Source organism: Cohnella kolymensis (genome assembly GCF_000829465.1).
GTDB lineage: Bacteria > Bacillota > Bacilli > Paenibacillales > Paenibacillaceae > Cohnella > Cohnella kolymensis.
Genome location: NZ_JXAL01000001.1, coordinates 1 through 115,343, shown reverse-complemented (window position 1 = coordinate 115,343; position 115,343 = coordinate 1). Strand labels below are relative to the sequence as shown.

Sequence of the window (115,343 nt, the reverse complement as noted above, 5' to 3'; positions counted from 1 at the left end):
ACTAAAGCGACTTACGCTTTCATGGTCGCATGGATCAAAGGCGGAGAGGCTGTAATGACGGCTAAAACTCCTGAAGACGTTAAAAAAGCTCAGGAAGCATTGGGCGCTAAAGCACTCGATGAAAAAACTTTGGAAATCAAGCTTGAGAGACCGGTCGCATTCTTTACCTCGACTCTCGCATTCTTGAACTTCTATCCGCAGAAGCAAGAATTCGTTGACAAGTGGGGCAACGAGAAAAGCGGCGCCGATGCCGACAAAGTATTGGGCGCAGGTCCTTTCGTTCTCAAAACTTGGGATCACGGCCAAAAGCTCGTTCTCGAGAAAAACCCTAAGTACTGGGATGCAGCCAATGTCAAATTAGATAAAGTTACTTTGAACGTCGTTAAAGACAACGCTACCGGATTGAACCTGTACGACACCGGCGCAGCCGACTATACGGTTCTTGATGGAACGCAATACATGCAGTTGAAAGATAATAAAGAATTGGTTCGTAAGAAAGAGCTTGTAACAGGTTACGTGAACTTCCAGCACACGAAAGTTCCAGCTTTCAAAAACGTGAAGATCCGCCAAGCGTATACAGCGGCAATCGATCGTCAAGGTCTTGTCGATACTGTACTGCAAGGAAATACAGCTGCAGTAGGTTATACACCTAGCGGTAACCTGGATGGAAACGGTCAGGAATTCCGTAAAGTTGCCGGCGATCTTGAGCAGCCTTTCGATGCGGCTAAAGCAAAAGAATTGCTTGCACAAGGACTGGCTGAAGCAGGACTGAAAGAAATGCCTGAATTAACAATCATCGGAGATGACAACGGCACAGGTCCTAAAGTGTTGGAATTCTTGGCAGGCCAGTGGGAACAAAACCTGGGCGTTAAGGTTAAAACTTCTCCAATGCCGCACGCCAACCGTCTTGAACTTGAATTGAACAAAAACTACGAAATCGTGTCCACATTGTGGGGCGCAGACTATAACGATCCGATGACATGGCTCGATATGTATCTGACTGGCGGTTCCTTCAATACTCAAGATTGGTCCAGCGCTGAGTATGACAAGTTGGTTAAGGGCGCACAATCAGACACAAACCTGGAAAACCGTGCAAAGAGCCTTGTCGAAGCAGAAAAAATCCTGATGAACGAAGCTGCGGTATCACCGCTTTACTATCGTACGCTGAACATCATGGTTAAGCCGAAAGTCAAAGGTTTGATCCAGCCTCCTTACGGCGTGGAATTCGAATTGAAATGGACTTCGATTGAAGAATAAATCGCTCTTTTCACAACTGCACAACTAGCAATTCATGAAAGAGGCCGTTTATAGGACGGCTTCTTTCATGTTCTTAATACTTTAAGGAAAAATTTTCATATCGTTACTGAAAGGGGGAATGGTTGTGCTAAAGTACGCTGTGCGCCGTATCATCTACATGATCATTACCTTGTGGGTTATTGTTACGGCCACTTTCTTTCTCATGAAATTGCTGCCCGGAAACCCCTTCGCCAACGCTTCGGCGAAATTGCCGCCGGAAGCTCTGGCAATCATCATTCAACAGTATGGGCTGGATCAGCCTGAATGGAAGCAGTATCTGAAGTACGTAGTCAACATCACTCAAGGGGATTTCGGCGTTTCGTATCAATATCCGACACGTACCGTAGCCGAAGTGATCAGCAAATCCTTTCAAGCCTCATTGGAGCTCGGACTTGAATCTCTGTTTCTTGCTATTATCGTCGGCTTGACTCTTGGCACCGTTGCCGCTCTGAAGCATAACAAATTGGGCGATTATTCCGCGATGTTCGTCGCTCTGGTCGGCATTTCAATTCCCTCATTTGTTGTCGGACCGCTGCTTTCGCTCTATGTAGGCGTTAAAGCCGGGTGGCTGCCACCGGGTCTCTGGGATGGTCCTGAGCATCGCATCATGCCGGCCATAGCGCTGTCTTTCGGTACGATTGCGATCCTGGCGCGTATGATGCGGGCTTCTATGCTGGAAGTGTCAAGTATGGACTATATCAAGACCGCTAAATCCAAAGGTCTGTCCACTACAGCTGTCGTAAGAAACCATATGGTCAGGAATGCCATTCTTCCGGTCGTTACCATTCTCGGCCCGATTGCGGTTAACGTAATAACGGGAACGCTGGTCGTAGAAAGAATATTCGCCGTACCGGGCTTAGGAGCCCAGTTTGTAGAATCCATATATTCCAATGATTATACGATGATCACCGGACTGACGCTTTTCTACGCATCCATATTGGTAGTGGTGATGTTCGTTACGGATATCGTTTATGGATTGGTAGATCCGCGTATCCGTGTCGCGGGGAGGAGGTAGACGATGGAAGCAATCTCGAAAGAAAAGTTTCAACCGGCAGAGAAAACTGCAAACGTCGAAGCGATCGTCCGCCCCTCTGTTACTTATTGGCAGGACGCATGGAGGCGTTTGAAAAAAAATAGAATGGCAATGGCAGGCTTGATCGTTCTCATTATTTTAGCTGGGTTTGCTATATTCGCACCTATGTTCAGCAGTCATGATTATAAGACCCAGGTGTTGAAAGATACGTTTCTGAAGCCTTCCTCCGCGCACTGGTTCGGTACCGATCAATTAGGCCGCGATCTTTGGGTGAGGGTTTGGTGGGGCGTTCGGATTTCATTGTTTATCGGTCTCGCCGCAGCGGCGATCGATTTGGTTGTCGGTGTCCTTTACGGCGGCATTTCCGCTTACTTCGGCGGCCGTGTCGATGACATCATGCAGCGTATTCTTGAAATCATTTACGCGATACCCCTTCTTTTGCTGGCGATCCTGTTCATTGTATTTATGGGTCCGGGTATCAGCTCGATTATTATCGCTTATGCCATCTCCGGTTGGGTAACGATGGCGCGGCTCGTACGAGGTCAAATGCTGCTTCTTAAGGAACAGGAATTCGTTCTCGCAGCCCGGACGCTTGGCGCCAGGCCGGCACGGATTATCTTGAGGCACCTTGTGCCGAACGTGCTCGGACTTATAATCGTACAACTCACATACGTTGTGCCGACAGCCATTTTCTTCGAAGCGTTCCTTAGCTTCGTCGGGGTTGGTATCAGGCCGCCTATGGCTTCTTTAGGTAAGCTGATCAGCGAAGGCGCCCAAGTGATGAGATACCAACCTCATCTTCTGCTTTACCCTACCATTCTTTTCAGTTTAATCTTGCTCAGCTTTAACTTATTGGGAGACGGTCTGCGTGACGCTCTCGATCCGAAAATGAGAAAATAAGGAGGCGTGTCGTATGGCCAAGCCTATACTTGAAGTGAACGATTTGCGAGTCTCCTTCAAGATGTATGCGGGAGAAGTGCAAGCGGTCCGCGGCGTCTCATTCACCTTGAATAAAGGGGAAGTTCTCGCAATCGTCGGAGAGTCCGGCTGCGGTAAATCCGTTACCGCCCAGACGATTATGAGATTGAATCCGACACCGCCCAGCATCATCAAAGAAGGATCGTCGATATTGTTTGACGGCAAGCATGAAATTACGAAGCTGACAAACTCTCAAATGGAACATGTGCGCGGGGAAGAGATGGGTATGATTTTCCAAGATCCGATGACCTCTCTCAATCCGACGATGACCATCGGAGCGCAAATTTCAGAAGGCATTCGCAAACATCAAAAGGTGAAGAAAGTAGAAGCGCTGCTGCGGGCGTCCGATCTGCTCGCACTTGTCGGCATTTCCAATCCGCATGAGCGGCTTCATCAATATCCGCATGAGCTGTCCGGCGGTATGCGCCAGCGGGTCATGATCGCAATCGCGCTCGCTTGTAATCCGAAGCTTCTCATTGCCGACGAACCTACGACGGCGCTCGACGTTACGATTCAGGCGCAAATCATCGATTTGCTGCGGGATATTCAGAAAAAGACGGAAACGTCGATCATTATCATCACGCACGATCTCGGGGTTGTCGCTGAAATCGCGCAGCGTGTCCTGGTCATGTACGCGGGAAGAGTTGTCGAACAGGGCTATTTGGACGAAATATTTTATAATCCTCAACATCCGTATACTTGGGGTCTTCTTCGCTCGGTTCCGCGATTGGACAGCGACACCAAGAGCGCGCTCGTATCCATTCCGGGAACGCCGCCCGACTTATTCGCACCGCCGAAAGGCTGTGCTTTTGCAGCACGTTGTCCCTATGCCATGAAGGTATGCACCGAGATCGACCCCGGACATTTCCGCGTTTCAGATACTCACAGTTCCGCTTGCTGGCTGCTCCACGAGGATGCGCCGAACGTAGAGCGGCCGATTGAAGCAGGAGGTCGCACCCATGGCTGAACAACCCATTTTGGAAGTAAGAAACCTAAGGAAACATTTTAACTTGGGCGACGGTAAAATATTAAAAGCGGTGGACGGGGTTAACTTTGCCATCAATAAAGGGGAAACCTTCGGACTTGTCGGAGAGTCCGGCTGCGGTAAGTCAACTGCCGGGCGTACCATCATTCGCCTGTATGAGGCGACTGACGGCGAAGTATTGTTCAATGGCAAAGACATTCGCAAGCTTGAGGGGAAACAAAGGCAGCAGTTGTACCGCAATATGCAGATGGTCTATCAAGACCCGTATGCTTCGCTTAACCCGCGTATGACCGTCGGTAATATTATCGCCGAAGGCCTTGATATTCATGGTCTGGCAAGCGGTAAAAAGCGCCGGGAGCGCGTCAGCGAGCTGCTGAACGATGTCGGATTGAACGAGGAACACGCGAGCCGATTCCCGCATGAGTTTTCGGGCGGCCAGCGCCAGCGGATCGGAATTGCCCGCGCATTGGCGATCGAGCCTCAGTTCATCATTGCCGACGAACCGATCTCCGCGCTTGACGTTTCGGTTCAGGCGCAGGTCGTGAACCTGTTCAAGAAGCTGCAAAGGGAACATGGCTTGACGTATCTGTTCATCGCCCATGACCTTGCAATGGTGAAACACATTTCCGACCGTATCGGCGTTATGTATTTGGGCAAGCTGGCGGAAGTTGCGCCTTCCGAGCAATTATATGCAAAGCCGCTGCACCCTTATACACAGTCGCTGTTATCCGCGATTCCGATTCCGGATCCTCAGCTGCAGCGGAAGAGGGAACGAATTATCCTTAAGGGAGAAATTCCGAGCCCGCTGAACCCGCCGAGCGGCTGTCCGTTCCGGACGCGCTGTCCATTCGCGATGGATGTGTGCGCGCAAGTGATGCCTGAGTTCAAGGAAGTTGAGCCTGGGCATTTCGTCGCTTGTCATTTGCACACCTAGACGAAAAAGGGTGGTCCAAGTTGTCTTGGGCCACCCTAATTTTTTGCTATGATCGGCTGATTTTACGGGGAAAGTATCTCCTTCCGGGTCCTGTTAAAATCGTGAAATTTGAATGGTTCTTAAGGTTATTTCACGATTTTAAAGGGACACGCTCTCGCTCCTCCAGGAGACACTTTCCCCTCTTTGCCTGTCAATACAATGCAATTACTACAAGCTCTTTTTCGTTAAGGGTTACAAGCTCTTTTTCGTTAAGGGGACTTGAAGGCTTCGGGATGCCCAGGCGCAGGTGATGAATAAGAGGGCCGCTGCGAGAAGGAACAGCCCTTCAATGCCGATGAGACCGGACAACGCGCCGCCCACCACCGGACCGGCCATGTTGCCGAGACTCATGGCGCTGCCGTTAAAGCCGAAGGCGCGGCTTTCCATTCCGTCGGGCGTATAGCGACGGATGAGCGCATTCACAGTGGGGATTAGGCCTCCCATAAAGCACCCAAGCAAAAAGCGCCAAACGAGCAGCTCGCCGACCGATCCGACGAATGCCTGGGGTATTAGCATCAACGCGGCTCCGGCAATGGAGTAAATCAGTATGCGGGACGCTCCGATGCGATCGCTGAGACGTCCCAGGATCGGAGGCGGAGACCATATTCGAGATGCCGGTTACAGACCCGACAAACCCGGCATAAAACGCCAGATTCTCGGTTGTGCCATGAAGATGCTGCACATAAAGCGGAATAAGAGCCATTGGGCTTAGCATCGCAAACTGGATGAGGAATGTCACAGACAGCAGCGCCGGGAGCTGAGGAATGACGATTAATTCACGCAGCCCTTTGAACACGCTGACCTGTACACGTTTGGAAGCCGCGGCGCGATCGAAGTTTTCCTTCACTAACAGCCATGAGAGCACGGAGGCTACGAATAAGAGCGAGCCCGTGATATAGAAGATCGGGCGAAACCCGAAGGTGTCCGCCAACAGACCTCCGATGAACGGCCCCAATATCGTTCCGGCAGTAGCGCCTGATTGAAGCGTCCCCATGGCGAAGCCCATTCTTTCCTTTGGCGTTGTGGCCGCAACCAGCGCGACCGCCGCAGGAGCGAAACCGGATATAATGCCGTTCAGCAGCCGCAGCACGAGGAGATGCCACGGCGCCGCCGCAAAGCCCATCAACAGCATGACGATCGCCATCCCGAACCCCGAACGCAGCAGCATCATTTTACGGCCGTAACGATCCGAAAGCTTTCCCCAAATCGGTTGAAAAAGAAACGCTGTGACGAAGTTCGCTGCAAAAATCAAACCGGCCCAAACGCCGACCGCGTGCTCATCCGTAACGCCCAGCTCCTGTATGTAGAGCGCCAAGAATGGCATAATCATGGTCATTCCGGCCATCACCAGGAAGTTGCCGCCGGACAAAACCACCAGATTAATTTTCCACCGCTGCATCTGTTTCTCCTTTCATTACAAGGCTCAATAACGACAGTATAGCACATGCCCGACACGGGGCATTGCGCCCATTGTCAAACTATTGTCATAGTCGGCGGGATGTTCGAGGTTGTTCGGGGACGGCAAAAAGGGCATAATGAAAGCAAAGATTAACCATTCCATCGAATAAATGAGGACGCTAAATGAGCTATAATGATCGTTTTTTACGAGCGTGCCGCAAGCTAGCCGTGGATCGGGTGCCTGTGTGGTACATGCGGCAAGCCGGCCGTTACGATCCCGATTATCGCAAAATAAAAGAGAAATATACGCTTCTGGAGATTTGCAGACAGCCGGAGCTCGCGGCAGAGGTTACTTTAATGCCTGTGCGCAAGCTGGGGGTGGATGCCGCCATTCTTTATTCCGATATTATGAATCCCGTCGCTTCCATTGGCATTGACTTCGATATCGTGAAGAATATCGGACCGGTCATTCAAAATCCGGTACGGCAGGCCAGCGATGTGGATCGGCTGAAGCCCATCGATGTGGAAGGCGACCTGGCTCACATTCTGGAGACGATCGCGATATTGGATCGGGAGCTGGAGGTGCCGCTCATTACGTTCGCGGGCGCACCGTTTACTTTGGCCAGCTATATTGTGGAAGGACGTCCGACCAAAACTTATTTGCAAACCAAGGCGCTGATGTACGGTGAACCGCAAGTGTGGCATCGCCTCATGAGCAAGCTGTCCGATATGGCAGCGGACTATTTGCGCGCCCATGTGAAGGCAGGTGCGAAAGCAGTGCAGCTGTTCGACAGCTGGGTAGGCTCGCTGGCGCCTCACGACTTCAAGGAATATGTGCTTCCTCATGTTGAGCATATTTTCGACAGATTGTCCGATCTGGACATTCCCAAAATCTATTTCCCAGGGGTGAGCTCCGGGGAACTGCTGCCTCACTTAACCGGTCTGAAAACGGAAGTCGTGGGACTGGATTGGCGCGTTTCGTTAACGGACGGTCGTCTTCGCACAGCAGGCAAGTTCGCTGTTCAGGGCAATCTCGACCCGTATGTATTGACCGCTCCGACCGAGATCATTCATCAGCATGCGCGTCGTTTGCTGGATGAAGGAATGAAGGAGCCCGGCTTTATTTTTAACCTTGGACACGGATTATACCCGGAAGCTTCGCTGGAGAAATTGCGTGAGTTGACGGAATTCGTTCATTCCTACTCGGAAAGCCGCATCGCCGCGGGGGTGAAGCCGTGAGTACGAAAGAGAGCAACGCAATTGGAGTTCTCGTGATGTCATACGGAACTCCCGAATCCTTAGAAGGCGTGGAAGCGTACTATACCCACATCCGGCGGGGCAATCCGCCCAGCGCTGAGCAATTGGCAGATTTGACGGCGCGTTATCGTGCGATTGTCGGCGGCGTTTTCCCTTTGCGGGAAAATACCGACCGGCAAGTGTCCGCATTGCAGCGGACGCTTGATGAGCTCGCCGGTGAAGGCGCATTCGTGTGCTATCAAGGGCTGAAGCATGCTTCTCCATTTATTGAAGACGGAGTAGCCGCGATGGCTGCAAATGGAATTAAGAAGGCCGTGGCGATCGTGCTGACGCCTCAGTACTCCGTTATGAGTGTGGGCGGGTATATGAAGCGCGCAGAGGAAGAAGCGGCAAAACACGGCATTAAGATGCAAACCGTGCGTGAATATCACCTGCATCCTCAGTTAATCGATGAGCTCAGCAGCCGTGTTCAAGAAGGATTGGATCGTTTTGGCGGATCGCGGGAAGACACGATGGTTCTGTTCAGCGCCCACAGTCTTCCGGCAAGAATTGTTGAGATGAAGGATCCTTATCCCGAGCAGCTGCTGGAAACCTCGCGTGCAGTCGCAGAGGAGGCAGGTGTCCGGAAATGGGAGTTCACATGGCAAAGCGCCGGCCAAACCGGGCAGCCTTGGCTCGGACCGGATATTCTGGAGACATTGGACCGGCTCAACGGCGAAGGCGTGAAATCGGTACTCGTCGCCCCTGTCGGCTTCGTGTCGGATCATCTGGAAGTATTGTATGATCTCGATATTGAAGCCCGAAAGTTCGCTGAGGAACGCGGTATGAGACTTGAGCGGATTCGAATGCTGAATGACGACGCTCAATATATGACTGCACTGGCTGAGTCGGTGCTGGCGGCGCTTAAGGAGAGTGAATGATGATAACGCAGCAAGTACGCCGGATGGCGGTTCTGGGCGGCGGCATCACCGGCCTTAGCGCCGCTTTTTATTTAATGAAATACGCCGCTGAGCGGGGAGAGCGCGCAGAGGTTACGGTTCTCGAAGCATCCGACAGACTAGGCGGTCGAGTGAATACGCTGCTCAGAGACGGGTTCGTCATCGAACGCGGCCCGGATTCCTTTCTCGGCCGCAAGCTCCCGATGATCCGGCTGGCTGAGGAGCTTGGGCTGACAGAGGAATTGACCGGCACGAACCCTGCCGCCAAGAAAACTTATATCGCGCGGAACGGGGTGCTGCATCCGATGCCTCAAGGGCTGACGTTAGGCATTCCAGCGGATATTGATAAGTTTATGGAGACCGGGCTGATTTCCGATGAGGGCAAACGGCGCGCGCTCGAAGAGATGGACATCCCACGCAGCAGCGATACGAGCGATGAATCCGTCGGCGCTTTTCTGGAGCGGCGGTTTGGGCGGGAAATGGTGACCGGAATATTCGAACCGCTGCTAGCGGGAATTCATGCCGGCGATTTGTACCGTTTAGGTTTGCAGGCGACTTTCCCGCAGTTCAAGGAGATGGAACAACAGTACGGCAGTCTCATCCGCGGAATGACTGAGAACCGCAAAACCGCACAGATAAATTCAGGAGCGGCTGTGCCAGCGGCCGGTGGTACTTTGCCTGCATCGGTGTTCCTTACTTTTCGCGGGGGATTGTCGACGATCGTCGAAGCGCTCGCACAGCGTCTGCGCTCGGAAGGCTGTGACATCCGTCTCGGTGCCCGCGTCGTTTCGCTCGCCAAAGCATCGGGTATAGACGGTAAGCAAGCGGTATATCGATTGGAATTATCGGATGGCAGCACGTTGGAGACGGACGGTGTCATTAGTACACTGCCTGCGTATGCGGCTGTAGATCTGCTCCAACCGCACATGGAGACGGCGGCGCTTACGAATATCCGTTACGTCTCGGTCGCCAATGTGGTGCTCGGCTATGATGCGGCAGATTTCGGCGCCGAGCTTGACGGCTCCGGCTTTCTTGTGCCCCGGTCCGAGAATCGGCAGATTACCGCAAGCACTTGGACTTCGGCCAAGTGGCTGCATACGGCGCCGGAAGGCAAGCGGCTCATCCGCTGTTATGTCGGGCGTGCAGGTGATGAACAAGGCGTGGAATTGCCGGATGAGGAGTTAACGGCGGCGGTGCGCCGGGACTTGCAGGATTTGATGGGCTTGTCCGCAGCGCCTGTATTTGTAGAGATTACCCGGCTGCGACATTCGATGCCGCAATATCCTGTGGGCCATGTGGACGCTATTGCTGCGCTGCGCGAGCTTCTTGCCCGCCGGCTTCCCGGCGTATTGGCAACGGGAGCCGCATTCGGCGGGGTGGGTTTGCCCGACTGCGTCGAGCAAGGAAGAGAAGCCGCGGCGGCTCTCATCCAATCTGTGCGTTAAGGGGGCGGCTCCATGGCGGTATCCGCTGTTATTTTGGCCGGCGGGCAAGGACGGCGTATGGGCGGCGTCAATAAAGCTTTGCTTCCTTGGGGCGACGGCACATTGATTGACCGGCAGATTCGGATTGCCGGCCGATGGGCCGATGAAATTATCGTCGTTTCCAATGACAAAGCCTTCGGAGATCGTATCTCTCCCGGCAAGCCTGTGCGGATTGCAGCCGACCGGTTCGTAGGAGAGGGTCCGCTCGCCGGTTTGCATGCCGGATTGAAGGCCGCAACTTACGACCCTGTCTGGTTAATGGCGTGCGATCAGCCTTTTATCAGTGTGGATGCCGCACTTCTTTTGTCCGAGCGGATGGAGGCAGGAAGCTTTCAAGCTGTAATCCCTGTCATCCGAGGACGGCTTCAACCTCTGCATGGACTGTACCGCAAAGCGCTTGCCGATTCTGTTGAGGCGCTAATTCTCAGTGGTGAAAGAAAGCTCGTTTCCCTGTTGCAAGGCATCAGTTGGTGCGGTATCGAGGAACAGGAGTTTAAGGATCGCGGTATACCGTTACATTTTGCCGATGATGTTGATACGCCTGAACAATACAATCAAGCGAAGCTTTTATATCGTGAGGAATAAAAGAAGGAGCGAGCGCTATGCAGCCTGATCCTAATCCTGAAAGGTTTCATCGCCATGCCCTGCAGCCGGAGGAAGCGCAGAGGCTGATCCTGGAACATGTTCGCCCATTGCCCGTTGAATCCGTCCCGCTGCTTGAGGCTTGGGGCAGGCGTTTGGCCGAGCCGGTTGCCGCGCCCCATCCGTTTCCTCCGTTCCGACGCTCGGGAATGGATGGTTATGCTGTTCGGACGGCAGATTTAATGAATGCTGCAGCGGATGGCCCGGCAGAATTGATCGTTGTGGAATCCCTTCCCGCAGGCAAGGCGCCTCGCTTTCCGCTCGGACCGGGGCAGGCGTGCCGCATCATGACGGGCGGAATGGTGCCGGAAGGCGCCGATGCCGTCGTTATGCTGGAAATGACCAAAACGGAACAGCGCGAAGGCAATTCATACGTCCTCATTTCCAAACGCGTGCCGGCAGGCAATAATATTTCAGAAATCGGCAGTGAGATGCAAACCGGAGCACGATTGCTGGAAGCGGGTCAGTTGATCGGTACAGGTGAAACCGCACTGCTCGCAGCGTGCGGCTGCGCGCCTGTATCCGTCACACGGCGTCCGCGGGTCGGTGTGCTGTCCACCGGTTCCGAGCTTCTTGAGGTGGATGAACCGCTGGAACCGGCCAAAATCCGCAACAGCAACGCTCCTATGCTCGCCGCTCTGCTGAAGGCAGCCCATGTGGAACCGGTGATGCTAGGCAAAGTGCCGGATGACATAGAGGCGGCGCGAACGCTTGTGGAGAAAGGATTGCGGGAATGTGACTTGCTGCTTACAACCGGCGGTGTCTCCGTTGGCGATTATGATGTGATGGTCGATGTGCTGGCGAACTGGGACGGACGAATGCTGTTCAACAAGGTGGCGATGAGGCCGGGAAGCCCCACAACGGCAGCCGTATTGGACGGCAAGCTGCTGATCGCACTGTCCGGCAATCCCGGCGCCTGTTTCGTCGGGTTTAACCTGTTTGTCTTACCGGCGCTGAAAGCGATGCAGAGAGTGAGCAATCCATATGGGAAATCATTCACAGCCCGGCTTGGCGCGGAATTCCCTAAAGTGAATGCGTTCCGCCGATATATTCGCGGCAGCAGCGAGGTGCGCGACGGGATGGTTTGGGTGACACCGACCGGAGAGGATAAATCGAGCCTCATGACCACCATTGTCGGCGCGGATTGTTTGATCGAAATTCCTCCTCTGAAAGAAACGTTGGAGCAGGGTGAACTGGTAACGGCATGGCGAATCGAATAGGGGGCGACAAGGTGAAGATCCTGCAGGTGGTCGGTTACAAAAACGCAGGAAAAACCACATTGACGGTGGAACTCATCCGATCTTTAACGGCCCGGGGTCTGAGAATCGGCACGGTTAAACATGACGGGCATGACTTCGAGCCCGATGCGCCAGGCAAAGATACTTGGCGTCATCGGCAAGCCGGAGCTCACGTTACGGCCATCTCGTCCGCTCATAGAACGGCCTGGTACGTCGAACGTCCGACCGAGATCGCTGAACTGCTGGGGTCCATGCGGGATCATGGTTTGGACGGCGTAATTGCAGAGGGCTTCAAAACAGCGCCTTATCCTAAAATCGTCCTGCTCCGAGACGAGGGGGATGCGGATCTGCTGCAGCTGCCCAATCTGGTCGCCGCAGCGGTCCGTGAGCAGAGTGAGTCCGTCAAGTTGCTGGCAGAGTCGTGCGGCTCCCCATTGTTCGTTTATGGCAGCGACAATAATGATGCGCTGCTGAAATATATCGTGCATTGGTTCAAAGTCTCCGAATAGTCGGAGGCTTCTTCTTCATGTATAATAACGGGCAGAGAGATTACGGAGGGGAAGCTTACAATATGTCTTATTCGCGCTCGCGCACGCAGCAGAAAAAGAAGACGGAACGCCGCAGCCGCACTCGTTTTTTACTATATTTGAACCTCATATTGCTGGTGCTTATTGTTGGAGCAGTAGGAGCGGTATGGTACGGATCCGGTGATCATTCGGGCAAGCCCGGAAACGCTTCCACATCTCCGGCAGCACAAGCGGCGTCGACTCCTCCTGCAGCCCTTCCATCAACGGTGACGCCAGAGCCATCTACTAGCCCCGGCGAACCGCCCGCTGCGAATGAGGGAAGTCCTAAGCCCGAGCAGCCGGCCGAACCGGTCACCATCTCTTTTGTCGGTGATGTGCTGCCTGCCGCCCGTGTGTTGGAGCTGATGAAAAAGAACGGCTACGATTACCCGTTCCGCCACGCGAACACCGCTATCCAAGCCGCCGATATCGCCGCAGGAAATTTGGAAAGCCCGATAACGGACCGGGGTACCGGTGCCGAGAACAAACAGTATGTATTCCGCGGGACGAAAGAGGCTTTGACCGCGATCAAGGAAGCGGGCTTTGATTTCATGTCGCTCGCCAACAATCATACGTTGGATTACGGCTGGGTTGGGCTGAGCGATACGATGGATGCTTTGGATGACATTGATTTGCTGCATGCAGGAGCGGGTTCTGACGACCGGCAGGCTTTTACACCGGCTTACATAGAAGTTAAAGGAGTTACCGTGGCTTTCGTCGCCGTGACCAGGGTTGTTCCTGAAGTGTCATGGAAAGCCGACCGGGCGCACCCGGGTGTGGCGGAGACGTACACGCCGACACGCGCGGCCGCAACCATTCGCGAAGCCGACAAAAACGCCGATATCGTTGTGGTTATGGTACATTGGGGCGAGGAAAGAAAAGAACAGCCGGTGAAGCATCAAACGTATTTGGCGCGCACCTTTGTGGATGCCGGGGCCGACCTGGTGATCGGCAGTCACCCCCATGTGCTGCAAGGTTTTGAGGCGTATAAAGGAAAATGGATCGCATACAGCTTGGGCAACTTTGTGTTCTCGACGACAAGCACCAAAAGTGCGCAGACCGGCATCCTTACCGCGGAGTGCGGCAAAGATGGAAACTGCTCGATGCAATTCCAGCCGATGTTCGCGAATGCATCACAGCCGGCACCCATGGCTCCTGCGGCCGCACAACAACTTCTCGCGAATCTGTCGAGGCTGTCATACGGTGCCTCGGTAGAGGAGGATGGCCGTATTGTGGCAAAGAATTAAAAGCTATTTGAATCCCGCAAATCGACTTTCCTCGAGAGGAATGATCAGAATGGATGAGCAGACCCGCGCTTCGCTGCATCCTTGTGTCGCACATCGCGGCTGGTCCGGCATGGCGCCCGAAAATACGATGGCCGCGTTTCGCCTGGCGATGACGCAGCCTTTCGTGCAATGGATGGAGCTGGACGTTCATCTTTCCCGGGATGATGTGCCGGTCGTCATACATGACGGTATATTGAAACGTACAACCAACGGTGAAGGGCGTGTGCGCGATTTGACGGCGGAGCAGCTGGGCCGGTTGGATGCGGGCAGCTGGGTTCATCCCTCTTTTTATACCGAAGGTGTTCCGACGCTTGCTGAGGTGCTCTCACTGACATCCGGCAGATGCCGATTGAATATCGAATTGAAAGGGGACGATGCGGATCGCACTCTGCTCGCTGCCAGAGCAGTTGACGTCATTCGTTCCCATCAATTCGAACAGCACGCCGTTATTACGTCCTTCCAACCGGATATTCTGATTGCGGTGAGAAATTATTTTCCATCGATCAGAACGGGACTCATTATAGATGCGTTTCCGCAGGATTTGGTTTCAACACTGCGATCTTTAGGAGCTTCTTATCTATCAATCGGGTTCCGGCACTTAAGCCCGCTGCTGCTGCAGCAGACGGCAGACGCCGGCATCGACGTGATGGCTTGGACTGTAAACTCGCCCGCTGATTTACGCCGATTGATGAACCGGCCCGAGCCTTTTCAGATTTGCACCAATTATCCGGACCGCTGGCTGGCAGCCGTCAAAGAGGAGAACAGACGATCATGATGGACATTCGCAATATTTATTGTGTCGGACGTAATTATCGGCTTCATGCGGCGGAACTTGGCAACGAAGTGCCGTCTTCCCCGATGCTGTTCACCAAACCTACACACGCCGCATGTGCTATGGATGGAGGCTTGCTGACGCTCTCCGGCTCTCAGGGTGCCCTGCATTACGAGGCTGAGCTGGTTGTTGCCGTGGGCCGTCCGTATGAAAAAGGCATTCGCTGCGATGAGCTTTTTTCTCGCTTTACAGTCGGATTGGATTTGACGCTGCGCGACGTTCAAGACCGCTTGAAGGCAAAGGGGCATCCATGGCTCGCCGCCAAAGGCTTCCGAAATTCCGCTCCGCTTGGTCATTGGATGGAGTTTCCGGGGCTGCAGGCATTGGCGAACCATGATTTTGCCATGCAAATTAACGGCAAAGAGGTTCAGCGAGGCAATATTAAGGATATGGTGTTCGATTTACAGCAGCTGGCCGACTTTGCCGGCAGCAATTACGGATTGTCGGCTGGCGATCTGTTGTTCACCGGAACACCGGCCGGTGTCGGTTCGCTTCATGATGGGGATGAGTTAGATCTATCGTGGAATGAACAAAGTGTAGGACGGTCAACAGTCAAACTGCAAGACTGAGCTTCAAGTAAAAGATACGAGGAAAAGGGGGATGGGGATGCGGATGCTCGTGCATTTCGTGTTTGCTGCCTTATATTTGCTCGTCGCTTTTTTTGGAATAGGTCCTGTGCTCATGGCGGATGGCTCACAGGTAGAACGGTTGTGGACGCTGATTGTCGTGTTGGCCGTTTTCGTCGTGTTGATCTCGGCACATACTTGGCTTACAAGAAGAACATCCCGCCAGCGGCCTAATTAGGCCGCTGGTTTATATTTGCCGCTATGCCGTCGAAATAATAATTGATCGCTTTCGTCAAGCTTGTCTTTGTATCTTCAGGCATTTGAAAGCCGCCCATTGCTTCTAAAGAAGCGAAACCGTGCACCAAGCTGCGCAGCCCGCGAACGACGTGGACCATTTCCTCTTCCGAGAGCGCCAGCGGCCGAAGAAGCCGCCCGAATATGCTCAGCAGATCGTCGGATGCTTTTGCAAAATCAGGTTCCGCTGAATCATCTACACGGTTGATGGCTTCGTAGAGACCGGGATGAGTGCGGACAAAATCAACATAAGCGATGGCGATTTTCCGAATGGCTTCTTTACCGGTTTCTCCTATGGCGGCGTCAAACATCACATCTCTCAGAAGCTGAACTCCGTGTACAGCCAGCTTGTGCCGCAGGTCGGCCAATCCCTTGACGTGATTGTATAAAGAAGGCGTCTTAATTTCCAGTTTCCCGGCGACGTTGGCCAATGTGGCATGGCTCCATCCGCTCTCATCGGCGATTTCTGCGGCAGCTGCGATCACAATTTCGGGTTTAATGCCTGCTCTGCCTGCTCTCAAGCGGGGTTCCTCCTGTTCCATCTTTGCTCAGCGTCGCGAACCGCCTGCTTCATCGCTGCGAGCGGCTGCTCCAGCACGGGACCGTGTCCGACCGCAAGCCGGACGGGGTTCAATTGAATTAATTTTTGCGCACTTGCAATGGAGGTAGGGGTGTGCCAGGTAGCCATAGCCGGAAATGGAAAAGAGAGCTTCATATGTCCCGACACCGCCAAGCCGCCTTTCGTTTGAAATGCATCGCCTGCAATCAGTGTTCCGCTCGTCGTCTCGAGAAAAGCCATATGTCCGGGTGAATGACCCGGTGAAGAGACGGTGAGCAACGACCCGATCCGATCGTTATCCTCGATGTAGAAGTCGGCCTTTAATGGCGAGTTTTTCGGCAATCCGCCGCGCAGAGGAGTTTGGGGCTCGTGAGCGAGCAGGGAGTGATCCCCTTTCAAAATGGCGGCTTCCCTGGCTGATATACCTATTTTAGCCTCCGGAAAATGTTGTTTTAAAAAGGGGACGGATCCCACATGATCCTCGTGAGCGTGAGTGAGCAGAATGCGGGCTAGAGGTTTATTCGCGTCGCGCACCGCCTGAAGAATCCCTTTGGCCGCGAACGGCATACACGCATCGATCAAGGTGAGTCCGTCTTCTTCCTCCACCAGATATGCGTTCATCGGAAACAACGCAGGATAGAACATGATTTGGGTCACGGCGCCCCATGTATTCTTTTTCATATAGACCCTCCATAAACTAATGATATTATTACTTTAACTAATATGATTAGTTTATGCAAGCGAATAAAATAGAGCTAGAGATTTTAAAGGAGATGGTTGCACTGATCGTCTACTCTTTTCCACCCGTCATTAATTCGGATTCCCGCCTCCTGCTCCTCGGCAGCATGCCGGGTGTCGTTTCCTTGCAGGCCGGTCAGTACTATGGGTATCCCCGCAATCATTTTTGGCCGATCTTGTACAAGCTGTTGGGAGACCGGGCACCGGACGAGGACTATGACAGCAGGCTTTCCTTTGCCCTGAAGCATGGGATCGCACTATGGGATTCTATTGCCGCATGTGTGAGAGATGGGAGCTTGGACGTTGATATTAAAGACGCGGTGCCGAACGATATTCCGGCGCTTCTGGCGAGTTACCCGAGCGTGATAGCGGTGGGGTGTAACGGGGCGAAGTCTTTTTCGGAGTTTAACAAAAATTTCGGAAAGGATGCGCAGGTAAAGCAGCGTGACGTGTTCCGGCTGCCTTCGACAAGCCCCATCCCCACACAGAAGTTTCGGGGCTTCGAGGATCGTCTTGAGGCTTGGAGAGTCATTCTGGAATACGTATGATTGAAAAAGGGGCGGTCCGAAAGTCTGGTAACAGACTTCCGGGACCGCCCCGACTTTTCTACCAGCCATCCGCTGCCTTAGCGATGTGATGTGAGCTGTATGGTGCCGCCCATGCCATGCGAAATAGGCGAGCAGCTTATCCAGGTTCATCTGCCCGTTGGCAGGGTGATGAAAAGTGAAAGCGAACGATTCTTCAGGAAGCTCACGCAGCACTGCGTCCATACGTGCATGGATACCTTCCAGCATCTGCAATGAAGGCTCAACCGCAAGCTCGGCAGAATCCGGCAGCTTGACCCACTCGTTCTCTTCGAACGGCTTGACGGTCGGCTGCTGTTCCGTCAACGTCAACTTAGCGCGCATGAACGCGTTCATAGAAGCATCTGCCACATGGTGCACCACTTGCCGGACAGTCCAGCCTTCCGGCCGGTAGGGCGTATCCAGCTGCGCGTCGGTTAATCCTTCGACTGCACGGCGAAGAATGATTGCAGTGGCCGCAATTTCGTCGATCCGCCGCTGTCTTTGTTCGGGGCTGCCGCCCTCCGCATACTCAAATTTTCCGATCGGATATCGTAACTCTTCCATTTTCCCCGCATCCTCTCCCATGCCTTTCGGACTGCTTATTGTTTAGCCGTAAGCTGCTCCATCTGCTCAATCAAGCCTTCGAACACACTCATCGCCTGACGGATCGGTTCCGGAGAGGACATATCGACGCCGGCCTTTTTCAGAATATTGATGGAATAGTCGCTTCCTCCGCTTTTGAGGAATCCGAGGTAGCGTTCCACGGCAGGCTGACCTTCATCGAGAATCTGCTTGGCAAAGCTGGTGGCCGCCGAAAAACCCGTTGCGTATTTGTACACATAGAAGCTCGTATAAAAGTGAGGGATGCGCGCCCATTCCATTTCGATATCTTTGTCTACGACCATCTCGTCGCCGTAGTATTGCTTGTTCAGATCGTAATAGATGCTGGAAAGCTCCTGCGGTGTGAGCGCTTCGCCGTCCTCGGCCTTTTTGTGAATGATTTTTTCGAACTCGGCGAACATCGTCTGACGGAATACAGTCGTCCGGAACTGGTCGGCGTAGTAGGTCAGCAGGTACATCTTTTCTTTCGGATCCTTCGAGTTCTCCAGCATATTATTCATGAGCAGCGCTTCATTGAGCGTGGAGGCAACCTCGGCTAGGAAAATGGTGTATTGAGCTTCCCGATAATCGTTGTTCTCATCCGAAAAATAAGAATGCAGCGCGTGGCCCATCTCATGCGCCAGCGTGAACATGCTATTGAGGTTGTCATTATGGTTCAGCAGCACATACGGATGCGTACCGTACGCTCCCCAGCTGTAAGCGCCGCTCCGTTTTCCTTCGTTCTCGTAAATGTCGATCCAATCGCCTTCAAAGCCTTCTTGAAGCGTTTTGCGATAGTTGTCGCCAAGAGGAGACAGGCTTTCGTATACTTTCTTCTTGGCTTCTTCATAAGTAATGTCCATGTCGAACTCGTCGACAAGCGGTGTGAAAAGGTCGTACATATGCAGCTCATCGAGCTTTAGCAACTTTTTGCGCAAATTCATATAGCGATGCATAAGCGGCAGATGCTCATGGATCGTAGCAATGAGATTGTCATACACCGACTGGGGAATGTTGTCGCCAAACAGCGCCATTTCCAAAGCGGAATCATAATGTCTGGCTTTGGAATAGAACAAGTTCTTCGTGACGTTCGCGTTCAAAGTGGCGGCCAGCGTATTGCGCCATTTGCCGTAAGTATCGTACATCGCTTTAAAAGCGTCGCGGCGCACTTCCTGTTTACGATTCTCGAGAAATTGTATGTAGCGGCCGTGGGTGAGCTCCACCTCTTCGCCTTGCTCGTTCTTCACTTTGGGGAACTTCATGTCCGCATTGTTCATCATCCCGAAAATGGTGCCCGGAGCCTGGGAGACGTTACCGACCTGAGCGAGCAGCGATTCTTCATCCTTGGAAAGGACATGCGGCTTCTGGCGCAGCATTTCTTCCAAGGTGCGTTTGTATTTGGCGAGAGAGGGCTCGGCGATCAGCTTTTTGAGTTGCTCCTCGGAGAGGCTCAAAATTTCCGGTGTAATGAAGGAGAGGGCTTCACTGACTTGGACGCTCAGCTTTTTGGATTTATCCGATAAAGCTTGATAAGTCGGTTCGGCCATATCTTCATGATGGCGCATATTCGCGTACACATAAAGACGTTCGGTTTGAAGTGAGATTTCATCTTCAAGCGCAAAACAGCGGGCGATCGTTTCTGCGTCTTTCAGCTTGCCTTGAAACTCGGTCACTTGGCCCAGCATTCCCTTTACTTGGCTGAACTCGGAATCCCAGGCTTTCTGATTCTCAACGATATGTTCGAGCTTCCAACGGTGATCCGACGGGACTTCTGTTCTTTTCGGCAATTGGCTCATAGGCGATGATAACCTCCTGGATATGGTTTCAGCTGATTCTTGGATGGGTTCGATTGGATTGACGCTCTGATACAGACAGATCACCGCCGACAGAACGGCGGCGAACGGCAGCACATACGGCTTCATTATACGCCCCCGGAACAGGAAATAGTTACCGGATTAGTATGTCCTTGCAGGATTGCATTATAAGAATGTCGGAGCTATGTACCCGCGCGAAAAAAAACTCCAGACGATGAGGAAAAAGGCGAACAGCACCAGGAGAATAGAGAGGAGGGCTAGCCCTCGGCGCAGGTTTGGAGGGATCCGCTCTCTGCTCATGATCAGTACGACCGCCAAGCTGAAGGCGGCGATAATAAAAATGACATTGGTACTCACATCCATACCGCGGATGCCTCCTCACAGTCGGATGGCGTTAAATGTTACGCAGTGTTTCCATAGTGCGATTGTATTCCTCTTCGCCTCCGGGAAAATCATCAGGACGGAACCGCTTTTGCGCCCAATCCATCATTTCTGGGCGGCTGATGAACTTATGGCTCTCTTCACCCCACTGATCCGATATTTCGCGGACGACAAGCGTTTTGCCTTGAACCTCGACAGTCAGCATATTGTAGTTGTCATGTTTGTAGACGGTATGTTTTGCGAACATTTATACTCTCCTGATTCTGGCAGCTCCTGCCGTTTTCCTCATCATAGAAGAGATGGGCGGAGAAATCAACGTGCCGCTGAACGACCCGGAATCATTCAGGCGCTGCGCCGTAAACCTCAACTAGAAGTCTATGCCGTTTTGTTTCAAGAAAATGAGATTTTCAGGCTGATTCGATAGTAAATTCTGCCTGCCGATTTTTCGGCTTGCCGGGACCGAATTTCCTTGCTGTGACTGGTTTATTTGCAATTTTCACAGGGGCTGAACATATTGCAACTTTAGGTCAATTCGGTTATAATTACCTCATTCGCCGATTAACGGCGAGATTTTAGGAGGTTGTTCATTTGAGAGGAACAGTTAAGTGGTTTAACGCAGAAAAAGGTTATGGTTTTATCTCCGTAGAGGACGGCAACGATGTATTCGTTCACTTCTCTGCAATCCAAGGCGACGGCTTCAAAACTTTGGAAGAAGGCCAAGCGGTTGAGTTCGACATCACTGAAGGCAACCGTGGTCCTCAAGCATCCAACGTGGTGAAACTGTAAGTCTCGCATACGCGAAGACTTATCTTCATAACACGACCGTAAACGAACGAAGCCCCTGGCCGCAGCCGGGGGCTTTGACATTTGTCCGCCTTTGACCATTCGGATGCCGAAGTGGTAAACTGTTGTCGACCTAATGGGTAATAACGTTTTAAACGGGGGTACGTCGTAATGCCAAAATTTAAGCTGTTTGCCGATCGTAAAGGCAAAGCCGATCAAGCCAAAAACAATCAATTCGTGAAGCTTGCTCGTGAAATATATGTACAGGCGCGAAGAGGCGGCACGAATCCGGAAGCGAATTACGGACTTAAGACCGCCATCGCCAGCGCGCGGGCTATTCAGATGCCGAATGACAATATTGAAAGAGCGATCAAGAAAGCAGCCGGCGGAGCGACAGCGTGGAATATGAAGAAATTATTTATGAAGGATATGGACCGGGCGGGGTCGCCATCATGGTGAAATGCCTCACCGATAACCGCAACCGTACAGCGGCGGATGTGCGCGCCATTTTCGGTAAACGGGGCGGCAATATGGGTGAATCGGGCTGTGTCGCTTATATGTTCGATGAAAAAGGCTTGTTTGTTATTCCTCGTGAGCACGGGCAGCCGGATGAAGATGCGGTGCTGATGCATGCGTTGGAAGCTGGAGCGGAAGATGTGGTCGTCAATGTGGACAGCTTTGAAGTGCTGACGGCACCGAGCGACTTCGAGACCGTCAAAACGGCGCTGGAAGCCGCCGGATATCAATTCGAGACCGCAGGCATTCGCTGGCTTCCGCAAAACACAGTGGCCGCTGAAGGCGAAAACGCCGAAAAGCTGCTCAAAATGATGGATGCCTTCGACGATAATGACGATGTGCAGGACGTGTATCACAATTTCGAGATCAGTGATGAAGAAGCCGAACGGCTGGGTTAACCGGTCACTCTGCTTTTCGTGGTTTTGCTATTCTTTTCTAATCAAAGGAGGAGGCCTGCAGGCCTCTTTTTTATGCCCAATTAGACGCAGTACCGGCGGTAATCAATTTTTCAAGTGCTTGTGTTCGATCCCTTTCATTGTCGCTGCGAAACCAAAACTCACTGAAATAACTATGTAGATTTTTTGGGGGCGACGCGGCGATAGTAGGAATAAATAAACTGATGTGCCCGCTTTCGCATCATCCGGTTAGCTCTTCTCACCATGCTGAAGCGCGCCGGTTTCCAAAATGCGAACATGTAGTTTCCATTCGCTGCGCTCATCGCTGATCTGACAGCATGAAGCATTCGCAGAGCCGTACGATAGTTGAGGTTTAGAGTAATGGAGAGTTTACGTGCGGAACAGCGTTCACCCGAGGCAATCCAGTAAAAGGTGAACAGCCAATAGCTCAGCGGCAGCTTTGTCCGATGCATAACAGTACCAGCGGTAACGGATGTTTGCGCCTTGCAAAAAGAACATTCATAGAGATTACGCGACCGAATAAGCGTGTATTTGTTTTCCGTACACTTAGGGCAAATGAAACCATGCGGCCAGCGCACCTTGTATATATACTGTCGGCATGACTCATCATCCGGAAAAAGCTCCATAAACCGCCGTATCGACAACATAACAACCGCCCCTTTTTTACGAACGTCTGTTCCTATTAATCACAATTTTACCAAACATATGTTCTTCTTTCAAGTAGTTAGTTGTATTTAGTCGAAGAGATGGGCTGCCGGGCAATTACCGGGTAACGTCCACGTAATTAACTCCTTTTCACCCCATGTGAATGATCTATTAATCTACGTGTATAACCCCTTTTCCGCCCATCTGAGTGATCTATAATTCCACGTGTATAACCCCTTTTCCACCGACCTGAGTGATCTACATATATGCCATAAGTCCTATAACGGAAAAGGGGCACTGAGATTTCCAAACGCTGCTCAAATATAGAGTTTCATGGAGATGGCCAAAGCTGCACCATAATCTGCACTTTACTCAGGAGCGAAAAAAAGACGGATATTGTGGGGTATGTGCAGTTTACTCAGGAGCGGAAAAAAGACGGATATTGTGGGGGTATGTGCAGTTTACTCAGGAGCGGAAAAAAGACGGATATGTGCAACTTTACTCAGGAGTGAGGAAAAACGAGGGATATTTGATGGGTATGTGTACTTTACTCAAGGTGGCGGGAGAACGAGGATATACTCAGGAGCGGAAAAAAGACGGATATGTGCACTTTCACTTTACTCAGGTGGCGGAAAACAAGGATATATCTGGTATGTGTACTTCACTCAGGAGCGGTGAAACGAGGATATTGATGGGTATGTTCGGTTTAGCAGGAATGGGAAAATAGCGGAGGATATTGTAAGGGATTTGGACAGGGAAATGGAGAGGTAAATGGAGAGGTAAATGGAAAGGTAAATGGAAAGGGAAATGGAGGTGGCGTCTGGGATCGAGTGAATAGGAAAAAGCCGCAAGCCCGAGATGGGTTGCGGCTTAGTCCAAGAAATTGCGGCTTAGTTCTCGACAACGAATGCGGCTTAATGACCGTTACGATGGGAGCTCGGCTGGTTGGAGCTTGTGAACCTTGTCGATGGTGCCGCCGCCGAGGCAGATGTCTCCGTCGTAGAATACGACGGCTTGGCCGGGGGTGATCGCTTTTTGCGGGTTGTCGAAATCGACGCGGCAGGTGCCGTCCGCAAGTGGAGTTATCGTTACTCCTTGGTCGGGCTGACGATATCTGAACTTGGCGGTGCACTTTATCGTGTCGGCAGGTGCTTCTGAGGCGATCCAGTTCACTTCAGTCGCGGTCAAGCCGAGCGAGTAGAGGCTGTGATGCGTATCGCCTTGTACGACATATAAGATGTTGTTGTCCAGGTCCTTATCGGCCACGAACCAAGGTTCTCCGCTGCCGGAACCGCCGATGCCCAAGCCTTGACGCTGACCAAGCGTATAATACATCAAGCCGTCATGGCGGCCTTTGATGTCGCCGGTGACCAGATCCACCATATCGCCGGGCTTAGCGGGCAAATATTGGCTGAGGAATTCCTTGAAATTGCGTTCCCCGATGAAACATACTCCGGTACTGTCTTTCTTTTTGGCGGTGGCCAGACCGGCTTCCTCGGCAATTCGGCGCACATCCGGTTTATTGAGATGGCCGATGGGAAACATGGCCCGCGCTAATTGAGACTGGTTAAGAGCATGCAAGAAGTATGACTGATCCTTGTTGTGATCAACGCCGCGGATCAACCGGTATTCCCCGTCCAACTTCTCAACGCGGGCATAGTGGCCGGTGGCAATGACGTCAGCGCCCAGCTCGAGCGCCTTTTGAAGAAATTCGCCGAATTTGATTTCCCGGTTGCACATGACGTCAGGATTCGGCGTTCTGCCGCGGCGATACTCCTCCAGAAAATACTCGAATACCTTATCGCGGTATTCGTCTTCAAAATTGACCGTATAGTAAGGGATTCCGATTTGATCGCACACGCGGCGCACATCTTCGGCGTCTTCCTCCGCCGTGCACACGCCGAACTCATCGGTATCATCCCAGTTTTTCATAAATACGCCGATTACGTCGTAGCCCTGCTGCTTCAACAATAGTGCCGTCACAGAAGAATCTACGCCGCCCGACATGCCGACGACAACGCGTACGGCAGAAGGATCGGCAAACCGATTGCTGTCCATAAAGCATCTCTCCTTGCACAATTGCAGTTCACTGCATTTTTTTATTTTATCATACCCGTGCCCGTTCTCCCACAATGTCAATCATTCGTGAATATGTCACGGTTTTATTGACCAAAAAGGAATTATATGTGATAACATAGATTTGTTATGGGGATACCCGTATTTACCGGATGGACAGACATACGGCGATAAAATCCGTGCTGCCGGCAAGAAAGCAGGTGTTCTTTTGAAAATTTCGACGAAAGGCCGCTACGGCTTAACGATCATGATGGAACTTGCGGCCAGATTCGGCGAAGGGCCCATTTCCCTTAAAAGCATTGCGGAGAAAAACGGACTGTCCGAGCATTATTTGGAACAGTTGATAGCTCCGCTGCGAAATGCGGGCCTGGTTAAAAGCGTAAGAGGAGCTTATGGCGGATACATTTTATCCAAGGAACCGGAGAGTATAACATCTGGTGATGTTATCCGGGTATTGGAAGGGCCGATCAGTCCCGTCGATTTCACTGAAGAGGACGATCCTGCGAAACGGGATTTGTGGCTGCGCATTCGCGACAGTATCGCGCAAGTTCTCGATTCCACGAACCTTGCGGATCTGATTCAGTTTAAAGGTGAGAACAAGACGGACAATTATATGTTTTACATCTAAAGAAGGTGCAAGGCGTGACCAGTATATATTTCGACCATGCGGCTACCACGCCGATGCGGGCCGAGGCGGTAGAAGCGTACGTCGAAGCTGCAGCCGGCGGTCCGCACAACCCGTCCAGCCTTCACGGCTACGGCCGTGCCGGCAGAGGACGGGTTACAGCTGCGCGGGACAGTCTCGCGCGTCTGCTTGGCTGCCAGGCCTCAGAGCTTGTGTTTACAGGAAGCGGCAGCGAAAGCGACAACTCCGCTTTATTCGGGGCGGCACGCGCCCAGCTTAAACGGGGCCGCGACGGGATCGTAACGACTGCGGTGGAGCATCATGCCGTGCTGAATACTTGCCTGGAGCTCGAGGCGCAGGGTTTTCGTTTAACGATCTTACCGGTTGATGAGCATGGACGCATTTCACCCTCGGCTGCCGAGGCTGCCATTAACGAGAAGACAGCGGTTGTGAGCGTCATGGCCGGCAACAACGAAACAGGCACATTACAGCCGGTTGCCGAAGTCGGCGAATTGGCGCGAAAACATAAGGCACTCATGCATGTAGATGCCGTGCAGGCTTTCGGTTACTTGCAGCTGGATCTGCGAGAGCTTCCCATCGATCTCCTCAGCATTTCCGCGCACAAAATCAACGGCCCCCAAGGTGTGGGTCTTCTGTATGTAAGAAAAGGGGTTCCGTTCCATCCGGTTATTTTCGGAGGGAGCCAAGAGCGCAATCGGCGCGCCGGTACCGAGAACGTGGCCGGCATTGCGGCATTCGCCAAAGCCGCTGAATTAGCATTAAACGAACGAGAATCCAGATGGAGTCATGCCGCAGGCATTCGCGATGAGCTACTGCGGGCATTAAGCGAGATGATAGGCCGCGAACACTTTACGGTGAACGGTCACCTCGAGCAGAGACTTCCGCACATCGTAAACTTAAGCTTTCCCGGCATATCGTCAGAGAGTATGCTGATGAATCTGGACCTGGAAGGTGTAGCGGCTTCAGGCGGATCCGCATGCACATCGGGCTCGCTTCAGCCGTCCCATGTGCTGACCGCCATGAAATTGTCACAGGATCGTATAGCGTCTGCCGTACGTTTCAGCTTCGGATTGGGTAATACTACAGAAGAAGCCGTCGAAACGGCTAAAATCGTTGCAACCATTTCAGCGCGATTACGTAATAGATAACAGGCACTTTAAACGCGAGGGCCACCGATGATTATCCAGGTTCAACACATACTCAATCTCCCTGTTATACTGGAAAATGGTAAGCGGGCAGGCAAAGTGAGAGACATTTGGTTCGATGAATTTTGGACAATGACCGCTATCGTGCTGGACGCCCGCGTCTGGTTCCGTAAAGCTGCGAAAGTAGTCAGCTGGGACGACGTCATTTCCTGCGAGCATGATGCCCTGTTAATTCGAAACGATGCGATCATAACGACGGTAGATAAGAAGCAGCTGCTGCGGACCTTTCATTCCGGAGTCGTAAGCATAAAGGACATGCCGGTATATACGAAGGAAGGTCAGTACCTCGGTGAAGTCGCTGACGTTTATTTTAAGAAGTCAAAGGGTACACAAGTAATAGGATATGAATTAACGGACGGTTTTCTTGCGGATTTGATGCAGGGCAGGCGCAGACTATTCCTGCCGGAGGGACCTGACGAAGTAACTCTTGGCGAGGATGCCATAATGGTGCCTGTCTCTTTTGAGCGGGTATTAGAGAAAGACCATACTTGGAAAGTGACAGGTGAAGACGGATGATGAGATGCCCGAATTGCAATTCCAAAGACATCGGGAAAATCGGTTCCCATCAATTTTATTGCTGGAGCTGTTTCATCGAGCTGACAGTAAACGGCGAAAAGATGTCTGTATATCAAGTAGAAGAAGACGGAACGCTCAGCTCGCTGGACGACTTGTTTTTCAGCGAGGCGATCGCGCCTCAGATTCACGCAAACGGTATATAAAAACTACGGCTTGACACCAAAAGCCCGGATTCTCCACTGGAGATCGGGGCTTTTTTGCTTTCCCCAAGGTTTAGCTCTCAGGACAAGTACATATACTGAAAAGAAGGCAAACCGACGGTCTGGGGCGAGTACAGGGGGTGGAGCGATGAACCGGTTTGTCCAAAGCCGTTTTTTCAGCGTGCTGATCTATACGATACTTCTTTTGCTGGTTCTGTATTTACTGTCATTGGTGCGCCCGATGATATGGTCCATATATGATTTTCTCAGAGCCGTATTTGCGCCTTTTCTTATCGCTATGATCATTTCCTACATGCTGAATCCGATAGTCAATCTTCTTCACAATCGAAAGGTGCCCCGCACTGCTGCAGTGCTGTTGATTTACGCCGTATTTATCGCTGCATGCGTCGTTATTCTGATGAACGTCATTCCGATGTTCATCGAGCAGGTGAAAGAGCTGAACGAGCATCTGCCCGAGATGATCATGAGAGCGCAGACGCTATTTGACCAGTTCAACAATAACAACGACCTGCCGGACTCCGTGCGGGACGGCGTTAATCGTTCTCTCGCCGGGCTTGAGCATCAAATAGAGGTCCGGATCGCCGGGTTCCTGAATAACATCGATGCGATCGTGAATGTATTGTTCATCGCCATGATCGTGCCGTTCCTTGCCTTCTACATGATGAAGGATATGGACGTATTTGAGCGTGCCGCTTTGAAATATGTGCCGCGGGCCCAGCGCAAGCATACGGTAAGGCTGCTGAAGGATATTGATCATGCGCTTGGCAGCTACATACGCGGGCAGCTGCTTGTGTCGATTTTCACGGGCGTTTTCGCTTATATCGGGTATCTTCTCATCGGGATGCCGTATCCGCTGCTCATGGCCGGTTTCGTCGCGTTGTTCGATATTATTCCCTATCTCGGCCCATTCTTCGGGGCTTTGCCTGCTCTCCTCATGGCGGCTACGATATCGTGGGAAATGGTTGTTTTGGTCATTGTCGTTAACATGATCTGCCAAAACCTCGAGAGCAATGTCGTCAGCCCGCAAGTGGTAGGCCGAACGATGAGAATGCATCCGCTCACGATCATACTGGTCCTGCTCGTGGGCGGGGAGCTGGCCGGTTTGGTGGGGATGATTTTGGCGGTTCCGTTCTATGCGGCGATGAAAGTGATCGTGCAGCATATCGCGGCATACTACATTCACAGAAAAACCGTTTGACAGTGTGGAAAACCGCCGTCTATAATTTAAATACTATGCATATTGAAATACGTTGAGGGAACATAAGTACTGTGCAGTCCGCAAGCCAGAGAGAAGATTACGCGCTTTTTCCCGAGCAGCCGATACAGCTGAATGAGGACGAGGCAAGGCTGGAATGATCTTCATTTGCGAAGGGCATGGGAAGCTGGTTTCTGAGTGCGGAGACAAGTCCGCCGGCGAAGGCCGTTATCCCTGCTGAGGAGATCGCATTCCTGACGGATGCGATAACCAGGGTGGTACCGCGAATACATTCGTCCCTGATTTTAGGGGGCGTTTTTTTTATTTTCTGCACGTATTTAAGAGGAGGATAATCCCATGAAACCGATGAAAGCGGCTGAGATCCGCGCCAAATGGCTGGAATTTTTCGCAAGCAAAGGACACAACATCGAACCGAGCGCTTCACTCGTACCGCACAACGATCCGTCGCTGCTTTGGATCAACGCAGGCATGGCGCCGCTGAAGCCTTATTTCGACGGCCGGGTAAAACCGGCTAATCCGAGAATCGCCAACTCGCAAAAATGCATCCGCACGAACGATATCGAGAACGTAGGCAAAACGCGCCGGCACCATACCTTTTTCGAGATGCTCGGCAACTTCTCAATCGGAGATTATTTCAAGGAAGAAGCGATTACCTGGGCTTGGGAATTTCTCACCGCGCCCCAGTGGATCGGGTTTGAGCCGGAGAAGCTGTCCGTCACGATCCATCCTGACGATGAGGAAGCGTTCCGTTATTGGAACCAGAAAATCGGACTGCCGGCGGAACGGATTTACCGGCTGGAGGAGAACTTCTGGGATATCGGCGAAGGCCCGTGCGGACCGTGTACCGAAATTTTCTACGACCGCGGCGAGAAGTATGGGGATCTGGCGGATCCTGAATGTGTTACGGGCGGGGAAAACGAGCGTTTCCTCGAAGTATGGAACCTGGTATTCACCCAGTTCAACCACAACAAAGACGGCAGCTACACGCCGCTCCCGGACAAAAATATCGACACCGGCGCCGGGCTGGAGCGTTTCGCTTCCATCGTGCAGGACGTCGACTCGAACTTTGACACGGATCTGTTCATGCCTCTGATCGAGCGTACGTGTGCCATTGCAGGTGTCAAGTATAAAGCCGGCGAAGACACGGATGTGGCGTTGAAAGTCATCGCCGACCATATCCGGACCGTGGCGTTCTCCGTGGGCGACGGCGTTCTGCCTTCCAACGAAGGCCGCGGTTATGTCATTCGACGGCTTCTGCGGCGTGCGGTCCGATACGGAAAAGTTCTCGGTGTCGACCGTCCGTTCCTATGGGAGTTGACCTCGACGGTTGGCGAAGTTATGGGCGGATTTTACCCGGAAGTGTAGACAAACGCGATTTTATCGAAAAAGTTATCCGTACGGAGGAAGAGCAGTTCCATAAGACTCTTTCGGACGGTTTGGCTATCCTGGCCGAGCTTTGCAAGAACGCAGCGGCGGAGGGCAAGAGACAGATCTCCGGTCCTGACGCTTTCAAGCTGTATGATACGTACGGGTTCCCGTTCGACTTGACGGAAGACTATGCGGCTGAACAAGGGATGACCGTCGATCGCGAAGGCTTCGACGCTTCCATGGAAGAGCAGCGTGAGCGCGCGCGTTCGGCGCGCCATGAAGGGGAAAGCATGAAGGTACAGGGCGGTCCTTTGGCGGATTACACCGAACGAAGCGAATTCGTCGGCTATGACAGTTTGAGCGCAGACGCCCGCGTGATTGCAATTGTCGCAGACAACCGGTTTGCAGATTCGGCAAGAGCAGGCGACAAGGTGCTGGTTCTGCTTGATCGCACCCCATTCTACGCGGAGAGCGGCGGTCAGGTCAGCGACCGCGGGGTACTGTCCGGCAACGGAGTGGAGGCGGAAGTGACCGGCCTGACGAAAGCTCCGCACGGCCAGCATGTTCATCAGGTAACGGTGACGGGAGGCGTTTTACAAGTCGGCGATACGGTTAAAGCCGCGGTTAACGCAGCCGAGCGCAGCGCTATTGTCCGTAACCACACGGCGACGCATCTACTTCATAAAGCGCTGAAAGAAGTGCTCGGAGAGCATGTAAACCAAGCGGGTTCCCTGGTGGAACCGGATCGTCTGCGCTTCGACTTTTCCCACTTTGGCGCAATTACCGCCGAAGAGCTGGCTGCCGTCGAGCGGCGCGTGAATGAACAAATCTGGCTCGGTACCGACGTGGATATTGCGTTCAAACCGATTGCTGAAGCTAAGGGAATGGGCGCGATGGCCCTGTTCGGAGAAAAATACGGCGATATCGTGCGCGTCGTGCGTGTCGGCGATTACAGCTTGGAGCTGTGCGGCGGCTGCCATGTCCGCAACACCGCGCAGATCGGCTTGTTCAAGCTTGTCAGCGAAAGCGGCATCGGCTCGGGCGTCCGCCGGATCGAGGCCGTCACCGGGCGCAACGCTTACGAATACTTGGATGAGCAGCTCGACGTACTAAAAAGCGCCGCCGCTCTTCTTAAATGCAGCGTGGTGGATGTATCCAAAAGAGTCGAGGCCGTGCAAGGCGACGTGCGTCAACTGCAGCGCGACAATGAATCGCTGCAAAGCAAGCTGAGCCGGCTGGAAGCCGCAGAGCTCGCCGGTCAAGCGAAAACCATCGGCGGAGTCACTCTGCTTGCAGCCCGGGTGAATGCAGGCGGCATGGAAGCTTTGCGCGGCGTTGCCGATGAGCTGAAAGCAAAGCTCGGCTCAGCCGTGCTCGCGCTCGGCGCGGTTGCCGACGACAAAGTGAATCTGGTCGTCGCCGTTACGCCTGACCTTGTCAGCCAAGGCTTGCATGCCGGCAAACTGATCAAGGAAATGGCCGCCATCTGCGGCGGGGGAGGCGGCGGCAAACCTGAGCTGGCACAAGCCGGCGGTAAAGATCCGTCGAAGCTGGACGAAGCGCTTCAAGCCGCTGAACATTTGGTGCTCGCACAGACTTCCGGAAAATAGATACGCCGCTGGCCGGATGATAGTTGAGCCACTAATTTCCTGTGTACAACAGAATGTGTTATGATGAGACAAAGAATTGCATGTTTGACAGTGAGAGCGAGGTGCTGACGGTGAAATCCGCGGACAAGAATCAAATGGACACAACGGTCAAGTTTGACGTGGTAGCGGATCCTGAGCAAGTTTCATCCCGGGAAATTTTATTTACGGTGCATGATGCCCTTGTAGAAAAAGAGTACCATCCCATCAATCAAATCGTCGGCTACCTGTTGTCGGGAGACCCGGCTTACATTCCGCGCCACAACAACGCTCGCAGCCTCATCCGGAAGAAGGAGCGTGACGAAATCATCGAAGAGCTCGTACGCTTCTATCTGCAGCAGAACCGTTAGTATGCGGATCATGGGGCTAGACTACGGAGAGCGGCGGATCGGCGTGGCGGTGAGCGACGCGTTCGGTTGGACCGCTCAAGGAATAGAAGTGATCGACCGCAAGTTCGTTAGCGACGAATTAGCCCGTGTAGCGGAGCTGGTCGAGCAATACGAGGTGGAGTCGCTTGTCGTAGGCCTCCCGAAGAACATGAACGGCAGCATCGGTCCGAGTGGGGAAATTTGCATGGCATTCGCAGAGCGATTGCGGCAGAAACTATCCATGCCTGTCCAGCTTTGGGATGAACGACTGACGACGGTCGCCGCTGAACGGACGCTTTTGGAAGCCGATGTGAGCCGCAAGAAACGGAAGCAAGTGGTGGATAAAATGGCCGCAGCCATTTTATTGCAAAACTATCTCGATTCAAGAGCGAAATGAGGGATAACCGTGACGGACGAAAACAACCTGACGGAAGATGCTGAGATCATTTATATTCCGGACGACGAGGGCAATGAAGAAGCGTTCGAGGTAATCATGCGGTTCGAGTTGGACGACGGCACCGACCGCAAATATTTGATGGTCGTTCCGGCTGAAGAAGATACGGAAGAGGAACAGGAAGTGTTCGCCTTCCGTTACGAAGAAGAGAATGAAGAGATCAAGCTGTTTCCTATTGAAGAGCAAGAAGAATGGGATATGGTGGAAGAGACTTTCAATACATTGATCGGGGAATTCGACGAAGCCGAAACCGACGGCGGCAGCAAAGGCCAATGAGCGCGCAGCAGCTTCCCAGTCTTAAGGAATTGTTCGGCGATACCGTTGAACTGAACGCGGAAGCGGAAGCGCCGGAATCCTTCCGGATTTTGGCGGAGCTCACTGTCGGCGGCAACCGTTATGCGGTGCTTCAGTCGGAAACGATGAAAATAGAAGAAGAGATCGAGGTTTTTCGCGTTCTTACAGAGCCCGACGGCGGCCTTCAGCTCGAGACGGTTGAAGACGACGAAGAGTGGGATAGAGTATCGGAAGCCTACGATGATTTGCAGTTCGGAAGTGACGACCAGCCCTGAGTACTTAGGGAACGAAGAGCGGGCAACCGCTCTTTTTCCAATACGTGAAGGGCTGCTGGAGGGGAAAATGTGGACAGAGACGAGGAGTCGTCGCAATCGCAAGGTTGGAAATCCATTTACTCGAATAACAAGGAAGATGGGGATAAATCCGGTTCCGTGACGGATGCGCACCATGAAAGCCCGGAGCAGGGTCACAATGTGACCGGCGAAGCCGCCGCTGCAGCCGAAGCCGCTCGGGCGCCTTCGCCGTTAGCCGTCCGCCGCCGCAAACCTCGCGTGCTGCTGTGGTCTTTTTTGATTGCGCTAGGTTTGGTGTTGGCCGTAGCCGGCGGAGTGGCGGTTTATCTTTGGAACGGATTGCGCCCGGTGCCTGCTGCCGACGCCCCGGTTCGTTTTACGATAGAAAAAGGAATGCGTGCTAAAGATGTAGCGGAAGCGCTTGAACAACACGGACTTATACGCGATGCTTTTCTTTTCAGCGGATGGATGAAAATCAAGAACGAGGGTTCCCGGTTTCAAGCCGGAGTATATGATTTGAAGCCGGGGATGACGCGCGACCAGATTGTCGCCAAGCTTAACGCAGGCGAGGCGGTTGCGGCAGAGGCTATTCATTTTACGATTCCCGAAGGTTTCACTGTGAAACAAATCGCGGAACGTATAGCGCAGCAAGGCAAAGTAAATAAAGATAACTTCCTCGAAGCGGCTGCTCAGCCGGATAAGTGGACCGGTTCCGTGTGGACCAAATCCCTGCCTGCAGACAGCAAGCTCAGGTACCCGCTTGAAGGATATTTGTTCCCGGAAACTTATGAGATGAAGCAGGGCAGCACGGAAACCGAAATCCTGAACAAGATGTTGTTCGAGCTGGACCGCAAGCTGGCTCAGCTTCCGGAGGACTGGCAGACGACGTTGCAGGAGCGCGGACTCACCGTTCATCAATTGCTGACAATCGCGTCTCTCGTAGAGCGCGAAGTCGTTATCGACGAAGAACGGCCTATCGTAGCAAGCGTCATCCATAACCGTCTCAAAATCAAAATGCCTCTTCAAATCGACGCCACGATCCAATACCTGCTGGATAAGCAAAAGGAACGGCTGATGGAATCCGACCTTAAGGTCGACAGCCCGTACAATACGTATCTGCATCCGGGTTTGCCTCCAGGGCCGATCGCAAGTCCAAGCTTCAAGTCGATTGAGGCGGCGCTTTACCCGAACGAGACGGACTACTTGTATTACGTGACGAAGAAAGACGGCACGAACAGCCACTTGTTCGCAGTCACTTACAGCCAGCATCAGAAGAACATTAAATTAAGCGAAAAGAATGCGAAACAATAATACGAAGCGCTGACCATTACGGCGCGACCCGACCCGGCCAAGCATCGTACCGAAGCATCTGATATCTTTGGATGCCGGTACGCCCGCCGGGTCGAAGACTTCCCGGAGGTGTATACCGATTAACCGATCGAAACCGGAGCTGCTCATTTCCGCCGGATCAATCGAGCAGATGCAGCGTTATATAGAGGCCGGAGCCTCGGCCGTCCTTATCGGCGAATCCAGGTTCGGGATGCGCCAGCCCGGCGATATTCCGGCGGATCGATTGCCGCAGGCCGTATCTCTTGCCCATAAATCAGGAGCGAAAGCTTATGTCAATATGAACAAATTGTTTCGCAATGACGAGCTTACGGCATTGCCGGACTATTTGATTCGCGTTCAACAGGCCGGCGCGGACGCAGTTGTGTTCGGTGATCCGGCGGTTCTCATGAACCTCAGGCAGCATACTCCCGATTTGCCTTGGCATTGGAACGCGGAAATGACCGGCACCAACTCGGCCACCGCTTCTTATTGGGGTCGGCGCGGAGCGGTACGGGCAGTTGCAGCCCGCGAGCTGAACGAAGAGGAAATTGTGGACCTGAAGGATAAGGCGCAAATGGAAGTGCAGATCCAGGTTCACGGTATGACGAATATCTATTACTCCCAGCGCAATTTGCTGCAAAGCTATTTGGAGCATTTGGGGCGGGAGGTCACATTAATTCGCAAAGGCCCGGACCAAGGCCTGTACCTCGTCGAAGTAGAGCGCCCTGAGGAGAAATTCCCCGTTTATGAAGATGATAACGGCACACACGTGATGAGCCCGGACGACATCTGTTTGCTCGAGGCGTTACCCGAGCTGTTGAACGCCGATATCGACAGCTTTTATATCGAAGCGCTGCTGAAGACCGATGAGTACAACGAAACGGTGCTGAGAAGTTATCGAAAAGCCGTTGACAAATGGCATGCGGATCCGGATGCTACCGGTTCGAACAGTCGTGGCTGACGGATATTCAGAAGCTTCAAAGTCCGGATCGCGAGCTCGGTTTCGGATTTTTATACAAAGAACAGGTTTATTAGGAGGTGCAACGATGGTTTCAACCGCGTTACAGGATAAGCCCCGGACAACCGGTAAAAGGCAGCGGCTGGCGAAGCCCGAGCTTCTGGCGCCGGCAGGCAGCTTGGAAAAGCTGAAATTTGCCGTGCACTACGGGGCTGATGCGGTCTATATCGGCGGACAAAAATACGGCTTACGCTCCAATGCCGACAATTTCAGCATCGAGGAAATGCGCCAGGGTGTGGAGTTTGCCGCGAAATATGGAGCAAAAGTATTTGTCGCGACCAATATTTATGCCCACCAAGAGGATCTGGCCGGCGTGGCCGATTACTTGCGTGAGCTTGAAGATGCCGGCATTTCCGCAATCATTGCGGCCGATCCGGCCATCGTAGAAATCGCGCAGAAGGCGGCGCCGAAGCTCGAAGTTCATCTAAGCACCCAGCAATCGACGATGAATTGGCAGGCCGTTCAGTTCTGGAAGGAAGAAGGTTTACCGCGTGTGGTGCTCGCCCGTGAAGCGACGATGGATGAAATCCGCGAAATGAAGGCACGTGTCGATATCGAGCTCGAGGTGTTCATTCACGGCGCCATGTGTTCCTCCGTATCTGGCCGCTGCGTGCTTTCGAACCATTTTACCGATCGCGACTCCAACAGGGGCGGCTGCTGCCAATCCTGCCGGTGGAAATACAACTTGCATGCGGACGAGACATCCATCGCCGAAGTGGATCAGAACCTGTTCACCATGAGTTCCAAAGACTTGTGCATGATTCAGCATATACCGGACCTGATCGATGCCGGAGTCGACAGCTTCAAAATCGAAGGCCGGATGAAAAGCATTCACTATGTAGCTTCCGTCGTGAACGCATACCGGCAGGCCATCGACTCTTATATGGCGGACCCCGAAGGCTATGTGCTTCGTCCCGAATGGGTGGCCGAGATCGGCAAAGCCGCGAATCGCCCGCTCAATACTGGGTTTTTCTATAGCGTGCCGGGTGCGGAAGAGCATATTTACGAAGCGGAAGAAAAGCCTGCTCCTTATGACTTCGCCGCGGTCGTAACCGATTACGACGCCGCCGAAGGCATTGCCACCGTGCAGCAGCGGAGCCCGTTTCGCCCCGGTATGGAAGTGGAATTCATAGGACCGGACGGCCGGCAGTTCGCTCAGCAGGTTGGAGAGATCACGGATGAAGACGGCAATGCCCTGTCCGTGGCGCGCCATCCGCTGCAAAAAATACGGCTGAAAACGGCGCAGCCGGTTATGCCTCTAGACCTAATGCGCAAACGGCTGCAATAAATATTTTCAAGGAAAGTAAAGGAATTTATCAAGACTTGTCGAATTTTATTTGACAAGTCTTTTTTTTGCTGCACGCACAACGTGATAGATGGGTCGGAGGTTGTATGAAACGGATGAAAAGATTGCTGCGGGATCGTGTAGGAAACATGAACTGGAAAGAATGGACGAGGATTGAGAACCCGATCCGGTCCGTGGGCATGAAGCTGTTTTTGCTTATTTTTTGCAGCATATTAGCCGTCGTTCTCTGCTTGGGATGGTTCTCTTATTCCAGGTCAAGCTCCATAATCAAGCAAAAGGTTGCGGATGCCAGCGAACAAACAGCTCAGCAGACAGCCGGAAAAATCAACTTGCTTCTTGACGGCTATGAGCGGCAGTCCATGCAGCTTTTTACCGACAATAATTTCAACACGGCGCTGAACACGATGAGGGTCGCCGGCAACGAGAACTTGATTGCGGGACTTGCCGCTCAACTTAACGAACGCTTGAATGCGATGGCCATGGCCGATAGAAGCATAGAATCGATTACCATGGTTCCTGACAATCCGAGCCGCCCATTCATTACGACGGGCAGTTCCATACAGAAGGATAAATTTGTGAAAGCTACATTCCTCAAGTCGATCTCCGAAGGAATCGGCAAACCGGTCTGGATTCCGACGATGACCAAAGGCATTGACGAGGCGCGCAGCCAGCCTACCTTTGCCCTCGGCCGGTTTTTGAATCAAGGGGAACCTTATTATCTCATCGTAGAAATCAGGGCTGCGGCGCTGGAAGAGCAGATGAAATCCGTAAATTTCGGCGAAGGCAGCAGCACGTTTATCGTATCGCCCGACAAGAAGATCGTATACAGCCAGCAGCCGGCAAAGTTAGGAACATCCTACGAGTATGAGATGCCTGACAAGGACAAATCATCGACGGTTACGATAGACGGGACCGATCATCTTTCGACGGCGGGTATGATCGATAAAAACCAATGGCAGCTCGTCGGCAATATCCCGGTATCGTCACTCGTCAAGGATGCCAAAGCCATCAGTACTCTTACCTGGATTATGACTGTAGTGGCCGCCTTAATAGCCGGGGCAATCGGGTTAGTCGTCGTATTGTCTGTGGGCCGTCCCCTCGGACAGCTTCGCACGCTGATGAACGAAGGCGAAAAAGGAAATCTCACCGTACGTTCCACCATTCGCAAAAAAGACGAGATCGGGCAAGTGTCCGACAGCTTTAACCGCATGATGGAGGAAATCACCGGGCTTGTCCGTCAAACCAACCTCTCGGCGCAGGAAGTGCTGGCAACGGCTGAAGCCTTAACCGAGTCCTCACATAAAACAGCCGGCGCTGCGAAGGAAATAGCCGTAGCGACGGAGGAGATAGCAACCGGTGCGACGAACCTGGCTACCGAGTCGGAAAGAGGTACCGATCTCACCGTACGCATCGGCACACAGGTTCAGTCGGTAATCGACTCGAACAACGAAATGGGCCAATCTGCGAACGAGGTCGAGCAGGCCAGCCGCAAAGGCTCCGATTACATGGGCACGCTCATACACAAAACCGGGCAAACCGAAGAAATGACCCGGTCGATGGTTGAAAAGGTAGATAAGCTGAAAGAAAGCACGCGCTCCATACGCAAGATCCTGGACGTTCTCGGCAACATGACCAAACAAACCAATATTCTTTCGTTGAACGCTACGATCGAAGCGGCTCGGGCAGGCGCGGCAGGCAAAGGCTTCATGGTCGTTGCCGACGAAATTCGTAAACTGGCCGATCAGTCCCGGCAGTCGATCGGTGTTGTCGGTGAAATTGTAGAAAACATTCAGCGGGAGATCGACGAGACGGTAGCGGTACTGTCCAAAGCGTACCCCATCTTCCGGGAGCAGATAGAATCCGTGCGCGAAGCTAACCACATCTTCCTCACGGTTCAGAACAATATGACGGGCTTCGTGAGCCGTTTGCAGTCAGCGACCGATTCCGTCAAGCAGCTGGAAAGCGCACAATCCACACTGTCCCTCGCCATGACGAATGTGAGCGCGGTCGCCCAACAATCATCGGCGACATCCGAGGAAGTCGCGTCCCTCAGCAACGAGCAGCTGAATATCAGCGATGGGCTGGTACAGCTGTCCAACCGCTTGGAAGCCGTCTCAGGCCAACTCCGCGAGTCTTTAAGCCGGTTTACCGTTTCATAAATCACCACTGAATATAGCAGACAAGGAGAGCAATACATGCCTTGTCTGTTTTTTTGCGTTTGAAGGCACTTACACCGCTTATTGACCTGCATGCTTGAGCTTCATGTACCGCTTTTTTACCTGTCTGAGTGAACTACATATACCCCTTATTTACTTGTCTGAGTGAACTACATATTCCGCTCACTTACCTGTCTGAGTGAACTACACATACCGCTCACTTACCTGCATGCCTGAGCTTCATATACCCCTTATTTACCTACCTGAATGAACTACATATATGCATTTCACTCAGGACCTCTGGAAAGGGGTGTAGCGGTTGTAGGCAGTTCACTCAGGTGCACTCAAGAAGAAGGGTAGAGCAGATATATGCACTTCACTCAGGTGTACTCAAAAAGGGGTGGAGAGCAGGTATATGCATTTCACTCAGGAATGCTCAAAAAGGGGCGGAGTGGGTTGTGGTCCTCTGACTACCAAAACGCAGTTTGGCAATAATAGAGAGAAAGAGAGGTCGGTTAGGAGGTTAGAGGCAAGATGAATGGGCAGTGGAGGATGCGGATTGTTCATATATTACTGGTAATCGCCATTATATTCGGAGTTGAAGGGGCACGGTTGGCGTGGGTTCAGCTTGGTTTTGGCGGTGCAACTACGGCAGGCGCGTCATTGGTCAAGCGTGCGGTAGAGCAGCGGTCGGATGCGCTGGTGCTGGATAGCGGGAGGGGGCAGTTCAGGGACCGCCATGGACGCTTGATCACAGGGGAGACCGTTCAAAGCCTGGCAGCCTTCCCGGACTACGGCATGCAGCGGGGGCCAGAGCAATCGCTAGATCAGCTCGCACAGTCGATAGGCGTGAAATCAGAACTGCTTGATGATTGGCTAACGAATCTGCGGACACCGGAAGTTTGGAGACCGACAGGCTCCCTTCGTGCGCTGGATTTAACGGATGCGCAAGCCAGGCAGGTGAAACAATCGCAGCTGCTGGGAGTTACGGTATTGCCGTACCGCAATCGTTACCCCGTCGGCGTATCGCCGATTCACGGGATTGGTTACATTTCGCAGCATCCGGAGCGGGTGCATGAAATCTATGAGCAGAAGCTTTCAGACCATCACATCCAGGAGACGAGTTCGATCGGCGGTTCCGGCTTGGAAAAGTCGATGGACCGTCTGCTGCAAGGTGTAGGGCCGACAACAGTCGCACAAGTCACCGATGCGTCGAGACGACCGCTGGAAGGATTGGGACTGCGTGTGATGACGCCGGACAATCCGCACTATCCGGTCCAGGTCATTACAACATTGGATCTAGAGCTGCAGCTGGAAGTGGAGAAAATCATGCACAAACACGGGGTTCGCAAGGGAGCCGCCGTTGTTCTTGATGCCGTCAATGCCGATATTGCCGCGATGGTATCTATGCCGGCATTGAATCCGTACCACATTGCCGCCGTGAACACCGATGAACGCAACCACGCGATCACAGCTGCCGCACCGGGCTCCGTTTTTAAAATCGTCACTTTGGCTGCCGCGCTGGAATCAGGCTTATAACCGGGAAAGAGAAATTCCGTTGTATCGGCCACTATCACAAGTATGGTTTAAAATGCTGGAAAGAAGGCGGGCACGGCGTTCTCACGGTGGAACAAGCTTTTGCGGAGTCGTGCAACGTCGTTTTTGCACAACTGGCAGATCGCATGGACCCGGCTTGGCTGCAGATTACAGGCGATAGAATGGGACTCGGAAGGCAAATCGCGTGGAGCACTTCGAAGTTTGTGGACGGTAAACCTCTGCGGCTGTTGGAAGAAGAAGAGCCGGGTGTCATATTCACCGGCCCCGAGCATGCGAAGGATGGAGGAGTGCGCACGGGGACCGGCATCGGACAGCGCGATGTGCGTGTAACGCCGCTGCAGGCTGCCAACATGGCTGTCACTTTGCTCCACAATGGGAACGTCTACTCACCCCGTCTCGTTCGCGAAGTGAGATATGCGGACGGCAGCCTCCTGGCCAAGCTGCCTGTCCACTCCGCGCCGTCGCAATATGGGCAAATCAAGTCGGAGACGGCTGCATTTTTGCGGGAAGGGATGAGGTCCGTCGTTGAGAATGGAACTGCGTACAACTCACTTAAAAATTCAGAATGGCCGCTGGCAGGGAAATCCGGAACCGCTGAACAGGCGGGTAAAGAAAAAGCCCGCAACGACCATTGGTTTGTCGGTTACGGGCCTGCCAAAGGAATACCCCAATATGCAGTTGCTGTACTGATCGAGGATCAACCGGCCGAACGGAGAAACCGGGCGGCGGCTCTATTCGGCGATATTATGGACGCGCTGCGCCGTCATCAGGACCTTCGGGAGCAGGCTGAGGCGCCAAAGGCGGGACGATAAACTCTTCGCGCGGATATCGGATCCATATGTTGAAATAACCTTGGTCGTATAAGGCTTTGAGCAGAATCATCAGAATCGGCGCCAAGATCAGTCCGGCCACTCCGAACAAGGAGAGGGAGATCATCATAAACGCCAGCATCGTGAATGCGGAAACGCCGACGGTCTGGCCGGTGATGCGCGGCTCCAGGAATTGTCTGGCCAGAGTGACGACGACGAGCAATCCGGTGAGCCACACGGCAAGATTCGTGTCACCGACAATGAACAGATAGACCACCCAAGGAATGAAAAGCGTATTCACTCCAAGCAAAGGGAGAATGTCGAATATACCTGCAAGCAGAGCGATAGAGAAAGCATTATTGACGCCTAGGGAAAGCAGGGTGATAAAGATGATGCCGAAGGTAATGCTGATCAGCATGCCTTGAGCTTTCAGGTAGGCGCCTATGCCTTTGAATACATTGTTGCGCAGAAATTCAGCGGCCACCTTCAGCGTTTTGGGAGAGCGTTCTTTGCCGAGACGTTTCCACGTATCGATCTCCACGCTTAAGAAGTAAGCCAAAATAATTGCAATTGAAAAATTGAGAATAAAAGAAGAGAATGAGGTGAGAAATCCGACCAGCCACCCAAGAAAGATACCGGCAAATTTAGCCCCCTGCGCGGTGATGAACCCCACAGCTGCGGTTATTTTATCCCTGATTTCGGCGGGGAGTAAAGACATCCGACCTTCCACATTGCCGGTCAGACCGGCAATTTGTTCCTCAAACATTTTCTGGTACTCAGGGAGATTGTCGATCAACTGGGAAATTTGCTGTGTAAAAATAAATCCGATGCCAATGAAAAACTGCAAGGATGAGCAACGTGAACAGAAGGACGCTGATGCCGGAGGCGATCGATTTGCGCACTCCCCATTTATTCAGTCTTTTGGCCAACGGTTCGATACACAGAAATACGATAAAAGAACAAAAACGGGTGTTGCGATGTTGTACAGGTAGCTGAACACATACATAACGAGCCACACGGTGAGCGCGATGATGCCGATATCGAACACGGTGCGCCAATATTTCTGATATAACGATAACATCCGATTATCCACCTTTGTCAGCATACAAGCTCCCGTGGCTTGTACCGAGTTATAGATATTGTACACGATAACAAAAAAGATGCCTATTATCATGCGTATTTTAAAGCCGCGTATGATAAAATAGAGGGAAGCGCAGAACCGCAGGCACTATATTATGCGATCAAGATGGTGGGGAAGGCATGGAGCTCATCCTTTGGATGATTTTTTATTTTTGGACTTTTTATGCATTTCTACCCGCGCTGATCAGCCGAATCTTTGGTTTTCGGGTGTTCTTGCGAGGGAAAACGGAACGGGAAATTGCGCTCACTTTTGATGACGGCCCGGATCCTATATATACGCCGCAGCTCCTTGATCTGCTGAAAAAAGAAGGAGCGAAAGCCACCTTTTTCGTGGTAGGAGAAAGTGCTGAACGTTATCCCGAGATCATCGCGCGTATTCATGACGAGGGACATATTATAGGAATTCATAATTACGTGCACCATACCAATTGGTTTATGCGTCCTAGAACGGTCAAGCGGCAAATTCACCGGACCTCCGATATTATCAAGCGGATCACCGGTACGAGGCCTATGTATTATCGCCCGCCTTGGGGCATTGTCAATGTTTTTGATTATGCGAATTTGGGCTATTTGCAGATTGTGTTATGGACTTCGATGTTCAGCGATTGGCGTATAAAGATAGGTGCCGACAAACTCTATAAGCGGATGAGGCGGCATCTTCGCCCGGGCGAAGTGTTGCTGCTGCATGACTGCGGCACGACGTTCGGGGCCGATCGCGACGCGCCCGCGCATACGATAACGGCATTGGAGCGGATTTTGGCAGACGGGCGGAACCTGGGTTACCGTTTTGTCGGTATCGACGAAATGATCACCTTGACAGAACAGCGCGGGCAACAACAGAAGGCCGGGAAATCGGTTGTAAGGAGATCAGCTGTGAAGACGCATCCATCTGATGGTGAGCAGGGAACATCGATAACCCCCTTGAAGAAAGTACTCGTCAGCGGCTGGATGTTGTGGGAAAAGCTATTTCATGTGATGTTCCGACTGCGTCCTCTCGGAGACGGCAAGTCCTTCAACTACCGCGTTCGCCGTTACGCCGGTCCGCCGCTCGATTTGCGGGGAGATACGACGCTTCATTCCGGGGATTATGTGATGGAGCTTCATTTTGAGAATCAGATGCTGTTCGACATGGGCAGGAATTCCCGCTCCAGTCTGCATACCGGAATCAAGCTGATTCGCGAGGTGGAGAGGGCGCTGCCGCATTTGGCACGCGAACTCAGCACCGCACCGCACGGCGATCAAGTTAAAGGACTATATGGCGTTTCCATGATACACAGAGGGTCGGAGTCATTAGGCTTTGAGACGTTTGATCTGCCGCGCGGCCTTTTCTCCTGGATGACCAACTTCTATTTAAAGGTTCTCATGCGTGTCATCCATCCCGAAGGCAACGAAAGAGTACGCCACCAGGGAGAGAAGCTGTCTCCTCGTATGCTGCTGATGCCTCGCGATATTTTGCTGTCTTGGGCGGAGTCCAAAGTTCGGCTGAAGCCGAACAGAACTGCGAAAAAAGAGGCGGAAACAAAGGCAGCCGCCCCGGCGAAAGAGCAGGAAAGCCCGCCTTTTGAAGACACGCGATCGATCAATTTATCCAAGTAGAAGGTATTTTCTCATAATGAAAAAAAAAGCTGTCCCTAGCACAACTTGTGCTTGTGGGACAGCTTTTTGTTATAGCTACGCGTAAGTTACATCTTCATTACGCCGCCGGTGCTGGCCGACGTGACCAGTGCGGAGTAGCGGGCAAGGTAGCCGCGTTTGATTTTCTGTTCGAAGCCTTTCCATTCCGAACGGCGGCGGTCCATTTCATCATCTGTGATCTGCAGCGTGATGGAGCGGTTGTTCAGATCGAGCTCGATCATATCACCGTCGTTAACGAAAGCGATCGGGCCGCCTTCAGCCGCCTCGGGAGAGATATGGCCGATCGAGATGCCGCGGGAAGCGCCGGAGAACCGGCCGTCGGTAATGAGGCCGACTTTGGCGCCGAGGCCCATGCCGACGATTTGCGATGTCGGAGCGAGCATCTCAGGCATGCCGGGGCCGCCTTTCGGCCCTTCGTAGCGGATAACGACCACATGGCCTTCTTTGACTTTGCCGTTGGCAATACCGGACAAGGCATCGTCTTGGGAGTCAAAGCAGATGGCAGGACCCTTCAGGTACCCGCCGACGGATTTGTCCACCGCGCCTACCTTAATGATGGCACCGTTAGGAGCCAGGTTTCCGAAGAGAACGGCCAAACCCCCGCGCTCGCTGTGCGGGTTGTCCAGTGTACGAATGACGTCCGTATCTTTAATCTCGCATCCGGCGACATTCTCGCGCAACGTCTTGCCGGTGGCGGTTAACGTATCGCCGTGCATGGCGCCTTCTTTTTTCAGCAGCTCGTTAATCACTGCGCTCACGCCGCCTGCGTTGTGCACATCTTCAATGTGATAATCGGATGCTGGTGCAATTTTGGCAAGATGCGGCACACGTGACGCCACTTCGTTGATTCGCTCGATCGGGTAATCGATGCCGGCTTCAATCGCAAGGGCGAGCGTGTGAAGTACCGTGTTCGTAGAGCCTCCCAGAGCCATGTCGAGAGCAAACGCGTTGTCGATGGCTTCTTTGGTCACGATGTCGCGGGGTTTGATATCCTGCTTGATCAATTCCATCAATTGGCGTGCGGATTGCTTGACGAATTCTTTGCGTTCCGGTGCTACGGCAAGAATCGTTCCATTGCCCGGAAGAGCCAAGCCAAGCGCTTCAGCCAAACAGTTCATCGAATTCGCTGTGAACATTCCCGAGCAGGAGCCGCAAGTCGGGCAGCCGTATTGCTCGAGCTCCGTTAAACTCTTTTCATCAATTTTACCTGCTTGGAATGCGCCGACACCTTCGAATACGCTGGACAGCGAGATGGAACGGCCGTCGGAAGTTTTTCCCGCTTTCATCGGTCCGCCGCTGACGAACATGGTCGGGATGTTAACGCGCAATGCGCCCATCATCATACCCGGAGTAATTTTATCGCAGTTCGGAATGCATACCATTCCGTCGAACCAGTGAGCGTTGATCATAGTCTCTACCGAGTCGGCAATGATTTCACGGCTGGCCAGCGAGTAGCGCATGCCGATATGTCCCATTGCAATCCCGTCATCGACGCCGATCGTATTGAATTCAAAAGGTACTCCGCCCGCTTCGCGGATGGCTTCCTTAACGATTTTACCGAATTCTTGCAAATGGACATGTCCGGGGACGATGTCGATATAGGAGTTACAAACGGCAATGAACGGCTTGCCGAAGTCTTCTTCCTTAACGCCTGCAGCGCGAAGCAAGCTGCGGTGCGGGGCGCGGTCGAAGCCTTTTTTTATCATATCCGAACGCATTTTCGGAGTTGACATCCAAGTCCCTCACTTTCCATCAATCGAGATTGTTTATCTCTGAGTCTATCACAAATTCAGACAATTTGACTATATAAGAAGAGGCAATTCAGTGGTTTTCTTACTTCTGCGGCCGAAGCGGATCCAATATAGGCCGGTCGCCGAACAGCGGCGCGAGCCCTTTACGCTGCGTGCGCAGGGCCATGCCGTCGATGTGCCGCCTGTCCATGACCGCCGCATTTTGCCGAAACGCAATATAGGGTGACGGCCCGACCGAACAGAACAATGCGAATCCCTGAGCCTGCAAATACTGAAACTTCGGATCGTCGTACTTCACGCTGCTGCCGAACGGATAAACGAAAATGTCGGTTGGACCGACCAGCGGCTCCACTTCTTTTTTCCATCGGGCGGTATCTCTCTTCAAACGGGAAAGAGAAGATTTGTTCACGTCCAGATGGCCCCAGCTGTGGGAGGCGAAAGTCCAGCCGGATTCTTTCAATTTCTTCACGATCTGCTCGGCTTCGCGCTTTTCATTGTCATAAGAAGCATCGTCCGGATTATTCGTGCGATAACCTAGAACGCCTTCATATCCGGTCAAAGCCAGCAGCCCTTTGGCGCCCTGCCAGGAGAAATCGGGATGCTCCTTCACGAAATCGTCCACAATCGGCACCAGATCCCACGCGCGGGAAGTTTTTTCTTCTCCGTCCGGTGTTCTGCTCCACGCCGTGACGGTTCCATCCTCATCGGCAACGAGGCGCCAAATATTCCCGTTCTTCCTCATGTAATCGTAATAATTCACATCGTCGACGGAGAGGATCAGCGGCTTTTTCCCGACAGGCAGCGTCAGGGATTCCTTTTGCACAACGGAACGACCGTCTTTCACTTCCACCCGGTATAAGGAATGTATGTCGATCAGCATATAATTGCGTTTGTATAGTTCATCAAGCATGGCGAGAAACTCCGGGACGGTCACGAACCAATTGTCATAGCCTTCGGACAAGGAATCGCCATCGAATGCAAGCTCGGGAAACGCGATCAAAGGATGAAAGAAAATGTGCTCCACCGGTCGTTCATATTGGACGAGCTGTACCGGAGGGGGTTGGCTGGGTATCGGAGTTGAGGGTATAGGCTCATTGGTTTGTACGGGAGCTTGCGTTGGCGTTGCAGCCGGCGGAGAGGATACAGCAGGGGGCGGATGGCTTGCTTCGGTGGGCTGCACTTCGACGGAGGATGGAGATAAACAGCCGGAAGGAATGAAGAGGATAAGAAGCGCCGCAGCAGCTCGCATAATGAAACCCTTCATGGGATCATCTACTTTCGTGAACAGATTACCTAAATAGACGATGCAGCCGCATAAAAAGTTAAAAAAAAAACAGCCTCAATCTTTACGATCGGGCTGCTTCTGATCCGGGAACAAATTGGCCAATCCGGCGAAAGGTAAATTTTCATAATGATCGGTTTTGTACACGACTTCACTTTCCACCTTCGGTTCTTCGCTCAGCTTGTTGCGCTTGAACTGCATCCGGTCGTACAGCTTCACCAGAATTTGCGCCGTATTCAAAGCGTCGTCCAACGCCCGGTGATGGGAGCCGGAAAAAGGGATTTCAAGCATCTCCAACGCGGGCTTCAATCCCATCTGCTGGTGCTTTTCCAGCTTGAAGATTTTGGAAAGCATCTTTTGGAGGTTATTGTGGTTCACGATCCAGTCTGTTGCGATATGATGCTGCCGACATTCCTGCACAAACTGCCGTTGGTCGTCGGGACCCCATGCGCACAAGAAATACTCTTCAGGCCCGATCCACTCGATAAAATCCCGAATCACTTGGGCCAGAGTGCCGGCGGAGTTCACATTTTCCTGCGAGATACCGGTAAAAGAAGTCGTATCCGCCGTCAATTGCGGAACGATGACCGGTTTTACGAACGACTGGAACGTGCTGATGATCTGGGGAATCTCTTCCACCAGGCCTACCTTGGCCGCTCCGATTTCTATAATTTCAGCGATTTGGCCTTTTTTGCGCCGCACCGTCATTTCCAGGTCATACACGATAATGGTCACGTTAAGCACCTCAAGGACATTCGATCGAAAAAATCCGTACCTTTGTTATTATAGACTTCTGTCCGCATTTTGTCAGGGTAAAAAAAAAGAAAGGCAAAGTACGCACCCGCAGGGCCGGTTCATGTTGTCCTTGAGGTTCTTATTTTGTCTAAACGGCACTCTTCATTCATATACATGGACCAAAAGGAGAGTGTCAACGTGGACCAGACGGTGAGGCGTTATCACCAATTGAAACAAAAGCAAAAGGAAATAGAGCAAGAGCTGGCGGAGCTGCGTCAACAAATTATGAACCATTGCACGGATCAAGGACTGACGGAGTTCGAGATCGGCAATTACAGCGTAAAAATCATCGCGCAAGACAGAAGAGAGTACGACGAGCACAAGCTTTATCGTGCTTTGCCTGCTCTGTGGTGGAAAATTTCCAAAGCCGATTCCTCTAAAATATCGAGCATGTTAAAACTAAACGACATTACTGAAGATGACCTGCAGGGTACATATACGATGAAGAAAGTTTCTTTGCTGCACGTGGATCGGAAGTAATCACATGTCAGCAGTTCGGCTCCCGCTGATTGTACGTTCACTGTACATGGCGGGATTTTTTGCTATTCCATTATTGCTGGTTGTTAACAAATAGTTCGTGCGAAAATGATATAATTTGATAAAATAAGTGCAATTTTGGAGGAACGTGCGCAGCCCTGCTCTACTGTGAAATCGGCAACCGCCAAAGGAGAGGAGCGACTGAGATGAACAGTGCTCGCAACATTCACAACACAAAACCCGTAAAGCTAACCAGATCGGCTATGAGCAAACATTTGAAAAGCATGAGCCAGGAACAGCTTATCGAACTCGTGAAAGAGTGCTTTGACGCGAGTAAAGACATGGAAAGGTTTCTCGCCGTTAGAATTATGGGGAAAGAAGCGGTGCTGTCGCTTTTTCATGAATACCGCAAGAAGGTTGAGCATGAATTCTTTCCCCAACGTGGTCATGGCAAGCTAAGGCTGGCGGAGGCCAAAAAAGCGATTTCCGATTTTGAGAAACTGACAGGGAACGCCAGGTACAGCCTTGAATTGAAGCTGATCTATGTGGAGATGGGTGTAGCTTTTACCGTTGCTTACGGCGATATCGATCAAAGGTTTTACAGCAGCATAGAATCGGTGTATGCCGATGTTATTGGAACGGTCATTGCTGATGACAGCGGCGAACTGCTCCACGAATATAAGAATCGAATTCACGCCGTTGTGTCCGATAGTCAGGGCATCGGCTGGGGCTTTCACGATAACTTGTCTGATTTGTACAATGATTTAAGCTGAATTAGGACGTGATCTTCATGAATGGCAGCAAGAAAAGAAAAAAGACAAACCGGGAAAATCCTGTATTTCCTGCAGTCGAGCAAGATGAGCATTTCTATTTTATTGCAGGATATACAGATGGCGGCGCGCCGTATGGAATTACATGGGAGGAACATGAGTCGAAACAAAGCTATGTCTCGGACTCTCGAATAGATATGAGGGAGAGCCGAATGCAGGAATTGAAGTTGACGGAGCGGCAACTTCAGGAGCTTATTGAAACCTATGATATGCATGTAGATGGAATTGAATTTTTCTTGAATATCGAAACAGGTGATATTGTTACGCTAAATTCTTTCGACAGGGATGAAGAAGACCAGCTAATAAGTGAGATTATTGAAGAAGCGTTTAACGAAATATATTATCGCATGCCCTACAGGGAGTCAGAGGAAGGGTATATGGATATGTTCGATTTTGCAGAAACCGTCTCTAACGAAAAAATTGAGAAATAAGCTGTTTAACATATTACACGGCGGAAGAAAAATATTCCGAAAGTTCAAGGATGCGTTATCTTCAGATGGCCAAGAATTGCAAAGGTATTACACTTTTATGGAAGAGCGGAATCGCGAGCGTGTCATCGATTGGCTGGAATCTATTAATGTGAAAGTAACTATTGTTTGAAATAAGACTCTGGCGAACATATACTGTCAATAGAGGTGGAAATCAATGTCACGAAAGGAATTGATTGAACCTAACCATAAACTGATTTTAGGTATTGCCCGGGCCAACGAGGTAATTAGGATTAGTATATTCGGTTCTGTTGTCCTCGCCGAAGATCATGAAGCAAGTGATATTGATTTCTAAGTGGAGTTTGAGGAAGGCAGGACTCTCTTTGATTTAATACGCTTGAAGAATGAACTGGAACACTTATTAGATTATTCTGTTCATGTAGTAACTGAGAGCTCAGTTCACTGGACATTAAGAGATCGAATAATTAGTCAGGCCGTTCAATTATGAAGATGCTAAGGTTTACTTATACATGTATGGATTTGTTAACAATACTTATCGATGGACGGTGATCGAGTTGGAGCTGAAAGGCAATAAACTCGGGGGGAAAGCAAGCAAAATTATTGCGAGCGATCTTACGAAACCTCGTAGAGATCCTTTGGAAAACAAACAGTTCGTGCAGCAAAGTCTGGAAATAACCAAACAGGTGAATAGGGACAAGAAGTAGCGTCCACTCTTAGGGGACGCTATTAATTTTTCATAAATATAGTCGATTTTCCTTAAGTGCTTTGTTGAGATCTTGATGAAAGATATAATTAAAAATTGTATCGCACAATTTTAGAAATCAACTCTTTCAAAAAAAGTGGAGGATTGACGGCTAATTATGTCGAATAATTTACCTCAAATTTGATTACTTAACAACAACAAGCGAGGTTGCCCACATGATCGACAAAGTCATCCGCATCTTTAACATCATCAACGCTATTCAGGCGAATCCCGGAATCTCGGCGGCCGATCTGGCGCTCAAATGCGAAGTGAACATCCGAACCATCTACAGGGATCTCGATATTTTAAGTCTCATCGCACCGGTGACCAATGAAGGACGAGGCACCGGCTATCGGTTCATGGGCAAGTTCTTTCTCTATCCTCTTAACTTCTCTGAGCAGGAGGCGCTTGTTTTTTCGCTGCTGCCGTCCGTGTTGGACAAGGACAAGCTGCCACCGGGCTTTGATACGGCTTACGATAAAGTGATGGCGACCCACTTAAAAGAAAAATCACGTCAAAACAGCATCATCGAGGATATCACCGACATTATACAAATGGGCACACCGGCGTACCGGAAGGAAAGTCCCAATTTTCTTCAGCCCATCATTCAAGCCATTCTGGAGCACAAAAGTATACATACCGTCTACCATACGCAATACCGCAATGAAACGACCGAGCGCAAAATCGATCCCTACTACCTCGTACCCCGGGATCAACGGTTCTATCTGATCGGTTATTGCCATTTAAAACAGGATATTCGCACGTTCCGCATCAGTCGTTTTCAGAAGGTGGACAATACCGGACAGTTGTTCGACAAGGGCGATTTCAACATCAAGAAATATCTGAAAAACACATGGTCGATCGATCGCGGAGAGAAGAACATCACTTACAAAGTTCGGTTTAACGCCGATGTGGCCCGATATATCAAGGAAGAAGAGCTGTTCGTTCACCCGCGCATGAAAGATCAGAAGGACGGCAGCATGATTTTCGAAGTCACCGTCAACAACGAAAAAGAGTTTCTGAAGTGGATTCTCCAATACGGTCCATCTGCAGAGATATTAGAGCCGAAGTCGGTGCGGGAGTCGTTGAAGCTGCAGCTCTCTGAATGGATCGGGATGTATCAATAGTACGATTGCTTACTGAAGGAGGCTCCTGAAATGATGCTTCAGCTTGATCGGTACAAAGGAAGTCTGGTCGGGTTAGCAGTCGGCGATGCTTTGGGTACGACAGTGGAGTTCAGCACACCTGGGAATTTTAAACCGGTGACGGAAATGGTGGGCGGCGGGGTGTTCGGGCTGCAAGCGGGAGAGTGGACGGATGACACTTCCTTGGCATTGTGCTTGGCTGAAAGTTTGATTGAATCGGACGGATTTGACCCTGTCCATCAGATGACACTGTACACACGGTGGTTTCGCGAGGGCTATCTGAGCAGTACGGGTCACTGCTTCGATATCGGGGGAGCAACCAAGGTTGCGCTCATCCGTTTCGGGAAGACGGGCGAGCCTTACAGCGGATCTACGAATCCTCATTCTGCCGGTAACGGGTCGATCATGAGACTGAGTCCGGTACCGATGTTCTATGCTGCGGATCCGCAACAGGCGATTGCTTTTGCTGCGCTCAGTTCCAAAACGACTCATGCCTCCGAGGAATGTGTGGACGCCTGCAGGTTAATGGCCGGTTATATTTTGGCGGGGCTCTACGGCTGGCCAAAGGAACGTATGCTGGATCCCTCGGCATTTGATGATTGGTTCGACACGGGCTCATTGGCGCCCAAAATCTCTGCCATATTGGCCGGCTCTTATAAGCACAAAGAACCTCCGATCATCAAAGGCTCGGGATACGTAGTGGAATCTCTCGAAGCGGCACTGTGGGCATTTTATAAGACGAATGATTTTGAAAATGGGGCATTGACCGCGGTCAACCTGGGAGACGATGCGGACACGACAGGTGCCGTATACGGGCAGATTGCCGGCGCGGTCTATGGTTTGGAGAGTGTTCCTGTTCGGTGGCGCGAAAAGCTCGCTATGGGCGGTTTGATCGAACAGTTTGCGGAAGGACTGTATCGTAAGGCGACTTCGCTTCTTTAAGGAGAGGCGGAGTTTTGTATTTTCGAACATATATTCGGTGACATCCTGCTGCCGTTAGGTTTTCGTACAATGGGCTTATCAACGACAGGGGGTTTTGTTCGATGAAACAGACAATCGCCTTCACGCAGGCTTGGAGCCGGCCTTATCTTTCGACAGGCGGCGCGGAAAAAAGTTTATCTACTCATTGAGGCCAGAGGCAACGGAGAAGAAAAGGACAAGGATCGCGCGCCGATCAATCTGTCACTTGTATTGGACCGAAGCGGCTCCATGACCGGTGAACCGCTGGCATACAGTAAGAAGGCTTGCCAGTTTGTCGCCGATCAGATGGATGTTGCGGACGTGCTGAGCCTTGTCACGTTTGATAGTCAAGTAAAGACGGTTCTTGCTCCCTCCAAGGTAACCCATAAAGATTTGATCAAACAGCGAATAGAATCAATTGAGACGGGCGGCACTACCAATTTGAGCGGCGGGATGGTCGAAGGCGCTCAGCATGTTCGGAAGGGTAAGGAGGACGGTATGATCAACCGCGTCATCCTGCTGTCTGACGGCCATGCGAATCAAGGCATCACTGACCGCGAGAAGCTGTTCGCAATCGCTAAGGAATATCGCTCTTCCGGTGTCGGCATCACAACCATGGGCGTAGGCGACGGATTCGACGAGGAACTCATGGAAGGCATCGCTGAGCACGGAGGCGGCAACTTCTACTATATCGATAAGGCCGACGATATTCCGTCAATCTTCAATCAGGAACTGCAGGGATTGCTGTCCGTGGTGGCCCAAAATGTGAAGCTCACGATCACTCCCTCGGAGGTAACACATGTCGTAGGCATTTACGGTTATCAAGTGGAGGAGCAGCAGGGTAAGCCGGTCATCCACGCCGGTGATCTGTATCAGAATGAAGTGAAGTCCATATTGGTGGAGCTTGCATTTCATCCCCATACCCAGGGAGAACATAACGTACTGCAGCTCGCATGGGAATATATCGACGTTACAGAAGGTGCTCAGGCTTGCTCCTATCAGGTCGACGTTGCCGCGGAGTTCACTTCGGACATCAATCTCCTGAACCAGATGGGAAATCCCGAGGTTGAGCAGCAAGTACAGCTCACGAAGTCGGCCAAGGTCATCGAATCGGCGATGGCAGCTTTTGATGACGGCGACATGGAGCAAGGACAGACCATGTTGAAGCTGCAAGCAGATGAAATGCTGCAGATGTCCGTTGCAATGAACAGCCCCATCATGGCCGAAGAATCGGCGAAGCTATATAAGCAGCTGGAGAACTTCGAATATTCCAGCAAGAAACGCAAGGAGCTTCACCAGGAGAAGTACCGCCGGATGAAGCGGAAGTAAACAGATAAATCCCCTCAACCTTTTGCATATGGGAAGGTGAGGGGATGTTTTATGTCGAATTTTGAAGGCAGTAACAGAAAGATTATCGGGGGAACGAGTATGAGTTCTGCGGTACTATGGGAAAGGATTATTGAGCGGGCAAGAGCCTCAGAGTTTGAAATTCCTACCGCGCCTCGGGTGCGAAAGACGCCTCTGTGGTTTAGGGTCAGTTCTAAAGGGAATGCCCTGTTTATCAGCCAAGCAAAAGATAACGCACCGAGTTCCTCACTGAAAATGCCTAGAAGAATTACATACGATGAATTTGAGCGCATTTATCACTATTATGATTTGCGATTGAAGGGAGCAGCTGTCAGTCAGGAAGTGCTCGCTAAGTCGGTGAATACAGTCTATATTTACGGGCTTATTGCTGATGCTCGTTCTGGTCATTAATAGAAATGATCATAAGATGACTAGAATGTAGACGCATATGGTAGACAGACTTGTTGAAAGAGTATTATTTTTAAGATATACCTAACAATGGGATTGTTGTTACAGAGGAGCTAATATCATGATTATCTATTCCAGCACGGCGATCGACTTCAAAACTACGGTAGACAACAATAAAATTGCATCTGAGATCGAACAGTCTTTTATAAAAAAAAATGAATAAGAAACCCAACATTGCGGAGATTCGATCTTGGAATAACTCCATGCAATTCATGGAGAGGGTAGTAAGATTATCTGGAATAGCGGATGACTGCGGAATCATGATAGAATTCAATATTCCATCTACGAGTAAAAGGGTTGACTTCATAATTACCGGCAAAAATGAAAAGGGGTCGGATAATTACGTTGTTGTGGAACTGAAACAGTGGGATTCAGCTGAAGCTACTGAAAAGGAAGATGTGGTTCGCTCTTTCGTTGGGGGAAAGGTACGAGAAGTAGCCCATCCGTCATATCAGTCATGGTCATATAGGCAATTTATGGAGGATATGAATGAAGCGATCTACAGCAATGATATCACAGGTTATTCGTGTGCATATCTCCATAATTACAAAGGTAGCGTGCCTGAACCTCTAAAGGGCCAACAATATAGCAAGTATATCGATGAAGCGCCGTTATTCTTTTCAGACGATTCAATGAAACTCCAAGAATTTTTGAGAAGGCATGTCGGCAAAGGTTCCGGCATGCATTTGATGTACCAGATTGAAAACGGAAAAATCCGCCCTTCTAAGAAGCTTATCGATCATGTGGACAGCCTGTTTAAAGGTAACTCGAGTTTTGTCATGCTTGACGAACAGAAAGTGGCTTATGAAACAATAATGAACCTAGCCCGAAAACAGGGAGAGAAGCGCAGCATCATCATACAGGGAGGGCCTGGTACTGGTAAATCCGTTATATCTGTGAATGTGCTAGGTGGGTTGCTTCGAAGTAAGTTGAACGTCAAATTCGTTGCGCCCAACGCTTCATTCCGAAATGTTATGGTAAACAAGTTGGTTAGTCAGAATCCTAAAGATCGCACAAGGATCAAGAATTTATTTTCGGGCTCAGGTTCTTTCTACAGCGATCCTATAGATTTATTTGATGTGCTGATCGTCGATGAAGCACACAGGTTAAAGCAACAAGGCGCGTTTCAATATTGGGGTGAAAATCAGGTCAAGGATATCATCAAGGCTTCCAAAGTCAGTGTTTTCTTTATTGATGACAGCCAGCGGATTAGACCAGAGGATGTTGGCTCAGTTGAAGAAATCAAAAAATATGCTGCGGAATATGGAGCTGAAGTACACGAGTTGCAATTAAATGCTCAATTCCGCTGTTCCGGTGCGACGGGTTTTATTCAATGGGTAGATAACGTTTTACAACTTAGGGAAACAGGAAATTATGACGGCTGGGACAAAGAGTCGTTCGAATTTAAAATCTGTGATACCCCTAACGAAGTACATGAGACGATCAAGGGTAAAGTCAGAGAAGGCTACAATGCGCGGATGCTTGCCGGCTATGCGTGGGAGTGGACAGCGGAAAATAAGGGTAACCGAAATGGCGAAGTTGCCGATGTAACGATACAAGAGCACGGTTTTGAAATGCCATGGAACGGTCGCTCCATTTCAACCGATTGGGCGGTTCACGAAGGCGGTCTGAATCAAATTGGTTGTGTGCATACTTCACAAGGGCTCGAGTTCGACTATGCAGGTGTCATTATCGGTGATGATTTGATATATGAGTCGGCCACGATGAAACTTAAAGCAGATTACAATGCTTACAGAGATAAAGTGGGTAAAAAGGGCTTAAAAAAAGAGCCAGAGAAACTAGCGGAATTAGTAAAGAACGTATACAGAATATTGATGTCACGAGGAATGAAGGGGTGTTACGTTTTTTGCAGGGATCCGGCAGTGCAACAATATCTAAAAAGAGTTATGAGTTAATTAAAGGCTAGATTACTGAAGTACTCATGATGGTGACCGTGTATCTTTCATGACAGCTAAAGGACAACGCTGTTTGAAATACATGGTCTTTTATTTATCGTTTTTATTCATGGGGCGATAACATGCCAGCAGTAGGTGGAGTTTCGTGTTTGCGTTATGTGAGAGTCTAAGAGCCACGCTCTAGGTGGAGTCACAAAACATACGTTCGTGACAAGATGCTGTCATCTAACGAGTGATACAGTAAGTTTAGAAAGAGAATGAAGTCGAGGTCGATAACCTTTGCCCAGAGTATTTGATCAAAAAGTAACGGCGACGATGCATCGCGTTTTTAACGACGAAGTCGGCCATCTTTTTATGAGGAAAGATACACAGGTTCATTGCGGAGCATCCGATTGGCTTTTGGGTGCAGTCATCATGAGTAATCCCGGCTCGTATACTCCCAAATATACGGCAGGAGATTGGAATTCCTTTGTGCGCGGCGAAGGACCTGAATTGCTTCATGGTTGGGGCTATCCAGACATGACGATGCAAAATGTTATAGCGGTGCTTCAAGCAGCCTCGGCAGACTCGGGTTATGTGCTGGAAGGGAAAATCGATGTGTACAATCTTTCCGCAGTGGTTCAGCCTAATGGAGAAGATGCCGAAACATATCATAAGCATGCAGTAAACTCTCTGTCGCAACAGAATTGCGATGAATTACTGGGTGAACCTTGGATGCACTCTCAGGACAAATTCGAACACTACATATCGAACAATTGCTATCATTTTGTGATGATCGGGTTTCTGGATTCTTTTTTGATAGAAAAACAACGGCAAGTCCAACAATGGGCATCATCCCTGCCTAATGTTTTCTATGCGACAGATCATGCCGATAGATGGTCTCACCCGAGAAGATGGAGAACAGATCTTTTACTTAGAGAACAGATGATTGATAAGCTCGCACGCCATTTTCAGAATACCAAACCATCCGAAAGGAAGTTATGCCATGAGTCTCATTGATCGGGCCATCGAATTTTCCGCTTACGCCCATCGTGAGCAGACCCGCAACGGTACGGAAATCCCCTACATCAGCCACCCCTTCGCAGTCGGGCTGATCCTGCAGCAAGCCGGTTGCACTGAAGATGTCATCGCAGCCGGCATTCTCCACGACACCCTCGAAGACACAACAGTGACAGCTCACCAGTTATTAGCGGAGTTCGGCCCCGTGGTTCTGGAAATCGTGGAAGGATGCTCGGAACCGGACAAAGACGCGGCATGGGAGGATAGGAAGCAGCACACCTTACATTTTTTGAAAGAAGCGCCGCTGTCCGTCAGGTTGGTTGCTTGTGCAGACAAGCTTCATAACATTCGTTCCGTCAACAGGGATCTGGCTAAGTATAGTGAATATGCCTGGACCAGGTTCAAGCGAGGCCGCGCAAGTCAGCAATGGTACTTCACTGGACTCGTGGAAAGTCTCGGATATGCGTCCCGTTTTCCGCTGCTGGATGAGCTCGAAGATGAAGTGGAAGAGGTATTCGGTCCTCCGTTGGAATTCCCGGAATGGAAGGCACTTCGCAAGAATCAAAAGTTCATTGACCTCGCATTTGAAACGGCCTATGGAGACAAAGCCAAGATCGAAGAGAGGGAGCCGAAATTCAGACACTTTGGAGCTTCGGAACTGATCAAACGGATTCATGAACGAGCCGATCCGCTGCATCCGGAGTACAACGAGGATTTTGATGAATTAGCTGAATATTTACAAAGACGTGGAATCGAGTTTCAGTCCAACAGCGAGGGTCCTGAGATTTTGATCGGTTTTAGTACCGCGCTAAAGCGGCTGTTGAACCTGTATCCGCATGAAGTTTACCACCACTTCAAGAGGAACTTAAAGCGAGGCATATTGTAGGAAAGAGGTGTGTCAAGGGAGAGAACGGCTATACGGTGGTGGATACGGGAATCCGGTCCGAACAAGTTCTTTATAACAAACAACAAGGATCCCAATGCCGATAGCCTGCTGACGGGATTCCAATTCCAATCCACTTTCGCGTGTCTAATATTCATGGCATCTAGAGGCGAAGTGTCTTGCAGAGTGAGATACGGGCTCGTGTTGTTTTCTCGTAATTAGCCATCTAAGCGGGGGACCAAGATGTTCAAAAAAGTCGCTTTTCAGAAAAAGCTGTTTATTTCCTATTCCATTGTGGTGACATTGATTATTCTCAGTTCCTCTGTTGCATTTTATCAATACATCATCAAAACAACTGAGCGAGAAGCGATTAAAAATTTGGAACAGCATGCCATAAAGACATCGGACCAGATCAATACATTTTTCAAAACGATGGACACATGGCTTTGCAGGTCATGATAAACCCCAGAGTGATTCAAATTATGGGCGATATTAGTGAGAGTGATCCGATTGACAATTATTTCGAGAGTAATTTAGCGGCAGCCCAGGAAATGTTGACCATTCTACTTTCGATCAACGGACCCAACCTCTCCGCATCGAGAATAGGTCTTTATAATTTACGAGGTGACTACTTAAGCTTTGGAAAAATACCGGAATCACGTCAGCAAATTAATCAATTTCTGCTATCGGATCAGCTCCGTATTCAGTATGTAAAGCTGGATGAGTTAAGAGGGAAAAAGCTCATTATACCACCGCATTCTGATACATGGTCCGATGACCAGAATTATCGAATCATCTCCCTCATCCGGATGATAAAAAGCTCGTCATTGCAAAACTACGCGATTGCGCAAGTCCAACAACCTTACGAAATGCTTGCAGATCTATTAGAAGTGAATGATTTGAAGGTAATCCTCTTTTCAGAAGCCGGTGAGGTCATGGCCTCATCCGCCCGGACTAACAAGGAAGTACCCATAGATGAAATGAAAATTTATTATCATCGTGCGGCCCAGATATCGGATAACGAACAAATCGTTACTGACATGGAAAGTGGCACACAAGAAGTCATAGTCGCTGTGAGATCTGAGTTTACGAATCAGCTTTTGGTGATGGTTCAATCAAGGGACGAGTTGTTTGTCACTAAGAGGACCGCATTGGAAATATTGTTCTTTTCGGGCTTTAGTTTAGTCATCATGACCCTGATCATCACGTTTTTTATATCGCAGAGGCTGACGAAACCGTTAGTGCAACTCAGGAAATCAATGAAAAATGTCACGCTGAGCAACCTTTCCATTGATTTGGATCAAACCGGCAGCGCGAATGAGTTTACCCTGCTTTATCGTGCATTTGACGCCATGTTTAGGCGTTTGAATGAATCCATGTCCCAGGAAATCAAAGCCCACCTTCTTGCGCTGCAATCCCAAATGAATCCTCATTTTTTGTACAATATGTTAGCTGTGATAAGTTCTACCGCTGAAGAGTCCGGTAACGACAACGTGGTGAATATGTGCCATAAACTATCCCGGATGCTAAGGTATGTTTCGTCTTTCGATGAATCGGAAGCAACGATAACGAGCGAGTTGGATCACACGATCAATTATCTTTCTTTGATGAAAGAACGTTATGAAGACTATTTTTCGTTTACCATTGACGTTGATCACGAAGAGGCATCTACCGTAAAAATTCCGAAATTGATCATGCAGCCTATTGTAGAAAATAGTTTTCATCACGGCTTTCAGGAGATTACTCCTCCTTGGTTCATTCACATAAAGGTAGAAGTAAGCGATCTAATGTGGAAACTGGAAGTTTCGGATAACGGCATCGGCATTAACGACGATGCTATCCAACGGTTGCAGCAAAAAATTCGGGACACGATGCTCCACTCCTCCATCCAGGTGGACGGGTTGAAAATCGGAGGCCTCGGACTTGTGAACACGATTGTTAGATTAAAACTTCTGTACAAAGAAAAATTTGAATATCAAATCGAATCCAGTCAACCGCAAGGCGCGAAGATTACTCTCAGGGGGATGATCTGATGAGCATCCGGGTTTTGATTGTGGAAGATGAACCGCCGATTGCCAGAAGCTTAAAAAGAATGATCGAAGGGCATCACAATTCCTTCGCCGTGGTCTCAATGGCGATGAATGGACGGGAGGCCGTCGGATTTTTGGAACGGGAACAAGTGGACGTAGTCTTCACCGATATTCGTATGCCCTTGATGGATGGGATAGAATTGATGTCCCATTTGAATATCACGAATCCTGACATCCTCAAAGTCGCCATCAGCGGGCACCAAGAGTTTGAATATGCAAGAAAAGCGATACAGCATCGGGCATTCGATTACCTGTTAAAGCCAATCGCCAAGAGTGATCTCTCCGTGGTGCTGGAGAATATTTCTGATCTCACGTTTGGAAAAAGAATCGAAGATAAAAAGCGCCACTTGTATGAACTATTGAACCGCAATAAACCTTTGGAGCAGCCTGGCCTGTGGTGGCATCCCTTTTATTCGGTCGCCATTGTATGCGCCGGCCCTTATCCCCTCATTCCCGACGATAGCATGAGTCCGGCCGGAGAGTTTTGGAATGAACGTCCAGTTCTGGATGTCTTGCTCCCATTGCTTGCGGAAACGGAAGAATGTTGGGTGTTTGACGGTAAAACCAATGCGGAGAAAGTGATCGTGCTCGGCTTGCACGATAGGACCAGAGTCGATGTATTCGAGCAATATTACGGGCTGCTCTTGCTGCAAGAGGGATTGTTCGTCACCATGATGACCAGTCCGATTCTGCAGCAAGTAGGTGATCTTGGCCAGATTTGTCCGGAGCTCCGATCTGCCTTATATCAACAAACCGTTCTGGCGCACTCGCAATTTCTCGTTTGCAATTGGATCGATTTCAAAGCCAAACAGGATGTTCATTCAGGAATATTGGAGCTTCCTGACCGTGCAAACATCGAATCGATTGTTTTGGATATCGCGAGAAAAAACTGGAGAGGGGTGGATTTGGCGCTCCGGGATTTGTTATCCACATTTGCCGAATGCCGAATTCCTCAAATCGAGCTCATGCATGTATTAAGTCAAATGGCAAATCAACTCGTGTCCCGGATGCAGCGTGCTTATTCCATCACGGACTTGGATATGGATATCCGCGAAGCCGTCACGAATGCCATCCATTATGACAACTTGCGCGAGAACCTATTGAGTATTTTCGACAGTTTGTCTGAAGGAAAGAAAACCGAAGAAATTCCAAGGGTGGTCATGGAAGTAGAGTTATTCATCTCCAGGCATTATACCGAAACGATTACGAATGAGACGCTGGCCAAAAAATTTGGGTTTGTTCCCTCTTATATCAGTAAACTGTTTCGTACGTACAAAGGAATGAGTCCCTCGCAGTATCTTACGAATACGAGAATCGAGCGGGCAAAAGAATTCATGCAAAAGCAACCGGGACTCATGATGAAAGAAATCTCCGAGTTGGTCGGATTTAATGATCCGTTATACTTCAGTCGTGTCTTTCAAAAGCAAACGGGAACCCGACCGACGGATTATAAAAGTAAATGAAAGTGTTTTCATTTTGTCCATTTCATGTTTCGATATGTCCATTTATCGGAGCGGCATGATGAAATACAATTACTTTGCGGTATGATTCTCAATCTTTAAGGGGGTTCCAAAGTGCAAGTAGGAAATCGAAGAGTTAAAATGAAAGCGCTTCTTATTTTGATGCTTGCGATTCTCGTCATGGTTCTTGCCGCTTGTGGCAGTTCTAACAACGATGGCAATGCAAGTCCGTCGTCTGCGGCTGCCTCTCCAGACAGCACCCCGTCGGCTTCGACACAAGCTGCACAGGAAAAGAAAGAAGTCGTTGAGCTGGAGTTTTTTCAATTTGCTCCTGTTGTACCGGCATTCGAAGCCATTATCGCAAGATTCGAGGAAAAGTACCCGCATATTAACATTACACAGAATAATGTTCCGGATGCGCTGAAGGTTCTGGATATGCGGATGGCCTCCGGTGATGCGCCGGATCTTTTTAACCTGGGAGCTTCCGCAGCCTACCGAAATTACGTGCAAAATGGGTTGATCGTCGATCTCACGAACGAAGAGTTTATGAAGAGGGTTAATCCTACAGCGCTTGAAATGGTGGATTACGAAGGTAAGAAGTATGGAATGCCCGGTGTTTTCAACATGATTGGCATGTATTACAACAAAAAAATCTTCAACGACCTGGGTATCGATGTCCCCAAAACAAAAGATGAATTAATTGCTGCCGCAGAAAAGATCAAGGCTGCCGGAATAACTCCTTTCGTCTTCCCGGATAAAGATGTGCCGATGATCAACCGACTTGATTTTCAAGCTTATTCAGGAGTTTTCACGGATAATCCAAAACAGATTTTCCTGGATGCGATGGAGAAGAAAACGCACCTTACGGAAAGCGAAGTGTTGCGCAAGTCAGCACAGATGTATATAGATCTTCGGAAATACAGTGAAAACAGCTTAAGTATTTCCATGCAGGAAGGATTCAATCAGTTTGCAACCGGCAAAGCGGCGATGATGCCTTACATTAATTTTGCCGCTACCGTGGTCAGATCCATTAACCCGGAGTTGGAGTTTTCGGAATTTCCATTACCTGGAGATGACCCGAACGCCATAAGGGTACCGGTTGGAACCGGCTTCCAATTTGCCATATCTTCGGATTCCAAATATATCGAAGAAGCGAAAATGTTTCTCGACTTCTGGTCGCAGCCCGAAAATGCGGCGCTTTTTGAATCGAAAGAGATGTCCCCTTCGGCGATCCTGGGCGTACCAAGCACGACAAAGGAAACCGAACTGATGCGCAAGTATATTGATGAAGGGAAAACATTTCAATGGCCGGGTGAGAGGGGACATTGGTCGGTCAGCCAATTGAACGATTTTGCAACTCACGCACAAGCCTTGGCTCAGACAAAGGATGTTGACAAGTTCCTTCAATCCATTGATGCCTTGTTCTACGGAGTGAAATAATAAAGGATTTCTCGAGAGAATCCGTTAGTGTATGCCGCTTGCGGATTCTCTGCTATCACGCATGAGGCGCGTTTGAAAGGGAGGGCAACAGGTTGCAACCACTGCGCATAGGAATGTCCAAAAAAACGACCCATTTCCTGTTTACCTTACCGGGAGTTCTGGTGTTCGCGGTCTTATTTCTGGGTCCGATGTTTACGGGAATCTATTATAGTATGACTAACTGGGACGGCCTGTCGAAAAAGTACAATTTCATTTGGTTTGAAAATTATATTCAGACCTTCTCCGATGTCCGATTCATGGGGGATATCCGGTTCACACTCTCTTACACTTTTTTATTAACCTTCTTTGTAACCGTGCTTTCCTTATTATTAGCCGTGGCGCTTAATTCCCGATTGATTCGTTTCAGGAATGCTTATCGCTCCGCCTTTTTTTTTCCTGCCGTGCTCGGTTCGATTGTCGTGGGGTTGATCTGGAACCAAATCTTTTATGGCGTTATTCCGAATATAGGGAAGTTTCTGGGAATCAATGCTTTATCGACGAATCCATTGGGAAACCCTAATCTCGCGTTATACGGAATTTTATTCGTGAGTATTTGGCAGGGGATCGCCATCCCCATGGTGCTGTTCATCGCCGGACTTCAAAGCGTGCCTCAGCACTTGTACGAAGCCGCAACATTGGACGGCGCCACTATATTTCAGAAATTTCGGGATATTACATTCCCATTTCTTGTACCGGTACTCAGTGTGGTTCTGGTTTTGAAAATAAGAGCGGGTCTCACCACTTTCGAATATATCATGGCGATGACAGGCGGCGGTCCCGGCTTTTCTACTGAGTCCATAGGTTTGTTGATTTTCAAGCAAGGATTCGGAAACAACCGTTTTGGACTCGGCGCGGCGCAATCCGTATTGTTGCTCGTGGCGATCGCCCTCTTTTCCATTCTTCAATTCTCTTACCTGAACCGTAAGGGAGTCGACCAACAATGAAAATGATCTGGCCCAAAATCGGCACCCATCTCGTCATGCTGGCCGGCGTTGTTTTGATCGCTTATCCCGTCTATTTGACTTTCATTACCGCATTTAAAACACCATTGGAAGCTGCGAATAACTACTTCGCTCTCCCTGAATCTCTCACATGGATTAATTTCGAAAAACTGTTCGCGATGCCGTCCATCTGGCCGTCCATAACGAATTCAATTATCATCACGGCTATTTCGGCCATGATCATCGCCATATTGGTTCCTATGGTCTCCTATCCGATTTCAAGGAACTTTGGTCAAACCTATTATCGGATCGTATTTTATATGTTTATTTTCGGCATGTTTGTTCCCGTACAAATGCTGATGCTTCCATTGGTCAAAATGATGACCTTCTTCCATCTCACGAATCCCATCGGATTGGTGTTGGTCTATTTGTCCGGTTCGTTAATCCAAGGCGTTTTTCTTTGTGTCGGTTATTTGCGGACAGTGCCGCTCGAACTGGAAGAGGCCGCGGAGATTGACGGATGTAATGCCTGGACGGCTTTTTTTAAGGTGATTTATCCGGTCATGAGGCCGATTGTCGCCACGATTCTCATCATCAATGCATTATGGATATGGAATGAGTTCTTGCTGCCTCTCGTTCTGCTTAACAAGGATTCCTCTTATTGGACGCTCCCGTTGTTTCAATATAATTTGAATGCGAGAACCGATTTGGGTACGACCGTGCAATTTGCAGCATACGCACTAAGCATTTTTTCCGATTCTGATCCTGTATGTATTCATGCAAAAGTACATCATAAGCGGTTTAACGGAAGGTTCGTTAAAAAAGTTAATATAGGGAGATCTCCCGATGAAAAAATGTCAAGTTAGCGGTGCTAGGGTTAAATCACGGCTACAAATTGGTGTCGGTGAGGATGCTCTTGAAACTTTAAAGGTGATTAATGCGATTAAACAGTCAGCTAGTCAAGGGCACAAAATTCATATTTCTTGACTAAAAAATTCAATAGTTAGGAGTGGCTGGCGAAATGCAAACAGCTGTCGAATGTACAAGTAGTGGTGTTGTATTACGAGGAATGCTCCACGCACCGGATCATATCACGGGGAAGTCACCAGCAGTGATCCTCTTCCATGGTTTTACCGGTTCCAAGACGGGTGCTCAGTTCGTTTTTGTGGAACTCTGCAGACGGTTAGAAAAGAAAGGAATTGCAAGCGTTCGTTTTGATTTCTCCGGGAGCGGAGAAAGCGACGGTGATTTCATGGGAACGACCCTGACAAGTCAATTATCGGACGCTAGTAATATTTTGGACTACGTTCGATCGCTTGATTTTGTCGACAAAGAAAAAGTGATGATCCTGGGCATGAGTCTGGGAGGTGTAATTGCCAGTCTTCTCGCAGCTGATCGCAAAGATGAGATCCATGCATTATGTTTATGGTGTCCCGCTGCAATCGTTGTCCAGGATTTGAAAGAAGGGAAGCTGCAAAACATCGACATCAGCCATCTCGATAATTGGGAATACATCGATGTTCGCGGTTTAAAGCTTGGCAAGGATTTTGTAAATGATGCTTTGTGTTGGGATATTTATGCCACCGCTTCGTATTACAACAAAAATGTGCTGCTGATCCACGGTGATCAAGATGATCTTGTCCCGATCAGTGTGTCGGAGAAATATTTAGAGACCTATGGGCAAAAGGCAGAATTAAAGGTTGTCCCGGGAGCAGGCCACACTTACGAAAGCGTCGGTTGGAGAAATCAATTATTGGATCATACGCTGGATTTCTTCAACAGGAATTTGACCCGAAGATAGGGAGGTGAGGGTCTGTGTCTATTTCGCTGGAGCTCCTGCGTCGGTTTGATTGGCGATCATTCTCCCAAAAGAAAACGATCCCTTTTTTTCACCCAACCCACTCCCGCTTGCGGATGAACGCCTTGACGCATTATAAATCTCATCTTTCTCATGGATCACATAATACAAAAACTGCTGGGAATTGAAGGGATATAATGCTATCGAATTCGGAGGAACGGTAAATGCGTACTCAGGTAGGGATTATAGGAGCGGGTCCTGCGGGGCTTCTGCTTTCTCATCAACTTCATCAGATGGGAATCGAATCCGTCATTGTGGAGAACCGAACCCAGGCTGAAATCGAAGGGACGATTCGCGCGGGGGTTCTAGAGCAAGGAACCGTCGACCTTATGAACCGTCTGGGCGTCGGCTCCCGGTTGATGAAGGAAAGCTATTTTCACGAAGGGTTTGAGCTTCGCTTCAAGGGAAAGGGCCATCGGATCAACGTTCATGAGCTGACAGGCGGCAAATACGTGACCGTGTATGCGCAGCATGAAGTGATCAAGGATTTGGTGGACGCGCGCCTGCGGCAGGGCGGCGCCATTCATTTTAACGTCGGAGAAGTCAGCTTGCACGATTTGGACAGCGAGTTGCCGAAGATCCGTTTTCGCCAAGATAAAGAAGGAGAGCTTCAGGAACTTGTGTGCGACTATATTGCCGGCTGTGACGGCTTCCATGGTCCGAGCCGCCCGGCCATTCCGCATTCCTTGCGTACCGAGTACCAGAAGATTTATCCGTTCGGCTGGCTCGGCATTTTGACAGAAGCGCCAGTGTCCTCTCCTGAACTAATTTATTCGAACCACGAACGGGGATTTGCCTTGCTAAGCACCCGTTCTTCGAAAATTCAGCGTCTATATCTCCAAGTCGATGCGAAGGATGACATCGCCAATTGGTCCGATGACCGGATTTGGTCCGAGCTGCATAACCGCCTGGAAACCAAAGAAGGTTTCCGTCTGATCGAAGGTCCCATCTTCCAGAAAGGCATTGTCTCCATGCGCAGCTTCGTGTGCGATCCGATGCAGTACGGAAAGCTGTTCCTGGCGGGAGACGCCGCGCACATCGTACCGCCGACGGGAGCCAAGGGATTAAACCTGGCGGCATCGGACGTCCAATACCTCGCCCGCGGACTCGATGCCTACTATAAGAGGGGGCAGACGGAGCTATTGGAAAGGTACACGGACGTATGTTTGAGGCGGGTATGGAAAGCAGAACGCTTCTCGATGGTCATGACGACGATGCTCCACCGCAATCATGACCATTCACCGTTTGAACGCCAAATTCAATTGGCGGAACTGGATTATGTCACTTCGTCCCGCGCCGCTTCGGTCAGCCTGGCCGAGAATTATGTGGGCTTACCGATGGAATATCATTGAATGAACAAAGCGAACTTTCTCGAAGAAGAAGATCGCTTTTGTGCTGCTGATGAGAGCGTACTAACGATGATAATTCGCTCTGCGTCGAATGGCTGGGGGGAATGGGATTTTGACAAGGGACTGCCTAATGAAACAAATAGAGCTGCTTGATATCAAGATTCCCGCCGACCTTGCCAGTCCTGAAGGCACTTTGAAAAAAATTTAAAACTTGAAATTAAAGGTCTTTTCAATCAATTATGAGGACGAGATAAAAGCGATCGAAGAATTGTCGGCGATCATTGACTGAGTGATAAGCAAACAAATACGCTCAATCGACGCTTTACGACAAATAACTCCAATGATAATATGATGAAGGTAGTCCATATATAACCAATTTAAGGGGCAAAAGTCGCAGATGAAGATTAAACTAGGATTGCTGATCATGATTGTTGGTTTTATTTTGGCGGGGTGTAATAAAGAGGAAGCTCTTGTTAACCAAGAACCGCAGTATCAGGAAGACCCAAGCGTCAAGATTGCCAAAGACGAAGTCGTCCTTTTCGCGGCCGGGGCTGACGCCAAGCTTGACACCGGGGATTTGTACCTCGTGAAGAATGGTGCGAATAAAGAAAAAATTTCCTCAGAGGTCATCCGCGATCAATTTATCTACCTTTACAATACCAAAGTGGCATTGTTTCTGGATAAAGATAACAACCTGATGATGAAAGAAAAAGACAAGGAAGAGGTACAGCTTTCGACCGACGTTTATCCGGATTCTGTCACCTTCTCGAAGTCTGAGTCCGCCATTTTGTACCTGAAAACCACTGTCAGCAAGAACTTTGAGTCGGAAACCGGCGATCTGTATCTGTCAGTGATTGGCGGAGAAAAGGAAAAGATCGCTTCCGATGTGAAACGAAACGCCTACCAGATCTCCGTGGACGGGACGACGGTTACATACTTAACGAAGGACGGCTCACTGTACCGCAAAGAATCCAAGGCTGCGGACAAGGAGAAGATCGGATCGGATGTGGTTTATTTCCTGACCAGCCCGGACGGGAAGACGACGGTCTTCGACAACTCGGAAGGCAATTTCTACATCAAGAAGGCCGCCGCTGTGGACAAGGAACGAATGGATGCCGACAAGATCGGCGAAGCGCTCTACTCCCGTGACAGCCAACTGTTCGTTTACCTTGACGAATACAGGGAAGAAACTTCCAAGGGCGAGTTGGTCGTGCTCAAGGACGGATACGCCAAATCGAAGATCGGTTCGGACGTCACCGATTATAAGCTGACGGACATGGGATACGAGCTTTATTTTCTGAATGAAGATAAAGGGCTGTACGTGAAGAATCTCAAAGACCCTGTCGAACCGAAGACGAAAGAAAAGAAAGCGGAAGCATCCGCAGCTCCGACGCTCAAAACCCTCAATCCGGAAGAACACCGCAAGCTAGACGACGACATTGTCTCGTTCGACGTGGCGCCGGACGGAAGCAGCATCATTTTTACCGATACGGACGGAAATCTGTTCCTGAAGAGAACAGGGGAGCAAAAGTCCAAAATCGGCAGCGGCGTGAAGGAATCGCGTTTATACAATAAGATCGTGGTGTTCCTGGACGAGGAGAAGAATTTGTACTCGATCGATCTCTCTCCAGCCGCAACGGAAAGCGCAAGCGCCAGCCCGGAACCGAAAAAGAAAGACGAACCATCGGACGCTCCGGCAGCAGACGTTCCCGCAACACCTGTGAAAGAGAAGAAGAAGCTGGCCGAGCAGGTGGAATCTTATGCCATCGACTCCAGCCTCCAATATTTGACCTATAAAACGAAATCCGGAGAGCTGTTCCTGATCATGAATGGGAAGGCGCCGGTTAAACTGGTGGAAAAGTCGGACGAGTATAATACGATTCATTTTCTGGGTCGCAAGATCCATGAGAAGCTGATCGGCATCGGACAGATGACGGGCAGTTGGAAAGGCGAGGACGAGGAATCGACCTGGTATTTGGAAATCACGAAAGATAAGAAGTTCAAGTACTACGACGACAATGGAGAGGGACAGGAAGTTCCGTTCACACTGGAGAACGCCACCCCTCACCAGGTCGATGTGGTCTTCACACCGGATTCTGACGATATGTTCATCTGGCAGTACGAAAACAAGGACACCTTCCTCCATCGCGGAGTCGGAGAGGCGGCCGAAACCGGGGATACCAAGTATGTCCGGGTCACTCCTGAAGAAGTGAAGAAAGTAATGAAACAGAGGCAGGCGGATGCCGAGAAGAAACGAAAGATGCAGGCCAAGATTGATCAAGCGACGGCGCTTGGTGACAACGTGAAATACACGTACTTGTACGATTACGCGGGGGCGACGGTGTATCACGACCCATCCACATCGAATCAAGCGGGAACGCTGGGTTCCTATAACGAACTGTATGTGAAGGACACCTACGTGGATGAAAATGGCGTGCTCTGGTGCCAATCCAACGTTTATTTCAGTGACATCGGCCAATCTTACGATGTTTGGTTCAAATATTAATTACACTAGGGGACTGGCTTCGGGCAGTCCCTTTTGTATGATGACAAAAGGAGCATTTTCATGAACGCATACGATACAGCAGCAAGATGGTACGAGAAAGCTCGCGGCAGCGAGGACTCATTCGACAAATTCATCAGCGTGTGGATTTCTTTTAATGCTTTGTATGGGGACGAGCCTGTAGATCGGGAAGGAGAGAAAATCAGCCGGCTCGTGGCAAGGATCCGTCCCGAAATCGCGCAGGCGATTCTCAATCTGCCTGAGGTGGATTACTTTTGCACGCTTCAGCCTCCGGTCCAGTATCTGAATGTCAGAGGCGAAGTATCGGATACAAAAGGAGCCAGGCAACGGTTGATCCGTTACCGCCAGCAACAGCCCGTCGTTGCACTTGAAAACTTACTGCAGATTCTCAATAAAGTTCGGAACAACCTTTTTCATGGTTCCAAAAAAATCAACCGCACGCGCGATATAGATATCGTAAGAAACGCATATCCGATTGTTAGCAGAGTTGTGGAAAGCTATTTTCGGGTCGAACCTGTTAACAACAACATCGCGGTTCTTCAATCCGCGGTGGAACAAATTCAGACGACCGCCGAATCGCTTAAACAAGGGTATAACATGATTCCAAAGGACAGATCGAATCCAGTCGCGATACTCCTCGAACACGATGATTTAGGTCACCTCTTATTCGTCCCTCCGAACCATCCGGAGAAGCTGAGGGAAGCTCAACAGAAGTTGATCGCCAGATACGAAGTTAACAAACCGGAATTGTTCAAGGAAATCGATGAAATCATGTATTTTGTCAAAGACAAAATCGACAAGGCGATCCGCAACGGCTGTCAACCGGAGGAACTCAAGTCATTAAAACAAGAGTTCGCCGGACTTCAAAACAAGTATAGAGACAAAGGTTACGACATTCATTAAACGAAACAAGCTGACTCCGGTTGATACCGGAGTCAGCTTTCATTTTGCTTGTAATCCAATTGACAGGGTGTCTGCCTAACTACCGCTTCGCCTTATAAAACTCATGATAAAGCTTCATGAGCGCCCTCTTCTCAATCCTTGAAACATAAGAGCGGGAAATCCCCAGCTCCCTTGCAATCTCGCGCTGTGTGCGTTCGTCTCCGACCCCGTCCAACCCGAAGCGGCCTCGTATAACCTCCTGTTCACGATCATCGAGAATGTCCAGATTGCGGTAAATTTTGCTTTTTTCAATTTTTAGCTGCACCTGTTCAACGACTTCATCGGGTTCCGTCCCTAGAATATCCTGCAAGGTAATCTCGTTGCCTTCTTTGTCGGTACCGATCGGGTCGTGGAGGGAGACGTCTTTTCGCGTTTTTTTCAGGGATCGCAAATGCATAAGTATTTCATTCTCTATACAGCGGGCGGCGAATGTGGCGAGTTTGGTGCCTTTGTTCGGCTGGAAGCTTTCAATTGCTTTGATCAGCCCGATCGTTCCGATGGAAATGAGATCTTCGAGATCCTCTCCGGTGTTATCGAATTTCTTCACAATGTGGGCGACAAGCCGCAAGTTGTGCTCGATCAGCAAATTGCGGGACACGGGGTTGCCTTCAGCAAGTCTTTGCAGGTGCAAAGCTTCTTCTTGGTCGGTCAGCGGCTGCGGGAATGCGTTGTTTTTGACATAGGAGACAAGCAAAGACAGCTGCTTCAGGAACAGGGCAATCGATGTAATAAAACCGGGCACGGGAAGGTCACCTCCGGCAGTAGGGTCAACGTGCAAAGAAAGCATTACCATTCTATGTGGTTAAACGCCTAATCGTGCTAGTTCCATCGGATAAGAAATAAAGTTATCGAATGCTGACAGCCATATTTGGGAAATAATGAACCCGACGAATTTGATCTTTTCGGAGGTGATCGTGTGGCGGTGAAAAGCGGCGGCAAAAAACCGGCGTATAAACCCGTGTCGATGTCAGCCAAGGAGTATAAGGCTTTCGCTAAATCCAGGGAACCGGCTCGGGCGGTGCCAGGCAACTGTTTGAAAGCTTTTCTGGTGGGAGGGACCATATGCCTGATCGGTCAGGGCATTCAGCAGTTCTATATGACCGTGTTCGATATGCCCACACGTCAGGCGGCAAGTCCGACGGTGGCGACGCTCGTCTTTATTTCCGTGGTGCTGACCGCTTTGGGTGTCTACGATAAAATCGCGCAGTGGGCCGGAGCAGGATCGGCCGTTCCCGTTACGGGTTTTGCGAATTCGATGTCTTCAGCTGCAATCGAGCATCGCAGTGAAGGCTTGGTTCTTGGCGTGGGTGCGAAAATGTTTAAGTTAGCCGGTTCCGTAGTTGTGTTCGGCGTTGTTGCCGCATTTTTTGTCGGTATCATCCACTGGCTGCTGGACCTTACGCTTGGAGGACGATAGGATGCTCACCGGAAAAAGAACATGGATGTACCCGAAACCGCCCGTCATTATTGCGACCGGCACAGTGGTCGGGCCTGACGAGGGCAAGGGGCCGCTGGCCAACGATTTCGATCTCATTCATTCCGACTACGAAATCGGACAGTCAACCTGGGAGAAATCCGAGCGGGTACTGCTCGAGCAGGCGGCAGAGATCGCGCTGCAGCATGCGCAAATCAGCCAGCAGCAGCTTAATTTCTTCGTCGGCGGCGACCTGATGAATCAGATCATCAGCAGCACCTTCGCTGCCCGCAAGATGGCCGTGCCGTATCTCGGAGTTTTCGCGGCCTGTTCCACCTCGATGGAGTCGCTGGCGCTCGCTTCCTTGATCGTGGCCTCCGGCGGGGCGAAATATGCGATGGCCGGGACTTCGAGCCATAACTGTACGGCGGAGAAGCAGTTTCGGTATCCGACGGAGTACGGTTCGCAAAAGCCGCCGACCGCGCAGTATACGATTACCGGAGCGGGTACGGCCATTGTCGCGCAGAAGGGTGAGGGACCCGTAATTACCGCCGCGACCATCGGCAAAATTATGGATCTTGGAATTAAAGACCCGTTCAATATGGGTGCGGCAATGGCTCCGGCGGCTGTCGATACGATCCAGGGCCACCTTGAAGACACCGGCAGAGAGCCTGGATATTACGACATGATCGTAACCGGGGACCTCGCCAATGTCGGGCATCCGATTGCGACGGAGATGCTCCAGCGTAACGGAGTGCCGATTGAATCCACGCAATTTATGGACGCCGGCCTGATGATCTATGACCGGGAGAAGCAGGCGGTGCAAGCCGGAGGAAGCGGATGCGCTTGTTCGGCGGTCGTGACGTACGGCCACCTGCTCAAAAGGATCAAGGCTGGAGAACTGAAGCGCATCCTTGTGGTCGCCACCGGCGCGCTCCTCAGTCCGCTGTCGTATCAACAGGGAGAGTCCATTCCGTGCATTGCCAACGCAGTGGCCATTGAGGCGCAGGACAATAATGGGCGAAAGGGGGCGCTGTAATGCAGGACGTCTGGACATATATGACGGGCGGAAGTACGGGAATGCAGTATTTTTGGGCTTTTGTGGTGGGCGGCGCTTTCTGTGTCGTTGGACAGCTGATGCTTGATGTAGGCCGGATGACGCCGGCGCACGTGATGTCTACGCTTGTCGTGGTGGGCGCAATAATCGACGGCATCGGATGGTATGACCCTTTGATCGATTTCGCCGGCGCAGGGGCGTCGGTTCCGATCACCAGCTTCGGCAACTCGCTCGTTCATGGAGCGCTGCAGGAGCTGGAGCGGGACGGTCCGATCGGCGTTATTACCGGAATCTTCGAGGTGACGAGCGCGGGAATTTCCGCAGCGATTATCTTCTCGTTCCTCGCCGCCTTGGTCGTGCGTCCGAAGGGTTGATATACGGCTTTCCAAGCCGACAGCCAATTCCGATTCCGGGTTTGGCTGTTTTTCGTTTACCATCTTAGCCAAATTCCGGTATAATGAGGTGATTAATAAAAATATAAAACCAAAGGTCCATAGGAGGAAAACGGCAATGGATCATCACGGAGCGATGCAATTGTTGGATCAAATACGACGCAATATGGAATCTTGCATTTACGGGAAGAAAGATGAGATCGCTTGGATGCTGACCGCGATGCTCGCGGGCGGACATGTGCTGATCGAGGACGTGCCGGGCACCGGCAAGACGCAAATGGTGAAAGCGCTCGCTTTATCCGTCGGCGGTATTTTTCATCGGATTCAATGCAATCCCGATTTGCTGCCTACGGACATTACCGGCGTTTCGATTTACCATCCGAAGCTGGAACAATTCGTATTTCGTCCCGGCCCGATCATGGCCAACATGCTGCTGACGGATGAAATCAACCGCGCAACGACCAAGACGCAATCGGCGCTTCTGGAGGCCATGGAAGAAAGGCGGGTATCCGTCGACGGCGAGACCCATACGCTTCCGCAGTGTTTTATGTTATTCGCCACGCAAAACCCGATAGAGTTCGAAGGTACATACAGTTTGCCCGAAGCCCAATTAGACCGTTTTCTGATGAAAATCAAGCTCGGCTATCCGGATGAAGCTTCGGAAAAGCGTCTTGTCCTGGAGCCCTCCGCCAGCCGGGCTGCCGAGGCTTTGACCGCTGTCGCCACCGTGGAAGATGTCGCTGAGCTGCAGCGGCAGGCGGAAGGCATCCATCTGGAAACTACCGTTGCCGATTATCTCATATCGTTGATTCGCGGCACTCGGCATCACCCCGGCATCCTGCTTGGCGCTAGCCCCCGGGCTGCGGTTGCTCTTGCCTCGGCAGCCAAAGCTTACGCGTTCCTGAACCACCGCTCATTCGTTCTGCCCGATGACGTTAAGGCGATGGCTCCGCTTGTTCTCGGACACAGGCTCCATCTTCGCTCGGAAGCTCGTATGCAAGGGGTAACGACGGTCCAAATCCTGCAAGAGGTTATTCGCCTGTTGCCTGTGCCTGTCGGAATGGAGCGTTAATTATGAGTCGGCTGTACCTGCCTCGCGCTTGGTGGTTAAGCACCGGTCTGTATTTGGCGTCGGTCTTTTATTTACTTTTTCAAGGCGGCAAAACTTCTCTCATGCTTTTCGTCATTTTTAACGCGCTTGTGCTCTATCTGATTCTTGGCCGGTGGAGCGGGATCGCAGGCATTCAAGGTGCCCGCACCGTGCAGCTCAGAGAAGGTCAGTCCGCGCTTCTCACCGCCGGCATGAGGTTAACCGTGAATTTGCAGATTCAGATACCCGGCTTCTGGCCTCTTCCTTATATTATTGTCCGTGAGAAACTCGCCCGCTTGAACAGCGGAGACAACCAATTGTACGAAGTGTCGGTGGTGCCGGATTATCGCCGTAAAGGTGAAATCCAGTTTGAATCCGCTCCTCTAAGACGCGGCCGATATCAATTTCAGACGACGGATTGCTCGACGCGGGATATTTTCGGATTGCTCGAGCACCGGGGTACCTTTTATCAGCCTATGGATATTCAAGTGGTGCCTCGCAGCATTCAATTGAAAGACTGGCAGTTGATCCGCCGTTCGGAGCGGGGAATGTTTCAGCATACGTATACGTCGCGATGGGCAAGGGAAACCACCCAGATCGACGGGGTCAGGGAGTACATACACGGAGACAGGCTGTCCAGAATCCACTGGAACGCCACCGCCAAGACCGGGGAGTGGAAATCCAAGGAGTTCGAGCGTGAAGCGCTGCCCCGGGTGGTGTTCGTACTGGATCGCAACGCCGCCGCTTATTCTAGGGCAGATCAATTCGAATTGGCAGTATCCGTAGCCGCCTCCGTAGTGGAACTGTCGATCTTGAAGGGGATGCCTGTCGGTTTTGTGTCCGCAGGAGAACGTTCCTATTGGTTCGGAGAAGGAAGATCGCATGTGACCCGTGAAGAGATTTTGCAGCATCTGGTCGATGTAGAGCCGGATGGAGCGCAGACGATGGGTGATCTTCTATGCCAGGTAGCGGAGCGTTACGAACCGGGCATTCACATCGTCATGATCGGCGCCTCCACCGAACATCCCGCACTGTCAACGGCTGTCAATGCGATAAGCGCGAAGCGCATGGTGCCGAGTGTCATCCACATTGCTGATCCGCATGCGGATCAGCTTGATGCGCCGAGACTTCGGAAGTGGCAGCTATGGTGCCAGTCGAAGGACTGGGACTTTTGCTCGGTGAACCAATTGGACAAATTGCCGCAAGCATTGGGGGTGGGCGCTTGAGGTCCCGCATCTCCGGCTTTTACTGGCACAATCTCGTATTGGAACGGCTTCCCCGGCTTTTTGCGCTGGTCATCGTATTGCAGTTGATTCAGTGCTTTCAGGGCTACTGGTGGGAAGAAACATATTCTATCGTTTACGCTGCTTTAACGGTCACGGCTTTGTTGGAACTGCTGTTCACCAGAGGGTTACTGTGGCGGTTTGTCGTACAATGCGCGGCTGCCGTGATTTTCGTAATTGCAAAAACACCTTTCGTGTGGGCCGGCTGGCCTGAAAGCTGGCGGGTCTGGGAGCAAGTTCGCGCATTTGCCGTCTTTCATGGGGAGCAGCTTCATCCGTTCATCGAGATTGCCGTGATCACAGTAATACTCGTGCATCTGATGGCCTTATTCGGCAAAAACCGTTCAGGCGCGATTTTTGTGATCGTAACTTCCATTGCCGTGATGGCAGCCTTCGATTCATTTTTCCCGTTGGAGCTTTGGCACAATATCGCGTGGATCGTGACGATGGGTCTGTCGTGGCTCGTTATCCTTCATTTAAGCCAGCTTCGCGCACGCCATCCGGAAAGCTGGTATTCCTTGGCCCAAAGGCCGTTTGATATCGCCGTGCCGGCTGTGCTTATCATTTCGCTGGTGCTGCTGAGCGGTGTGTTCATGCCTCGCGCGCCTGTGCTGCTGGAAGACCCTTACACGATCTGGACGGAAGCGCAAGGACGGGAAGTGCCCAGCTTCGCAGGAGAAGGCGGGGTTCTAACCAGCAGCGGGGGAGGTTCCGGCTCATCCCAATCCGGTTACAGCAGGGACGACCGAACGATCGGAGGCGGATTTGAATTCGATTTCTCTCCCGTGATGACCGTGACAACGTCTGAACGCAGCTATTGGCGGGGGGAATCGAAGGCCGTATATACGGGCAAAGGTTGGGGAGACCGTAGAAACCCGGAATTATTTCCGTTCGCATTCGGCGAGAAGCCTTCCTTACCGATTGTTCCGCCCCGGGCCGACGGTGTGCAGACGAAGCAGGTCGTCCAGACGGTCAAAATTTTGCGCAAGGATAAGCTTCCGGTGCTTTTCGCAGCGGGCCCGGCCTCAACTTTAACCGATCTCAAAAGCGACAATAACAGCGGATTGCTGTGGAACCCCGAGGAATAGGGAGCTGCGCTGGAATAAGGCGGCCGCGGTCGAGTCTTACTCCGTCGTTTCCGAGGTCGCTGTGTTGGATGAAGCGGCATTGCGCAATGCCGGACCTGCCAAAATCTTTAATGCCGAAACGTATTTGCAGCTTCCGGACAGCTTGCCGGAACGTGTTCGCAATTTGGCGAGGGAGCAGACGGCAGGCTTAACGAATGATTATGATCGGGCCAAAAAGCTGGAGAAATATTTAAAAGAGACATTCCCCTACACCAATTCTCCGGATGTAGGCAAACAGGTGAGCAAAGATGTGGTGGATGCGTTCCTTTTTGAAATCCAAGAGGGTTATTGCGACTACTTCTCAACATCTTTCGTGGTCATGGCTCGCTCCATCGGATTACCGACTCGCTGGGTCAAAGGGTACGCTACAGGCTTCGACCCCGCCTCGGTCATCGACCGGCTGAATCCCGCGCGCGACGAAACGGCGAATATAGCCGGGGCGGGTACCTATACGGTGCGCAATGCTGACGCTCACTCTTGGGCTGAGGTTTATTTCGAAGGGTACGGCTGGATTCCGTTCGAGCCGACCTCCGGGTTTAGCGTGCCGCAGCCTCGCACCGAACCGGAAGCGGTAGAGCCGGATACGGAACAGCCGGTGGATGCGGCACCGGTTACGCCGGGGAGCAGCGGAGCAATAACTGGCTTGTTACTGCCGGCATCGGCGGCGTGCTTCTGATTGCGGTTGCTGCCTATCTGATTTACCGGCGCGGCGGGATGGGAGATATATGGCACCGCGTCCGCTACTATGGAGCGACACCGAATCAAAGGGTCGTCCGCGAGATGGACAAATTGCTCTCCTTCCTCAAACGGAGGGGATTAAAAAGGGAATCGCACGAGACGATCAGAGAAACGTTCTCCCGGTGGACCGGAACGTTCAGTTCGCTCAGGTCCGATTTTGACGGGATCTTGGCGACTTTCGAACAAGTGCGTTACGGACATCAGACCGCGGACGACCGCGTGTTACAGGAATTTACCGCGGCAGCGGCCAAAATCCGCAAGGCATTATAAGCTGCAAACAAACGGGAAAGCGCCGGATTTCCGGGCTTTCCCTGTTTTTGAAGGCAGGGTGGCGTGTGGTATATTTTGAGGAAGTATAACGGTTAAAAGACAGGGGTTATTATACACAATGTTCCAACGATTACTGCCCGATCAAATCGTGAACACGATATTCGATATTGATTTGGTTGAACTGAAAAACAGCGGTGTGACAGGGATCATTACTGATCTGGACAACACCCTTGTGAGCGCGAAGACTCCGCTGGCCACGCCGGAATTGGTCGGTTGGCTTGATTTATTAAAGGATAACGGCTTTAAAGTCGTCATTTTGTCGAACAATAATTTGACCCGGGTTTCCAGATTTGCCGAGCCGCTGGGAATCCCCTTCATTCCGGCCGCACGCAAACCGGCGGGCAGGTCGTTCCACAGAGCGTTACAGCTGATGGGACTTCCGCCGGAGCAAGCGGTCGTCGTGGGTGACCAGATGCTGACGGACGTGCTGGGCGGTCATCGTGCCGGATTGCACGCGATTCTGGTGACGCCGATTGCGCTGGGTGAAGAAGGATTTATGACCCGATTCAACAGGAGAATCGAGAAAATCGTATTAGCCCGCCTTCGCAAAAAAGGTTTGTGGCCGGACAAAGGAGGGCGCTGAAGTGGCTCATCATGAATTGCAGCAGCCCCGTTGTGCCGGGTGCGGCATCGCGCTCCAAAGCGAACACACCCACACGCCGGGTTATGTGCCGGAATCCTCGCTGGATAAGGACTCCGCAGTCTGCCAACGCTGTTTTCGAATTAAAAACTATAATGAAGCGTCTTCCGTTACCGTCAACCAGGACGAGTTCCTCAAGCTGCTCGGCGGCGTAGCGTCCACGGACAGTCTGGTCGTTCATATTGTCGATATATTTGATTTCCAGGGGAGCATCATTTCGGGCTTGCAGCGTTTTGTCGGGAATAATCCCGTCCTGCTCGTCGTGAACAAAATCGACTTGCTGCCGCGAGTGACGAATTGGAACCGTCTGCGCAACTGGGTGCAGAAGCAAGCCAAAGAGAATGGGCTGAAGGTGGCGGACGTTGTGCTGTGCAGCGCTCGGCGCAATACCGGCTTCGATCGGGTCGTGGAGGCGGTCAACTCCCTGCGCAGGCGCCGCGACGTATATGTTGTAGGCGCCACTAACGTTGGCAAAAGCACGCTGATTAACCGGCTCATCTCCGATTACAGCGACTTGAAACGTGAGCTCACGGTCTCGCGGTACCCGGGGACGACTTTAGACGCCGTGGAGATTCCGCTGGAGGACGGCAAAAGCATCATCGATACGCCGGGAATCGTCTATTCCTCCCGGCTCACCGAGATTATTCCGCGCGAAGATTTAGGTGCCGTTCTGCCGGATAAGCCGCTTAAACCGATTACTTATCAGTTGAATGAGAAGCAGACGCTGTTCTTCGGCTCGTTGGTGCGCTTTGATTTTGTCGAGGGGGAGCGGCAGTCTTTCACGGTTTATGTGTCAGGCGGGCTGCCGATCCATCGAACGAAGATGGAAAAGGCGGATGCTTTATACGCCGAGCACCGTGGAGTGATGCTTGCTCCGCCAAACTTGGAGGGCTTGGAAGGTATGCCGCCTTGGACAAGACATAGGCTGCGGATTCAGCCGAACACGGAACAGGATGTGTTTATATCCGGATTAGGCTGGATTCAAGCGAACGGCTCCAGCGGAGCAACAGTGGATGTCTATGCGCCGCGGGGCATTAAAGTGATGCTGCGTGACTCCATCTTATAGGAAGCAAGACAGCGGGAGAGGGGAAAGCTGTTAATGGACAGCAACACGGTGTTATATGGGGTGATCGGAGACCCGATACGGCACTCCAAATCGCCCGTCATGATGAATGAGGCGTTCCGGCACATGGGCATCAACGCGGCTTACGGCGCTTTTCATGTCACTCGCGAGCAGCTTGGTGACGCGATCGCAGGTATGTGCGCAATGGGCTTTCGCGGACTTAACGTCACAATCCCGCACAAAGTGGATGTCATGGCTTATCTCGATGAAATCCATGCAGGAGCGCAAGCAGCCGGAGCGGTCAATACGATTGTCAACGAAGACGGCCGGCTGATCGGATATAACACAGACGGGATCGGCTACGTGCGCTCTTTGAAGGAAGAGGTTGAGCTGGACTTAACCGGCAAAACTGTGGTCATTCTAGGCGCCGGCGGTGCCGCAAGGGGCATCCTGTGGGCCTTGGCCCGGGAAAAACCCTCTGCAATCCTTTTAGCGAACCGTACCGCCGACAAAGCGGAACGGCTGGCCGCTGCCTTCTCAGCGGAATGCAGCGTCAGCGTTGTGAACCGGGACGAGCTTCAGGAAGCCTGTTCCGACGCGGATATTGTGATCAATACGACATCGGTTGGTATGTCGCCTAACCTGGACGCAGTGCCGTTAGACGCAGCATGGCTGAAGCAGGAAGCGGTGGCCAGCGATTTAGTCTATAATCCGCGCGAAACCGCATTCCTTCGGCAGGCGAAGCAGCGTGGCTGCCGCATCCACGGCGGGGTGGGCATGTTCATTTATCAAGGCGTGTACGCCTTCGAATACTGGACCGGTCAACCCGCGCCCATCGATGTCATGCGGCAAGCTGTTGTCGCGTCATTCGGATAATATTTTCACATATAGAAAGCAGGAGAACCACATGTTAACGGGTAAACAAAAACGCCACCTCAGATCGCTTGCCCACCACCTGAAACCGATTTTCCAGGTAGGCAAAGGCAGCACGAACGACCATCTCATCCGCCATATTGAAGAAGCGATAGAGAGCCGCGAACTGATCAAAGTCTCCGTGCTGAACAATTGCATGGACGACCCTCGTGAGATCGGCGCCGAACTGGCGGAGCGTACGGGTTCTGAGCTCGCGCAGGTAATCGGCAAAACCATCGTCCTATACAAAGAATCTCGCGACCACAAACAGATCGAGCTTCCTCGTTAAAAGGCGGGAAAGGCGGCGGCTTATGCAGCGGATCGGCTTGCTGGGCGGTACTTTTAATCCGATTCATATCGGTCATCTATTGGCGGCTGAAGCAGCGAGAGAGGCAGCGGAGCTGGATCAAATCTGGTTTGTTCCCACTCTTGTTCCGCCTCACAAAGCTGAGCCCGGTGTTGCTGCTTCCATACGCCTCGAAATGCTGCAGGCAGCCATTGCCGGCAATCCCTGCTTTAAGGTGGAAGACATAGAACTGCACCGGAGCGGGACTTCGTACACGATCGATACCGTTACTGCGTTGCAGCAGCGGCATCCTGACATCATGTTTTTCTGGATTGTTGGCTCGGACATGATTAACGATCTGCCGAATTGGAGAAGCATAGATGAGCTGACCGCGAGAATCTTCTTCGTAGGTCTGGAGCGGCCGAATGAGCCGGTGACGGAGGCGGAGCTTCCGGATTTCATACAGGATCGGCTGCTTCGTGCGAGCATGCCGCCCATAGGCATATCGTCCACAGATATCCGGCGCAGGTTGAAGGAAGGAAAGTCGGTCAGGTATATGGTTCCGGATCCGGTGCTCACATTGATTCAGAGGGATGGCTTATATGAATCTTGAGCTATTAAGGGAAGCAACCCGCAGCCAGATGCCGGACAAAAGATGGCAGCACACACTGGGTGTCGTAAAGACGGCGGTTGAATTGGCGGAACGCTTCGGAGGAGACGCGGAGAAAGCTGAACTTGCGGCGCTGCTGCATGATTACTCCAAAGCCTGGCCGATCAATCGCATGGAACAAATCATTCGCACCGAGCGATTGCCCGGGGAGCTTCTGGATTACGATAAAGAGCTGTGGCATGCGCATGTCGGCGCTTGGGCCGTGCAGAACGAGCACCGGATCGAGGATGAAGAAGTGCTCGACGCGATCCGCTATCATACTTCGGGACGGGCAGACATGACGCTTCTCGATAAAATCGTGTGCTTGGCCGACTATATCGAGCCGGGCCGTGATTTTCCAGGTGTGAATAAGATGCGTGATCTCGCTCAACATAGTTTGGAAGAGGCGCTGGCCGCAGGATTCGATTCTACGATAAAGCTGTTGATCGAGCTGGGGAAACCCATTTTCCCGCTCACGGTGACAGCGCGCAATGATCTGATCAGGCAATTGAAAATACAAAAAGATACAACGGTTAATGGAGGTTGAGACATGGCGGGAAATTCGGAACAATTGTTAAAAGCGGTGATGGACGCAGCCGAAGAGAAAAAAGCGATTGATGTGGTCGCTCTGAATTTGCAGGGTATTTCTTTGGTCGCCGACTATTTCGTCATTTGCCACGGTAACTCGGATACTCAGGTTCAGTCGATCGCGACGGAAATTCGTAAACGTGCTGAAGTGAGCGGCGCTCGGGTGCGGTTGGAAGGGATGGATACGGCGCGCTGGGTGCTGATTGACATGGGAGATGTCGTTGCGCATGTGTTTCACCGTGATGAGAGGGAGTACTATCATCTGGAGCGGCTGTGGTCGGATGCGAAAGCGGTTGGAACGGTATGAACCTTTCGGCGGGACATCTTCTGAAATTGCGCGTCCTCCGGGAGACGTCGCCTTACGGGTGGTTTCTTGGCGAAGGAGACACAGAGGGACAGGAAGTGCTGCTCCCGTATGGCGAAGCCGTCGGCACAACGCCTAGAGTAGGTGAGGAAGTCGAGGTATTTCTGTTCCATGATGACAAAGAACGGATAACCGCGACTTTGCGCAGGCCGAAGCTGTTGTTCGGACAATTGGCGAGGCTTGAAGTGGCGGATTTCCATCCCCGGTTCGGTTACTTTCTGGAGATGGGAATCGGGCGTCAGCTGCTGCTGCCGCTCAAGGAGCTGCCTCCCGAACGGCGTGATGTGTGGCCGCAGAACGGTGACGAGCTTCATGTCGTCATGCGGCAGGACAAAGAAGGGCGAATGCTGGCCCGGCTCGCGAAGATTGACGATTTTGCGCCTTTGATATTCCGCGCACCTTCAGGTTGGAACAATGAATGGCGCGAAGGATGGGTGACCGACGTTTTCCGGGACGGCGTGTTTACGCTGGTCGAAGGCGGCGTGCTCGGTTACGGTGCGCTCGGGTACATTCATGACGCGTCTATGATCCACCCGCTGCGGATCGGACAGAAATTTCGCGCCCGTGTCACGCAGGTGAGGGAAGACGGGCGGGTGAGCCTCAGCGTTCGGCCCGCCAAAGAAACCGGCCGCGTCGAGGATGCGGATCGGCTGCTGGCTTTTATGAAAGAAAGGCCCGGCGGTGCAATGCCTTATTCCGACGAGACAAGCGCCGACGATATTAAAAGGAGATTCGGGCTCAGTAAATCCGCGTTTAAACGCGCATTGGGCAAGCTGATGAAGGAAGGGCTGGTCACGCAAAAAGGCACCTGGACTCATCTTGTCAGCGCAGAGCAACCGGCTCAAAGCTCGGATAACGGGGACCGCGTCGACTAACTTCAAAGACATACATAACGGAAAAGGAGACAGCCATGCGATCTTACCGGCAATTCGCTGCCGTATACGACCGTCTGATGGAAGAAATGCCGTATTCCGAATGGATGTTTTTCGCACGCAGCTGCTGGGAAAAATACGGCATACCGAGAACGGTCGTCGATTTAGGCTGCGGGACGGGCAATATGGCCATACCGCTTGCCCGTTCGGGTTTTAGCGTATTCGGCATCGATCTGTCCGCCGACATGCTGTCCGTTGCGCGCAACAAATGGGACGAGACGCCGGGACGCGGGCTTCGGCAAGAGCCAGGCACTGTCCGCTGGCTTCAGCAGGATATGCGGGATTGGGAACTTCCGCAGGCGGTCGACACGGTCATCAGTTTTTGTGACTGCCTCAACTATTTAACAACTCCTGACGACATCAAGCTGACGCTGCGGAGGACTTTCACCGGACTGGCTCCCGGAGGTTTATTCCTGTTTGATGTTCATGCTCCCAAGCAGCTGGAACGGTATGCGGAGGAGCAGCCTTTTGTATATGATGAGAAGGATCTTTCCTATTTGTGGACATGCGATTACGACCCTAAGGATTTGATCATCGAGCATGATCTGACGTTCTTCGTGAAGGACGAGGCTTCTCCGTCGGGACCGGGCGCGCTGTATCACCGGTTCGAAGAATCACATGTGCAGCGTGCTTACGAGCCGGATTGGATGGCTCGCGAATTGACGGCGGCCGGCTTCGAGCTGCTGCATCTTTGCGCTGATTTCAGCTGGGAAGCTCCGAATGAAGATTCGGAACGGTTATTTTATATCGCGCGTAAGCCTGAATAACCCGCTCCCATTCCTATAGCACGCCTTGACATCATTTGTTGGAATTGGCTATAATCATGGCATACTTTGGCTGTGACAAGGAGCAGTAATCGACTGACGTTACTCAGAGAGCCGGCGGATGGTGCAAGCCGGTTAGCGTTCACGATGAACTCGCCTTGGAGCCTCCGAGCTGAACGGATTCCTCCGATAAGCCCGGCGTCGCCCGCGTTAAGGGATACAAGTGGGCGGTAACCCAAGAAGGGTGCCGTCAACTAGGGTGGTACCACGGGAATAAATCCTCTCGTCCCTAGCGACAACGCTAGAGACGGGAGGTTTTTTTAATTGCGAAGGGAGCAATACCTCATGTCTCAAGATAATCATCAAGCTACAAGCCGCAAACGATCGAGCCGAAATGGCAGCGTTACTGGGATGCGCACCACACATTCCGCACGACTGAAAACCCCGGCAAACCGAAATTTTACGCGCTCGACATGTTCCCTTATCCTTCCGGCGCAGGGCTTCACGTCGGCCATCCGGAAGGTTACACGGCAACGGACATCGTGAGCCGCTTCAAAAGGATGAAGGGCTTTAACGTCCTGCATCCGATGGGCTGGGACGCTTTCGGACTGCCGGCCGAACAATATGCTTTGCAAACCGGCCGCCATCCGCGGGAAATTACAGTCGAGAACATTGACAATTTCCGGCGGCAGATCAAATCGCTCGGTTTCTCGTATGATTGGGAACGCGAAATCAGCACGACGGATCCGCAATATTACAAATGGACGCAGTGGATTTTTATCCAGTTGTATAAGAAGGGCCTTGCTTATGTCGCAGAAGTGCCGGTCAACTGGTGTCCCGCGCTCGGCACGGTGCTTGCGAACGAGGAAGTCATCGACGGGCTGAGCGAGCGCGGCGGCCATCCGGTTGTCCGTAAGCCGATGAGACAGTGGATGCTCAGAATTACCGAGTATGCAGAGCGCCTGCTTGAAGACTTGGAAGAGCTGGACTGGTCGGAAAGCATTAAGGATATGCAGCGGAATTGGATCGGCAAGTCTACCGGTGCGGAAGTTGTGTTTGAGATAGACGGTCACGATGCTGAGTTGACGGTGTTTACGACGCGTCCGGACACTTTATTCGGTGCAACTTATTGTGTGCTGGCTCCCGAGCATGAGTTGGTCGGCCGCATTGCTTCGGCAGAGCAGCAAGCTGCGGTTGAAGCTTATGTGGAGCAAGCCGCCCGTAAAAGCGATCTCGAACGCACCGATCTGGCCAAGGACAAATCCGGCGTATTTACCGGTGCGTATGCGATCAACCCCGTCAACGGCAGCAAGCTGCCGATCTGGATTGCGGATTATGTGCTGGGCGGTTATGGCACCGGCGCCATCATGGCGGTTCCGGGGCATGACGAGCGGGACTGGGAATTCGCTAAAAAGTTCGGCCTGCCGATTATCGAGGTGGTCGAGGGTGGAGATGTTACCGAAGCGGCATTTACGGGCGACGGTAAACTCGTCAATTCCGAGTTCCTGAACGGATTGTCCACTGATGATGCGATTGAAGTGATGATCCGTCATTTGGAGAGCAACGGCAAAGGAAAAGGGAAGGTCACTTACCGCCTGCGCGACTGGTTGTTCAGCCGCCAGCGTTATTGGGGCGAACCGATTCCGGTGCTCCACTTTGAAGACGGTACGATGGACACGGTGCCGGAAGAGGAGCTTCCTCTTTTGTTGCCGGATGTGGATGCGATTCAGCCTTCAGGCACTGGCGAGTCGCCGCTTGCTAATGTCTCGGAATGGGTCAACGTGGTCGATCCGAGAACCGGACGGCGGGCGCGCCGCGAAACGAACACGATGCCTCAGTGGGCCGGCAGCTGCTGGTACTATTTGCGGTTCATCGATCCGCTCAATGAGAAAGAAATCTGTTCGCCTGAGAAGCAGCGCGAATGGCTGCCGGTGGATTTGTACATTGGAGGCGCGGAGCATGCGGTGCTTCATCTGCTGTATGCCCGTTTCTGGCACAAGGTGCTGTACGATCTCGGTGTGGTCGCTACGAAAGAGCCATTCCATAAGCTCGTTAACCAAGGGATGATATTGGGAACCAACAACGAAAAAATGTCCAAATCCCGCGGCAACGTCATCAACCCGGATGATATCGTGAACGAGTTCGGCGCCGACACGCTTCGCATGTATGAGATGTTCATGGGCCCGCTGGAAGCGACCAAGCCTTGGAACACCAATGGAGTGGACGGTATATACCGGTTCCTTTCCCGTGTATGGCGGTTGTTCGTTGATGATAACGGCGGCTTGAATGTGAAAATAAAGAATGTGAGCGGGGATGAAAATTTCCGCCGGACATGGCATAAGAGCTTGAAGAAAGTGGGCGAGGATTACGAGGCTCTGCGGTTCAATACCGCGATCAGCCAGATGATGATTTTCGTCAACGAAGCTTACAAGTCCGAAACGCTCCCGAAGAAAGCGATGGAGGATTTTGTCCAGATGCTGTCCCCGATCGCTCCGCATATTGCGGAAGAATTGTGGGAGAAGCTTGGCCATGCGGGCTCTATCAGTTATGCGCCGTGGCCGGAATACGATCCGTCGTTGACGGTCGATGCGGAAGTCGAAATCGCCGTCCAGGTAAACGGCAAAATTGTGGAGCGCGTCAACATTCCGTCCGACCTCGATGAAGCCGGCATGCAGGAATTGGCGCTTAACCTCGACAAAGTCAAAGCCTTGACCGAAGGCAAAACCGTCCGCAAAATCATCGCCGTAAAAGGTAAGCTCGTCAACATCGTAGCCAACTAACATTATCAGTAAGGTTAGCTCGTGAACATTGTTGCGAACTAACATTATCTGAAGGTAGGCGCGTCAACATTGATTCGAACTAACCTCATCGCGTGAAGCACACGCCGTTTGTCTCCATCATGGAGCGGACGGCGTGTTTTGTTTTTAGGTAGGGGTGATGGTAGTGGTGCGAAAGTTTGTATGATGCTGTCATGTTGGGATTGATCAGTGGTATGGCGGGAGTAACTGGGTGGATGGAGGTAATAGTGTGCGAAAGTTCCGATGGTGCTGTCATGTTGGGATTGAGTAGCAGTATGGCGGGAGTAACTAATATGGTTGCAGAAATTAGTGATGGCGAGTCGTACGGAGTTCATGGTGTGGGGTGGGAATATGTTCGAACAAGAGTTTGAGAAGTTTCTGGATCAGCAGAGGCGCTCGGCTTCCGGAGCCAGGCTAGAACGGCTGCACAAGGATTTGACAGGTGAAAAGCAGATGTTGGAAGTTGTCATATGGCCGGTGTTGAAATCATTCGACGGCATTACCATGGAGCAGGAAATGGTGAGCACCACCGGAGTTAAAATTTATGTCGATGCCGTTTATGAGCCTGTGCGTATTGCTTTCGAGAGCAACGGATTTGTTCCTCATGCCGAGATGATTACACGGGACAGATTCACCTTCGAGCAAATGCGCATTCGTACGATCGCAATGCAAGGGTACAAGTACATCCCGTTCTCCCGGGACGAACAGGAGAAACGTGCCGAGGCCGCCCGTCGTGCCTTCTATGAACTGCTCGGACGCTTCTCCACCAGCCCCGGCTTGGCATTCGAAGAACTGTCCGTGTTAGAGAGGGAGGTGATTCGATACGGTCTTCGCCTCAACCGTCCTATAAAATTGGAAGATGTTCGTTACTGTCTGCAGTGTGGAAGGCATGCTCTCGAACTGTCCTTCGCAATCTGATGGAAAAGAAATTAGTTAAACCTCTCGGTACTGGAGTTCAACGACACCATGAGTTTGAACTTTTGCCTAAAGCACGTGATTACTTTTTGTGAGTGTGCGGTTGACTGTGACTTGGGAGAGTTTAAGGCTGGCAACCGGACTTACAAGTGGCAACACGTACAGAGGAATATCGTGTAAGTCCGCCAACCGGACTTACAGGTGGCAACATGTAGCGAGGTAGACCTCCTAAGGCTGGCAACCGGACTTACAGGTGGCAATACGTACAGACGAATATGGTGTAAGTCCGGCCACCGGACTTACAGGTGACAACATGTACAAATGTATATCGTCTAAGGCTGGCCACCGGACTTACAGGGGGCAAGATGTACAAATGTTGACCGTCTAGTCTAAGGCCGGCCACCGGACTTACACATGCTAGCTTGTACACAGATACTTCGTGTAAGGCCGACGACCAACAATGCAGGTTGCAGCATACGCAATCAAGCACATTGTAAGGCCGATTGCCGGCCTTACATGCAGCACCGCCTTAAGTCCGCTCCCTTGGGAACAGGGAGGAGTCTACTCGTTCCAGGTCTTCGGCGTACTTGGCATGGGTGGTGTGCAGTACTTGGTGGAATGCGCCTCTCGTCGATTTGCGGAGTACATCCAAAGCAGCGGCGGTGATGCCGCCGGGCACGGAGACTCGGGACTGAAGCTCGCTCGGGGTGCAAGGATACTCAAGCAGCAGCCGGGCGGTGCCGAGCATCATTTCACAAGCCAGAATGGTCGCGGTTTGCCGATCCATCCCTGCTTCCAACACTGCAGCTTCTATGAACTGTTCCAATAGATAAGCGAGGAAAGCGGGTCCGCAGCTGGACAAATCCGACGCGGCGCGCACTTCTTCCTCCTGGATTTCAACCGGCCTGCTGATCGTAGAGAAAAGCTGCAGCAAAGCTTCCTTATCCTCAGCCGTCAAACGCGTTCCCCACATGAACAGCGATGCGCCGCTCCTACGGCATTCACTACACTGGGAACTATTTTAGTCACTTTGCAGGGTATACGTTCTTCAAGCTGACAAATGGTCACGGGACTGGTGATGGAAATAACGGTTTGCTCCGGGCTCAGTACTGCGGAAATATCGTCCAATACGGCGCGGAAATCTAACGGCTTTACGCACAAAAACACGTAATCCGCCCCAAGCACCGCATGTTTGTTGGAAGCGGAGACGATCAGGCCCGGATATCGATCTGCAAGAGAGACACTTTTGGAGGGGGTGCGGGAGCTGACGGCAATTTGTTCCGCCTGAATAGCGCCGGCGCGAATGAACGCCCCTATTAACACGCTCCCCATGCTGCCCGCACCGATGAAACAGAATCTCATCCTTTCATCCCTCCTCCGCACGGAATCATTCATCCCATTGTATGAACAACGGTTTGGCCGAAATGACGCTTTTATATGATATGCATTGAATAAAAGGGAGGGACGGCTCATGCCGAACGCTAAAGCCGTATTCGCAGCGGGCTTGCTCACTATTGGAGCGGCTCTGCTCGCTTACTCAATATTTTTTTCTGATTCTGATCAAGATGTGCCCGGCTGGGAACCTGTCAACAAACGTATAGAAAAGGCGATTACCGCATCACCGTCTGAACAGCCATCAGCTTCGTCACAACGGCCCGACACTTCACCAGCAACCACACAGGCAACCCAACCGGTCAATCCCGCAGCCGACTCCCATATGCCGTTTCCTGCGAGCACATTGCTCGATCTCAACACAGCGAGGCAGTCACAATTGGAAGACTTGCCGGGTATAGGCGCGTCCAAAGCCAAGGCAATCATAGCCTTCCGCGAGCAGAATGGAGCATTCAAATCTGTGAAACAGCTCCTCGAAGTAAAAGGCATCGGCCCTAAAATGCTGGAGAAAATAGAACCGCACGTAACCGTCGGAAGTCAAACCGATCGTTAATGAGATTACTTTTTTATTTCCAACAACTATGAGAGAATAAGAAGGAGTTTCATAAATCTGGATCATTGGGAGGTTATTGAATGGCGAACGAGCAATCGTATTCATTGGAAACCTTGGCCGTACACGGCGGACAACAACTCGATCCGACAACTTTGTCGCGCGCGGTGCCGATCTATCAGACGAGCTCGTATGGTTTTCGGGATACCGAGCATGCCGCGAATTTGTTTGCGTTAAAGGAATTCGGCAATATTTATACGAGAATTATGAATCCGACTTCAGATGTTTTCGAACAGCGGATCGCCGCTCTCGAAGGAGGGGCTGCAGCATTGGCGGTAGCTTCTGGGCAGGCGGCAATTACGTATTCCATACTTAATATAGCCGGCGCAGGAGATGAGATTGTTTCGGCTTCGAGCCTTTATGGCGGCACATATAACTTGTTTTCGAACACACTTCCCAAGCTTGGCATCACGGTTAAATTCGTAGATCCTTCGAAGCCTGAAAATTTCCGGTCAGCGATTACCGACAAAACAAAAGCGGTTTTCGCCGAAACGATCGGTAACCCTAGAGGTGATATCGTGGATATTGCCGCGGTTGCCTCAATTGCGCATGACAACGGTATTCCTCTTATCATCGACAATACGTTCGCGACACCTTTCCTATGCCGTCCGCTCGAGCACGGCGCAGATATCGTATTGCACTCGGCTACTAAGTTTATCGGTGGGCACGGTACATCCATCGGCGGCGTTGTCATAGACGGGGGAAAATTCGACTGGAAATCCAGCGGCAAGTTTGCCGGTTTAACGGAGCCGGATCCCAGCTACCATGGAGTGGTGTACACTGACGCGGTCGGTCCCATCGCCTACATTATCAAAATGCGTGTGCAGCTTCTGCGTGATATGGGAGCCGCGCTGTCACCGTTCAATTCTTTTTTATTCCTGCAAGGTTTGGAGACGCTTCATCTCAGAATGGAACGGCATAGCAGCAACGCGCTCACTGTCGCACAGTTTCTGGAAAAGCATCCGGCCGTTGAGTGGGTGAATTATGCCGGCTTGGAAAGCCATGAATCATACGACAAAGCGCAAAAATATTTACCGAACGGTCAAGGCGCTATCATGACTTTTGGAATCAAAGGCGGATTGGAAGCCGGCAAAAAGGTGATCAACGCCGTTAAACTGTTCTCGCATCTGGCCAACGTGGGCGATTCCAAATCGCTTATTATCCATCCTGCGAGCACGACGCATCAACAGCTGAGTGAAACCGAGCAGCAATCGGCGGGCGTTCAGCCGGGCATGATCCGTTTATCTATCGGTACGGAAGGCATCAAAGATATTCTCGGCGACCTGGATCAAGCATTGACAGCGAGCCAGAGGTAAGTCATCGAATTCGGGGGTACAGAGGATGTCATCTTTGCGGAAAGATTGGGACACGTACTTTATGGACATCGCCTATATGGTTTCTACAAGGTCCCGCTGTCCGCGGCGGCATGTCGGTACTGTACTCGTGCAGGGAAAAAAACTACTTGGAACCGCCTATAACGGCGCGCCGATGGGAACGCCCGACTGCTCCGAGGACGGATGTCTGATTGTGGAAGAGCTGGTGCCGTCCTCAACGGACAACGGCGGGATGGTGAAGAAGCAACGGTGCATCCGAACGATACATGCCGAGCAGAATCTGCTGTTGTTCACGGACCGCGTTGACCGTGAGGGCTCAGTCGTTTACGTAACCGACGAACCTTGCTGGACGTGCGCCAATATGCTCGCGAACAGCGGCATCGTGGAAATCGTATATCATCGAGATTACCCGAAGGATCATGAAAAAGTAACAACACTGATGAAGCAAAGAGGAATCCGATTTAAGAAAATTGAGCCCTACACAGCTCCTGCGGACACGCAAGTGCAGGACGGCGCATAGAGCGAACAGCCTGAAGAGGAGGAACCTCTTCACCGACAAGGTGAAGGGGTTCTTTTTTCATTTTCGGAGAAAGGAGCGGGGCGAATGGAAAGAAGGCCGTTCGTGGCAATCGCCTGCACCTGGGTGGCCGGCACCGCTGCGGTATCGCTTTCTCATGGGCAGGAAGCCGTATTGCTGTTGGCCGGCCTGCTCTTCATTTTCGTCGCAGCTGCGCTTACGGGTAAGTCGACATGGCTGATCACAGTCTGCTGCTCGTTGGCACTGCTGGGTGCCGCAGCTCAGCGAACGGCAGTCGACAACGGCAATACATCGCAGATCATCATGCCGCATAACATCTCATCTGCAGACGCTGTGCTGACAGGCTATATTTCTTCGACGGTTGAAGTGGACGGAGATCTTGTGACGCTTGAACTGACGGGACGCACAATAAAAATGTCCACTGCCGCAGCGGAACAGCAAATCCGTGAAAAGGTGCTGCTACGGGTCAAGCTTCGGCAGCAAGCGGAACAACAGCTGGCATCCGCCTGGGCGAGAGGAGACACGGTAGAGGTAACAGGGCGGCTCGAGCAGCCCGGGCAAGCCGGAAATTTCGGCGCGTTCGATTACCGAGATTATTTGCATAAGCGGGGCATTCACTGGCAGCTGCAAGCTGAAGGAACCGATAGCGTCGGCCTCGGTTATCCGGGTCAGGTTCCCTTATATGTAAAACCGCTACGCAAGTTGGATGACATTCGCTCCCGGATCGGGCAGCTGATGGACGCGTTATACCCGGAAGGGGACGCCGGTTATATGAAAGGATTGGTAGCCGGTATACGTTCGGACTTGAATCCGGAGCAGTTCGATGAATTTTCACGGCTCGGCCTGACCCATGTCTTGGCGATTTCAGGCCTGCATGTCGCTGTCGTCGTGTTCCTGATTCTCAAAATTTTATCTTGGATCAGGGTAACCAGAGAGCGCTCATTGGCCATTGCGATTGCTCTCATGCCGGTATATATGATGCTCACAGGCGCCTCTCCATCAGCCGTCCGCGCCTGCCTAATGGCTATGCTGGCACTTTGGTTAGCCCGGCGCAATGCCCTGAAAGACGGGTTTCATCTGTTGTCGGCTGCCGCTATGCTCATGCTGATCTGGGATGCGCGCCTGATCGGTGACGTCAGCTTTCAGCTGTCATTTGTCGTAACTGCCGGTTTAATCCTGTTTGTTCCGGCCGTGACCGCATCGCTTCCCGTATGGAAATGGCTGAAGGCACCGCTCGCGGTTGCCGTTACGGCTCAAGCCGTCTCTTTCCCGCTGACCGTGTATTATTTTCACTCCGTCCACTTGTTGTCGTTGCCCGCGAATTTGATTCTCGTGCCGTTCATCAGTTTTATTGTGATGCCTTTAGGCATGGCTTCCATTGTCTTCGGCGCAGTATGGCTTCCTTTGGGAAAAATTCCGGCGATGCTTGCTTCCTTGGGCAACCGATGGACATTTGATCTGGTGGATTGGCTGAGCAGCTTCGGCGCATTGCGAACCGTATGGTCCCAGCCCTCATGGGCATGGGTTTTTTGCGCTTATCTTGTCATGGGACTGATGATAGTTCTATTGAACTGCAGATTGTCGAGAAAAAGAGAGGAACAGTGGTGGCGTGAAAAAGAATCGGAATCCCGGTCGGCAGCCGCTGTCGGCGACATCACCGCCCCTTTGACAATGTTGAGGCCTAAGCTAAGGTCAAAGGGGGTCACATTTTATGCGATTGGAGCCGGGGTTTTGATGCTGGTGTGGCTTCTCTGGGGCGTACGGCCCGCTGCCTTTGATGAAGCCGGTAAAATCATGTTTCTCGACGTCGGTCAGGCTGACAGTATTTTGGTCCGCACCGGGGGAGGCAAGCATATTCTGATCGACAGCGGCGGAGCCATCCGCTTCCGGAAGCCGGGAGACGAGTGGCGCGAGCGCCGGGATCCCTATGAGCCGGGCCGAAAACTTATTGTGCCGCTGCTGCTGCAGCGCGGAGTCCGGGAATTGGATGCGCTCGTGTTGACCCACCTGGATGCCGATCATATCGGCGGGGCTAAAGCGGTCATCGCAAACATACCCGTCAGAAAAATATGGTTTAACGGGACGTTGAAAGATTCCTCCGCTGTCAAAGAACTGTTCCAACTGGCTTTAAACAAAAATATCCCGTGTTTTGCGGTGGATTCCTCTATGAGATGGGCGGTTGACGGAACGACGAGCATCAGCATATTGTACCCTCAGACAGCTGACGCTCGCGCAGCAGATGATATCCCCTTTATAAATGAACAAAACGAGCGCAGCATCGTTTTATTAGTGACGGTGTATGGACGCCGCTTTTTGCTGCCCGGGGATGTCGGTGCTGCTGCTGAGCAGGAAATTGTGGGCTCAAATGCGCCGTTGTTGCTGCACGCCGCCGCCGATGTGCTGAAAGCGGCACATCATGGAAGCAAAACGTCCACATCATTCCCATGGTTAGCGTATTGGCAGCCGGCAGAAACCGTAATTTCCGTCGGCCGCAACAACCTCTACGGTCATCCCGCTCCGGAAGTGGTGCAGAGAATTACGGATTCCGGAAGCTCACTTTTCCGCACGGATGTGCATGGTGAGGTACAGTACCGGATTGCGCCGAACGGAGAGCTGTCGCGCCGCATCAAACATTTTACAAACGCCGGTCAGCAATAAACTCTATTTAAAAGATTGTGCTCATGGTAACATTATTGCTAGACTTATACAGCTTATAAAAATTGTGTTTAATTCATGGGTTTAGGGGTTGCAACCTTTTATCGGACATTTGCGTCTGAGAGGGTGCAGGGGGGGAGGATCTTCTGTGGTGGAGCCGGCTCTGATCAAAGCCGCGCAAGCGGGCGACCGAGAAGCACTCGTTACGCTGCTCCGCGAAATAGAGCATCAGGTTTACCGTACTGCTTATTACTTGTTGAATCATGAGCAGGATGCATTGGATGCCTCGCAGGAAGCGCTTATCCGCGTATATACGAAAATTGGCTCATATGAAGAAAAAGCACAATTTCGAACTTGGGTTCAGCGGATCGTAACGAACATATGTATCGATAAATTTCGGCGTAAACGGCCGTCCGTATCGATTGACGAGCATGAAATGGTATTTGAATCGGGGGACAGTGTTGAGGCCGAGGTTCTTTCGGCATACGCGGCGGAGGAGATCCGCGAAGCGATCGGCAAACTGCCTGAGCATCACCGAACCGTCGTTGTGCTTCGGTATTTACAGGATTTTTCATACAACGAGATTGCCGACTCTCTGAATTTGCCGTTGAATACGGTCAAATCTTATTTGTTCAGAGCAAGGCAGCAATTGCAAGTACTACTCCATGATTATCAGAAAGGTGGTGTCCGGGGATGATGTGCCAAGAGGTGATGGAACTCATGCAGCGTTACATTGACGGCGATTTGGATGAACAGGAAACGTCGCTCATGATGGATCATGTTGGACAATGCCCGGATTGTGCCGCTATGCTGGATAGATTGAAGAGATTGTCAAGCGAGCTCGAGCAGCTGCCGCGAGTCGTGCCGCGCTACAGTCTGGTCGATGCGATTCTGCCTGAATTGGAACGGTTGAATGAACTTGAAATTCGCACAGCTCCTGCTGACGAAATCTTGGAAGCCGCGCCTTTACGGAGCAGGCGTTCGTTGCGGCCCGGCCGCGATTTATTGCGGAGATTGTCCACAGTGGTGGCGCTTGGCGTCGTTGTGGGCTTGCTGATATTCACACAGCCCGATCAGTGGCCGTTCGGATCTAACAGCAGCGGTACCAACGAAGCGGGACCCAGCCTTGACAAACAAAATAATGAGAAATCCGTGATTCAGGAATCCAATACCAATACGCTGAAGGTTGAGCAGCAAGCACCTGCAAGTAAAGGGACTGGAGGAGCGGACGACCAACACGCAGATCGCGCCGATCCGCGGGAATCGGATCCCGGTGAGAAAGCGCCGAACGACGTTAAAATTACCGGTAACGAGACAATGCCAGCGGCCACACCGAGCTTCAATGCTTCAACGAGTGAGCCGCCGGCTAATCCCGACACGCCGGTTTCCAACAGAGGGGATGTCGATCGAAGCGCATCTGCATCCGGCGAAGCGTCTTCGTCCGGGTCGCCCGCGGCCAGTGCTTCTGAAGAAGTGCCGCAGTCGGCAGGCATCATGGCTGAAGACGGCGATCAAGGCAAGATGGCTTTCGGTTCGGGGGCCCCTGATGCGGCCGTGTCCGTCGTATCGCCTGACGGTAAGTGGCGTGCGGTAACTTCAGAAGGTACGGCAACGATACAGATCTACAAATCGGAAGATAACAGCCTGTTATTTGACTCCGCTGCGCGTGAAGGCTCGATCGAGAACTTGACATGGTCGCCTGAAAGCACCTATCTTTATTACAGTTGGATCGATGCGGAAGGCAGCCGGACGGAATTGATGTTTGATATCGAGGGCGTTCAAGAGTCAAATCGCTGACTTCGTTGTCACCCTTTGCGCCTCAGCTGCGTATAGTGTACAGATGGAGTTGGCGTTCGTCTTCGGACGGCGTCACGGTCGTTCGCGCACGGTACCATGGGCCGGCCGGCGAACGTTGATATAGATGTCCGAGGACAAAGGGATCGCGTCTGCCTTAAGGCGTGATCTCTTTGTTGTTTATAAGCCGATGTAGAGCTGGAGGGGCGTATGGAAGCCAAACAAGCGTTTCGCGATATTAAACAAGGAAATATAGCACCGCTCTACATTTGTTACGGTACGGAATCGTATTTAATGAACGAGTTTACAAATCGTCTTGTAGAGACACTGTCGGAGCCGGAGCATCGGGAGATGGCTGTCATCCGTTTCGATACGGGTGAAACGCCTATCGATGTCATCATAGAGGAAGCGGAAACTCTTCCCTTTCTGGTGCCGACGAAGATCATTCTGGTGCGTGACAGCGTGCTGTTCGCATCGGGTAAAGAATCGGCGCGTATAGAGCATAGGCCGGAGCGCTTGCTCTCGTACATGGCACAGCCGTCGGAGACGACCGTGCTGGTGTTCCTGGTTCCACACGAGAAATTGGATGAACGCAAAAAACTGGTCAAAACCGCGAAAGCCAATCACGGTGTGATCACATTTGCTCCGCTTCAGGCCGGGGAGCTGCAGCAATGGCTGTTCAACCGCGCCTCACGGCAAGGAAGAACTTTGGAGCAGCAAGCCGCGGAGGAGCTGCTTCGGCGTGCAGGCACGGATATGAATGCACTGGCTGCGGAAACGGACAAGCTGTGTCTGCATGCGGGCGCGCAAGGTACAATTACAGCGGATGCAGTGGAGTCTTTGGTGCCGATGGCAACCGAGCAGAATGTTTTTCGTCTGACCGAGGAACTGGCGGCTTTGCGGACGGAGCAAGCGATCACATTATATTATGACTTGCTTAAGCAGAGGGAAGAGCCGATCAAGCTGATGGCTCTATTGGTCCGGCAGTTCCGGAATATGCTGCATGTGAAGGAACTGGGCAGCCAGGGCTATTCGCCTCAGCAAATGGCCGGACAGTTAGGACTGCACCCCTACGCGGTAAAAGTGACAGCCGATCAAGCACGTAAATTCAGCCAAGAGCGCCTTGCTGCTTTGCTGTCGGAATTAGCCGATCTCGATTACGCGATGAAAACCGGCCGTGTGGAAAAAACGCTCGGCCTCGAGCTATTCCTGCTTAAAACCGCCTCCGCTGGTGCAAGCTGAGGGACACTTAACTAGAATACAAATCGCCCTCCGCTTTTCTCAAAAGCGGGAGGGCGATTTGTTTATTCAATCTTAACTCTAAATGAGGCCCATTCCGTTCTGAGTGCACCTTGCTCAGTCGAAGGAATATAGGGGGGACTGTATACTTTTATCCAGTATTCACCTTTTCCCTTGATGGCAATTGAGCCGGCAAAGGCCGCCTCCTTGATGGGCACTTTTACGGTGTGGACTTCCGTATACTCATATTTATTATACTGTTGAATGGATATCATCAGGTCGTCAAACCCGTTACGCTGTTGCGATATGTTTCCAGCGATGGGGATGGATCCCCCCGGCGTAATTTTCAAAAAACCGTCGTCCGGTTTGGTGAACGTTACTCCGTATTCTTGGCCTTCTTCGGTTATCTGTATCGATGAGGGCGTTTCACTTGTTCGTATAATTTCAAAACGTTCTTTGGCGAACGCATTCGCAGTAAGCTCGATCGGAGTAATGCCCGGCGTCAATGATAGCTTGAATCGCACACGGTTAAACAGCTTGCCGCCCGTTTCGATGTCCCTTGCGACGATTGATCCGTTATAGCTCGCCCAAGCGCCGGCTCCGAATGGCAGCATGAGATACGGCGTTTTGATATCTTTCTCATACAACACCGTGAAGGAGATCTCGGTATTCGCTGTCGACAGTTTCGGCTGCATCAGTTCGATAGCTTTTTCGCTCCAGCGCCATTTGAGGGTACCCGTTTTCCATTCGGAAGATATGCCGACCCACCGTAAGGCGCTGACCGGAATATAAACTCTGCCGTCAGACAGGAACGGAGCCGGAATCTTTAGAAACTCAGCCGGATTGTCGCCGAAATAAACATAAGGTTTACCCGGACGAAATGTGATATTCGAGTTCGGGATAATAGCTGAATGCATAACAATGGCAGCCCGCCGTTGCTGCACATCCCATTTCACGATGCCCGCGCCGACCCGCTCGATGGTTTTGAGGGAAAAGTATGTACTCCCATTGCGCACGACGATCGGATCCACAGTTATGTTATTGCCGTCCAGAGTACCTGTTTTCGATCCTACCTTAAGCGAAAGCTCATGCCGGTGCAGAACCATTCGTGCAACATCCTGCCCGTCACCCGCTGTGTCACCTTCTGCCGCAAAAGCAGGTACAGCCAACGCGACAACCATCACAATCCCAACAGCTAAAGACGTCCATTTCTTCACATTCGTACACCTCCCTAACCAATAAACGCCCCAACTCCGCACAAAGTTACGTTCCCGAACCGCATTACAGTAAATAATTCCCTTCGTTTCCTCGCTTTAAGGCTGCCGAACCGCCTTACAGCAGACAATTCACTCCGCTTCCTCGCTGTAAGGCTGGCAAACCGCCTTACAGCAGAAAACTCGCTCCGTTTACGCGCTGTAAGACTGCTGAACCGCCTTACAGCAAATAATTCCCTTCGTTTCCTCGCTGTAAGGCTGCCGAACCGCCTTACAGCAGAAAATTCACTCCGAGTAATTAAACCTAACAAAAAAAGCCATCCTATTGGCAGGTAAGCCTGCAACAGGATGGCTTTCTTTGGCCGGGGCATCAACGGGATGCTGCGGCGGCATATATCAGGCACAGGATTAACCTTGTGCGGACAATGCGTTAACTTTTTTGGCCAGACGGGATTTTTTGCGGGCAGCCGCATTCTTGTGAATGAGACCTTTGGTTGCCGCTTTATCCAATTTCTTCTGGGCCGTAACCAACGCTTCTTTAGCAGCGTTGACATCCGTTCCCGTTACAACTGTGTCGGCTTGCTTAACAGCGGTACGAAGAGCGGATTTTTGCGAAGCATTGCGCAGACGGCGTGCTTCGTTGGTTTTTGTACGTTTAATGGCGGATTTGATGTTTGGCATTCTTTTCACCTCCTGCAAAACAGAAGAATTTCTCCACACAACTTGTAACATTCTATCATGCAAGGTGTCAAAACGCAACATGAATTCCACCCTATCCCGCATGCGAAAGGGGCTCGCCATAACGATGGACAACGATTTATCCTTGTATAACGTACGAACCGATCTTGCGCTGGAAGCCAGAGAGCTGGCCGGAGGTCCGCAAATTCCGGGCGTATGGTCGGAAGCTGAAGAGAATGAAGGCATCTCGGTCGACCGGATGCAGATCCAGAATCCTCTGGCGGCACAGCGAATCGGTAAAATGATCGGTAATTACGTCACTTTGGACGTGCCGCTGCTCCGGAAAGGGGATACGGATCTGCAAGACAGAGTAGCCACGACGTTCGCGAGGGAATTTGAAGCGTTCCTGCAGCGGGTCGGCGTGCAGCCGATGGGCAGTGTACTTGTAGTCGGTTTAGGCAACTGGAACGTGACACCCGATGCGCTGGGACCCCTGGTCGTAGAAAACCTCATGGTGACCCGTCACTACTTCGAGTTAATGCCGGGTCAAGTGGCCCCCGGCTACCGACCGGTCAGTGCCGTGGCGCCGGGTGTTATGGGCACAACGGGAATGGAGTCCAGCGACATCGTACAGGGAATCGTACAGCAAGTGCGGCCGGATCTTGTCATTATCATAGACGCATTGGCATCCAGAGACCTGACCCGTGTAAACACCAGCATTCAGATCGCAGACACGGGAATCCATCCCGGTTCGGGCATCGGCAACAAACGCAAAGGACTAACAAGGGAAACACTGGGCGTACCTTGTATCGCAATCGGAGTGCCGACCGTCACCTATGCTTCTAACATTGTGAACAACACGATGGACATGCTCATTGCACATTTGCAAAAGGAAACGCCTAACACCCAGCCATTGTTCGGCGTTTTCGGCGGCATGGGTGAAACCCAGCGGCTTCAGCTCGTCAAGGAAGTGCTTAACCCGCTCGGTCACGACCTGCTGGTGACGCCTAAGGAAGTCGACAAGTTCATGGAGGATATGGCAAACATTATCGCAAGCGGCCTGAACGCTGCTCTTCACGAGGCGGTCGACAGCAGCAACGTTGCCGCATATACACACTAATTATGACGCAGAATGCCGGCTTCCCGGAGCCGGTTTTTTTGCGTTCTTTTCCACAATTGTCTCTCTAGTAACCTCTGATATTTTCTGTTCTATCATTTTTAACTCTCTCATATGATTCATTACCTTAACAAAATGAGAGGGAGACCGGCAATCGGACTCCGGAGAGGATGAATCATGAAACGAATTGTGGTTACGCTGAACTGGCCGCGGCTTCGGGCCAAATGGCGGCGTATTCTCATCACCGGCCGTGCTTATTTCGTCCTCAGCTTTTGTTCCATGATCATGTTCGTTTTGCTGGGGCTCGGAGGGATGCTTCAGAAATCTTTGGCGGTTTCTCCCGTTCAATCCATGAAAGGCTTCACCGCGTCGGTGTCGGGTGAGTTCTTTCACTCGTTGCTCGGGATGGAGCTGCCGCATATGACAACCGATGAGCAAGCGTCCCCGTTACAGGCGGACAGGATCGCATCCTTCGTTGTCCGGTTTCTAACCGACCTGAACCCGGATGACCCGAAAAGTCTGCTCGCCTTGGAAATGCCCAACATGGACCGGGACCGCTCCGTGCTGCTTCACCCGGGATCCGGAGAGCCGGCTGCGCCGGAAGACCATGGACCGCTTGATGAGTCACCTGTTGAAACGGATGAGCCGAATCCGGATGTGCCGGATCCTGACGCGCATGATGTGCCCGGACCCGATTCGGAAAGCCAGGAGGAAGGGGCGCCTGCCGGTCCGCCGGAAGAGCATTCACCTGAGCCCGAGACGTCGCCGTCGCCGGATGGGGCACAAGAGGACACGGGCAGCGGACAAACGACGGAAGGCCGTAAAGTTGTTTTCATTTACCACTCCCATAACCGGGAATCCTTTTTTCCGGAGCTCACGCCGGGCAAGAAGGATCCGAATTCCGACAAGGTCAACATCACGTTGGTCGGCAAACGATTGGCGCAGCAGTTCGAGAAACAAGGTCTCGGCAGCGTGCACTCCCCCAAGGACTATGCGTCGGCGATCAAGGGCTATAATTGGAATTATTCGTACAAATATTCTCTGCAGACCGTCCGGCAAGCGATGTCAAACAACAAGCAGCTGAAATTTTTCTTCGATATTCATCGGGATTCCCAGCATCGCAAGAAAACGACGGCAACGATCGACGGTAAGGATTATGCCCAGGTCTATTTCATTATCGGACACCGGAACCCGAACTGGCGGCAAAATGAGCAATTCGCAAAGAAGATTCACGAGCAATTGGAGAAAGATTATCCCGGTTTATCGCGCGGCGTATGGACGAAAAAAGCGGCCAACGGAAACGGCGAATACAATCAGTCGGTATCCCCGGACAGTCTGCTGCTTGAGATCGGGGGCGTGGACAACACGCTTGCGGAATGTTACCGGACCGCGGATGTACTGGCGAAGGTAATCTCCGAGCAGTATTGGGAAGGGCAAGAGGCGGAAAAAGTGAGCGCTGGAAAATGAAGCGACGGGAGAGGTTATTGTGCGGCGAGATACGTTAAAGCTGCTGATATTTGCAGGGATCGTCGGTTTTGCGGTTTTGTACGGCATGGAGCTGTCATCCAAAGGCATCGCAGATGTCAACGGATCGTGGGACTCCGGCGGCAATCCGCCCGGGCAGCAAGTGCCGGCAGATGAAGAATGGCAATTGCCTGCAAGGGAGAAGCCTATAAGAGAAGAGCCCGCTCCTTCAATTGAACCCGACACCGGCTGGCAACAAGAACTGAACGAAATTCCCCGCAACGACCGGGAGCCGCTCGTTGACCGGGTGTCCGGCAAAACCGCGGAAGTGCTGCACGACCTGTCCCGTAACGGAATTCGCTTTGTTGTCTCTATATTTGACGGCTTGACGGGCTGAGCATGAACAAATGGTTCAAATTCCCTTGACTTTGATTCCGCATACGGAATAAAATAACAGTAATTAGAATAAAAGGGGCATATTTTTTATGTTGGCATTGGTTCTGAACTGATTAATCCTATAAGCTGCGAATAAGCAAGGCATTAGACTGTCCGGTTGAAGTCTTCTATTGCCATGTGCGATTCGCGGAATGGATTTCCAGTGAAGAACCGGTGAAGACCGCCCCTGCTGAAGGTAAACTTCGGGGAGATCCTGCCGTGCTCATCTGGGCACGGCTTTTTTGCGCATATTTCGGGCCATCCGTCCGGGCTGCGCGACTCTTCGCATTTTATCAGGTTGGGCTGCGAGCTTGCGCCGATGGCGCTGTTCGCCGCCTTTTTTTTATTACACAACCCTATGGAGGATGAAATCATTGAGAACACATTCGCTAAACAAACTGGAATATAACAGACTGAAAGCAACACTGCTGAGCTATGCAGTAACTTATCTGGGCAGAGCCGAAATCGAGAAGCTCGAGCCGATGTACGATCAAAAAGTGATAGCCGCGAGACTGGCCGAAACGGCGGAAGCCCGTAACTTGTTATCGAAAGGAGCGAGCCCTCCGCTGCCTTCTCTGGAGGGGATGGAGCCGTTGATGGCGCTGTTGGGCACGGGATACGTGATGACAGAACAAGACTTCGGTCACTTGGCCCAATTCGCCCGCAGCTGCGAGCACCTGAGTCAGTATATGGCTTCCAAACGCGCGGAAGCCCCGTCCGTAGCATCCTATACCGCATCGATGCACAGCCTGAAACCGCTGCGCGAAGAGATCGAGCAATGCATCGACCGAGGTCGCATTGTGGATACGGCAAGCGCAGAGCTGCATAAGGCGCGTAAAAAAATACGTACCGCCGAAGACAGAATCCAAAAAAAGCTGGAAGGAATGTTTTCACGTTACGGAGATATTTTGCAAGAGCGGCTGGTCAGTCAGCGCAATGGGCGATACGTGCTGCCGGTGAAAAAAGAATATCGCAAAAGAATTCCCGGCACCGTTCTGGATGAGTCGGCAAGCGGGCAGACGGTTTTCGTGGAACCCTCAGAACTTGCCGGCCTGCAAATGGAATTGAGCGCGCTGCGAGCCGAGGAAGCCCGGGAGGAAACGCAGATTTTGGCGCTGTTGACCGGAACCGCGGAATCGTATGCTTACGAGCTTAAAATCAATCTCGACACGGTAGGCTATTACGATTTCCTGTTCGCGAAAGCGAAATGGGCGCTAGCGATCGGCGGGGCAGCCGTGGAGTTGAACGACGAACGAATGATCGATCTGCGGGAAGCAAGGCATCCTTTTCTGAACGGCAAGCCGGTCCCGCTGAACGTCCGGTTGGGCGGCGGTTATCAGGCGCTGCTCATAACCGGACCCAATACGGGAGGCAAGACGGTAGCGCTCAAGACCGTGGGTCTGCTCACATTGATGGCGCAGTCCGGATTGCTTGTGCCGGCAGCGGAAGGGAGCCGCCTCGCCGTGTTTAAATCCGTGGAAGTGGATATCGGCGACGATCAAAGCATGGACGCGTCGCTAAGCACCTTTTCGTCTCATCTTCGCAATGTAATTGACATTTTGCAGCACGCGGGTCCTGCCACTTTGGTGCTGTTGGATGAGCTCGCCACCGGAACGGACCCGGGCGAAGGTGTCGGGCTTTCCATCGCCGTGCTGGAAGAGCTGTATCGCCGGGGAACCACTCTGCTGGCGACAACCCATTTTAACGAGATTAAAGAGTATGCCAGGGTAACCGACGGCTTTCAGAATGCGCGGATGGCGTTCGATGAAGAAACGCTGCGCCCGTTGTACCGGCTCGATATGGGAGAAGCGGGTAACAGCTACGCCTTTGTCATCGCCTCTAAACTGGGCATTCCTTCGGTCATCATCGACCGGGCCAAGTCGATTGCGGAGAGCTTAAAAAGTGGTCAGGGCACGGTGACGATTCCCGCCGCACCCCGGGCTGTGCGCCAACCGGCAGCCACGGCCGGAGACAGACCGGCCCAAGCCAAGAAGCAGACGGGACCAGATGATGCGAATAGTACGGTGTGGGAAGTCGGAGATGTCGTTTTCATACCGCATTTGCGTAAATCAGGCGTCGTGTACCGGCTCCCCGACGAACGAGGCAATCTCGTCGTGCAGGTGCAAAAAGAGAAGCTCACCATTAACCATAAGCGTATCCGCCGATACATCGAGCGGAAGCATTTATACCCCGGAACAGACTATGACATGGATATTGTGTTCGAATCCGTAGACGTTCGCAAGAAGCGCAAATTGATGGGCAAACGGCATGTGGAAGGTTTGACGATAGAGAAGCCTCCGGAACAATGAACACGAAGCGGCGCGAAATATGGCGCATTGAAGCCCCGGTCATGCGCTGTTATAATGAAGTGATAGTCATTTGACGCTTTGAACCGGCTGGAGGTACTTATTTTAATGGCAGATACACCTTTCAAACAAAGCCATATCCGCAATTTCTGCATTATTGCGCATATCGACCACGGCAAATCGACGCTGGCCGACCGCATTTTGGAATATACCGGTGCACTTACTTCCCGCGAAATGCAAGATCAAGTATTGGACTCAATGGACCTGGAGCGCGAACGCGGCATTACGATCAAGCTGCAGGCTGTTCGTTTGCTTTACAAAGCGGACGACGGAGAAACTTACATGCTGCACCTGATCGACACTCCGGGACATGTCGACTTCACCTACGAGGTTTCGCGCAGCTTGGCTGCCTGCGAAGGCGCGCTGCTTGTCGTGGATGCGGCTCAGGGCATTGAAGCCCAGACGCTCGCCAATGTTTACTTGGCACTGGATAATAATCTGGAAATCGTTCCGGTAATCAACAAAATCGACCTTCCAAGCGCAGAGCCCGAGCGTGTAAAACAGGAAGTCGAAGACGTGATCGGGCTGGACGCCAGCGACGCAGTTCTGGCTTCCGCCAAGAATGGCATCGGGATCAAAGAAATTCTCGAACAGGTGGTGCGGAAGATTCCGGCACCGCAAGGCGATCGGAATAAACCGCTCAAGGCGCTTATTTTCGACTCTCATTATGATCCTTATAAAGGCGTTATCAGTTATGTACGAGTCATTGACGGCACACTGCGTGCCGGAACCAAGATGAAATTTATGGCGAGCGGCGCCATTTTCGAAGCGGTGGAAGTCGGAACGTTCATGCCTCGTGCCACTGAAGTACAGGAACTCGGCCCCGGCGATGTCGGTTTTGTTGCGGCATCCATCAAGAACGTAAAGGAAGCCCGGGTCGGCGATACGATAACGGAAGTTAACAACCCTGCATCTGAAGCACTGCCGGGTTATCGCCGGATTAATCCGATGGTTTTCTGCGGTCTGTATCCGATCGAATCGACGGATTACAACGACTTGCGGGATGCGCTGGAGAAGCTGGAGCTTAACGATGCATCGCTGCGTTTCGAGCCGGAGTCCTCTCAGGCGCTCGGATTCGGATTCCGCTGCGGTTTCCTCGGCATGCTTCATATGGAGATCATTCAAGAACGCATCGAGCGGGAATTCAACATTCCGCTCATTACGACTGCGCCGAGCGTTATTTACAGGGTGACGTTGACTAACGGGGACACGCTGGAAATTTCAAACCCGGCGGATTACCCGGAAGCCGGAAAGCTGGACTTGGTGGAAGAACCTTACGTTAAGGCCTCGATTATTGTGCCTAACGACTACGTGGGCGCCATCATGGAGCTTTGTCAGGGGAAGCGCGGAGAGTTCATAGACATGCAGTACCTGGATACGAACCGGGTAACTTTGAAATATAACATGCCGCTCGCTGAAATCGTCTATGATTTCTTCGATCAGCTGAAGTCGAGCACGAAAGGTTACGCGTCCTTCGATTACGAGGTGTCCGGTTACCGCCAATCCAATTTGGTGAAAATGGACATTTTGCTCAATGCCGAGAAGGTCGATGCGTTGTCGTTCATCGTTCACCGCGACCGGGCTTACCAGCGGGGACGTGTCATTTGCGAAAAGCTGAAAGAGCTGATCCCGCGCCAAATGTTCGAGGTTCCCATTCAGGCTGCGATCGGACAGAAGATCGTCTCCCGCGAATCCATCAAGGCCATGCGCAAGAACGTACTCGCCAAATGTTACGGCGGCGATATTTCCCGTAAACGCAAGCTGCTCGAAAAGCAAAAAGAAGGTAAGAAACGGATGAAGCAGGTCGGCAACGTCGAGGTGCCGCAAGAGGCGTTCATGGCCGTGTTGAAAATCGACAACGACTAAGCAATAGCGGGCTCGCAGCCCGTTATTCGTTTTCATGGGCGATAAAATGAGGTGACACGAAAGGTGCAACAACCCGTAAAAATTCAAGACTCTAACGCCGTAACGAAGCACCCTGTCCACCAATGGCCCCCGCGGGCGCTGTATATACACATTCCTTTTTGCACGAACAAGTGCTTTTACTGTGATTTTAACTCCTATGTGGCTGCAGGACAGCCCATCGACGCTTACCTGGACGCTTTGGAAAATGAAATGAAACTGACGGTAAAAGAGCTGCCTCCAACCAGCATCGATACCGTATTCGTCGGCGGGGGCACGCCAACAGTGCTGACCCCTCCGCAGATGAGCCGGTTCCTGGCAGCCGTTAGACGTTATTTTCCGCTGGCCGATCATGTTGAATTTACAATGGAAGCAAACCCCGGAACGACAGATATGGCAAAGCTGCAAGCGATGCGCGAGGGCGGGGTGAACCGGATCAGCTTCGGAGCCCAATCTTTCGATGACGGGCTGCTCGCCGGTATCGGACGGATTCATGCAGCGCAGGACGTTGTACAAAGCATCGAGAACGCGAAGGCGGCGGGTTTCACCAACCTGTCGATCGATCTCATGTTCGGACTGCCGAATCAAACTTTGCAGCAGTTAACGGACAGCGTCGAGAAGGCGTTGCAGCTCGATCTGCCGCATTACTCCTTGTACAGCTTGAAAGTGGAGGAGAACACGCTGTTCCACCGCTTGTATGAACGCGGAGAACTGCCGCTTCCCGAGGAAGATGTGGAGCTGGCGATGTATCAGCATCTGATGGAACGCCTGGGCGAAGCCGGTTACCGGCATTATGAGATCAGCAACTTCGCAAGGTCCGGCTGTGAAAGCCGGCACAATACGACATATTGGCGAAATGAGCTTACTACGGGCTCGGGGCTGGTGCGCACGGTTACGCGAAAGGCGAACGCCATGTCAATATCAAAGGCGTGCAGTCTTATATCGACATGGCGCTCAAAGCTTTACCGCGTTTGGAAACGAATCAGGTCAGCGCCGAGGAAGCGATGGAAGATTTCATGATGGTCGGCTTACGGTTGCAGGATGGCGTCAAACAAGCGGACTTCAGCCGCCAGTTCGGCGGCGCGAGCCTGGAACAGGTATTCGGTCCGACGCTGACCCGGCTCATGGCGCAGGGTTTGCTGGAACGAATCGAACAACCTGCCGGCTACCGTTTAACGCCTAAAGGCGTATTGCTCGGCAATGAAGTTTTCGGAGCCTTTGTATAAACGCAGCATGACAGAAGTTAACGCACTTTCATTTTCTCGTTAAACTTATCGGATCCGCCTTTGGGGATGCTCAGCGTCTGCCATTCGGCGGATTTGTTTGCTTTTGCTGCGTACACAATTTGTCCGGCATGATAGCTGTAATGGGAAATTTGCCGATCGATCGCTTGCAGCACGGTATGCGCCTTCCCGCGTATCGTCACGGTGCGCAGAAGATCCTCAGGCTGAAGTCCGTTCAAAGCCTCGAATACAACCGCCCAGCCTTTTTCCCAGAGCGCTTTAAGAGTGTCCGTGTCGGCAATATCGTCGACAAATTCTTCGTCCCGGTTCCGGTCCGTTTTTTCGCCGTCCGAAGTCAGAAAATCGGTCCAGCGGGAAATCATGTTTCCGGCCATATGCTTCACGATAACGGCAATACTGTTGCTCTCCGGCTCCGGCGTCCAGAACATCCCGCTCGCGTCCAATTGCGCCATGGCACGATCCCCGAGCGATTTAACACCGTTGAACTCGGCGATTGCCGTCTCCAACACATGCTTGGCCAGTGTGTGCTCTGCATTCATTGACAACAGCTCCTCCCAAAATTTGTTGGCGAATATACCCATATTACAACAAAGGAATAGGATATTCAGTGCGGATTTTTTTATCGAACCGATAAATAAACCCAATCATTGGCATATTTACTATTGAGAATTCATTCGCTTTGTTGTATATTTATTCATAACATTCGTGGAGAGAGAGCAGGGATTTAACATGATTTCCGTAACGATCGTCTGTCGCCAAGCGCACACTGCAGATGTAGAAGCGCTTTATGAACTTATACAAGGCTATGCGGCCAAAGGCATCATGCTGCCCCGTTCCCGCGAAGCTTTGACCCGGGGTATCGATTCCTTCGTGGTCGCAGAGGACGGCGGGAAACTGATCGGCTGCGGCTCGCTCTGCCGTCTAGGCAATGATCTGGTAGAAATTCGTTCGCTCGGAATTGCCGAAGGATATAAAGGCCAGCGAATCGGCAGCAGGCTCGTAGAGGCGCTCATTCAAGAAGCTCGAACGCAGGGCATTCCCAAGGTCATGGCGCTCACCTACGAGGTATCCTTTTTTCAGAAAAACGGGTTTGAAATTGTCGATAAAGAGATTTTTCCAGAAAAAGTCTGGACGGATTGCGTGAACTGCCCGAAGCAGCAATGCTGTGACGAAATTGCGGTACTGAGAAAGATCGGTTAACAAGAAACAGGGGAGCTTTTGACTACCCCGATAATCGAATAGGACTTGCCGAACCAAGCCGGAACGACCTTGACAGGGGACGTGAGGGTTTGGTATTTTTGTATTAGCCATTAGCACTCATTCCAATTGAGTGCTAATGATGAATAGCGGCAAATTCTAAGGAGGAATCTCGGATGTTGAGTGAGCGCCAACGCATGATTTTGAGTGCAATTGTCGACGATTATATTCGCTCTGCCGAACCGGTCGGTTCGCGAAGCATTTCGAAGCGCGGTGACGTGACATTCAGCCCGGCGACCATTCGCAACGAGATGGCTGATCTGGAGGAAATGGGATTGCTTGAGCAGCCCCACACCTCGGCCGGACGCATTCCTTCTATTAAAGGTTATCGCTATTACGTCGACAATCTGGTTACGCTGGACGGGGTCCACGATCAGGACGTGCGGAAAATCCGTACTTTTTTTGCGGAGAAAATGAACCATTGGGAAGGCGTCATCGGCCACGCGTCGACGATTCTGTCTCAGCTGACCAATTATACGTCAATCGTCCTCGGCCCGGAGATGTTCAGCACGACGCTGAAGCATTTTCAGCTTGTTCCGATTAACGACGCTTCGGCGGTCGCGATTATCGTAACGAACACCGGTCACGTCGAGCACCGTACCATTGCGGTTCCGGACGGAATCTCGATGGATGACATGAACAAGGTCGTCAACTTATTGAATGATAAGCTCGCAGGTGTGCCTTTTTATCGGATCAAATCGGTGCTGCACAGTGAAGTTGCCAATGAGTTGAGCCGGTACGTAGACCACTGCGAAGACATCCTCTCCATTCTGGAGAACACCATTACAGAGGAGCAGGAGCCGAAAGTATTTTTAAGCGGCGCCTCCAATATGCTCACTCAGCCGGAATTCAAGGACGTCGACAAAGCCAAGAATATCCTCGGAATATTGGAGGAGACCCAGATCTTGATGCGGCTGTTCGAGTCCACACCTGAAGGCATTCAAGTCAAGATCGGAACCGAGAACACGTTAGCCGCCATTAATCAATGCAGCTTGATCACCGCTACGTATACGATTGACGGACAATCGCTCGGCACGATCGGCATTCTCGGCCCGACCCGCATGGAGTACCGCAAGGTGATCAGCTTATTGGACTATTTATCCAAGGATATCGCACTGCTGATGTCCCGTTGGTATAAGTGACATGCTGCACAGCCCCCTTTTACGGGCGGCAAGGTAAGGAGGTGAACCCTGCATGAGTACGAATGACACGAAGGAGCCTGAACCTATGTCCGAACATCAAGAGGACTCTTTAGAGGAAAACATGTTGTCCGACAACGATTCTTCCCCTGCTGAAGCAGAAAATAACGTTGATACGGGCGGCGGGGAAGTTGACCGGATCGCGGAACTTCAGCGTGAAGCGGAGGAGAATCATAACCGTTATTTGCGCGCGCAAGCCGATTTCGATAATTTCCGCCGTCGTACGATGAAGGAAAAAGAAGAATTGGCGCAATACGCGTCTTTGAAGCTGGTCGGTCAGCTGCTGCCCGTGCTGGACAATTTCCAGCGCGCTCTTCACACGGGTGAGGGAGCCGACAGCGCTTCTTTTACGAAAGGTATCGAAATGATCTATCGCCAGCTTTCCCAAGTGCTTGAGGATGAGGGATTGAAACCGATGGAACCGGTCGGTCAGCCTTTCGACCCTGAACTGCATCAGGCGATTATGCAAGTTGAAACCGACGAATACGAAGAAGGCATCGTTGTAGAAGTGGTTCAGCCCGGCTACCGTATGAAGGATAAAATAATCCGTCCGGCGATGGTCAAAGTCAGCGGTTGATGCTGCGCATAAACAACGAATTTAGAATAGCAGTATATGGAGGAGGAACATACAGTTATGAGTAAAGTAATCGGTATTGACCTTGGGACCACGAACTCATGCGTGGCGGTCATGGAAGGCGGCGAAGCCGTCGTAATCCCTAACCCGGAGGGCAACCGTACGACCCCGTCCGTGGTAGGTTTCAAGAAAGACGGCGAGCGTGTCGTTGGTGAAACCGCTAAGCGCCAGGCGATCACGAATCCGGATCGCACCGTTATTTCCATTAAGCGTCACATGGGCTCCAACCACAAGGAATCTATTGACGGCAAAGAGTTTTCCCCGCAAGAAATTTCAGCGATCATCCTGCAGAAGCTTAAAGCGGATGCCGAAGCATACTTAGGCCAGCCGGTGACCCAAGCGGTCATCACCGTTCCTGCCTATTTTAACGACAGTCAGCGTCAAGCCACCAAAGATGCCGGCAGCATTGCAGGCCTTGAAGTCCTTCGGATCGTCAACGAACCCACCGCAGCGGCTCTGGCCTATGGTTTGGAGAAATCCGAAGACCAGACGATTCTCGTATTCGACTTGGGCGGCGGTACGTTCGACGTTAGTATTCTCGAGCTTGGCGACGGATTTTTCGAAGTTAAAGCGACCAGCGGGGACAATCACCTGGGCGGCGACGACTTTGACCAAGTCATCATGGAATGGATGTCGGCTGAATTCAAAAAAGAACACGGCATCGACCTGCTCAAAGATAAAGCGGCTGTTCAACGTTTGAAGGATGCTGCCGAAAAAGCGAAAAAAGAGTTGTCCGGCGTAATGTCGACGACCATTTCCCTGCCGTTCATTACGGTAGTTGACGGAGTTCCGCAGCACTTGGAGCTGAACTTGACCCGCGCTAAATTCGACGAGCTCACCGCAAGTCTGGTAGAGCGCACGATGGGCCCTACACGCCAAGCGTTGTCCGATGCAGGCATGACCCCTGCCGATATCAACAAAATCGTATTGGTCGGCGGATCGACCCGCATTCCGGCCGTACAGGAAGCCATCAAAAAACTGACGGGCAAAGAGCCTCACAAAGGCGTAAACCCCGATGAAGTCGTGGCTTTGGGAGCTGCGGTTCAGGCAGGCGTTCTTACCGGAGATGTCAAAGACGTTGTTCTGCTTGACGTAACGCCTTTGTCCCTTGGTATTGAAACTGCAGGCGGCGTTCTGACGAAAATGATCGACCGCAACACAACGATCCCTACCAGCAAATCTCAAGTGTTCTCGACATACGCTGACAACCAGACGCAGGTGGAGATCCATGTCCAGCAAGGTGAACGCGCAATGGCGAAAGACAACAAAACGCTCGGACGTTTTATTCTGAGCGATATTCCGCCGGCACCGCGAGGCATTCCGCAAATCGAAGTAACCTTCGATATCGATGCCAACGGTATCGTTAACGTATCCGCTCTGGACAAAGGAACGGGTAAAAGCCAGAAAATCACCATCACCTCTTCCAGCGGACTTACTCCTGAAGAGATTGAGCGCATGCAGAAGGAAGCCGAGCTTCATGCGGAAGAAGACAAACAGCGCCGCGATCTCGTAGAAGCGAAGAACAGCGCCGACCAGCTGGTCTACACCGTTGAGAAAACGATCAAAGACCTGGGCGACAAAGTCGACGCAGGCGAGATCGACAAAGCGAATGCAGCCAAAGAAAAAGTGAAAACCGCGTTGGAAAGCGACAACCTGGAACAGATCAAATCGGCAACCGACGAACTGACCGAGATCGTTCAGCAGCTGTCCGTGAAGCTCTATGAGCAAGCAGCGCAGCAAGGCCAAGCAGGCGGCGACGCCCAAGGCGCAGACGCAGGCGCAGGCGCCAAAAAAGACAACGTAGTCGACGCCGACTACGAAGTCGTAGACGAAGACAAAAAATAAACCAATCAAGTTTTTCCTTTGTATAAAAAACCGAAAGTCAAAGTTGTTCCCGCTCTTGATGTTGTTGGGATCTGCAGTGTCAGCCGGATCGGCTGGGACAAAGGGATATATCTCCTGGAGGAGTGACAACGACCGCCTTTTTGAGACGCTTCGCCACCTTTGTATAATCGTTCAGGCGAAGCGTCGAAAACAGCGGCCGGAAGGAGATATATCCCGACGTCCCGTATAGCGATCCGACCATGAACTTGATCCTAATAACACCAACCGGAGACACTTTGACTTTCCTCATGAGGAGGTGGAGGAGTGGCCGACAAGAGAGATTATTACGACGTGCTTGGACTAGAGCGGAACGCCTCCGCGGACGATATCAAAAAAGCGTACCGCAAGCTGGCGCGCCAATATCATCCGGACGTCAACAAGGCCTCCGATGCGGAAAGCAAGTTCAAGGAAGTCAAAGAAGCTTACGATATACTGAGCGATGACCAACAGCGTGCGCGGTACGACCAATTCGGCCACCAGGATCCTTCTGCCGGCTTCGGCGGCGGCGGCGCGGATTTCGGCGGCGGCTTCGGCGACATATTCGATATGTTCTTCGGAGGCGGCGGCGGCCGGCGCGACCCGAATGCGCCGCAGCGCGGTAACGACCTGCAGTACACGATGACGATCGATTTCAAGGAAGCGGTGTTCGGCAAAGAAACCGACATCACAATTCCTCGCACCGAGACGTGCGACAATTGCCACGGCAGCGGCGCGAAGCCGGGGACGAAGCCGGAAACCTGCTCCGTCTGCCGTGGCTCCGGCCAGCAGGAAGTGGCGCAGAATACGCCATTCGGACGCATCGTCAATCGGCGCGCCTGCTCCGCCTGCGGCGGACGCGGCACAATCATTCGCGAACGCTGCGGCACTTGCGCGGGCAACGGCCAAGTCAAACGCCAACGCAAAATTCACGTCAAAATTCCGGCCGGTGTTGACGAAGGCTCTCAGCTTCGGATCAGCGGCGAGGGAGAAGGCGGCGTTCGCGGCGGTCCTCCTGGAGATTTATATATCGTTCTGCGAGTGAAATCTCACGAGTTTTTCGAGCGTGACGGCGACGATATCTATTGCGAAGTTCCGCTTACATTCAGCCAGGCCGCGTTGGGTGATGAAATTGAAATTCCGACCCTGACTGAGAAAGTAAAGCTCAAAATCCCGCCCGGCACCCAAACCGGCACTTACTTCCGTTTGAAGGGCAAAGGTGTGCCGAGACTTCGCGGATACGGCCAAGGGGATCAGCAAGTGAAAGTTACGATAATCACTCCTACGCAGCTGAGCGATGAGCAGAAAGAATTGCTTCGCGATTTTGCAGCTAAAAGCGGACAGTCGACCCATGAACAGCAGCACACCATCTTTGAACGGATGAAGCGTGCGATTTTAGGGGATTGACTTATAGTCTCTCAATGTAATGCCGCCAGGGCTAAACCTGGCGGTTTTTTTGTATGAGCGTTACCTGCTAAGCGCAATATAGGTGCATCATCCTGCCAGCCGACAAGGCTGTAAGTCAGAAGGAGGGTACCTGAATGCCAGATCAACAATCACCATCTGAAACCGGCCGTCTTTCTCCTGATTTTCAAAGGAGATTGCCCATTGCGAGAGAAGAGGACGTGGAATACTCGGAAGAGCTTGCCGGTCCTGATGATAAAGAAGCGCAAGAACGCGCGCGTCAAGCGGATCGCCGGGCGCAGTCATACGAAGGAGAGTGATCCGTGTGGACATGCAGTTTCTCCGCGCGAGCTTCGAAACGCAAGAGGCGGCCGAATCCGCCGTGCGCAAATTGTCTTCGCTTCGAAGCGACGGTATACGGCTTGAACGGCTTAGCTCTAACGCGCTTGCAGACCAAGACACCGACGCTTTAACGGCAACCGTCATGTCTGGAAATGACATTCAGATGTACAGCGGAGCGATGGCGGCCGCAGATGTTCCTTCCCAAGAATGGCGTGTATCTCGCGGCGGCGAACAGGCCGCCGGCAGCGCTCCGTTCGCGCTCTCGGTCAATGTGCCCGGCTCCGTTGCGGAGCAGGCGCGCAACGTCATCCAGGCCGCAGGCGGGCAGATGAGCTGACCGTTTCATTCAAGACGCACCGCCGGCAGGCGATGCGTCTTTTTCACGTCTTCTACCGTCCGGTGCCGAGTAAACCTCCCATTTTTTCGCCACCTGAGTGAAATTACATATATCCCCCTGAACAACGATATCCCCATTTTCCGCCACCTGAGTGAAGTACATATATCCCCTTGAACAACGATATCCCCATTTTCCGCCACCTGAGTAAAGTACATATATCCGACAAGTGTTAAACGAACAAGGAAGCAAACGGCAAGACAGC

106 protein-coding genes, 10 pseudogenes and 1 other annotated feature (1 of these 117 running past the window's edge) are annotated in these 115,343 nt (G+C 51.6%); of the genes and pseudogenes, 96 read left to right on the top strand and 20 right to left on the bottom strand.

Annotation, left to right across the window (positions count from 1 at the left end):
• From SD71_RS00560 to SD71_RS00540, 5 genes are all read left to right on the top strand, one after another.
• A protein-coding gene (locus SD71_RS00560; RefSeq protein ID WP_041058343.1) for a peptide ABC transporter substrate-binding protein crosses the window boundary here: on the top strand, positions 1-1,257 show its 3' portion. 444 nt of this gene lie to the left of the window's left edge; only the last 1,257 of its 1,701 coding nucleotides appear in the window; its start codon lies beyond the left edge, outside the window; the stop codon is at positions 1,255-1,257.
• 124 nt (positions 1,258-1,381) lie between these two features.
• Complete coding sequence (locus SD71_RS23415; RefSeq protein WP_041058341.1) at positions 1,382-2,311, top strand: ABC transporter permease; 930 nt, start codon at positions 1,382-1,384, stop codon at positions 2,309-2,311.
• 3 nt (positions 2,312-2,314) lie between these two features.
• Positions 2,315-3,229, top strand: a complete 915-nt coding sequence (locus SD71_RS23410; protein ID WP_041058339.1) for an ABC transporter permease — start codon at positions 2,315-2,317, stop codon at positions 3,227-3,229.
• A 13-nt stretch (positions 3,230-3,242) separates the two neighbouring features.
• The gene (locus tag SD71_RS00545) at positions 3,243-4,274 is read left to right on the top strand and encodes an ABC transporter ATP-binding protein (protein WP_041058337.1); all 1,032 of its coding nucleotides are present in this window, start codon (positions 3,243-3,245) and stop codon (positions 4,272-4,274) included.
• Positions 4,267-5,226, top strand: a complete 960-nt coding sequence (locus tag SD71_RS00540) for an ABC transporter ATP-binding protein (RefSeq protein WP_041058335.1) — start codon at positions 4,267-4,269, stop codon at positions 5,224-5,226. Before SD71_RS00545 ends, SD71_RS00540 begins: the two co-directional genes overlap by 8 nt.
• A 231-nt stretch (positions 5,227-5,457) precedes the next feature.
• On the opposite strand, the pseudogene SD71_RS00535 reads toward SD71_RS00540, so the two are convergent.
• Positions 5,458-6,664: pseudogene (locus tag SD71_RS00535) on the bottom strand (MFS transporter).
• 182 nt (positions 6,665-6,846) lie between these two features.
• Here SD71_RS00535 and hemE point away from each other — a divergent pair.
• The 10 genes from hemE to SD71_RS00485 are packed head-to-tail and all read left to right on the top strand — an operon-like array spanning position 6,847 to position 15,710.
• A complete protein-coding gene (gene hemE, locus SD71_RS00530; protein WP_041058334.1) occupies positions 6,847-7,902 on the top strand; it encodes a uroporphyrinogen decarboxylase in 1,056 nt (351 codons plus the stop codon).
• Positions 7,899-8,840: a ferrochelatase gene (hemH, locus tag SD71_RS00525; protein WP_041058332.1), complete on the top strand. Its 942-nt coding sequence runs from the start codon at positions 7,899-7,901 to the stop codon at positions 8,838-8,840. Before hemE ends, hemH begins: the two co-directional genes overlap by 4 nt.
• Positions 8,841-8,842: 2 nt before the next feature.
• A complete protein-coding gene (gene hemG, locus SD71_RS00520; RefSeq protein WP_041059582.1) occupies positions 8,843-10,303 on the top strand; it encodes a protoporphyrinogen oxidase in 1,461 nt (486 codons plus the stop codon).
• A 12-nt stretch (positions 10,304-10,315) separates the two neighbouring features.
• Complete coding sequence (mobA, locus tag SD71_RS00515) at positions 10,316-10,927, top strand: molybdenum cofactor guanylyltransferase (protein ID WP_041058330.1); 612 nt, start codon at positions 10,316-10,318, stop codon at positions 10,925-10,927.
• Between the two features lie 17 nt (positions 10,928-10,944).
• A complete protein-coding gene (locus SD71_RS00510) occupies positions 10,945-12,204 on the top strand; it encodes a molybdopterin molybdotransferase MoeA (protein WP_041058328.1) in 1,260 nt (419 codons plus the stop codon).
• Positions 12,205-12,215: 11 nt separating this feature from the next.
• On the top strand, positions 12,216-12,731 hold the full coding sequence (gene mobB, locus SD71_RS00505; protein ID WP_052475809.1) for a molybdopterin-guanine dinucleotide biosynthesis protein B: 516 nt from the start codon (positions 12,216-12,218) through the stop codon (positions 12,729-12,731).
• A gap of 17 nt (positions 12,732-12,748) precedes the next feature.
• Positions 12,749-14,035 carry a CapA family protein gene (locus SD71_RS00500; RefSeq protein WP_052475808.1) on the top strand — a complete coding sequence of 429 codons (1,287 nt, stop codon included), beginning with the start codon at positions 12,749-12,751 and terminating at the stop codon, positions 14,033-14,035.
• On the top strand, positions 14,019-14,849 hold the full coding sequence (locus SD71_RS00495; protein ID WP_235426936.1) for a glycerophosphodiester phosphodiesterase: 831 nt from the start codon (positions 14,019-14,021) through the stop codon (positions 14,847-14,849). The genes SD71_RS00500 and SD71_RS00495 overlap by 17 nt, the downstream gene beginning before the upstream one ends.
• Complete coding sequence (locus SD71_RS00490) at positions 14,846-15,475, top strand: fumarylacetoacetate hydrolase family protein (protein ID WP_407637504.1); 630 nt, start codon at positions 14,846-14,848, stop codon at positions 15,473-15,475. Before SD71_RS00495 ends, SD71_RS00490 begins: the two co-directional genes overlap by 4 nt.
• Before the next feature lie 37 nt (positions 15,476-15,512).
• On the top strand, positions 15,513-15,710 hold the full coding sequence (locus tag SD71_RS00485) for a DUF6954 family protein (RefSeq protein ID WP_041058324.1): 198 nt from the start codon (positions 15,513-15,515) through the stop codon (positions 15,708-15,710).
• Here SD71_RS00485 and SD71_RS00480 read toward each other — a convergent pair.
• Together SD71_RS00480 and SD71_RS00475 are read right to left on the bottom strand one after the other, a co-directional pair.
• On the bottom strand, positions 15,703-16,287 hold the full coding sequence (locus SD71_RS00480) for a TetR-like C-terminal domain-containing protein (protein WP_052475807.1): 585 nt from the start codon (positions 16,285-16,287) through the stop codon (positions 15,703-15,705). The two genes, SD71_RS00485 and SD71_RS00480, sit on opposite strands and share 8 nt — an antisense overlap.
• Positions 16,284-17,006 carry an MBL fold metallo-hydrolase gene (locus SD71_RS00475; RefSeq protein WP_041058320.1) on the bottom strand — a complete coding sequence of 241 codons (723 nt, stop codon included), beginning with the start codon at positions 17,004-17,006 and terminating at the stop codon, positions 16,284-16,286. Before SD71_RS00475 ends, SD71_RS00480 begins: the two co-directional genes overlap by 4 nt.
• 53 nt (positions 17,007-17,059) lie before the next feature.
• Between SD71_RS00475 and SD71_RS22740 the strand changes: the two genes are divergently transcribed.
• Complete coding sequence (locus SD71_RS22740) at positions 17,060-17,611, top strand: DNA-deoxyinosine glycosylase (RefSeq protein ID WP_326998675.1); 552 nt, start codon at positions 17,060-17,062, stop codon at positions 17,609-17,611.
• Positions 17,612-17,677: 66 nt separating this feature from the next.
• Here SD71_RS22740 and SD71_RS00465 read toward each other — a convergent pair.
• The 4 genes and pseudogenes from SD71_RS00465 to SD71_RS00450 form a co-directional block, all read right to left on the bottom strand.
• Positions 17,678-18,193: pseudogene (locus SD71_RS00465) on the bottom strand (YfiT family bacillithiol transferase); the annotation flags it as partial.
• A gap of 35 nt (positions 18,194-18,228) precedes the next feature.
• Entirely contained in the window at positions 18,229-20,025 is a 1,797-nt protein-coding gene (pepF, locus tag SD71_RS00460; protein ID WP_041059567.1) for an oligoendopeptidase F, read from the bottom strand.
• Positions 20,026-20,208: 183 nt separating this feature from the next.
• Entirely contained in the window at positions 20,209-20,406 is a 198-nt protein-coding gene (locus tag SD71_RS00455; protein WP_041058317.1) for a hypothetical protein, read from the bottom strand.
• 31 nt (positions 20,407-20,437) lie between these two features.
• Positions 20,438-20,671 carry a hypothetical protein gene (locus SD71_RS00450; protein WP_041058315.1) on the bottom strand — a complete coding sequence of 78 codons (234 nt, stop codon included), beginning with the start codon at positions 20,669-20,671 and terminating at the stop codon, positions 20,438-20,440.
• A gap of 341 nt (positions 20,672-21,012) precedes the next feature.
• Between SD71_RS00450 and SD71_RS00445 the strand changes: the two genes are divergently transcribed.
• Positions 21,013-21,210 carry a cold shock domain-containing protein gene (locus SD71_RS00445; RefSeq protein WP_041058313.1) on the top strand — a complete coding sequence of 66 codons (198 nt, stop codon included), beginning with the start codon at positions 21,013-21,015 and terminating at the stop codon, positions 21,208-21,210.
• A 168-nt stretch (positions 21,211-21,378) separates the two neighbouring features.
• Positions 21,379-22,121, top strand: a pseudogene (locus SD71_RS00440) (YebC/PmpR family DNA-binding transcriptional regulator).
• A 170-nt stretch (positions 22,122-22,291) separates the two neighbouring features.
• Here SD71_RS00440 and SD71_RS24510 read toward each other — a convergent pair.
• The 3 genes and pseudogenes from SD71_RS24510 to mnmA form a co-directional block, all read right to left on the bottom strand.
• Complete coding sequence (locus tag SD71_RS24510; protein WP_235426933.1) at positions 22,292-22,591, bottom strand: hypothetical protein; 300 nt, start codon at positions 22,589-22,591, stop codon at positions 22,292-22,294.
• 36 nt (positions 22,592-22,627) lie between these two features.
• Positions 22,628-22,765, bottom strand: a pseudogene (locus SD71_RS26095) (transposase); the annotation flags it as partial.
• Positions 22,766-23,708: 943 nt separating this feature from the next.
• Complete coding sequence (gene mnmA / locus SD71_RS00425; protein ID WP_041058308.1) at positions 23,709-24,842, bottom strand: tRNA 2-thiouridine(34) synthase MnmA; 1,134 nt, start codon at positions 24,840-24,842, stop codon at positions 23,709-23,711.
• A gap of 226 nt (positions 24,843-25,068) precedes the next feature.
• On the opposite strand from mnmA, the gene cymR reads away from it, so the two are divergent.
• The 16 genes and pseudogenes from cymR to SD71_RS25345 all read left to right on the top strand — a co-directional run bounded on the left by cymR (position 25,069) and on the right by SD71_RS25345 (position 41,265).
• Positions 25,069-25,488 carry a cysteine metabolism transcriptional regulator CymR gene (cymR, locus tag SD71_RS00420; RefSeq protein WP_041059563.1) on the top strand — a complete coding sequence of 140 codons (420 nt, stop codon included), beginning with the start codon at positions 25,069-25,071 and terminating at the stop codon, positions 25,486-25,488.
• Positions 25,489-25,502: 14 nt separating this feature from the next.
• Positions 25,503-26,654, top strand: coding sequence for a cysteine desulfurase family protein (locus tag SD71_RS00415; protein ID WP_041058304.1), 1,152 nt, complete (start codon positions 25,503-25,505; stop codon positions 26,652-26,654).
• A gap of 27 nt (positions 26,655-26,681) precedes the next feature.
• Positions 26,682-27,227, top strand: coding sequence for a PRC-barrel domain-containing protein (locus SD71_RS00410; RefSeq protein WP_052475805.1), 546 nt, complete (start codon positions 26,682-26,684; stop codon positions 27,225-27,227).
• A complete protein-coding gene (locus SD71_RS00405) occupies positions 27,224-27,430 on the top strand; it encodes a hypothetical protein (RefSeq protein WP_041058301.1) in 207 nt (68 codons plus the stop codon). The genes SD71_RS00410 and SD71_RS00405 overlap by 4 nt, the downstream gene beginning before the upstream one ends.
• A 145-nt stretch (positions 27,431-27,575) precedes the next feature.
• Complete coding sequence (locus SD71_RS00400) at positions 27,576-28,646, top strand: AI-2E family transporter (RefSeq protein WP_041058300.1); 1,071 nt, start codon at positions 27,576-27,578, stop codon at positions 28,644-28,646.
• A 363-nt stretch (positions 28,647-29,009) separates the two neighbouring features.
• Positions 29,010-31,642: pseudogene (gene alaS, locus SD71_RS00395) on the top strand (alanine--tRNA ligase).
• A gap of 80 nt (positions 31,643-31,722) precedes the next feature.
• Complete coding sequence (locus SD71_RS00390) at positions 31,723-32,028, top strand: IreB family regulatory phosphoprotein (RefSeq protein ID WP_052475804.1); 306 nt, start codon at positions 31,723-31,725, stop codon at positions 32,026-32,028.
• A gap of 1 nt (position 32,029) precedes the next feature.
• Positions 32,030-32,443 (top strand): Holliday junction resolvase RuvX, encoded by a 414-nt coding sequence (gene ruvX / locus SD71_RS00385; RefSeq protein ID WP_041058297.1) that lies wholly within the window; start codon positions 32,030-32,032, stop codon positions 32,441-32,443.
• Positions 32,444-32,452: 9 nt separating this feature from the next.
• A complete protein-coding gene (locus tag SD71_RS00380; RefSeq protein ID WP_041058293.1) occupies positions 32,453-32,776 on the top strand; it encodes a DUF1292 domain-containing protein in 324 nt (107 codons plus the stop codon).
• Positions 32,773-33,069, top strand: a complete 297-nt coding sequence (locus tag SD71_RS00375; protein ID WP_041058291.1) for a DUF1292 domain-containing protein — start codon at positions 32,773-32,775, stop codon at positions 33,067-33,069. The genes SD71_RS00380 and SD71_RS00375 overlap by 4 nt, the downstream gene beginning before the upstream one ends.
• Before the next feature lie 276 nt (positions 33,070-33,345).
• Positions 33,346-34,398 carry an endolytic transglycosylase MltG gene (gene mltG, locus SD71_RS00370; RefSeq protein WP_407637509.1) on the top strand — a complete coding sequence of 351 codons (1,053 nt, stop codon included), beginning with the start codon at positions 33,346-33,348 and terminating at the stop codon, positions 34,396-34,398.
• A gap of 169 nt (positions 34,399-34,567) precedes the next feature.
• Positions 34,568-35,451 (top strand): annotated as a pseudogene (locus SD71_RS00365) (peptidase U32 family protein).
• 11 nt (positions 35,452-35,462) lie between these two features.
• Positions 35,463-36,722 carry a peptidase U32 family protein gene (locus SD71_RS00360; protein ID WP_041058288.1) on the top strand — a complete coding sequence of 420 codons (1,260 nt, stop codon included), beginning with the start codon at positions 35,463-35,465 and terminating at the stop codon, positions 36,720-36,722.
• Positions 36,723-36,835: 113 nt separating this feature from the next.
• On the top strand, positions 36,836-38,899 hold the full coding sequence (locus tag SD71_RS00355; RefSeq protein ID WP_235426931.1) for a methyl-accepting chemotaxis protein: 2,064 nt from the start codon (positions 36,836-36,838) through the stop codon (positions 38,897-38,899).
• Positions 38,900-39,430: 531 nt separating this feature from the next.
• Positions 39,431-40,435, top strand: a complete 1,005-nt coding sequence (locus tag SD71_RS25350) for a penicillin-binding transpeptidase domain-containing protein (RefSeq protein WP_052475803.1) — start codon at positions 39,431-39,433, stop codon at positions 40,433-40,435.
• Entirely contained in the window at positions 40,423-41,265 is an 843-nt protein-coding gene (locus SD71_RS25345) for a penicillin-binding transpeptidase domain-containing protein (protein WP_082033950.1), read from the top strand. Before SD71_RS25350 ends, SD71_RS25345 begins: the two co-directional genes overlap by 13 nt.
• Here SD71_RS25345 and SD71_RS00345 read toward each other — a convergent pair.
• Positions 41,198-42,343 (bottom strand): annotated as a pseudogene (locus tag SD71_RS00345) (AI-2E family transporter). The gene SD71_RS25345 and the pseudogene SD71_RS00345 overlap by 68 nt on opposite strands.
• A 179-nt stretch (positions 42,344-42,522) precedes the next feature.
• Here SD71_RS00345 and SD71_RS00340 point away from each other — a divergent pair.
• Entirely contained in the window at positions 42,523-43,998 is a 1,476-nt protein-coding gene (locus tag SD71_RS00340) for a polysaccharide deacetylase family protein (protein WP_052475801.1), read from the top strand.
• An 86-nt stretch (positions 43,999-44,084) separates the two neighbouring features.
• On the opposite strand, the gene ilvD is transcribed toward SD71_RS00340, so the two are convergent.
• The 3 genes from ilvD to SD71_RS00325 all read right to left on the bottom strand — a co-directional run bounded on the left by ilvD (position 44,085) and on the right by SD71_RS00325 (position 47,805).
• Positions 44,085-45,755: a dihydroxy-acid dehydratase gene (ilvD, locus tag SD71_RS00335; protein ID WP_041059549.1), complete on the bottom strand. Its 1,671-nt coding sequence runs from the start codon at positions 45,753-45,755 to the stop codon at positions 44,085-44,087.
• Between the two features lie 115 nt (positions 45,756-45,870).
• The gene (locus SD71_RS00330; protein WP_052475800.1) at positions 45,871-47,037 is read right to left on the bottom strand and encodes a polysaccharide deacetylase family protein; all 1,167 of its coding nucleotides are present in this window, start codon (positions 47,035-47,037) and stop codon (positions 45,871-45,873) included.
• Between the two features lie 90 nt (positions 47,038-47,127).
• Positions 47,128-47,805 carry a 3'-5' exonuclease gene (locus tag SD71_RS00325; protein WP_082033948.1) on the bottom strand — a complete coding sequence of 226 codons (678 nt, stop codon included), beginning with the start codon at positions 47,803-47,805 and terminating at the stop codon, positions 47,128-47,130.
• A gap of 198 nt (positions 47,806-48,003) precedes the next feature.
• Here SD71_RS00325 and SD71_RS00320 point away from each other — a divergent pair, with 198 nt between their 5' ends.
• From SD71_RS00320 to SD71_RS00220, 22 genes are all read left to right on the top strand, one after another.
• Positions 48,004-48,345, top strand: coding sequence for a hypothetical protein (locus SD71_RS00320; protein WP_235426930.1), 342 nt, complete (start codon positions 48,004-48,006; stop codon positions 48,343-48,345).
• A 203-nt stretch (positions 48,346-48,548) separates the two neighbouring features.
• On the top strand, positions 48,549-49,115 hold the full coding sequence (locus SD71_RS00315; RefSeq protein WP_052475799.1) for a DUF6155 family protein: 567 nt from the start codon (positions 48,549-48,551) through the stop codon (positions 49,113-49,115).
• A gap of 17 nt (positions 49,116-49,132) precedes the next feature.
• Positions 49,133-49,603, top strand: coding sequence for a hypothetical protein (locus SD71_RS00310; RefSeq protein ID WP_041058285.1), 471 nt, complete (start codon positions 49,133-49,135; stop codon positions 49,601-49,603).
• On the top strand, positions 49,488-49,772 hold the full coding sequence (locus tag SD71_RS24500; RefSeq protein WP_235426970.1) for a UPF0158 family protein: 285 nt from the start codon (positions 49,488-49,490) through the stop codon (positions 49,770-49,772). Before SD71_RS00310 ends, SD71_RS24500 begins: the two co-directional genes overlap by 116 nt.
• A 358-nt stretch (positions 49,773-50,130) precedes the next feature.
• On the top strand, positions 50,131-50,325 hold the full coding sequence (locus tag SD71_RS00305) for a hypothetical protein (protein ID WP_041058282.1): 195 nt from the start codon (positions 50,131-50,133) through the stop codon (positions 50,323-50,325).
• Between the two features lie 214 nt (positions 50,326-50,539).
• Positions 50,540-51,490, top strand: a complete 951-nt coding sequence (locus tag SD71_RS00300) for a helix-turn-helix transcriptional regulator (RefSeq protein ID WP_041058279.1) — start codon at positions 50,540-50,542, stop codon at positions 51,488-51,490.
• Between the two features lie 30 nt (positions 51,491-51,520).
• Positions 51,521-52,450 carry an ADP-ribosylglycohydrolase family protein gene (locus SD71_RS00295; RefSeq protein ID WP_041058276.1) on the top strand — a complete coding sequence of 310 codons (930 nt, stop codon included), beginning with the start codon at positions 51,521-51,523 and terminating at the stop codon, positions 52,448-52,450.
• A gap of 144 nt (positions 52,451-52,594) precedes the next feature.
• On the top strand, positions 52,595-53,797 hold the full coding sequence (locus SD71_RS00290) for a vWA domain-containing protein (protein WP_326998686.1): 1,203 nt from the start codon (positions 52,595-52,597) through the stop codon (positions 53,795-53,797).
• Positions 53,798-53,848: 51 nt separating this feature from the next.
• Positions 53,849-54,226 (top strand): hypothetical protein, encoded by a 378-nt coding sequence (locus tag SD71_RS00285; protein WP_041058270.1) that lies wholly within the window; start codon positions 53,849-53,851, stop codon positions 54,224-54,226.
• Between the two features lie 317 nt (positions 54,227-54,543).
• Positions 54,544-56,199, top strand: a complete 1,656-nt coding sequence (locus SD71_RS00280; RefSeq protein WP_200889529.1) for a DUF2075 domain-containing protein — start codon at positions 54,544-54,546, stop codon at positions 56,197-56,199.
• A 279-nt stretch (positions 56,200-56,478) separates the two neighbouring features.
• Positions 56,479-57,198, top strand: a complete 720-nt coding sequence (locus SD71_RS00275; RefSeq protein ID WP_041058267.1) for a hypothetical protein — start codon at positions 56,479-56,481, stop codon at positions 57,196-57,198.
• The gene (locus SD71_RS22735) at positions 57,185-58,084 is read left to right on the top strand and encodes an HD domain-containing protein (RefSeq protein WP_082033947.1); all 900 of its coding nucleotides are present in this window, start codon (positions 57,185-57,187) and stop codon (positions 58,082-58,084) included. The genes SD71_RS00275 and SD71_RS22735 overlap by 14 nt, the downstream gene beginning before the upstream one ends.
• Positions 58,085-58,324: 240 nt before the next feature.
• Complete coding sequence (locus tag SD71_RS00265; protein ID WP_041058264.1) at positions 58,325-58,540, top strand: hypothetical protein; 216 nt, start codon at positions 58,325-58,327, stop codon at positions 58,538-58,540.
• 23 nt (positions 58,541-58,563) lie between these two features.
• Positions 58,564-60,114 (top strand): sensor histidine kinase, encoded by a 1,551-nt coding sequence (locus SD71_RS00260; protein WP_041058261.1) that lies wholly within the window; start codon positions 58,564-58,566, stop codon positions 60,112-60,114.
• Positions 60,114-61,634, top strand: coding sequence for a response regulator (locus SD71_RS00255; protein WP_041058258.1), 1,521 nt, complete (start codon positions 60,114-60,116; stop codon positions 61,632-61,634). The genes SD71_RS00260 and SD71_RS00255 overlap by 1 nt, the downstream gene beginning before the upstream one ends.
• 111 nt (positions 61,635-61,745) lie before the next feature.
• Entirely contained in the window at positions 61,746-63,071 is a 1,326-nt protein-coding gene (locus SD71_RS00250; RefSeq protein ID WP_041058256.1) for an ABC transporter substrate-binding protein, read from the top strand.
• Between the two features lie 92 nt (positions 63,072-63,163).
• A complete protein-coding gene (locus SD71_RS00245; protein WP_200889528.1) occupies positions 63,164-64,054 on the top strand; it encodes a carbohydrate ABC transporter permease in 891 nt (296 codons plus the stop codon).
• Entirely contained in the window at positions 64,051-64,917 is an 867-nt protein-coding gene (locus SD71_RS00240) for a carbohydrate ABC transporter permease (RefSeq protein WP_052475797.1), read from the top strand. Before SD71_RS00245 ends, SD71_RS00240 begins: the two co-directional genes overlap by 4 nt.
• A 155-nt stretch (positions 64,918-65,072) precedes the next feature.
• Entirely contained in the window at positions 65,073-65,852 is a 780-nt protein-coding gene (locus tag SD71_RS00235) for an alpha/beta hydrolase (protein ID WP_041058250.1), read from the top strand.
• Between the two features lie 221 nt (positions 65,853-66,073).
• Positions 66,074-67,261 carry a 4-hydroxybenzoate 3-monooxygenase gene (pobA, locus tag SD71_RS00230; protein ID WP_041058247.1) on the top strand — a complete coding sequence of 396 codons (1,188 nt, stop codon included), beginning with the start codon at positions 66,074-66,076 and terminating at the stop codon, positions 67,259-67,261.
• Positions 67,262-67,655: 394 nt separating this feature from the next.
• On the top strand, positions 67,656-69,764 hold the full coding sequence (locus SD71_RS00225) for a hypothetical protein (protein ID WP_041058244.1): 2,109 nt from the start codon (positions 67,656-67,658) through the stop codon (positions 69,762-69,764).
• A 60-nt stretch (positions 69,765-69,824) separates the two neighbouring features.
• On the top strand, positions 69,825-70,685 hold the full coding sequence (locus SD71_RS00220) for a HEPN domain-containing protein (protein ID WP_041058241.1): 861 nt from the start codon (positions 69,825-69,827) through the stop codon (positions 70,683-70,685).
• Positions 70,686-70,764: 79 nt separating this feature from the next.
• Here the strand turns inward: SD71_RS00220 and sigK are convergent, their stop codons facing one another.
• Positions 70,765-71,466 carry an RNA polymerase sporulation sigma factor SigK gene (gene sigK, locus SD71_RS00215; protein ID WP_041058238.1) on the bottom strand — a complete coding sequence of 234 codons (702 nt, stop codon included), beginning with the start codon at positions 71,464-71,466 and terminating at the stop codon, positions 70,765-70,767.
• 174 nt (positions 71,467-71,640) lie between these two features.
• On the opposite strand from sigK, the gene spoVAC reads away from it, so the two are divergent.
• The 19 genes and pseudogenes from spoVAC to SD71_RS00125 all read left to right on the top strand — a co-directional run bounded on the left by spoVAC (position 71,641) and on the right by SD71_RS00125 (position 88,069).
• On the top strand, positions 71,641-72,141 hold the full coding sequence (gene spoVAC, locus SD71_RS00210; RefSeq protein ID WP_041058235.1) for a stage V sporulation protein AC: 501 nt from the start codon (positions 71,641-71,643) through the stop codon (positions 72,139-72,141).
• 1 nt (position 72,142) lies between these two features.
• Positions 72,143-73,177, top strand: a complete 1,035-nt coding sequence (spoVAD, locus tag SD71_RS00205; RefSeq protein WP_041058232.1) for a stage V sporulation protein AD — start codon at positions 72,143-72,145, stop codon at positions 73,175-73,177.
• Between the two features lie 41 nt (positions 73,178-73,218).
• A complete protein-coding gene (gene spoVAE, locus SD71_RS00200; protein ID WP_041059536.1) occupies positions 73,219-73,569 on the top strand; it encodes a stage V sporulation protein AE in 351 nt (116 codons plus the stop codon).
• A gap of 136 nt (positions 73,570-73,705) precedes the next feature.
• Positions 73,706-74,659: an AAA family ATPase gene (locus tag SD71_RS00195; protein WP_041058229.1), complete on the top strand. Its 954-nt coding sequence runs from the start codon at positions 73,706-73,708 to the stop codon at positions 74,657-74,659.
• A 2-nt stretch (positions 74,660-74,661) separates the two neighbouring features.
• Positions 74,662-75,903 (top strand): DUF58 domain-containing protein, encoded by a 1,242-nt coding sequence (locus tag SD71_RS00190; RefSeq protein ID WP_041058226.1) that lies wholly within the window; start codon positions 74,662-74,664, stop codon positions 75,901-75,903.
• Positions 75,900-77,048: a hypothetical protein gene (locus SD71_RS21715; protein ID WP_052475796.1), complete on the top strand. Its 1,149-nt coding sequence runs from the start codon at positions 75,900-75,902 to the stop codon at positions 77,046-77,048. The genes SD71_RS00190 and SD71_RS21715 overlap by 4 nt, the downstream gene beginning before the upstream one ends.
• Before the next feature lie 64 nt (positions 77,049-77,112).
• Positions 77,113-77,763, top strand: a complete 651-nt coding sequence (locus SD71_RS21710) for a transglutaminase-like domain-containing protein (RefSeq protein WP_052475795.1) — start codon at positions 77,113-77,115, stop codon at positions 77,761-77,763.
• Positions 77,754-78,095, top strand: coding sequence for a DUF4129 domain-containing protein (locus tag SD71_RS00180; protein WP_041058223.1), 342 nt, complete (start codon positions 77,754-77,756; stop codon positions 78,093-78,095). The genes SD71_RS21710 and SD71_RS00180 overlap by 10 nt, the downstream gene beginning before the upstream one ends.
• Positions 78,096-78,213: 118 nt before the next feature.
• Positions 78,214-78,738, top strand: a complete 525-nt coding sequence (locus SD71_RS00175; protein ID WP_041058220.1) for a YqeG family HAD IIIA-type phosphatase — start codon at positions 78,214-78,216, stop codon at positions 78,736-78,738.
• 1 nt (position 78,739) lies between these two features.
• Positions 78,740-79,861, top strand: coding sequence for a ribosome biogenesis GTPase YqeH (gene yqeH / locus SD71_RS00170; protein WP_200889527.1), 1,122 nt, complete (start codon positions 78,740-78,742; stop codon positions 79,859-79,861).
• A gap of 33 nt (positions 79,862-79,894) precedes the next feature.
• A complete protein-coding gene (gene aroE, locus SD71_RS00165) occupies positions 79,895-80,734 on the top strand; it encodes a shikimate dehydrogenase (protein ID WP_041058217.1) in 840 nt (279 codons plus the stop codon).
• Between the two features lie 31 nt (positions 80,735-80,765).
• A complete protein-coding gene (yhbY, locus tag SD71_RS00160; RefSeq protein ID WP_041058214.1) occupies positions 80,766-81,059 on the top strand; it encodes a ribosome assembly RNA-binding protein YhbY in 294 nt (97 codons plus the stop codon).
• Positions 81,060-81,081: 22 nt separating this feature from the next.
• Positions 81,082-81,669 carry a nicotinate-nucleotide adenylyltransferase gene (locus SD71_RS00155; protein ID WP_041058211.1) on the top strand — a complete coding sequence of 196 codons (588 nt, stop codon included), beginning with the start codon at positions 81,082-81,084 and terminating at the stop codon, positions 81,667-81,669.
• A complete protein-coding gene (gene yqeK / locus SD71_RS00150; RefSeq protein WP_041058209.1) occupies positions 81,659-82,252 on the top strand; it encodes a bis(5'-nucleosyl)-tetraphosphatase (symmetrical) YqeK in 594 nt (197 codons plus the stop codon). Before SD71_RS00155 ends, yqeK begins: the two co-directional genes overlap by 11 nt.
• Positions 82,253-82,255: 3 nt before the next feature.
• Positions 82,256-82,600 carry a ribosome silencing factor gene (gene rsfS, locus SD71_RS00145; protein WP_041058206.1) on the top strand — a complete coding sequence of 115 codons (345 nt, stop codon included), beginning with the start codon at positions 82,256-82,258 and terminating at the stop codon, positions 82,598-82,600.
• On the top strand, positions 82,597-83,532 hold the full coding sequence (locus tag SD71_RS00140; protein ID WP_041058203.1) for a CvfB family protein: 936 nt from the start codon (positions 82,597-82,599) through the stop codon (positions 83,530-83,532). The genes rsfS and SD71_RS00140 overlap by 4 nt, the downstream gene beginning before the upstream one ends.
• A gap of 35 nt (positions 83,533-83,567) precedes the next feature.
• A complete protein-coding gene (locus tag SD71_RS00135) occupies positions 83,568-84,356 on the top strand; it encodes a class I SAM-dependent DNA methyltransferase (RefSeq protein WP_041058199.1) in 789 nt (262 codons plus the stop codon).
• A gap of 63 nt (positions 84,357-84,419) precedes the next feature.
• Positions 84,420-84,647: a binding site (T-box leader), on the top strand.
• 74 nt (positions 84,648-84,721) lie between these two features.
• Positions 84,722-87,133, top strand: a pseudogene (gene leuS, locus SD71_RS00130) (leucine--tRNA ligase); the annotation flags it as partial.
• A 315-nt stretch (positions 87,134-87,448) separates the two neighbouring features.
• Entirely contained in the window at positions 87,449-88,069 is a 621-nt protein-coding gene (locus SD71_RS00125) for a hypothetical protein (RefSeq protein ID WP_041058196.1), read from the top strand.
• 526 nt (positions 88,070-88,595) lie between these two features.
• On the opposite strand, the pseudogene comER reads toward SD71_RS00125, so the two are convergent.
• Positions 88,596-89,428 (bottom strand): annotated as a pseudogene (gene comER / locus SD71_RS00120) (late competence protein ComER).
• Between the two features lie 109 nt (positions 89,429-89,537).
• Between comER and SD71_RS22730 the strand changes: the two are divergent.
• The 7 genes from SD71_RS22730 to holA all read left to right on the top strand — a co-directional run bounded on the left by SD71_RS22730 (position 89,538) and on the right by holA (position 97,631).
• On the top strand, positions 89,538-90,011 hold the full coding sequence (locus SD71_RS22730; protein ID WP_082033944.1) for a ComEA family DNA-binding protein: 474 nt from the start codon (positions 89,538-89,540) through the stop codon (positions 90,009-90,011).
• An 80-nt stretch (positions 90,012-90,091) separates the two neighbouring features.
• Complete coding sequence (locus SD71_RS00110) at positions 90,092-91,384, top strand: homocysteine synthase (RefSeq protein WP_041058193.1); 1,293 nt, start codon at positions 90,092-90,094, stop codon at positions 91,382-91,384.
• 25 nt (positions 91,385-91,409) lie between these two features.
• Positions 91,410-91,922, top strand: a complete 513-nt coding sequence (locus SD71_RS00105) for a deoxycytidylate deaminase (protein ID WP_041058190.1) — start codon at positions 91,410-91,412, stop codon at positions 91,920-91,922.
• Between the two features lie 84 nt (positions 91,923-92,006).
• Positions 92,007-94,598, top strand: a complete 2,592-nt coding sequence (locus SD71_RS00100; protein ID WP_041058188.1) for a DNA internalization-related competence protein ComEC/Rec2 — start codon at positions 92,007-92,009, stop codon at positions 94,596-94,598.
• Positions 94,599-94,743: 145 nt separating this feature from the next.
• Complete coding sequence (locus SD71_RS00095; protein ID WP_041058185.1) at positions 94,744-95,292, top strand: RNA polymerase sigma factor; 549 nt, start codon at positions 94,744-94,746, stop codon at positions 95,290-95,292.
• On the top strand, positions 95,289-96,392 hold the full coding sequence (locus SD71_RS00090) for an anti-sigma factor family protein (RefSeq protein WP_041058182.1): 1,104 nt from the start codon (positions 95,289-95,291) through the stop codon (positions 96,390-96,392). The genes SD71_RS00095 and SD71_RS00090 overlap by 4 nt, the downstream gene beginning before the upstream one ends.
• A gap of 207 nt (positions 96,393-96,599) precedes the next feature.
• The gene (holA, locus tag SD71_RS00085) at positions 96,600-97,631 is read left to right on the top strand and encodes a DNA polymerase III subunit delta (RefSeq protein ID WP_041058179.1); all 1,032 of its coding nucleotides are present in this window, start codon (positions 96,600-96,602) and stop codon (positions 97,629-97,631) included.
• A gap of 62 nt (positions 97,632-97,693) precedes the next feature.
• Here the strand turns inward: holA and SD71_RS00080 are convergent, their stop codons facing one another.
• Positions 97,694-98,845, bottom strand: a complete 1,152-nt coding sequence (locus SD71_RS00080; protein WP_041058176.1) for a stalk domain-containing protein — start codon at positions 98,843-98,845, stop codon at positions 97,694-97,696.
• Between the two features lie 405 nt (positions 98,846-99,250).
• Positions 99,251-99,523 (bottom strand): 30S ribosomal protein S20, encoded by a 273-nt coding sequence (gene rpsT, locus SD71_RS00075; protein ID WP_041058173.1) that lies wholly within the window; start codon positions 99,521-99,523, stop codon positions 99,251-99,253.
• Positions 99,524-99,647: 124 nt separating this feature from the next.
• Between rpsT and gpr the strand changes: the two genes are divergently transcribed.
• From gpr to hemW, 6 genes and pseudogenes are all read left to right on the top strand, one after another.
• A complete protein-coding gene (gpr, locus tag SD71_RS00070; protein ID WP_041058170.1) occupies positions 99,648-100,640 on the top strand; it encodes a GPR endopeptidase in 993 nt (330 codons plus the stop codon).
• Positions 100,641-100,814: 174 nt separating this feature from the next.
• Entirely contained in the window at positions 100,815-102,104 is a 1,290-nt protein-coding gene (gene spoIIP, locus SD71_RS00065; protein ID WP_041058167.1) for a stage II sporulation protein P, read from the top strand.
• A gap of 19 nt (positions 102,105-102,123) precedes the next feature.
• On the top strand, positions 102,124-102,498 hold the full coding sequence (locus SD71_RS00060) for a hypothetical protein (RefSeq protein WP_041058164.1): 375 nt from the start codon (positions 102,124-102,126) through the stop codon (positions 102,496-102,498).
• Between the two features lie 412 nt (positions 102,499-102,910).
• Entirely contained in the window at positions 102,911-104,845 is a 1,935-nt protein-coding gene (locus SD71_RS00055) for an endonuclease MutS2 (protein ID WP_200889526.1), read from the top strand.
• Positions 104,846-104,950: 105 nt separating this feature from the next.
• Entirely contained in the window at positions 104,951-106,768 is a 1,818-nt protein-coding gene (gene lepA / locus SD71_RS00050) for a translation elongation factor 4 (RefSeq protein ID WP_041058157.1), read from the top strand.
• 81 nt (positions 106,769-106,849) lie between these two features.
• Positions 106,850-108,030, top strand: a pseudogene (gene hemW, locus SD71_RS00045) (radical SAM family heme chaperone HemW).
• A gap of 17 nt (positions 108,031-108,047) precedes the next feature.
• Here the strand turns inward: hemW and SD71_RS00040 are convergent.
• Complete coding sequence (locus tag SD71_RS00040) at positions 108,048-108,587, bottom strand: DUF1572 family protein (protein WP_041058154.1); 540 nt, start codon at positions 108,585-108,587, stop codon at positions 108,048-108,050.
• Positions 108,588-108,777: 190 nt separating this feature from the next.
• Here SD71_RS00040 and SD71_RS00035 point away from each other — a divergent pair, with 190 nt between their 5' ends.
• The 7 genes from SD71_RS00035 (at position 108,778) to SD71_RS00005 (ending at position 115,081) form a co-directional block, all read left to right on the top strand.
• The gene (locus SD71_RS00035) at positions 108,778-109,248 is read left to right on the top strand and encodes an N-acetyltransferase (protein WP_200889525.1); all 471 of its coding nucleotides are present in this window, start codon (positions 108,778-108,780) and stop codon (positions 109,246-109,248) included.
• A gap of 173 nt (positions 109,249-109,421) precedes the next feature.
• Positions 109,422-110,447, top strand: coding sequence for a heat-inducible transcriptional repressor HrcA (gene hrcA, locus SD71_RS00030; RefSeq protein WP_041058152.1), 1,026 nt, complete (start codon positions 109,422-109,424; stop codon positions 110,445-110,447).
• Positions 110,448-110,499: 52 nt separating this feature from the next.
• On the top strand, positions 110,500-111,081 hold the full coding sequence (grpE, locus tag SD71_RS00025; protein WP_235426929.1) for a nucleotide exchange factor GrpE: 582 nt from the start codon (positions 110,500-110,502) through the stop codon (positions 111,079-111,081).
• A gap of 57 nt (positions 111,082-111,138) precedes the next feature.
• On the top strand, positions 111,139-112,983 hold the full coding sequence (dnaK, locus tag SD71_RS00020) for a molecular chaperone DnaK (RefSeq protein ID WP_041058149.1): 1,845 nt from the start codon (positions 111,139-111,141) through the stop codon (positions 112,981-112,983).
• 303 nt (positions 112,984-113,286) lie between these two features.
• Positions 113,287-114,405, top strand: a complete 1,119-nt coding sequence (dnaJ, locus tag SD71_RS00015; protein WP_041058146.1) for a molecular chaperone DnaJ — start codon at positions 113,287-113,289, stop codon at positions 114,403-114,405.
• A 134-nt stretch (positions 114,406-114,539) separates the two neighbouring features.
• A complete protein-coding gene (locus tag SD71_RS00010) occupies positions 114,540-114,722 on the top strand; it encodes a YfhD family protein (RefSeq protein WP_041058143.1) in 183 nt (60 codons plus the stop codon).
• Between the two features lie 5 nt (positions 114,723-114,727).
• On the top strand, positions 114,728-115,081 hold the full coding sequence (locus SD71_RS00005; RefSeq protein WP_041058140.1) for a hypothetical protein: 354 nt from the start codon (positions 114,728-114,730) through the stop codon (positions 115,079-115,081).
• 9 nt (positions 115,082-115,090) lie between these two features.
• On the opposite strand, the gene SD71_RS24495 is transcribed toward SD71_RS00005, so the two are convergent.
• Positions 115,091-115,343: hypothetical protein (locus SD71_RS24495; RefSeq protein WP_235426928.1), on the bottom strand; the 253-nt coding region annotated here is incomplete at its 5' end.

Excerpts from the sequence above, each read along its gene's own strand:
- SD71_RS23410 (WP_041058339.1), top strand. The coding sequence starts at position 2,315 with ATGGAAGCAATCTCGAAAGAAAAGTTTCAACCGGCAGAGAAAACTGCA.
- SD71_RS00545 (WP_041058337.1), top strand. The coding sequence starts at position 3,243 with ATGGCCAAGCCTATACTTGAAGTGAACGATTTGCGAGTCTCCTTCAAG.
- SD71_RS00540 (WP_041058335.1), top strand. The coding sequence starts at position 4,267 with ATGGCTGAACAACCCATTTTGGAAGTAAGAAACCTAAGGAAACATTTT.
- hemE (WP_041058334.1), top strand. The coding sequence starts at position 6,847 with ATGAGCTATAATGATCGTTTTTTACGAGCGTGCCGCAAGCTAGCCGTG.
- mobA (WP_041058330.1), top strand. The coding sequence starts at position 10,316 with ATGGCGGTATCCGCTGTTATTTTGGCCGGCGGGCAAGGACGGCGTATG.
- SD71_RS00510 (WP_041058328.1), top strand. The coding sequence starts at position 10,945 with ATGCAGCCTGATCCTAATCCTGAAAGGTTTCATCGCCATGCCCTGCAG.
- SD71_RS00500 (WP_052475808.1), top strand. The coding sequence starts at position 12,749 with ATGTATAATAACGGGCAGAGAGATTACGGAGGGGAAGCTTACAATATG.
- SD71_RS00490 (WP_407637504.1), top strand. The coding sequence starts at position 14,846 with ATGATGGACATTCGCAATATTTATTGTGTCGGACGTAATTATCGGCTT.
- SD71_RS00485 (WP_041058324.1), top strand. The coding sequence starts at position 15,513 with ATGCGGATGCTCGTGCATTTCGTGTTTGCTGCCTTATATTTGCTCGTC.
- SD71_RS00475 (WP_041058320.1), bottom strand. The coding sequence starts at position 17,006 with ATGAAAAAGAATACATGGGGCGCCGTGACCCAAATCATGTTCTATCCT.
- SD71_RS22740 (WP_326998675.1), top strand. The coding sequence starts at position 17,060 with ATGCAAGCGAATAAAATAGAGCTAGAGATTTTAAAGGAGATGGTTGCA.
- pepF (WP_041059567.1), bottom strand. The coding sequence starts at position 20,025 with ATGAGCCAATTGCCGAAAAGAACAGAAGTCCCGTCGGATCACCGTTGG.
- SD71_RS00455 (WP_041058317.1), bottom strand. The coding sequence starts at position 20,406 with ATGGATGTGAGTACCAATGTCATTTTTATTATCGCCGCCTTCAGCTTG.
- SD71_RS00450 (WP_041058315.1), bottom strand. The coding sequence starts at position 20,671 with ATGTTCGCAAAACATACCGTCTACAAACATGACAACTACAATATGCTG.
- SD71_RS24510 (WP_235426933.1), bottom strand. The coding sequence starts at position 22,591 with ATGCATCGGACAAAGCTGCCGCTGAGCTATTGGCTGTTCACCTTTTAC.
- mnmA (WP_041058308.1), bottom strand. The coding sequence starts at position 24,842 with ATGGACAGCAATCGGTTTGCCGATCCTTCTGCCGTACGCGTTGTCGTC.
- SD71_RS00410 (WP_052475805.1), top strand. The coding sequence starts at position 26,682 with ATGATTATCCAGGTTCAACACATACTCAATCTCCCTGTTATACTGGAA.
- SD71_RS00405 (WP_041058301.1), top strand. The coding sequence starts at position 27,224 with ATGATGAGATGCCCGAATTGCAATTCCAAAGACATCGGGAAAATCGGT.
- SD71_RS00400 (WP_041058300.1), top strand. The coding sequence starts at position 27,576 with ATGAACCGGTTTGTCCAAAGCCGTTTTTTCAGCGTGCTGATCTATACG.
- SD71_RS00390 (WP_052475804.1), top strand. The coding sequence starts at position 31,723 with ATGTTTGACAGTGAGAGCGAGGTGCTGACGGTGAAATCCGCGGACAAG.
- ruvX (WP_041058297.1), top strand. The coding sequence starts at position 32,030 with ATGCGGATCATGGGGCTAGACTACGGAGAGCGGCGGATCGGCGTGGCG.
- SD71_RS00375 (WP_041058291.1), top strand. The coding sequence starts at position 32,773 with ATGAGCGCGCAGCAGCTTCCCAGTCTTAAGGAATTGTTCGGCGATACC.
- SD71_RS00360 (WP_041058288.1), top strand. The coding sequence starts at position 35,463 with ATGGTTTCAACCGCGTTACAGGATAAGCCCCGGACAACCGGTAAAAGG.
- SD71_RS00355 (WP_235426931.1), top strand. The coding sequence starts at position 36,836 with ATGAAAAGATTGCTGCGGGATCGTGTAGGAAACATGAACTGGAAAGAA.
- SD71_RS25350 (WP_052475803.1), top strand. The coding sequence starts at position 39,431 with ATGAATGGGCAGTGGAGGATGCGGATTGTTCATATATTACTGGTAATC.
- SD71_RS00340 (WP_052475801.1), top strand. The coding sequence starts at position 42,523 with ATGGAGCTCATCCTTTGGATGATTTTTTATTTTTGGACTTTTTATGCA.
- ilvD (WP_041059549.1), bottom strand. The coding sequence starts at position 45,755 with ATGCGTTCGGATATGATAAAAAAAGGCTTCGACCGCGCCCCGCACCGC.
- SD71_RS00330 (WP_052475800.1), bottom strand. The coding sequence starts at position 47,037 with ATGCGAGCTGCTGCGGCGCTTCTTATCCTCTTCATTCCTTCCGGCTGT.
- SD71_RS00315 (WP_052475799.1), top strand. The coding sequence starts at position 48,549 with ATGAACAGTGCTCGCAACATTCACAACACAAAACCCGTAAAGCTAACC.
- SD71_RS00310 (WP_041058285.1), top strand. The coding sequence starts at position 49,133 with ATGAATGGCAGCAAGAAAAGAAAAAAGACAAACCGGGAAAATCCTGTA.
- SD71_RS00305 (WP_041058282.1), top strand. The coding sequence starts at position 50,131 with ATGTATGGATTTGTTAACAATACTTATCGATGGACGGTGATCGAGTTG.
- SD71_RS00300 (WP_041058279.1), top strand. The coding sequence starts at position 50,540 with ATGATCGACAAAGTCATCCGCATCTTTAACATCATCAACGCTATTCAG.
- SD71_RS00295 (WP_041058276.1), top strand. The coding sequence starts at position 51,521 with ATGATGCTTCAGCTTGATCGGTACAAAGGAAGTCTGGTCGGGTTAGCA.
- SD71_RS00285 (WP_041058270.1), top strand. The coding sequence starts at position 53,849 with ATGTCGAATTTTGAAGGCAGTAACAGAAAGATTATCGGGGGAACGAGT.
- SD71_RS00280 (WP_200889529.1), top strand. The coding sequence starts at position 54,544 with ATGATAGAATTCAATATTCCATCTACGAGTAAAAGGGTTGACTTCATA.
- SD71_RS22735 (WP_082033947.1), top strand. The coding sequence starts at position 57,185 with ATGAGTCTCATTGATCGGGCCATCGAATTTTCCGCTTACGCCCATCGT.
- SD71_RS00265 (WP_041058264.1), top strand. The coding sequence starts at position 58,325 with ATGTTCAAAAAAGTCGCTTTTCAGAAAAAGCTGTTTATTTCCTATTCC.
- SD71_RS00260 (WP_041058261.1), top strand. The coding sequence starts at position 58,564 with ATGGGCGATATTAGTGAGAGTGATCCGATTGACAATTATTTCGAGAGT.
- SD71_RS00255 (WP_041058258.1), top strand. The coding sequence starts at position 60,114 with ATGAGCATCCGGGTTTTGATTGTGGAAGATGAACCGCCGATTGCCAGA.
- SD71_RS00240 (WP_052475797.1), top strand. The coding sequence starts at position 64,051 with ATGAAAATGATCTGGCCCAAAATCGGCACCCATCTCGTCATGCTGGCC.
- SD71_RS00235 (WP_041058250.1), top strand. The coding sequence starts at position 65,073 with ATGCAAACAGCTGTCGAATGTACAAGTAGTGGTGTTGTATTACGAGGA.
- pobA (WP_041058247.1), top strand. The coding sequence starts at position 66,074 with ATGCGTACTCAGGTAGGGATTATAGGAGCGGGTCCTGCGGGGCTTCTG.
- SD71_RS00225 (WP_041058244.1), top strand. The coding sequence starts at position 67,656 with ATGAAGATTAAACTAGGATTGCTGATCATGATTGTTGGTTTTATTTTG.
- SD71_RS00220 (WP_041058241.1), top strand. The coding sequence starts at position 69,825 with ATGAACGCATACGATACAGCAGCAAGATGGTACGAGAAAGCTCGCGGC.
- spoVAD (WP_041058232.1), top strand. The coding sequence starts at position 72,143 with ATGCTCACCGGAAAAAGAACATGGATGTACCCGAAACCGCCCGTCATT.
- spoVAE (WP_041059536.1), top strand. The coding sequence starts at position 73,219 with ATGCAGTATTTTTGGGCTTTTGTGGTGGGCGGCGCTTTCTGTGTCGTT.
- SD71_RS00195 (WP_041058229.1), top strand. The coding sequence starts at position 73,706 with ATGGATCATCACGGAGCGATGCAATTGTTGGATCAAATACGACGCAAT.
- SD71_RS00190 (WP_041058226.1), top strand. The coding sequence starts at position 74,662 with ATGAGTCGGCTGTACCTGCCTCGCGCTTGGTGGTTAAGCACCGGTCTG.
- SD71_RS00175 (WP_041058220.1), top strand. The coding sequence starts at position 78,214 with ATGTTCCAACGATTACTGCCCGATCAAATCGTGAACACGATATTCGAT.
- aroE (WP_041058217.1), top strand. The coding sequence starts at position 79,895 with ATGGACAGCAACACGGTGTTATATGGGGTGATCGGAGACCCGATACGG.
- yhbY (WP_041058214.1), top strand. The coding sequence starts at position 80,766 with ATGTTAACGGGTAAACAAAAACGCCACCTCAGATCGCTTGCCCACCAC.
- SD71_RS00155 (WP_041058211.1), top strand. The coding sequence starts at position 81,082 with ATGCAGCGGATCGGCTTGCTGGGCGGTACTTTTAATCCGATTCATATC.
- yqeK (WP_041058209.1), top strand. The coding sequence starts at position 81,659 with ATGAATCTTGAGCTATTAAGGGAAGCAACCCGCAGCCAGATGCCGGAC.
- rsfS (WP_041058206.1), top strand. The coding sequence starts at position 82,256 with ATGGCGGGAAATTCGGAACAATTGTTAAAAGCGGTGATGGACGCAGCC.
- SD71_RS00140 (WP_041058203.1), top strand. The coding sequence starts at position 82,597 with ATGAACCTTTCGGCGGGACATCTTCTGAAATTGCGCGTCCTCCGGGAG.
- SD71_RS00135 (WP_041058199.1), top strand. The coding sequence starts at position 83,568 with ATGCGATCTTACCGGCAATTCGCTGCCGTATACGACCGTCTGATGGAA.
- SD71_RS22730 (WP_082033944.1), top strand. The coding sequence starts at position 89,538 with ATGCCGAACGCTAAAGCCGTATTCGCAGCGGGCTTGCTCACTATTGGA.
- SD71_RS00110 (WP_041058193.1), top strand. The coding sequence starts at position 90,092 with ATGGCGAACGAGCAATCGTATTCATTGGAAACCTTGGCCGTACACGGC.
- SD71_RS00105 (WP_041058190.1), top strand. The coding sequence starts at position 91,410 with ATGTCATCTTTGCGGAAAGATTGGGACACGTACTTTATGGACATCGCC.
- SD71_RS00100 (WP_041058188.1), top strand. The coding sequence starts at position 92,007 with ATGGAAAGAAGGCCGTTCGTGGCAATCGCCTGCACCTGGGTGGCCGGC.
- SD71_RS00090 (WP_041058182.1), top strand. The coding sequence starts at position 95,289 with ATGATGTGCCAAGAGGTGATGGAACTCATGCAGCGTTACATTGACGGC.
- holA (WP_041058179.1), top strand. The coding sequence starts at position 96,600 with ATGGAAGCCAAACAAGCGTTTCGCGATATTAAACAAGGAAATATAGCA.
- rpsT (WP_041058173.1), bottom strand. The coding sequence starts at position 99,523 with ATGCCAAACATCAAATCCGCCATTAAACGTACAAAAACCAACGAAGCA.
- gpr (WP_041058170.1), top strand. The coding sequence starts at position 99,648 with ATGGACAACGATTTATCCTTGTATAACGTACGAACCGATCTTGCGCTG.
- spoIIP (WP_041058167.1), top strand. The coding sequence starts at position 100,815 with ATGAAACGAATTGTGGTTACGCTGAACTGGCCGCGGCTTCGGGCCAAA.
- lepA (WP_041058157.1), top strand. The coding sequence starts at position 104,951 with ATGGCAGATACACCTTTCAAACAAAGCCATATCCGCAATTTCTGCATT.
- SD71_RS00040 (WP_041058154.1), bottom strand. The coding sequence starts at position 108,587 with ATGAATGCAGAGCACACACTGGCCAAGCATGTGTTGGAGACGGCAATC.
- SD71_RS00035 (WP_200889525.1), top strand. The coding sequence starts at position 108,778 with ATGATTTCCGTAACGATCGTCTGTCGCCAAGCGCACACTGCAGATGTA.
- hrcA (WP_041058152.1), top strand. The coding sequence starts at position 109,422 with ATGTTGAGTGAGCGCCAACGCATGATTTTGAGTGCAATTGTCGACGAT.
- grpE (WP_235426929.1), top strand. The coding sequence starts at position 110,500 with ATGAGTACGAATGACACGAAGGAGCCTGAACCTATGTCCGAACATCAA.
- dnaK (WP_041058149.1), top strand. The coding sequence starts at position 111,139 with ATGAGTAAAGTAATCGGTATTGACCTTGGGACCACGAACTCATGCGTG.
- SD71_RS00010 (WP_041058143.1), top strand. The coding sequence starts at position 114,540 with ATGCCAGATCAACAATCACCATCTGAAACCGGCCGTCTTTCTCCTGAT.